The sequence below is a fragment of the Klebsiella sp. CN_Kp104 genome, assembly GCF_040064515.1.
In the GTDB taxonomy this organism is placed as follows: domain Bacteria; phylum Pseudomonadota; class Gammaproteobacteria; order Enterobacterales; family Enterobacteriaceae; genus Klebsiella; species Klebsiella aerogenes.
The window spans coordinates 115,033-230,375 of sequence record NZ_JBEAII010000008.1 but is presented as its reverse complement, the minus strand read 5'-3'; the positions used below and the strand labels follow the sequence as shown (position 1 = coordinate 230,375).

The 115,343-nt window shown below is 56.7% G+C and carries 103 protein-coding genes (1 of these 103 running past the window's edge); 71 read left to right on the top strand and 32 right to left on the bottom strand.

Features of this window, described 5'->3' with window-relative positions; translation table 11 throughout:
- Nucleotides 1-85 precede the first annotated feature (85 nt).
- Nucleotides 86-847 carry a phospholipid-binding lipoprotein MlaA gene (mlaA, locus tag ABLU80_RS12200; protein ID WP_015365533.1) on the top strand — a complete coding sequence of 254 codons (762 nt, stop codon included), beginning with the start codon at nt 86-88 and terminating at the stop codon, nt 845-847.
- A 65-nt stretch (nt 848-912) separates the two neighbouring features.
- Here mlaA and fadL read toward each other — a convergent pair whose 3' ends face one another.
- Nucleotides 913-2,235, bottom strand: a complete 1,323-nt coding sequence (gene fadL, locus ABLU80_RS12195) for a long-chain fatty acid transporter FadL (RefSeq protein WP_020078223.1) — start codon at nt 2,233-2,235, stop codon at nt 913-915.
- 371 nt (nt 2,236-2,606) lie between these two features.
- Between fadL and ABLU80_RS12190 the strand changes: the two genes are divergently transcribed.
- From ABLU80_RS12190 to sixA, 4 genes are all read left to right on the top strand, one after another.
- A complete protein-coding gene (locus ABLU80_RS12190) occupies nt 2,607-2,891 on the top strand; it encodes a YfcZ/YiiS family protein (protein WP_015706185.1) in 285 nt (94 codons plus the stop codon).
- Nucleotides 2,892-3,050: 159 nt separating this feature from the next.
- On the top strand, nt 3,051-4,361 hold the full coding sequence (fadI, locus tag ABLU80_RS12185; protein ID WP_047080729.1) for an acetyl-CoA C-acyltransferase FadI: 1,311 nt from the start codon (nt 3,051-3,053) through the stop codon (nt 4,359-4,361).
- Nucleotides 4,361-6,505, top strand: a complete 2,145-nt coding sequence (gene fadJ, locus ABLU80_RS12180; RefSeq protein WP_230250222.1) for a fatty acid oxidation complex subunit alpha FadJ — start codon at nt 4,361-4,363, stop codon at nt 6,503-6,505. The genes fadI and fadJ overlap by 1 nt, the downstream gene beginning before the upstream one ends.
- Nucleotides 6,506-6,715: 210 nt before the next feature.
- Nucleotides 6,716-7,201, top strand: coding sequence for a phosphohistidine phosphatase SixA (gene sixA, locus ABLU80_RS12175; protein ID WP_015365538.1), 486 nt, complete (start codon nt 6,716-6,718; stop codon nt 7,199-7,201).
- Between the two features lie 25 nt (nt 7,202-7,226).
- Here sixA and smrB read toward each other — a convergent pair whose 3' ends face one another.
- Entirely contained in the window at nt 7,227-7,778 is a 552-nt protein-coding gene (gene smrB, locus ABLU80_RS12170) for an endonuclease SmrB (protein WP_047044994.1), read from the bottom strand.
- Nucleotides 7,779-7,944: 166 nt separating this feature from the next.
- On the opposite strand from smrB, the gene prmB reads away from it, so the two are divergent.
- The 6 genes from prmB to ABLU80_RS12140 are packed head-to-tail and all read left to right on the top strand — an operon-like array spanning nt 7,945 to nt 12,502.
- Complete coding sequence (gene prmB / locus ABLU80_RS12165; RefSeq protein ID WP_032706267.1) at nt 7,945-8,877, top strand: 50S ribosomal protein L3 N(5)-glutamine methyltransferase; 933 nt, start codon at nt 7,945-7,947, stop codon at nt 8,875-8,877.
- A gap of 40 nt (nt 8,878-8,917) precedes the next feature.
- Nucleotides 8,918-10,003 (top strand): chorismate synthase, encoded by a 1,086-nt coding sequence (gene aroC, locus ABLU80_RS12160; RefSeq protein WP_015365541.1) that lies wholly within the window; start codon nt 8,918-8,920, stop codon nt 10,001-10,003.
- Nucleotides 10,004-10,006: 3 nt separating this feature from the next.
- Nucleotides 10,007-10,831 (top strand): penicillin-insensitive murein endopeptidase, encoded by an 825-nt coding sequence (mepA, locus tag ABLU80_RS12155; RefSeq protein WP_015706180.1) that lies wholly within the window; start codon nt 10,007-10,009, stop codon nt 10,829-10,831.
- Nucleotides 10,831-11,640 carry a sulfite exporter TauE/SafE family protein gene (locus tag ABLU80_RS12150; RefSeq protein ID WP_015365543.1) on the top strand — a complete coding sequence of 270 codons (810 nt, stop codon included), beginning with the start codon at nt 10,831-10,833 and terminating at the stop codon, nt 11,638-11,640. The genes mepA and ABLU80_RS12150 overlap by 1 nt, the downstream gene beginning before the upstream one ends.
- Nucleotides 11,640-12,188, top strand: a complete 549-nt coding sequence (locus ABLU80_RS12145) for an elongation factor P hydroxylase (RefSeq protein ID WP_230250221.1) — start codon at nt 11,640-11,642, stop codon at nt 12,186-12,188. The genes ABLU80_RS12150 and ABLU80_RS12145 overlap by 1 nt, the downstream gene beginning before the upstream one ends.
- 32 nt (nt 12,189-12,220) lie before the next feature.
- A complete protein-coding gene (locus ABLU80_RS12140) occupies nt 12,221-12,502 on the top strand; it encodes a YfcL family protein (protein ID WP_015365545.1) in 282 nt (93 codons plus the stop codon).
- Nucleotides 12,503-12,612: 110 nt separating this feature from the next.
- Here ABLU80_RS12140 and mnmC read toward each other — a convergent pair whose 3' ends face one another.
- Nucleotides 12,613-14,601, bottom strand: a complete 1,989-nt coding sequence (gene mnmC / locus ABLU80_RS12135) for a bifunctional tRNA (5-methylaminomethyl-2-thiouridine)(34)-methyltransferase MnmD/FAD-dependent 5-carboxymethylaminomethyl-2-thiouridine(34) oxidoreductase MnmC (RefSeq protein ID WP_230250220.1) — start codon at nt 14,599-14,601, stop codon at nt 12,613-12,615.
- 158 nt (nt 14,602-14,759) lie between these two features.
- On the opposite strand from mnmC, the gene fabB reads away from it, so the two are divergent.
- Both fabB and ABLU80_RS12125 read left to right on the top strand, forming a co-directional pair.
- Entirely contained in the window at nt 14,760-15,980 is a 1,221-nt protein-coding gene (gene fabB / locus ABLU80_RS12130; RefSeq protein ID WP_015365547.1) for a beta-ketoacyl-ACP synthase I, read from the top strand.
- 138 nt (nt 15,981-16,118) lie between these two features.
- Nucleotides 16,119-17,294: an MFS transporter gene (locus ABLU80_RS12125; RefSeq protein ID WP_015365548.1), complete on the top strand. Its 1,176-nt coding sequence runs from the start codon at nt 16,119-16,121 to the stop codon at nt 17,292-17,294.
- 42 nt (nt 17,295-17,336) lie between these two features.
- On the opposite strand, the gene flk is transcribed toward ABLU80_RS12125, so the two are convergent.
- Complete coding sequence (flk, locus tag ABLU80_RS12120; RefSeq protein ID WP_020078229.1) at nt 17,337-18,320, bottom strand: flagella biosynthesis regulator Flk; 984 nt, start codon at nt 18,318-18,320, stop codon at nt 17,337-17,339.
- A 109-nt stretch (nt 18,321-18,429) separates the two neighbouring features.
- Between flk and pdxB the strand changes: the two genes are divergently transcribed.
- From pdxB to ABLU80_RS12070, 10 genes are all read left to right on the top strand, one after another.
- On the top strand, nt 18,430-19,566 hold the full coding sequence (gene pdxB / locus ABLU80_RS12115) for a 4-phosphoerythronate dehydrogenase PdxB (protein ID WP_015706175.1): 1,137 nt from the start codon (nt 18,430-18,432) through the stop codon (nt 19,564-19,566).
- A 62-nt stretch (nt 19,567-19,628) separates the two neighbouring features.
- Nucleotides 19,629-20,642: an aspartate-semialdehyde dehydrogenase gene (locus ABLU80_RS12110; protein WP_015365551.1), complete on the top strand. Its 1,014-nt coding sequence runs from the start codon at nt 19,629-19,631 to the stop codon at nt 20,640-20,642.
- Nucleotides 20,642-21,454, top strand: coding sequence for a tRNA pseudouridine(38-40) synthase TruA (truA, locus tag ABLU80_RS12105; protein ID WP_015365552.1), 813 nt, complete (start codon nt 20,642-20,644; stop codon nt 21,452-21,454). The genes ABLU80_RS12110 and truA overlap by 1 nt, the downstream gene beginning before the upstream one ends.
- 51 nt (nt 21,455-21,505) lie before the next feature.
- Entirely contained in the window at nt 21,506-22,165 is a 660-nt protein-coding gene (locus ABLU80_RS12100) for a DedA family protein (protein ID WP_015365553.1), read from the top strand.
- Between the two features lie 199 nt (nt 22,166-22,364).
- Nucleotides 22,365-23,279 (top strand): acetyl-CoA carboxylase, carboxyltransferase subunit beta, encoded by a 915-nt coding sequence (accD, locus tag ABLU80_RS12095; RefSeq protein WP_015365554.1) that lies wholly within the window; start codon nt 22,365-22,367, stop codon nt 23,277-23,279.
- Between the two features lie 63 nt (nt 23,280-23,342).
- Nucleotides 23,343-24,611, top strand: coding sequence for a bifunctional tetrahydrofolate synthase/dihydrofolate synthase (folC, locus tag ABLU80_RS12090; RefSeq protein ID WP_348850007.1), 1,269 nt, complete (start codon nt 23,343-23,345; stop codon nt 24,609-24,611).
- The gene (gene dedD, locus ABLU80_RS12085; protein WP_015365556.1) at nt 24,601-25,293 is read left to right on the top strand and encodes a cell division protein DedD; all 693 of its coding nucleotides are present in this window, start codon (nt 24,601-24,603) and stop codon (nt 25,291-25,293) included. Before folC ends, dedD begins: the two co-directional genes overlap by 11 nt.
- 218 nt (nt 25,294-25,511) lie before the next feature.
- The gene (cvpA, locus tag ABLU80_RS12080; RefSeq protein ID WP_015706172.1) at nt 25,512-26,000 is read left to right on the top strand and encodes a colicin V production protein; all 489 of its coding nucleotides are present in this window, start codon (nt 25,512-25,514) and stop codon (nt 25,998-26,000) included.
- A gap of 33 nt (nt 26,001-26,033) precedes the next feature.
- Nucleotides 26,034-27,551, top strand: coding sequence for an amidophosphoribosyltransferase (purF, locus tag ABLU80_RS12075; protein WP_015365559.1), 1,518 nt, complete (start codon nt 26,034-26,036; stop codon nt 27,549-27,551).
- A gap of 126 nt (nt 27,552-27,677) precedes the next feature.
- On the top strand, nt 27,678-28,250 hold the full coding sequence (locus tag ABLU80_RS12070; protein ID WP_020078233.1) for a UbiX family flavin prenyltransferase: 573 nt from the start codon (nt 27,678-27,680) through the stop codon (nt 28,248-28,250).
- A gap of 110 nt (nt 28,251-28,360) precedes the next feature.
- On the opposite strand, the gene ABLU80_RS12065 is transcribed toward ABLU80_RS12070, so the two are convergent.
- The gene (locus ABLU80_RS12065) at nt 28,361-28,489 is read right to left on the bottom strand and encodes a hypothetical protein (protein ID WP_161798742.1); all 129 of its coding nucleotides are present in this window, start codon (nt 28,487-28,489) and stop codon (nt 28,361-28,363) included.
- Nucleotides 28,490-28,538: 49 nt separating this feature from the next.
- Between ABLU80_RS12065 and argT the strand changes: the two genes are divergently transcribed.
- From argT to hisP, 5 genes are all read left to right on the top strand, one after another.
- Nucleotides 28,539-29,321: a lysine/arginine/ornithine ABC transporter substrate-binding protein ArgT gene (argT, locus tag ABLU80_RS12060; RefSeq protein WP_348850005.1), complete on the top strand. Its 783-nt coding sequence runs from the start codon at nt 28,539-28,541 to the stop codon at nt 29,319-29,321.
- A gap of 267 nt (nt 29,322-29,588) precedes the next feature.
- Complete coding sequence (gene hisJ, locus ABLU80_RS12055) at nt 29,589-30,371, top strand: histidine ABC transporter substrate-binding protein HisJ (protein WP_015365563.1); 783 nt, start codon at nt 29,589-29,591, stop codon at nt 30,369-30,371.
- Nucleotides 30,372-30,437: 66 nt separating this feature from the next.
- Nucleotides 30,438-31,124 (top strand): histidine ABC transporter permease HisQ, encoded by a 687-nt coding sequence (locus ABLU80_RS12050; protein WP_015365564.1) that lies wholly within the window; start codon nt 30,438-30,440, stop codon nt 31,122-31,124.
- Nucleotides 31,121-31,837 (top strand): ABC transporter permease, encoded by a 717-nt coding sequence (locus ABLU80_RS12045; RefSeq protein WP_015365565.1) that lies wholly within the window; start codon nt 31,121-31,123, stop codon nt 31,835-31,837. Before ABLU80_RS12050 ends, ABLU80_RS12045 begins: the two co-directional genes overlap by 4 nt.
- Nucleotides 31,838-31,844: 7 nt before the next feature.
- Nucleotides 31,845-32,618, top strand: a complete 774-nt coding sequence (hisP, locus tag ABLU80_RS12040) for a histidine ABC transporter ATP-binding protein HisP (protein WP_015365566.1) — start codon at nt 31,845-31,847, stop codon at nt 32,616-32,618.
- Nucleotides 32,619-32,655: 37 nt separating this feature from the next.
- Here the strand turns inward: hisP and ABLU80_RS12035 are convergent, their stop codons facing one another.
- From ABLU80_RS12035 to yfcG, 6 genes are all read right to left on the bottom strand, one after another.
- Nucleotides 32,656-33,153: a GNAT family N-acetyltransferase gene (locus ABLU80_RS12035; RefSeq protein WP_047056548.1), complete on the bottom strand. Its 498-nt coding sequence runs from the start codon at nt 33,151-33,153 to the stop codon at nt 32,656-32,658.
- A gap of 75 nt (nt 33,154-33,228) precedes the next feature.
- Nucleotides 33,229-33,783 carry a hypothetical protein gene (locus ABLU80_RS12030; protein WP_015365568.1) on the bottom strand — a complete coding sequence of 185 codons (555 nt, stop codon included), beginning with the start codon at nt 33,781-33,783 and terminating at the stop codon, nt 33,229-33,231.
- Nucleotides 33,784-33,786: 3 nt separating this feature from the next.
- Nucleotides 33,787-34,041, bottom strand: a complete 255-nt coding sequence (locus ABLU80_RS12025) for a hypothetical protein (protein WP_032706104.1) — start codon at nt 34,039-34,041, stop codon at nt 33,787-33,789.
- Nucleotides 34,042-34,254: 213 nt separating this feature from the next.
- Entirely contained in the window at nt 34,255-35,148 is an 894-nt protein-coding gene (locus ABLU80_RS12020) for a TIGR01777 family oxidoreductase (protein ID WP_059476463.1), read from the bottom strand.
- A 21-nt stretch (nt 35,149-35,169) separates the two neighbouring features.
- Nucleotides 35,170-35,532 (bottom strand): dihydroneopterin triphosphate 2'-epimerase, encoded by a 363-nt coding sequence (folX, locus tag ABLU80_RS12015; protein ID WP_015365570.1) that lies wholly within the window; start codon nt 35,530-35,532, stop codon nt 35,170-35,172.
- 65 nt (nt 35,533-35,597) lie between these two features.
- Nucleotides 35,598-36,227 carry a GSH-dependent disulfide bond oxidoreductase gene (gene yfcG, locus ABLU80_RS12010; protein WP_015365571.1) on the bottom strand — a complete coding sequence of 210 codons (630 nt, stop codon included), beginning with the start codon at nt 36,225-36,227 and terminating at the stop codon, nt 35,598-35,600.
- A 162-nt stretch (nt 36,228-36,389) separates the two neighbouring features.
- Between yfcG and yfcF the strand changes: the two genes are divergently transcribed.
- From yfcF to yfcD, 3 genes are read left to right on the top strand one after another with little or no spacing between them, the layout of a single operon-like run.
- Nucleotides 36,390-37,034 carry a glutathione transferase gene (gene yfcF / locus ABLU80_RS12005; RefSeq protein ID WP_015365572.1) on the top strand — a complete coding sequence of 215 codons (645 nt, stop codon included), beginning with the start codon at nt 36,390-36,392 and terminating at the stop codon, nt 37,032-37,034.
- Between the two features lie 57 nt (nt 37,035-37,091).
- Nucleotides 37,092-37,643: a phosphodiesterase gene (gene yfcE / locus ABLU80_RS12000; protein ID WP_015365573.1), complete on the top strand. Its 552-nt coding sequence runs from the start codon at nt 37,092-37,094 to the stop codon at nt 37,641-37,643.
- Nucleotides 37,644-37,699: 56 nt separating this feature from the next.
- Nucleotides 37,700-38,257, top strand: coding sequence for an NUDIX hydrolase YfcD (yfcD, locus tag ABLU80_RS11995; RefSeq protein WP_015365574.1), 558 nt, complete (start codon nt 37,700-37,702; stop codon nt 38,255-38,257).
- A gap of 67 nt (nt 38,258-38,324) precedes the next feature.
- Here the strand turns inward: yfcD and pta are convergent, their stop codons facing one another.
- Nucleotides 38,325-40,472, bottom strand: a complete 2,148-nt coding sequence (pta, locus tag ABLU80_RS11990) for a phosphate acetyltransferase (protein ID WP_026612251.1) — start codon at nt 40,470-40,472, stop codon at nt 38,325-38,327.
- Nucleotides 40,473-40,591: 119 nt separating this feature from the next.
- Nucleotides 40,592-41,794 (bottom strand): acetate kinase, encoded by a 1,203-nt coding sequence (gene ackA, locus ABLU80_RS11985; protein WP_015365576.1) that lies wholly within the window; start codon nt 41,792-41,794, stop codon nt 40,592-40,594.
- Between the two features lie 338 nt (nt 41,795-42,132).
- Here ackA and yfbV point away from each other — a divergent pair, with 338 nt between their 5' ends.
- From yfbV to ABLU80_RS11965, 4 genes are all read left to right on the top strand, one after another.
- Nucleotides 42,133-42,588 carry a terminus macrodomain insulation protein YfbV gene (gene yfbV, locus ABLU80_RS11980; RefSeq protein WP_045376925.1) on the top strand — a complete coding sequence of 152 codons (456 nt, stop codon included), beginning with the start codon at nt 42,133-42,135 and terminating at the stop codon, nt 42,586-42,588.
- Nucleotides 42,589-42,673: 85 nt separating this feature from the next.
- On the top strand, nt 42,674-43,168 hold the full coding sequence (locus ABLU80_RS11975; protein WP_015365579.1) for a YfbU family protein: 495 nt from the start codon (nt 42,674-42,676) through the stop codon (nt 43,166-43,168).
- 11 nt (nt 43,169-43,179) lie between these two features.
- Nucleotides 43,180-43,839 (top strand): sugar phosphatase, encoded by a 660-nt coding sequence (locus ABLU80_RS11970; protein ID WP_047063996.1) that lies wholly within the window; start codon nt 43,180-43,182, stop codon nt 43,837-43,839.
- 76 nt (nt 43,840-43,915) lie between these two features.
- Nucleotides 43,916-45,748, top strand: a complete 1,833-nt coding sequence (locus ABLU80_RS11965) for an SLC13 family permease (RefSeq protein WP_047063997.1) — start codon at nt 43,916-43,918, stop codon at nt 45,746-45,748.
- Nucleotides 45,749-45,785: 37 nt separating this feature from the next.
- Here ABLU80_RS11965 and yfbR read toward each other — a convergent pair whose 3' ends face one another.
- Together yfbR and alaA are read right to left on the bottom strand one after the other, a co-directional pair.
- Complete coding sequence (yfbR, locus tag ABLU80_RS11960) at nt 45,786-46,385, bottom strand: 5'-deoxynucleotidase (protein WP_015706162.1); 600 nt, start codon at nt 46,383-46,385, stop codon at nt 45,786-45,788.
- Nucleotides 46,386-46,466: 81 nt separating this feature from the next.
- Nucleotides 46,467-47,684, bottom strand: coding sequence for an alanine transaminase AlaA (alaA, locus tag ABLU80_RS11955; RefSeq protein WP_015365583.1), 1,218 nt, complete (start codon nt 47,682-47,684; stop codon nt 46,467-46,469).
- Between the two features lie 883 nt (nt 47,685-48,567).
- Here alaA and ABLU80_RS11950 point away from each other — a divergent pair.
- The 14 genes from ABLU80_RS11950 (at nt 48,568) to nuoN (ending at nt 65,173) form a co-directional block, all read left to right on the top strand.
- Nucleotides 48,568-49,494, top strand: coding sequence for a LysR family transcriptional regulator (locus ABLU80_RS11950; protein ID WP_015365584.1), 927 nt, complete (start codon nt 48,568-48,570; stop codon nt 49,492-49,494).
- 652 nt (nt 49,495-50,146) lie between these two features.
- Nucleotides 50,147-50,593 carry an NADH-quinone oxidoreductase subunit NuoA gene (nuoA, locus tag ABLU80_RS11945; protein ID WP_002913181.1) on the top strand — a complete coding sequence of 149 codons (447 nt, stop codon included), beginning with the start codon at nt 50,147-50,149 and terminating at the stop codon, nt 50,591-50,593.
- A gap of 15 nt (nt 50,594-50,608) precedes the next feature.
- The gene (gene nuoB, locus ABLU80_RS11940; RefSeq protein WP_002913178.1) at nt 50,609-51,283 is read left to right on the top strand and encodes an NADH-quinone oxidoreductase subunit NuoB; all 675 of its coding nucleotides are present in this window, start codon (nt 50,609-50,611) and stop codon (nt 51,281-51,283) included.
- Nucleotides 51,284-51,371: 88 nt separating this feature from the next.
- The gene (gene nuoC / locus ABLU80_RS11935) at nt 51,372-53,180 is read left to right on the top strand and encodes an NADH-quinone oxidoreductase subunit C/D (RefSeq protein WP_015365585.1); all 1,809 of its coding nucleotides are present in this window, start codon (nt 51,372-51,374) and stop codon (nt 53,178-53,180) included.
- A gap of 2 nt (nt 53,181-53,182) precedes the next feature.
- Nucleotides 53,183-53,683, top strand: a complete 501-nt coding sequence (gene nuoE / locus ABLU80_RS11930; protein ID WP_015365586.1) for an NADH-quinone oxidoreductase subunit NuoE — start codon at nt 53,183-53,185, stop codon at nt 53,681-53,683.
- Nucleotides 53,680-55,017 carry an NADH-quinone oxidoreductase subunit NuoF gene (gene nuoF / locus ABLU80_RS11925; RefSeq protein ID WP_015365587.1) on the top strand — a complete coding sequence of 446 codons (1,338 nt, stop codon included), beginning with the start codon at nt 53,680-53,682 and terminating at the stop codon, nt 55,015-55,017. The genes nuoE and nuoF overlap by 4 nt, the downstream gene beginning before the upstream one ends.
- 32 nt (nt 55,018-55,049) lie before the next feature.
- The gene (gene nuoG, locus ABLU80_RS11920; protein WP_015706161.1) at nt 55,050-57,776 is read left to right on the top strand and encodes an NADH-quinone oxidoreductase subunit NuoG; all 2,727 of its coding nucleotides are present in this window, start codon (nt 55,050-55,052) and stop codon (nt 57,774-57,776) included.
- A complete protein-coding gene (nuoH, locus tag ABLU80_RS11915; protein ID WP_015365589.1) occupies nt 57,773-58,750 on the top strand; it encodes an NADH-quinone oxidoreductase subunit NuoH in 978 nt (325 codons plus the stop codon). Before nuoG ends, nuoH begins: the two co-directional genes overlap by 4 nt.
- 14 nt (nt 58,751-58,764) lie before the next feature.
- A complete protein-coding gene (gene nuoI, locus ABLU80_RS11910; RefSeq protein WP_015365590.1) occupies nt 58,765-59,307 on the top strand; it encodes an NADH-quinone oxidoreductase subunit NuoI in 543 nt (180 codons plus the stop codon).
- Nucleotides 59,308-59,318: 11 nt separating this feature from the next.
- Nucleotides 59,319-59,873, top strand: coding sequence for an NADH-quinone oxidoreductase subunit J (nuoJ, locus tag ABLU80_RS11905; protein ID WP_015365591.1), 555 nt, complete (start codon nt 59,319-59,321; stop codon nt 59,871-59,873).
- The gene (nuoK, locus tag ABLU80_RS11900; RefSeq protein ID WP_004865088.1) at nt 59,870-60,172 is read left to right on the top strand and encodes an NADH-quinone oxidoreductase subunit NuoK; all 303 of its coding nucleotides are present in this window, start codon (nt 59,870-59,872) and stop codon (nt 60,170-60,172) included. The genes nuoJ and nuoK overlap by 4 nt, the downstream gene beginning before the upstream one ends.
- Complete coding sequence (gene nuoL, locus ABLU80_RS11895; protein ID WP_015706160.1) at nt 60,169-62,010, top strand: NADH-quinone oxidoreductase subunit L; 1,842 nt, start codon at nt 60,169-60,171, stop codon at nt 62,008-62,010. Before nuoK ends, nuoL begins: the two co-directional genes overlap by 4 nt.
- Before the next feature lie 169 nt (nt 62,011-62,179).
- Nucleotides 62,180-63,709: an NADH-quinone oxidoreductase subunit M gene (gene nuoM / locus ABLU80_RS11890; protein ID WP_348850004.1), complete on the top strand. Its 1,530-nt coding sequence runs from the start codon at nt 62,180-62,182 to the stop codon at nt 63,707-63,709.
- A 6-nt stretch (nt 63,710-63,715) separates the two neighbouring features.
- A complete protein-coding gene (gene nuoN / locus ABLU80_RS11885; RefSeq protein WP_015365594.1) occupies nt 63,716-65,173 on the top strand; it encodes an NADH-quinone oxidoreductase subunit NuoN in 1,458 nt (485 codons plus the stop codon).
- Nucleotides 65,174-65,229: 56 nt separating this feature from the next.
- On the opposite strand, the gene rnz is transcribed toward nuoN, so the two are convergent.
- Nucleotides 65,230-66,150, bottom strand: coding sequence for a ribonuclease Z (rnz, locus tag ABLU80_RS11880; protein ID WP_015365595.1), 921 nt, complete (start codon nt 66,148-66,150; stop codon nt 65,230-65,232).
- A gap of 56 nt (nt 66,151-66,206) precedes the next feature.
- Here rnz and ABLU80_RS11875 point away from each other — a divergent pair, with 56 nt between their 5' ends.
- The 7 genes from ABLU80_RS11875 (at nt 66,207) to menE (ending at nt 73,834) form a co-directional block, all read left to right on the top strand.
- A complete protein-coding gene (locus ABLU80_RS11875) occupies nt 66,207-66,668 on the top strand; it encodes a GNAT family N-acetyltransferase (protein WP_348850003.1) in 462 nt (153 codons plus the stop codon).
- A 173-nt stretch (nt 66,669-66,841) separates the two neighbouring features.
- Complete coding sequence (gene menF / locus ABLU80_RS11870; RefSeq protein WP_275516213.1) at nt 66,842-68,137, top strand: isochorismate synthase MenF; 1,296 nt, start codon at nt 66,842-66,844, stop codon at nt 68,135-68,137.
- A 76-nt stretch (nt 68,138-68,213) separates the two neighbouring features.
- Complete coding sequence (menD, locus tag ABLU80_RS11865; RefSeq protein ID WP_348850002.1) at nt 68,214-69,884, top strand: 2-succinyl-5-enolpyruvyl-6-hydroxy-3-cyclohexene-1-carboxylic-acid synthase; 1,671 nt, start codon at nt 68,214-68,216, stop codon at nt 69,882-69,884.
- Complete coding sequence (menH, locus tag ABLU80_RS11860; protein WP_348850001.1) at nt 69,881-70,639, top strand: 2-succinyl-6-hydroxy-2,4-cyclohexadiene-1-carboxylate synthase; 759 nt, start codon at nt 69,881-69,883, stop codon at nt 70,637-70,639. Before menD ends, menH begins: the two co-directional genes overlap by 4 nt.
- Before the next feature lie 14 nt (nt 70,640-70,653).
- A complete protein-coding gene (gene menB / locus ABLU80_RS11855) occupies nt 70,654-71,511 on the top strand; it encodes a 1,4-dihydroxy-2-naphthoyl-CoA synthase (RefSeq protein ID WP_015365600.1) in 858 nt (285 codons plus the stop codon).
- Complete coding sequence (gene menC / locus ABLU80_RS11850) at nt 71,511-72,476, top strand: o-succinylbenzoate synthase (protein WP_032712085.1); 966 nt, start codon at nt 71,511-71,513, stop codon at nt 72,474-72,476. The genes menB and menC overlap by 1 nt, the downstream gene beginning before the upstream one ends.
- Nucleotides 72,473-73,834, top strand: coding sequence for an o-succinylbenzoate--CoA ligase (gene menE / locus ABLU80_RS11845; RefSeq protein ID WP_348850000.1), 1,362 nt, complete (start codon nt 72,473-72,475; stop codon nt 73,832-73,834). The genes menC and menE overlap by 4 nt, the downstream gene beginning before the upstream one ends.
- Here menE and ABLU80_RS11840 read toward each other — a convergent pair.
- Genes ABLU80_RS11840 through ABLU80_RS11830 form a run of 3 tightly spaced genes read right to left on the bottom strand, consistent with a single transcriptional unit; the run spans nt 73,831 to nt 76,787 of the window.
- Nucleotides 73,831-75,348 carry a tripartite tricarboxylate transporter permease gene (locus ABLU80_RS11840; protein WP_015365603.1) on the bottom strand — a complete coding sequence of 506 codons (1,518 nt, stop codon included), beginning with the start codon at nt 75,346-75,348 and terminating at the stop codon, nt 73,831-73,833. The genes menE and ABLU80_RS11840 overlap by 4 nt on opposite strands.
- Nucleotides 75,349-75,359: 11 nt before the next feature.
- The gene (locus ABLU80_RS11835) at nt 75,360-75,791 is read right to left on the bottom strand and encodes a tripartite tricarboxylate transporter TctB family protein (RefSeq protein ID WP_015365604.1); all 432 of its coding nucleotides are present in this window, start codon (nt 75,789-75,791) and stop codon (nt 75,360-75,362) included.
- Nucleotides 75,792-75,806: 15 nt separating this feature from the next.
- On the bottom strand, nt 75,807-76,787 hold the full coding sequence (locus ABLU80_RS11830) for a tripartite tricarboxylate transporter substrate binding protein (protein WP_015365605.1): 981 nt from the start codon (nt 76,785-76,787) through the stop codon (nt 75,807-75,809).
- Nucleotides 76,788-76,920: 133 nt separating this feature from the next.
- Between ABLU80_RS11830 and tctD the strand changes: the two genes are divergently transcribed.
- Nucleotides 76,921-77,598 (top strand): transcriptional regulator TctD, encoded by a 678-nt coding sequence (gene tctD / locus ABLU80_RS11825; RefSeq protein ID WP_015706151.1) that lies wholly within the window; start codon nt 76,921-76,923, stop codon nt 77,596-77,598.
- Entirely contained in the window at nt 77,585-78,994 is a 1,410-nt protein-coding gene (locus tag ABLU80_RS11820; protein ID WP_348849999.1) for a sensor histidine kinase, read from the top strand. Before tctD ends, ABLU80_RS11820 begins: the two co-directional genes overlap by 14 nt.
- Here the strand turns inward: ABLU80_RS11820 and nudI are convergent.
- Entirely contained in the window at nt 78,991-79,416 is a 426-nt protein-coding gene (gene nudI, locus ABLU80_RS11815; RefSeq protein ID WP_047080718.1) for a nucleoside triphosphatase NudI, read from the bottom strand. The two genes, ABLU80_RS11820 and nudI, sit on opposite strands and share 4 nt — an antisense overlap.
- A gap of 425 nt (nt 79,417-79,841) precedes the next feature.
- Here nudI and ABLU80_RS11810 point away from each other — a divergent pair, with 425 nt between their 5' ends.
- Both ABLU80_RS11810 and ABLU80_RS11805 read left to right on the top strand, forming a co-directional pair.
- Entirely contained in the window at nt 79,842-80,384 is a 543-nt protein-coding gene (locus ABLU80_RS11810) for a YfaZ family outer membrane protein (RefSeq protein WP_015365610.1), read from the top strand.
- 94 nt (nt 80,385-80,478) lie between these two features.
- Nucleotides 80,479-81,678: a nicotinamide mononucleotide deamidase-related protein YfaY gene (locus ABLU80_RS11805; protein ID WP_015365611.1), complete on the top strand. Its 1,200-nt coding sequence runs from the start codon at nt 80,479-80,481 to the stop codon at nt 81,676-81,678.
- A gap of 1 nt (nt 81,679) precedes the next feature.
- On the opposite strand, the gene glpC is transcribed toward ABLU80_RS11805, so the two are convergent.
- The 3 genes from glpC to glpA are packed head-to-tail and all read right to left on the bottom strand — an operon-like array spanning nt 81,680 to nt 85,735.
- A complete protein-coding gene (gene glpC / locus ABLU80_RS11800) occupies nt 81,680-82,867 on the bottom strand; it encodes an anaerobic glycerol-3-phosphate dehydrogenase subunit GlpC (protein WP_047064005.1) in 1,188 nt (395 codons plus the stop codon).
- On the bottom strand, nt 82,864-84,123 hold the full coding sequence (glpB, locus tag ABLU80_RS11795) for a glycerol-3-phosphate dehydrogenase subunit GlpB (protein ID WP_348849998.1): 1,260 nt from the start codon (nt 84,121-84,123) through the stop codon (nt 82,864-82,866). Before glpB ends, glpC begins: the two co-directional genes overlap by 4 nt.
- The gene (glpA, locus tag ABLU80_RS11790) at nt 84,113-85,735 is read right to left on the bottom strand and encodes an anaerobic glycerol-3-phosphate dehydrogenase subunit A (RefSeq protein WP_348849997.1); all 1,623 of its coding nucleotides are present in this window, start codon (nt 85,733-85,735) and stop codon (nt 84,113-84,115) included. The genes glpB and glpA overlap by 11 nt, the downstream gene beginning before the upstream one ends.
- Before the next feature lie 270 nt (nt 85,736-86,005).
- Here glpA and glpT point away from each other — a divergent pair, with 270 nt between their 5' ends.
- Nucleotides 86,006-87,352 (top strand): glycerol-3-phosphate transporter, encoded by a 1,347-nt coding sequence (glpT, locus tag ABLU80_RS11785; protein WP_015365615.1) that lies wholly within the window; start codon nt 86,006-86,008, stop codon nt 87,350-87,352.
- 9 nt (nt 87,353-87,361) lie between these two features.
- Nucleotides 87,362-88,429, top strand: coding sequence for a glycerophosphodiester phosphodiesterase (gene glpQ / locus ABLU80_RS11780; RefSeq protein WP_032715019.1), 1,068 nt, complete (start codon nt 87,362-87,364; stop codon nt 88,427-88,429).
- A 93-nt stretch (nt 88,430-88,522) separates the two neighbouring features.
- On the opposite strand, the gene yfaE is transcribed toward glpQ, so the two are convergent.
- The 4 genes from yfaE to ubiG all read right to left on the bottom strand — a co-directional run bounded on the left by yfaE (nt 88,523) and on the right by ubiG (nt 93,368).
- Nucleotides 88,523-88,777 carry a class I ribonucleotide reductase maintenance protein YfaE gene (gene yfaE, locus ABLU80_RS11775; protein ID WP_015365617.1) on the bottom strand — a complete coding sequence of 85 codons (255 nt, stop codon included), beginning with the start codon at nt 88,775-88,777 and terminating at the stop codon, nt 88,523-88,525.
- The gene (gene nrdB / locus ABLU80_RS11770) at nt 88,777-89,907 is read right to left on the bottom strand and encodes a class Ia ribonucleoside-diphosphate reductase subunit beta (protein ID WP_348849996.1); all 1,131 of its coding nucleotides are present in this window, start codon (nt 89,905-89,907) and stop codon (nt 88,777-88,779) included. The genes yfaE and nrdB overlap by 1 nt, the downstream gene beginning before the upstream one ends.
- Before the next feature lie 100 nt (nt 89,908-90,007).
- Nucleotides 90,008-92,293 carry a class 1a ribonucleoside-diphosphate reductase subunit alpha gene (nrdA, locus tag ABLU80_RS11765; RefSeq protein WP_015365619.1) on the bottom strand — a complete coding sequence of 762 codons (2,286 nt, stop codon included), beginning with the start codon at nt 92,291-92,293 and terminating at the stop codon, nt 90,008-90,010.
- Nucleotides 92,294-92,639: 346 nt separating this feature from the next.
- Nucleotides 92,640-93,368 (bottom strand): bifunctional 2-polyprenyl-6-hydroxyphenol methylase/3-demethylubiquinol 3-O-methyltransferase UbiG, encoded by a 729-nt coding sequence (gene ubiG / locus ABLU80_RS11760; protein WP_047041622.1) that lies wholly within the window; start codon nt 93,366-93,368, stop codon nt 92,640-92,642.
- Between the two features lie 146 nt (nt 93,369-93,514).
- Here ubiG and gyrA point away from each other — a divergent pair, with 146 nt between their 5' ends.
- Both gyrA and rcsC read left to right on the top strand, forming a co-directional pair.
- The gene (gene gyrA, locus ABLU80_RS11755; RefSeq protein ID WP_015706144.1) at nt 93,515-96,148 is read left to right on the top strand and encodes a DNA topoisomerase (ATP-hydrolyzing) subunit A; all 2,634 of its coding nucleotides are present in this window, start codon (nt 93,515-93,517) and stop codon (nt 96,146-96,148) included.
- A 131-nt stretch (nt 96,149-96,279) separates the two neighbouring features.
- Nucleotides 96,280-99,132: a two-component system sensor histidine kinase RcsC gene (gene rcsC, locus ABLU80_RS11750; RefSeq protein ID WP_047054163.1), complete on the top strand. Its 2,853-nt coding sequence runs from the start codon at nt 96,280-96,282 to the stop codon at nt 99,130-99,132.
- A gap of 114 nt (nt 99,133-99,246) precedes the next feature.
- Here rcsC and rcsB read toward each other — a convergent pair whose 3' ends face one another.
- Together rcsB and rcsD are read right to left on the bottom strand one after the other, a co-directional pair.
- A complete protein-coding gene (rcsB, locus tag ABLU80_RS11745; RefSeq protein WP_015365624.1) occupies nt 99,247-99,897 on the bottom strand; it encodes a response regulator transcription factor RcsB in 651 nt (216 codons plus the stop codon).
- Between the two features lie 16 nt (nt 99,898-99,913).
- Entirely contained in the window at nt 99,914-102,574 is a 2,661-nt protein-coding gene (rcsD, locus tag ABLU80_RS11740) for a phosphotransferase RcsD (RefSeq protein ID WP_020078260.1), read from the bottom strand.
- 772 nt (nt 102,575-103,346) lie between these two features.
- Here rcsD and ABLU80_RS11735 point away from each other — a divergent pair.
- The 6 genes from ABLU80_RS11735 to mgtE all read left to right on the top strand — a co-directional run bounded on the left by ABLU80_RS11735 (nt 103,347) and on the right by mgtE (nt 110,745).
- Entirely contained in the window at nt 103,347-104,474 is a 1,128-nt protein-coding gene (locus tag ABLU80_RS11735) for a porin OmpC (protein ID WP_015706141.1), read from the top strand.
- A gap of 103 nt (nt 104,475-104,577) precedes the next feature.
- On the top strand, nt 104,578-105,630 hold the full coding sequence (gene apbE / locus ABLU80_RS11730; RefSeq protein WP_348849995.1) for an FAD:protein FMN transferase ApbE: 1,053 nt from the start codon (nt 104,578-104,580) through the stop codon (nt 105,628-105,630).
- 72 nt (nt 105,631-105,702) lie between these two features.
- Nucleotides 105,703-106,773 (top strand): bifunctional DNA-binding transcriptional regulator/O6-methylguanine-DNA methyltransferase Ada, encoded by a 1,071-nt coding sequence (ada, locus tag ABLU80_RS11725; protein ID WP_348849994.1) that lies wholly within the window; start codon nt 105,703-105,705, stop codon nt 106,771-106,773.
- On the top strand, nt 106,773-107,432 hold the full coding sequence (gene alkB, locus ABLU80_RS11720; RefSeq protein WP_348849993.1) for a DNA oxidative demethylase AlkB: 660 nt from the start codon (nt 106,773-106,775) through the stop codon (nt 107,430-107,432). Before ada ends, alkB begins: the two co-directional genes overlap by 1 nt.
- A gap of 68 nt (nt 107,433-107,500) precedes the next feature.
- Complete coding sequence (locus tag ABLU80_RS11715) at nt 107,501-109,144, top strand: multidrug ABC transporter permease/ATP-binding protein (RefSeq protein WP_042893839.1); 1,644 nt, start codon at nt 107,501-107,503, stop codon at nt 109,142-109,144.
- Nucleotides 109,145-109,308: 164 nt separating this feature from the next.
- Nucleotides 109,309-110,745 carry a magnesium transporter gene (mgtE, locus tag ABLU80_RS11710; protein ID WP_015706137.1) on the top strand — a complete coding sequence of 479 codons (1,437 nt, stop codon included), beginning with the start codon at nt 109,309-109,311 and terminating at the stop codon, nt 110,743-110,745.
- On the opposite strand, the gene ABLU80_RS11705 is transcribed toward mgtE, so the two are convergent.
- Nucleotides 110,708-111,916, bottom strand: coding sequence for a SulP family inorganic anion transporter (locus ABLU80_RS11705; RefSeq protein ID WP_348849992.1), 1,209 nt, complete (start codon nt 111,914-111,916; stop codon nt 110,708-110,710). The two genes, mgtE and ABLU80_RS11705, sit on opposite strands and share 38 nt — an antisense overlap.
- A gap of 278 nt (nt 111,917-112,194) precedes the next feature.
- Between ABLU80_RS11705 and mqo the strand changes: the two genes are divergently transcribed.
- Nucleotides 112,195-113,829, top strand: a complete 1,635-nt coding sequence (gene mqo / locus ABLU80_RS11700) for a malate dehydrogenase (quinone) (protein ID WP_042893836.1) — start codon at nt 112,195-112,197, stop codon at nt 113,827-113,829.
- Between the two features lie 46 nt (nt 113,830-113,875).
- On the opposite strand, the gene eco is transcribed toward mqo, so the two are convergent.
- Entirely contained in the window at nt 113,876-114,367 is a 492-nt protein-coding gene (eco, locus tag ABLU80_RS11695) for a serine protease inhibitor ecotin (protein ID WP_032715000.1), read from the bottom strand.
- Nucleotides 114,368-114,496: 129 nt separating this feature from the next.
- On the bottom strand, nt 114,497-115,343 hold the 3' portion of the coding sequence (locus ABLU80_RS11690; protein WP_015365665.1) for an AI-2E family transporter. 263 nt of this gene lie beyond the right edge of the window; the window shows 847 of its 1,110 coding nt (coding positions 264-1,110); the start codon falls outside the window, past its right edge — the gene reads right to left on this strand; the stop codon is at nt 114,497-114,499.

Here is a 115,343-nt window from a genome sequence, read left to right as displayed (position 1 = left end):
AAAGCAGCTACCCAACGATAAAATGCTAATGGGGGCGCCGTCCCGGATGCCTCCAGCGATAGTCAGAATTAACAGGGAGACACCTATGAATTATCGCCTGTCGGCGCTTGCGCTTGGCGCCACATTGCTGGTGGGATGTGCCAGTTCCAGCACTGACGATCGGCCGCAGGGGCGTTCAGATCCGCTTGAAGGGTTTAACCGTACCATGTTCAACTTCAACTTTAATGTGGTTGATCCTTATGTACTGCGTCCCGTCGCCGTCGCCTGGCGTGATTATGTGCCGCAACCGGCGCGTAATGGTTTAAGCAACTTCACCAGCAACCTTGAAGAGCCGGCGGTAATGGTCAACTCCTTCCTGCAGGGCGATCCCTATAAAGGCATGGTGCATTTCACACGCTTCTTCCTTAACACTATTCTCGGGATGGGTGGCTTAATCGACGTCGCAGGTATGGCGAACCCGCAGCTGCAGCGCGTTGAACCGCATCGCTTTGGTAGCACGCTGGGCCACTACGGCGTGGGCTACGGCCCGTACGTACAGCTGCCGTTCTATGGTAGTTTCACCCTGCGTGATGAGGGCGGCGACATGGCCGATGGCCTGTATCCGGTACTCTCCTGGCTGACCTGGCCGATGTCCATCGGTAAATGGGCGGTCGAAGGGATTGAAACGCGCGCTCAGCTGCTGGATTCCGACGGCCTGCTGCGCCAGTCTTCCGATCCATACATCCTGATGCGTGAAGCCTACTTCCAGCGGCACGACTTTATCGCCAACGGCGGTAAGCTGACGCCGGCCGATAATCCGAACGCGCAGGCGATTCAGGATGAGCTGAAAGATATCGATTCGCAGTAATCCATGCGGGTCAGAAAAGAAAAAGGGTGAACATGATGTTCACCCTTTTTTATACCGTTGGCTTATCAGAAGCGGTAGTTGAAGTTCGCGCCGTACAGCCAGGCGGTACCTTCAGAACGGAAGGTGTAAGGACCTTCTTTAATTTCCACGTGCTGACCGTGCATGTAAGAGACACCAACATCCACTGAAGCATCTTTATTGAACGCGTAGGTGGTACCGGCGCTCAGCCACAGGCGATCCTGATCCGGGATAGAGATGGAGCGGGTGCCAGCCGGAATCGGGCTATCATCGAAGGCGATACCGGTACGGAAGGTCCAGTTATCGTCATAGTAATAGGTGGTACCCAGCGCGATGCGGTAAGCATCTTTAAAGCCTTCATCTTTATAGAACAGCGTCTGGCCATTGCTACCGGTGGCCTTCAGCTCCTGGAACTGGCTCCAACTGGTGTAGGTCAGGCTATAGTGAACTGCCCACTGCGGCGCGACGCGGTTATAACCCGACAGTTCCCACATCTCTGGCAAGTTGAGGGTCAGCGAGCCGTTAGTGGTACGGCCATCGGTACCGGCCGGTAAACCGAAGTTGCCGAGGATCTGGTTATACGCGGACGGCAGATCGCTCTTATAGTTGCCATCAAAGTCGATTTTAACTTCCGAGCGGTAGGTGAAACCATAGCGGTTGTTCTTATCCAGCTCATACAGGATACCGGCGTTCCAGCCGAAACCCCATTCGTTGCCGTTCAAATGCGCAATCTGAGTGTCGGCAGGGATCTGGCTGACCCTGCCCGCCAGCGCTGGCGGCAGTTTACCGGAACCGGCAACGATTTGTCCTAAATCACCTGCGTAGCGTTCGATTTTCGCTTTCGCGTACACCGCGTCAAAACCTAAACCAAAGCTCCAGTTGCTGTTCAGGCGATAGGCGCCGCTTAAATTGAAGTTAACGGTGGTGAGATCGGTTGTGCCGCCCATACTGCCGGCAGCATAGTTATCAGCAAATTCAGTCGCGAGACCGTAGTTAGAGGTGATAGATGCGCCCCAACCAAACTGATCGTTAATTGGCGAAACAAAGTGGAGGTTTGGTACCCATGCCGTTGGGGCAATATTGTCTGCATTCAGACTTTTACCGGTCGGCGAAGTACCAGAAACATTAACGTCCGGGTCGACGAAGACGGCGCCTGCCGACATTGTCGGCCGGTCAAACATCATGATTAACGCGGGGTTACGGCTGGCGTTGCCCGCATCGTCAGCGATTGCCCCTTCACCGGAATAGGCACGACCAAGGCCGGAAGCGGAGAATTCATTTAACTGGAATCCTGCTGACCAGGCTTGGGTTGAAACAAGTGCTACAGCCACTGCAAGGGCAGATTGGGTAAAGCGGGTTTTCTGGCTCATGCCCATAACCTCATTGAGTTATTTTTATTTAAACTATGTTACATGCCGTAACAGAAGCGCGAAGTGTAGGGTCTGCTTTACAACAGAGAAATCAGACCAGTGGCCTGAGTATAGGTCTGACCAGATGAGTTGTTGCAAGTTTGTTTATAAGATTTTTCAAGTGTGATAACAGAAACGCGATCCAGCTGGCAAAATTGCCCTGCTTCGTCATACCCAATTTGGGGCATTTTTGTTTTGGATCATTTTTAAGTGTGATTTCTGTCACTTAAGCGTTTTCCTGCCATTAACAACTGGAGGGGGCACGAGGGCGGGCGTAAAATAGGCGCATTATTTGTCTGGCACCGAAGGTGCATATACAGAGGAAATCTACGATGAGTAAATGTAGCGCTGATGAAACCCCGGTTTGCTGCTGTATGGATGTTGGCACCATTGTGGACAACACCGACTGCACCGCCTCCTACAGCCGTGTGTTTGCAAACCGCGCTGAAGCGGAAGCAACCCTCGCCGCGCTGAGCGAAAAAGCCCGCAATGTGGAATCTGAACCGTGCAAAATTAACTCGACGTTCACCGACGTTGATGGCGGCGTGCAGTTGAATATCGATTTTGTTTTTAGCTGTGAAGCGGAATCGCTGATCTTCCAGCTGGGGTTACGTTAAGCCTCTCTCTTAACGCCTCTTTCTTGAGGCGTTATCTTTTCTATTCAATGTGTTTTGGCTCCCACTTTTTCTCTTCCCCGATTGGCTTAATGTAAAAAATTAGTTAAGACTAGTTATCAGGTCAGACCACTTGGTTTTATCGGTTAACAGGGGAGAGTTATGAGTCAGGCATTACCGCTTATCACCCGTCAGGGCGATCGCATTGCCATTGTCAGCGGTTTACGTACCCCATTTGCCCGTCAGGCGACGGCGTATCACGGCGTTCCGGCCGTAGATCTGGGTAAAATGGTCGTCGGCGAAATGCTGGCGCGCAGTGAAGTTCCCCCGGAAGTGATTGAACAACTGGTCTTCGGCCAGGTTGTACAGATGCCGGAAGCGCCGAATATTGCTCGTGAAATCGTGCTCGGTACCGGCATGAATGTACATACCGACGCCTATAGCGTCAGCCGCGCCTGCGCCACCAGTTTCCAGGCGGTAGCTAATATTGCCGAAAGCCTGATGGCCGGCACGATCCGCGCGGGCATCGCCGGCGGCGCTGATTCCTCCTCCGTTCTCCCCATCGGCGTGAGTAAAAAACTGGCCCGCACCCTGGTGGATGCCAATAAAGCGCGCACCCTTGGCCAACGGCTAAAACTCTTTTCCCGCCTGCGCCTGCGCGATCTTTTACCGGTGCCGCCTGCTGTCGCGGAATACTCAACCGGCCTGCGGATGGGCGACACCGCTGAGCAGATGGCGAAAACCTGGGGCATTAGCCGTGAAGATCAGGACGCGCTGGCGCTGCGTTCACACCAGCTTGCCGCCCGCGCCTGGGAAGAGGGCAAACTGGCCAGTGAAGTGATGACGGCCTATGTACCGCCTTATCGCGAGCCGCTGGAGCAGGACAACAATATTCGTAAAAATTCAACCCTGGCGGATTACCAAAAGTTACGTCCGGCGTTCGATCGTAAACACGGTAGCGTCACGGCGGCAAACAGTACGCCGCTCACCGACGGCGCCGCCGCGGTGATCATGATGACCGAATCCCGGGCCAAAGAGTTGGGGTTAACGCCGCTGGGCTACCTGCGTAGCTATGCTTTCACCGCTATTGATGTCTGGCAGGATATGTTGCTGGGGCCGGCGTGGGCGACGCCGCTGGCGTTGGATAGGGCGGGAATTACCCTTGCAGACCTCACGTTGATTGATATGCATGAAGCTTTCGCCGCGCAGACGCTGGCGAATCTACAATGTTTAGCCAGTAATCGTTTCGCCCGGGAAGTGCTGGGCCGTTCACAGGCAACCGGGGAAGTCGATGCCAGCAAGTTCAACGTGCTGGGCGGCTCTATCGCCTACGGACACCCCTTTGCGGCGACCGGCGCGCGCATGATTACGCAGACATTGCATGAACTCCGGCGCCGCGGCGGCGGATTTGGTCTGGTTACCGCCTGCGCGGCGGGGGGTTTAGGTTCCGCTATGGTTCTGGAGGCCGAATAATGGAAGCTGCAACAGCTTTTACGCTTGAAATTCGCCCGGATAACATCGCCGTTATTACCATCGACGCGCCCGGCGAAAAGATGAATACCCTGAAAGCCGAGTTCGGCGGCGAGGTGCGGGCGATTATCCGCCAGCTCCGCGAAAATAAGGCGCTGCGCGGCGCCGTATTTATCTCCGCTAAACCCGACAACTTTATCGCCGGCGCGGATATCAACATGATTGCTCGTTGTACCAGCGCCGCAGAAGCCGAAGCGCTGGCGCGCCAGGGCCAGCAGATCATGTCCGAGATCCACGCGCTCTCTATCCCGGTGATTGCCGCCATTCACGGCGCCTGCCTTGGCGGCGGCCTGGAGCTGGCGCTGGCCTGTCATGGGCGAGTCTGTAGCGACGATGATAAAACGCGGTTGGGATTGCCGGAAGTGCAACTGGGGTTGCTACCGGGCTCCGGCGGCACTCAACGCCTGCCGCGGCTGATTGGCGTCAGTACGGCGCTTGAAATGATCCTCACCGGTAAACAATTGCGTCCGCGTCAGGCGTTGAAAGCCGGGCTGGTGGACGATGTTGTCCCGCAATCGATATTGCTGCGGACCGCGGTTGAGCTGGCGTTACAGGGGCGGCCGGCGAGCCGAACTGTACCGGTGCGCGAACGGGTACTTGCCGGGCCTCTGGGGCGTCAGCTGCTGTTCCGCATGGTGGCGAAAAAGACCCGGCAAAAAACGCAGGGTAATTACCCGGCGGCAGAACGTATTTTACAGGTGATAGAAAACGGACTGGCGCACGGCTGCAGCAGCGGTTACGCCGAAGAGGCGCGAGCGTTTGGCGAACTGGCGATGACGCCGCAATCGCAAGCGTTACGTTCTATTTTCTTTGCCAGCACCGATCTGAAAAAAGATCGTGGCGCCGAAGCTGACCCCGCTCCGCTGAATAGCATTGCTGTACTCGGCGGCGGCTTAATGGGAGGCGGAATTGCTTACGTCACCGCCTGTAAAGGCGGCCTGCCGGTACGCATAAAAGACATTCAGGCGAAAGGCATCAATCATGCGCTCAAGTACAGTTGGGATCTGCTGGATAAGCAGGTGCGTCGCCGCTATCTGCGCGCCAGTGAACGCGATCGTCAGCTGGCGCTGATTTCCGGCGCTACGGATTATCATGGCTTTGCCCATCGCGATGTGGTCATCGAAGCGGTGTTTGAGGATCTGGCGCTGAAGCAGCGGATGGTTGGCGAGATCGAACACTGTTGCGGGCCGCAGACGATCTTTGCTTCTAATACCTCATCGCTACCGATCGGCGAGATCGCCGCTCAGGCCGCGCGGCCTGAGAAGGTAATTGGTCTGCATTTTTTCAGTCCGGTCGAAAAAATGCCGCTGGTTGAGGTTATCCCGCACGCAACGACCGATGAGCAAACCATCGCCACGGTGGTGAAGCTGGCGAAGCTGCAGGGCAAAACGCCGATCGTGGTCGCGGATCGCGCCGGTTTTTATGTTAACCGTATTCTGGCGCCCTATATCAATGAAGCCATGCGCCTGCTGCTGGAGGGCGAGCCGGTTGAACATATTGATAATGCGTTGGTTAAATTTGGTTTCCCGGTTGGACCTATTCAGTTGCTGGATGAAGTCGGCATTGATACAGGCACTAAGATTATCCCGGTACTGGAGACCGCTTTTGGTGAACGTTTTAGCCCGCCTGCAAACATCATTGACGCGATTTTGAAGGACGATCGCAAAGGCAGAAAAAATAATCGCGGTTTCTATCTTTATGAGACAAAAAGGCGTAAAAGCAAAAAACGGGCTGACCCGGCTATTTACCCATTATTGGCTGTAGCAAGTCCGCAGGCGCGTTTGTCTGCTCAGCAGGTCGCTGAACGCTGCGTGATGATGATGCTCAACGAGGCGGCGCGCTGTTTTGATGAACAGATCGTACGTAGCGCGCGTGATGGCGATATTGGCGCCGTCTTTGGTATAGGTTTTCCGCCGTTTCTCGGCGGCCCGTTCCGCTATATGGATAGCCTCGGCGCGGGTGAAGTCGCCGCAATCTTGCAGCGTCTGGCCGCACAGTACGGCCCTCGTTTTTCTCCGTGCGACACCTTATTGCGCATGGCCGAGCAGGGGGCGACCTTTTGGCCCACTGGTGAACGGACGACCTAAGTTATGGTCAAAAGAAGGTAAATCCAACGTTGGCTGGCGCTGTTGATTGGCGGTTTTGTAAACAAATATTGACTATACTTACGCCATTGAGGTAAAAAACAGCGTTTCATTCGTTGGATGGATCAGGCACAATGCCCGGCCACCGGGTCGCCTGCGTATTGTTTACGCAGAGCGAGTTGCGGTGATTCTGGTTAACAAAAGCGGTGCAATATGCAAGTTTTTATCATGCGTCACGGCGACGCTGCCCTCGATGCAGCCAGTGACTCCGTTCGTCCATTAACCGTTTGCGGTTGTGACGAATCTCGTCAGATGGCAACCTGGCTGAAAGGTCAAAAAGTGGATATTGAGCGGGTGCTTGTCAGCCCTTACCTGCGTGCAGAGCAAACTCTCGACGTAGTAGGGGAGTGCATGAACCTGCCGAAAGATGTCGACGTGATGCCGGAACTCACGCCGTGCGGCGATGTAGGGATGGTTAGCGCTTATCTTCAGGCGCTGGCGAATGAGGGCGTGAAAACGGCGCTGGTCGTTTCACACCTGCCGTTGGTGGGGTACCTCGTCTCAGAGCTGTGCCCGGGGGAAACGCCCCCGATGTTTACTACCTCAGCGATTGCCTGCGTCACCCTCGACGCCGACGGCAAGGGCGAATTCAACTGGCAGATGAGCCCCTGCAATTTGAGAATGGCGAAAGCCATCTAAGGCTTTCCACCCTCGGAGCTTCCGCTTACGGAAGCTCCGGCGGCAACCACTCTTCAACTTCAATCAGTACCAATAGCGCGGCATCGCCGCCGTACTCTTTTGGTGCCTGATGGAACGCCATAATATGCGGATGTTGCGCCAGCCACAGCGGCGTTTGCTGCTTGAGGATGTGTTTGCCGTGTCCGTGCATCACGCAGGCGCAGAAGATATGTTCGCGGCGGCAGGCGGCAATCAGCGCGCCTAATTCTTGTTTTGCCTGCTGTTGGGTTAAACCGTGCAGGTCGAGAAACAGCTCCGGCGAATAGTCACCGCGGCGCAGCTTTTTCAGCTCAAAATGGCTGACATCCGCGCGCACGTACTTCATCGCGCCTTCCGTATTGAGCAACGGCTGAAACTCGTCGGAAAAATAGTGGCTGTTATCCACCTGTTCCTGCAGCAATCGCTTAGGCGGTACCTCGCTGAGCTTCTTGCGCTGCGGGCGGTGTACGATGGTGTCCTGTTTAATTTTCCGGGTGCCGGTCATTAGCTGGCGGAATAGCGCCTGATCCTCCGCGCTTAGCGGCGTTTTCTTTTTCATTGCCCAATCTCACTATTTCTTTTCGTTAGTTTACCCGACTCGCCCGCGCTTCAGGCAAGGAAAACCTATTTTTCCCCACTCCGGCTGCGCAAGAATGCTGATTTATCGCCGCCGTCGTGGCAAACTAGCCGCCGAATTTATAGCAGAGCGTGCCCTGGAGGATTGCGTGGATAAAATTTTTGTTGATGAAGCGGTCAATGAGCTGCAGACCATTCAGGACATGCTGCGTTGGGCGGTAAGCCGTTTTAGCGCCGCCAACATCTGGTACGGTCATGGCACCGATAACCCGTGGGATGAGGCCGTACAGCTGGTATTACCCTCGCTGTACCTGCCGTTAGATATACCGGAAGATATGCGCACCGCGCGCCTGACCTCCAGCGAAAAACATCGTATCGTCGAGCGCGTGATTCGCCGCGTCAACGAACGCATACCCGTCGCTTACCTGACCAACAAAGCATGGTTCTGCGGCCATGAATTCTATGTCGATGAGCGCGTGCTGGTACCGCGCTCGCCGATTGGCGAACTGATCAATAACCAGTTCTCCGGGCTGATAAATCACAAACCGCAGCATATTCTCGATATGTGTACCGGTAGCGCCTGTATTGCCATCGCCTGCGCCTATGCCTTCCCGGAAGCGGAAGTCGACGCTGTCGATATCTCCCCGGACGCGCTGGCCGTTGCCGAACATAACGTTGAAGAACATGGCCTGATTAACCAGGTTACCCCGATCCGCTCCGATCTGTTCCGCGATCTGCCGAAGCTGCAGTACGATCTGATCGTGACCAATCCGCCGTACGTTGATGAAGAAGATATGGCCGATCTGCCCGATGAATATGAGCATGAGCCGGTTCTGGGTCTGGCTTCCGGTAGCGATGGCCTGAAGCTAACGCGCCGCATTCTTGGCTGCGCGCCGGATTACCTCAACGACGACGGTATTCTGATTTGTGAAGTCGGTAACAGCATGGTACATCTGATGGAGCAGTACCCGGACGTGCCGTTCACCTGGCTTGAGTTTGATAACGGCGGTGATGGCGTCTTTATGCTGACTAAACAGCAGCTCATTGACGCTCGTGCGCATTTCGGCATTTATAAAGACTAAAAAAACAACACGCAAACATAACGAAAAGAATGGAGCCGTGATGGCAGGAAATACAATTGGACAACTCTTTCGCGTCACCACCTTCGGCGAATCGCACGGCCTGGCGCTGGGTTGCATCGTCGACGGGGTGCCGCCAGGCATTCCGCTGACCGAAGCTGACCTGCAGCACGATCTGGATCGCCGTCGCCCTGGGACATCGCGTTACACCACCCAGCGCCGCGAACCGGACCAGGTGAAAATCCTTTCCGGCGTCTTCGAAGGCGTGACCACCGGCACCAGTATTGGCCTGTTGATTGAAAACACCGATCAGCGTTCCCAGGACTACGGCGCGATTAAAGATCTGTTCCGCCCGGGTCATGCGGATTACACCTACGAGCAGAAATACGGCCTGCGCGACTATCGCGGCGGCGGCCGTTCGTCTGCGCGTGAAACCGCGATGCGCGTGGCGGCCGGGGCGATTGCCAAAAAATTCCTCGCGGCTAAATTTGGTATTGTGATCCGCGGCTGCCTGACGCAGATGGGCGATATTCCGTTGGCCATCAAAGACTGGGATCAGGTTGAGCAGAACCCATTCTTCTGCCCGGATCCGGATAAAATCGACGCGCTGGATGAACTGATGCGCGGCCTGAAAAAAGAGGGCGACTCTATTGGCGCGAAAGTGACCGTCGTGGCTGACGGCGTTCCTCCGGGCCTCGGCGAGCCGGTGTTCGACCGCCTGGATGCCGATATCGCCCACGCGCTGATGAGCATCAACGCGGTGAAAGGGGTAGAAATCGGTGATGGTTTTGAGGTGGTCAAACTGCGCGGCAGCGAAAACCGCGACGAAATCACCAAAGCCGGCTTCCAGAGTAACCACGCCGGCGGCATTCTTGGTGGTATCAGCAGCGGCCAGCAAATTGTTGCTAACATCGCGCTGAAGCCAACCTCCAGTATTACCGTTCCCGGTCATACGATTAACCGCTTCGGCGAAGAAGTCGAAATGATCACCAAAGGGCGTCACGATCCGTGCGTCGGCATTCGCGCGGTTCCGATCGCCGAGGCCATGCTGGCTATCGTGTTAATGGATCACTTTATGCGTCAACGCGCGCAGAATGGCGACGTGACAACATCAATTCCACGCTGGTAACCGATGAAAAATACCGTTATCGCACTGCTGGCGCTTTTGGCCAGCACCGCCAGCCTGGCGGCGACGCCGTGGCAGAAAATATCCCAGCCGATTAGCGGCAGCGCCCAGTCTATTGGCGCGTTTGCCAATGGCTGCATCGTCGGCGCCCAGCCGCTACCGTTGAACTCCCCTGATTACCAGGTGATGCGTACCGATCAGCGTCGCTACTTCGGCCATCCGGATCTCGTGCAGTTTATTCAGCGGCTGAGTTTGCAGGCGCACAATAAAGGTATGGGGACGGTGCTGATTGGCGATATGGGCATGCCTGCCGGCGGGCGTTTTAATGGCGGCCACGCTAGCCATCAGTCGGGTCTGGATGTTGATATTTTCCTGCAATTGCCGCAGACCCGCTGGACCTCCGCGCAACTGCTGAAACCACAGGCGCTGGATTTAGTCGCCCGTGATGGCAAGCGGGTGGTGCCGTCACTGTGGAGCCCGCAAATCAGCAACCTGATTAAAATGGCGGCGGAAGATAACGATGTAACGCGTATTTTCGTCAACCCGGCTATCAAACAGCAATTGTGCCTCGATGCTGGTAACGATCGCCAATGGCTACGCAAAGTTCGCCCGTGGTTCCAGCATCGCGCCCACATGCACGTGCGCCTGCGCTGCCCGGCGGGCAGCCTTGAGTGCGAAGATCAAGCGCCGCCGCCGGCTGGCGATGGCTGCGGAGCCGAGCTGCAAAGCTGGTTTGAACCGCCTAAACCTGGGTCAACCCCACCTGTGAAGAAGACGCCGCCTCCGCTGCCGCCTTCCTGCCAGGCGCTACTGGATGAGCATCTTCTCTAATGGATAGTTTTGTCGAACTGTTTATGGTGTCGCCAATGGTTTTGGTGGCGCTCTTTTTCGTCGCGATTCTGGCCGGATTTATTGATTCCTTAGCTGGCGGCGGCGGGTTGTTAACCGTCCCGGCGCTGATGGCGGCGGGTATGCCGCCCGCTCAGGCATTGGCGACCAACAAGCTACAGGCCTGCGGCGGTTCCATTTCCGCGACGCTCTACTTTATCCGTCGCAAGGTGGTAAATCTTGCCGATCAGAAACTCAATATTCTGATGACGTTTATCGGCTCGACGGCGGGGGCGCTGCTGGTGCAGCACGTGCAGTCCGATATTTTGAAGCAAATCCTGCCGCTGCTGGTGATCGGCATTGGGCTGTACTTTTTGCTGATGCCTAAGCTTGGCGAATCCGATCGTCAGCGTCGCCTGTATGGTTTGCCGTTCGCGCTGGTCGCTGGCGGCAGCGTGGGTTTCTACGACGGTTTTTTTGGCCCCGGCGCCGGTTCTTTTTATGCGCTGGCCTTTGTGACGCTCGCCGGGTTTAATCTCGCGAAATCCACCGCTCACGCCAAACTGCTAAACGCCACCTCCAATATTGGCGGCCTGCTGCTATTTATCATTGGCGGCAAAGTGATTTGGGCCACCGGTTTTGTGATGATGGCCGGGCAGTTTATCGGCGCTCGCGCCGGTTCGCGGCTGGTGCTGAGTAAAGGGCAGTCGCTGATTCGGCCGATGATCGTCATCGTCTCCGCGGTGATGAGCGCTAAACTTCTTTACGACAGCCACGGGGCTGAGATTTTGCAGTGGTTGGGAATTCACTAATGCAACAGCAACACCATTATCAGCAGTTAGTCGAGATCTTCGACAAGTGCTTCGCCGATGATTTTAATACCCGTCTGATTAAAGGCGACGACGAACCGATCTATCTTCCTGCAAATAGCGAAGTGCCCTATAACCGGATTGTGTTTGCTCACGGCTTTTACGCCAGCGCGCTGCACGAAATTTCCCATTGGTGTATCGCCGGCAAGGCGCGGCGCGAGCAGGTAGATTTTGGTTACTGGTACTGCCCGGACGGCCGCGATGCGATGACGCAAAGCAAGTTCGAAGACGTCGAGGTCAAGCCACAGGCTTTTGACTGGTTGTTCTGCACGGCGGCGGGATTTCCGTTTAACGTCAGCTGTGACAACCTCGAAGGCGACTTTGAGCCTGACCGCATCGCCTTTCAACGGCGCGTACATGCCCAGGTGATGGCCTATCTGGAGCAAGGGATCCCTGAGCGACCGGCACGCTTTATTCGCGCGCTGCAACAGTATTATCAAACGCCGCCGCTGACGGCAGAACAATTTCCGTGGCCGGAAGACCTGCACTAAAGCCACGTTCTACAAATGAAAGAGGAAAGACGATGATCGCGGAGTTTGAATCACGCATTCTGGCGTTAATTGACGATATGGTAGACCACGCCAGTGATGACGAACTGTTTGCTGGCGGTTATCTGCGCGGCCACCTGACGCTGGCGGTGGCTGAGCTGGAAGGGGAAGGGGAACATACGGCGCAGGCGATTAATGATAAAGTCGCCAGCAGCCTGGAAAAGGCCATCAGCGCGGGCGAACTATCGCCGCCGGATCAGATTCTGGTGCAAGGGATGTGGAATAACCTGTACCAGCAGGCGAAAAATCAGGCCTGATAAATGGTGTCATCCGGATGAGGCGTTAGCCCACATCCGGAAACTCTCCCCGGTCGCGCTGCGCCTACCGGGGCGACTAAACCCAGGTCGGGATAAGGCACAAGCCGGCGTTATTTTACCGCTTTTCCCTTCAGCAGTTTTCTTACCCACAGTCGATTCGGATTCAGCGCCGCGAGGGTTTCGCTATCCAGCGGTAGCGGTTCTTCACTCATCTGCGCGGCCAGCAGTTCGGCGCTCAATGGCGCGGTGCACAACCCACGAGATCCCAATGCCGCGAGCATAAACAGATTGTGATAGACCGGCGCGCTGCCGACATTTTCCTGCTGTTGGTGAAGCGTGGCGTACTGCGTCAACGTTTTCTCATAATCCGGAACGTTGCCCACCATCGGCAGGTGATCGCGGGTGGCGCAGCGTACGCCGCAGCGGGCTTCGTTGCCGCTAACATCCACCTCTTTTGCCCATGCCGCCTGCGGGAAACAATCAATCAGGCGCTGGCGATTCTGCCACTGATCTTCGGCGCTGAAATCGGTATCCGTCTTGCCGCGATGATAGCTGGCGCCGATACAGTGTTGCTGATTCTTGGGGTTTTGCGGCGTCAGATAGCCGTCATAGCATAACACCTGGCGCAGGGCGGAAAGCCCCGGCGCGGTGGGGATATGGCTGACCTGGCCGCCGACCGGATAAGCCGGTAACTGCCTGGTCTGGGCAAAATCAGTCAGGCGATGTCCGTTCGCCAGTACTACCGCCTGATGACGATGCTGCTGATTGAGCAACCAGCCGTCGCCATCCGCGCTGAGCGTTTCGACGGGATAACCGTAGTGGCTGCGTAGTCCCTGCGTCGCCGCCAGCGCCAGTAATTCTGCCGTCAACTGCTGCGGGCACAGCCAGCCGCCGGCCGGATAGGTGATACCGCCGCAGCCGGTATCAACGCCGGTCAGTTCAGCAACCTGCTCCGCCGTCACCGCGCAGGCGATCTCCGCCGGTAAATCTGAAGCCAGCATTTGGGCGATTTTCTGCGTGCTTTTTTCATCCCAGGCGAGTTGGGTTACGCCGCACCATTGATGATCAAATTCCACTGGCAGGGCGTCGTAGAGGCGGCGCGCGAAAGTAAACGCCGCCGGGAAAAAGCGCGCCAGCGAAGGGTCGTGCTGGCTTAATAGCGGATACAGCGCGCCCTGACGATTGCCGGATGCGCCGCTGGCGGGCGCATCGTCAGCGCAGTACAACGTCACCTGCCAGCCGCGACGCAGCAGCGCCAGCGAGAGCAGGGCGCTGGCGATACCGCCGCCGATCACCGCCGCTTCGCGCGATTGACTACCGCTGCGGGCAAACCATGGCGTCCGCGCGAATGTCGGAACGTCGGCGGTCAATTCACCGATTAGCATTTCGCGCTTGCGACCAAAGCCTTTGCGTTTTTGCATGCTAAAGCCGGCCTCCTGCAGCCCGCGGCGAACGAAGCCAGCGGAGGTGAAGGTCGCCAGCGTGCCGCCGGGGCGGGCCAGGCGCGCCATGGCGGAAAACAGTCCCGGCGTCCACATATCCGGGTTTTTCGCCGGCGCGAAGCCGTCGAGGAACCAGGCGTCGACCTGGCGGTTGAGTGAATCGTCAAGCTGGTCGGTGAGCGTGTTGATATCGCCAAACCATAAATCCAGCGTGACGCGGCCATCGTCGAGCAGCAGGCGGTGGCAGCCCGCGATTGGCAATGGCCACTGCGCCTGTAGCTGTTCAGCCCATGGCGCCAGTTCCGGCCAGTGCTGGTGCGCCAGGCGCAGGTCATCGGCCTTCAGGGGAAATTTTTCAAAACTGATGAAATGTAATCTTTGCAGCGTAGCCTGCGGATTATCGCGACGAAAAACAGCAAACGCCTGCCACAGCGTCAGGAAATTGAGCCCGGTGCCGAAGCCGCTCTCCGCGACGATAAATAGCGGGCGCGGGTGGGTTGGAAAACGGCTATCAAGCCGGTTGCCGTTGAGAAAAACGTAGCGCGTCTCTTCCAGACCGTTGTCATTAGAAAAATAAACGTCGTCAAAATCTCGGGAAACAGGTGTACCCTCAGCGTTGAATTCCAGGTTGGCGGGTTGTATGGCGTTTTGTTTCACGTAAGTTACTCGAATCACAAGGCGTAGCGCGATCTTAACGATGTGTGCCAGAAGGCGCAAATTTATACACAAAATGGCTGATCGGACTTGTTCGGCGTACAAGTGTACGCTATTGTGCGACTCGAAACTTAAAATAGTGCGACTTACAGAGGTATTGAATGAAACGTGCAGTGATTACTGGCTTGGGCATCGTTTCCAGCATCGGTAATAACCAGCAGGAAGTCCTGGCATCTCTGCGTGAAGGACGTTCAGGGATCACTTTCTCTCAGGAGCTGAAGGATTCAGGAATGCGTAGCCACGTATGGGGCAACGTCAAACTGGATACCACGGGCCTCATTGACCGCAAAGTAGTTCGCTTTATGAGCGATGCATCCATCTATGCTTATCTGTCCATGGAGCAGGCGGTAGCCGACGCAGGTCTGGCGCCGGAAGCATACCAGAACAACCCGCGTGTCGGCCTGATTGCAGGTTCCGGCGGCGGATCCCCGAAATTCCAGGTCTTCGGCGCCGATGCCATGCGTAGCCCGCGTGGTCTGAAAGCCGTGGGCCCATACGTTGTGACTAAAGCGATGGCTTCCGGCGTATCCGCCTGCCTCGCCACGCCGTTTAAAATCCACGGCGTCAACTACTCTATCAGCTCCGCTTGCGCCACTTCCGCACACTGCATCGGTAACGCGGTAGAACAGATTCAGCTGGGCAAACAGGACATCGTCTTTGCCGGCGGCGGCGAAGAGCTGTGCTGGGAAATGGCTTGTGAATTCGACGCCATGGGCGCGCTGTCCACTAAATACAACGATTCTCCGGACAAAGCGTCCCGTACCTATGATGCGAACCGTGACGGTTTCGTTATCGCGGGCGGCGGCGGCATGGTCGTGGTGGAAGAGCTGGAACACGCGCTGGCGCGCGGCGCGCATATTTATGCGGAAATCGTCGGTTACGGTGCGACTTCCGATGGCGCGGACATGGTTGCTCCATCTGGCGAAGGCGCAGTGCGCTGCATGCAGATGGCGATGCACGGCGTTGATACCCCGATCGACTACCTGAACTCCCACGGCACTTCTACTCCGGTAGGCGACGTGAAAGAGCTGGGCGCTATCCGCGAAGTCTTCGGCGACAACAGCCCGGCTATCTCCGCCACCAAAGCGATGACCGGCCACTCTCTGGGCGCCGCAGGCGTACAGGAAGCCATCTACTCTCTGCTGATGCTGGAGCACGGTTTTATCGCGCCAAGCATCAACATCGAAGAGATGGACGAGCAGGCTGCCGGCCTTAACATCGTCACCAAACCGACCGATGCTCAGTTGACCACCGTGATGTCCAACAGCTTCGGCTTCGGCGGCACCAACGCGACCCTGGTTATGCGTAAATACAGCGCCTAATTGGTTAGAGTCAGTACCAGGGGAGCCCGAGGCTCCCCTTTTTTTGACGTCTTGACAGCGCCTGGCGAGAGCAGGCAAATTGCTCGCCATCATTCCCATTCCATCTTCTCGCCTTGCTCTGCAAAACTGGGGTAACGCATGTCCGCAGCGACAAAAACGATAAACAACGCTTCAGAGAATCTCTCGCTATTTCGCATTACCTTTGCGGTTTTTCTGACCTATATGACCGTGGGGTTGCCGCTACCGGTTATCCCGCTATTTGTGCACCACGATCTCGGCTTTGGCAACACACTCGTCGGCGTGGCCGTCGGCATCCAGTTTCTCGCCACGGTATTAACCCGCGGCTATGCCGGGAGACTGGCCGATCAGTACGGCGCGAAACGCTCGGTGCTGCAAGGAATGTTGGCCTGTGCTCTGGCCGGCTGCGCCTGGCTGGCGGCGGCGCTGCTGCCGGTGCCGGTAATGGCCAAATTTGGCCTGCTGGTGCTGGGACGTTTGATTCTCGGCTTTGGTGAAAGCCAACTGCTGACCGGTAACTTAAGCTGGGGATTAGGGCTGGTTGGCCCGCGACGTTCCGGTAAAGTGATGTCGTGGAACGGCATGGCGATGTACGGGGCGCTGGCGGTGGGCGCGCCGCTGGGGCTGCTGATTTACAGCCGCTTCGGCGTGGCGGCGTTGGCCTGCGTCACGATGGCGCTGCCGCTGCTGGCGTGGGCGATTAACGGCACGGTCCGTAAAGTTCCCGCCCACGGCGGCGAGCGTCCTTCGCTATGGAGCGTCATCGGCATGATCTGGCGGCCGGGAATTGGTCTCGGCCTGCAGGGCGTCGGCTTTGCGGTGATCGGCACCTTTGTTTCACTCTATTTCGCCAGCCACGGCTGGGCGATGGCCGGCTTCACGTTGACCGCGTTTGGCGGCGCTTTTGTCCTGATGCGTATTCTGTTCGGCTGGATGCCGGATCGCTTTGGCGGCATTAAGGTGGCGATGGTATCACTGCTGATTGAAGCGATTGGTCTGACGCTGCTATGGCAAGCGCCGGGCGCCTGGGTGGCGCTGGCGGGCGCCGCTTTGACCGGCTGCGGTTGCTCGCTCATCTTCCCGGCGCTGGGTGTTGAGGTAGTCAAACGGGTTCCGGCCCAGGTTCGCGGCACCGCGCTTGGCGGCTATGCCGCGTTTCAGGATATCTCTTACGGCGTCACCGGCCCGCTGGCTGGTCTGCTTGCCACCTCGCTTGGCTATGCTTCCGTGTTCCTTGCCGGGGCGATTTGCGCGGTATTGGGCATTGGTGTCACTTTACTGACGCTGCGTAAGTAATGGCATCATGGCGGCGTTCTGGCCGCCATGATTGTTTTTAGCTTACAGCACCAGCCACAGCAGAATAATCACCACCAGCAGGGCAATCGCCACCGTCCACGCTTTTTTGCTATACACCGCATGGGGGGCGGGCAGCGGCTCGACCGGAGTAATTGCCATTGTCGCCTGGGCGCGGGCCACGCGTAGCGCAAAGACCTTATTTAATAGCGTTAGCACCTGCGGGCTGGTTAAGGTCGTCGTGGGCGTCACCTGCCAGCTGCTTTGCGCGAAATCGGCGATTTTCTGCCACTCCTGCGCTTCCAGCGGTTGCTTGAGCGCTGCCTGCAGCGAATTCATCGTCGGCGCGGTTTGCGCGCTCAGCGTTTGTCGCGCCTGCAGCCAGTACGAGAGCGGGGTGAAGTGGGTGGCGGGGATCAGTTCGCCGGATTTCACGCCGCACAGCTCAAGCATTGATTGCCAGATAAGCTTGCTCGATTCGCCGGTTGCGGCGGCCAGTTTGGTCACTAGCTGATTCAGGGTGTTATGTTCCGCCGGCAGCAAAGGGCGCAGCGTCGGCGTACGCTGCTGCGGCTGCGGGATCGCCAACTGGCCGTTTTGCAGCAGATGCAGCACGTTTTCCAGCTGCGCCTGGGTCAGCGCATGCAGCACGGTTTGACCGTAATTCTGGCGGATATAATCGCTCACCGCCTGACGGTTATTTCCCTGAGTCAGCAGTTCGCTGAGCTGGGCGAGAATTTGCCGATGGTGGTGGTTTTGCTGAGCGATACTTAAGCGCTGATTCAGGTTGCTCTCAGCCGCGCTGAAATGGCTCGCCAGCAGCGGCGTGTCGCCTTTCAGACCCAGATCGTGCTTCACGCAGGCCCACACTTCGGCGTTTTGCTGCGATGTCAGCGTCACCAGACGCGTTATCAGCCGCTCCAGAACGGTGCGTTGCTGCATGGTGAGCGCGTTTGGGCCCACGGCGGATGCGCCGGATGGGCCAGTCCCCGGAGGGCGATCGGACATACCTGAAACGGGTGGTGTCATGATGAATCCTTACCGTAGTGCTGTACTTAAGCCGGGTGATGATGTTCCTGGCGGCCAGATTATGGCACACTTCCCCGGTTTACTCTCGTTCTCAGACAGGTACTGAACCGTGAAAATCCTCGTTGATGAAAATATGCCCTATGCGCGTGAGCTTTTTAGCCGTTTGGGAGACGTGCAGGCCGTTCCCGGTCGTCCCATTCCGCAGGAAGCGTTAACCGACGCCGACGCGCTGATGGTGCGTTCCGTCACTAAGGTGAATGAAGCGCTGCTCTCCGGTAAGGCAATTAAGTTTGTCGGCACCGCCACCGCAGGCACCGATCATGTCGATCAAGCGTGGTTACAGCAGGCGGGGATTGGCTTTTCCGCCGCGCCGGGCTGTAATGCGATCGCGGTGGTGGAGTATGTTTTCTCGGCGCTGCTGATGCTCGCCGAGCGCGACGGATTCGCGCTGGCTGATCGTACCGTCGGTATCGTCGGCGTCGGCAACGTTGGCGGGCGTTTGCAAAAACGTCTGGAAGCGCTGGGAATTAAAACATTACTCTGCGATCCGCCGCGCGCCGATCGTGGCGATGAAGGCGACTTCCGCAGCCTGGACGAGCTGGTGCAGCAGGCGGATGTCCTGACTTTCCACACGCCGTTGTTTAAAGACGGGCCGTATAAAACGCTGCATCTGGCCGATGAAGCGCTGATTAGCCGCCTGCAGCCGGGGGCGATCCTGATTAACGCCTGCCGTGGCCCGGTGGTGGATAACGCGGCGCTGCTCAAGCGCTTGCAGGCCGGGCAGCAGCTGAGCGTGGTGCTTGACGTCTGGGAACCCGAACCGGATCTGAATACCGAGTTGCTGGCGCGTGTCGATATCGGTACCTCGCATATCGCCGGTTATACCCTTGAAGGCAAAGCGCGCGGCACCACCCAGGTTTTTGAAGCCTATAGCGCGTTTATTGGCCATCCGCAGCAGGTGGCGCTGGATACGCTACTGCCGGCGCCGGAATTTGGCCGCATCACTCTGCACGGCCCACTCGATCAGGCGACGCTGAAAAGGCTGGTCCATTTGGTGTATGATGTGCGCCGCGATGATGCGCCGCTGCGTAAAGTGGCAGGCATTGCCGGTGAATTCGACAAGCTGCGCAAAAATTATCAGGAACGCCGCGAATGGTCTTCCCTGTACGTACAGTGCAGCGATGAAAAAGCAGCGACGCTGCTGCGTCAGCTCGGTTTTAATGCCGTACATCATCCTGTTCGTTAATATCTTCTTAATGCCCCTGTCGGATAATCCGGCAGGGTCGCTATTTTCTGGAGTACACCACCATGTCTGAAGGCTGGAATATTGCCGTACTGGGCGCAACCGGCGCCGTAGGCGAAGCCCTGCTTGAAACCCTTGCTGAACGCCAGTTTCCGGTAGGCGAAATTTATGCGTTGGCGCGCAATGAAAGCGCGGGCGAACATCTGCGTTATGGTGGCAAATCGGTCATCGTGCAGGACGCCGCCGACTTTGACTGGACCCAGGCCCAGTTGGCTTTCTTCGCCGCGGGCGTCGAAGCCAGCGCGGCGTATGTCGAAGAAGCCACCAACGCCGGTTGTCTGGTTATCGATCTTAGCGGCCTGTTTGCGCTGGAGCCGGACGTGCCGCTGGTGGTGCCGGACGTCAACCCGTTCGTGCTCGGCGACTACCGCAACCGTAACGTGATCGCGGTGCCAAACAGCCTGACCAGCCAACTGCTGACGGCGCTGAAGCCGCTGATCGATGATGGCGGCCTGTCGCGTATTACCGTTACCAACCTGCTGTCTGCCTCGGCGCAGGGGAAAAAAGCGGTCGATGCGCTGGCGGGGCAGAGCGCGAAACTGCTGAACGGTATTCCGATTGATGAAGACGATTTCTTTGGGCGCCAGCTGGCTTTCAACATGCTGCCGATCCTGCCGGATCGCGAAGGTAGCGTGCGCGAAGAACGACGTATCGTCGATGAAGCGCGCAAAATTCTCCAGGATGACGGCCTGATGATTTCCGCGAGCGTCGTGCAATCGCCGGTCTTCTATGGCCATGCGCAGATGGTGAATTTTGAAGCGTTGCGTCCGCTGGCGGCGGAGGAGGCGCGCGACGCCTTTACCCGTGGCGAGGATATCGAGCTTTCCGAAGAGGGCGAGTTCCCGACGCAGGTCGGCGATGCTTCCGGAAATGCGCGTCTGTCTATCGGTTGCGTGCATAACGATTATGGCATGCCCGAGCAGATTCAGTTCTGGTCGGTGGCCGATAACGTCCGCTTTGGCGGCGCGCTGATGGCGGTGAAAATCGCCGAGAAACTGGTTCAGGAGTATTTGTACTGATGTCTGAACCACAGCAGCAGCCGGTGTATAAAATCGCGTTGGGCATCGAGTACGACGGCAGCAAATACTACGGCTGGCAGCGGCAAAACGAAGTGCGCAGCGTGCAGGAAAAGCTGGAAAAGGCGCTGTCGCAGGTGGCGGCCGAACCAGTACACGTATTCTGCGCCGGGCGTACCGACGCCGGTGTTCACGGTACCGGCCAGGTGGTGCACTTTGAAACCCGCGCTCAGCGTAAAGACGCCGCGTGGACGCTGGGCGTAAATGCGAATTTACCTGGTGACATCGCCGTGCGTTGGGTGAAGCATGTTGCGGACGATTTTCACGCCCGCTTCAGCGCGACGGCCCGTCGTTACCGCTACGTCATCTATAATCATCGCCTGCGCCCGGCGGTGTTAAGTCAGGGGGTGACGCATTATTACCACCCTCTGGATGCCGGGCGGATGCATCGCGCCGCGCAGTGTTTAATTGGCGAGAATGACTTCACCTCGTTTCGCGCGGTGCAATGTCAGTCGCGCACGCCGTGGCGTAACGTGATGCATATCAACGTGACCCGTCACGGAGCTTATGTGGTGGTGGATATCAAAGCGAACGCTTTTGTTCATCATATGGTTAGGAATATCGTCGGCAGCCTGATGGAAGTAGGCGCCGGAAACCAGCCAGAGAGCTGGATTGCAGAACTGCTGGCGGCGAAGGACCGGACTCTGGCTGCCGCGACGGCGAAAGCGGAAGGATTGTATCTGGTGTCGGTGGATTATCCGGCCCATTTCGACCTGCCGGTGATGCCGATGGGCCCGCTGTTTTTGGCGGACTAATATCAGCGCCCCCGTAACAGGGGGCGGTTGTCACTAAAGGCTAAGACAAATATGGACCTGATTCATTTTTTGATTGATTTCATCCTGCATATTGATGTGCACCTTGCGGAGCTGGTCGCACAGTATGGCGTCTGGGTTTACGCCATCCTGTTCTTGATTCTGTTCTGCGAAACCGGCCTGGTGGTGACGCCGTTCCTGCCCGGAGATTCTCTGCTGTTCGTCGCCGGCGCGCTCTCCGCGCTGCCAACTAACGATCTCAACGTACACCTGATGGTCGCGCTGATGGTCATTGCCGCCGTTGTTGGCGATGCCCTGAACTACACCATCGGTAGATTGTTCGGCGAAAAGCTGTTCAGCAATCCGAACTCGAAGATTTTCCGTCGTAGCTATCTCGACAAAACCCATACCTTCTATGAACGCCACGGCGGCAAAACCATCATCCTCGCGCGTTTTGTGCCGATCGTCAGAACCTTTGCGCCGTTTGTGGCGGGAATGGGTCACATGTCCTATCGTCATTTTGCGGCGTACAACGTGGTTGGCGCGCTGCTGTGGGTACTGCTGTTCACCTACGCCGGGTATCTGTTCGGTGATTTACCGATCGTACAGGAAAACCTGAAGCTGCTGATCGTGGCGATTATCGTCCTGTCGGTACTGCCTGGCGTTATCGAAGTGATTCGTCACCGCCGGGCGGCGGCAAAGCAGGCTAAATAAGCGCTTAGCGGCATTCTCGCCGGGCGTTGCTATGACGTCCGGCGCGCAAAGTGTGAGCGGTTCGACCACTTTTTTATCCCATGTTACGGGATGTTATGATTTAATGTGCAACATTCATGGTCTGTGAGGGGCAAAAGTGGCATTATGCGCCCCTTGCGACAAAACTGGCATCGACCAGGTTCAGGTAGAAAGGTTATCAATGAGCTGGATTGAACGAATTAAAAGCAATATAACCCCCACCCGTAAGGCAAGTATTCCTGAAGGTGTATGGACCAAGTGCGACAGCTGCGGTCAGGTACTGTACCGCGCAGAGCTGGAGCGCAACCTGGAGGTTTGCCCTAAGTGCGATCACCACATGCGTATGTCGGCGCGCAACCGCCTGCATAGCCTGCTGGACGAAGGTTCTCTCGTGGAACTGGGTAGCGAGCTCGAGCCAAAGGATGTGCTGAAGTTCCGCGATTCGAAAAAGTATAAAGACCGTCTGGCCTCTGCACAGAAAGAGACCGGCGAGAAAGACGCGCTGGTGGTGATGAAAGGCACCCTGCACGGCATGCCTGTCGTGGCGGCGGCATTTGAATTCGCCTTTATGGGCGGTTCGATGGGTTCCGTTGTTGGCGCGCGTTTCGTCCGTGCGGTTGAGCAGGCGCTGGAAGACAACTGCCCGCTGATCTGCTTCTCCGCCTCCGGCGGCGCCCGTATGCAGGAAGCGCTAATGTCGCTGATGCAGATGGCGAAGACCTCCGCGGCGCTGGCGAAAATGCAGGAGCGCGGTTTACCGTACATCTCCGTGCTGACCGACCCGACTATGGGCGGCGTCTCCGCGAGCTTCGCAATGCTGGGCGATCTGAATATCGCCGAGCCAAAAGCGCTGATCGGCTTCGCCGGTCCTCGCGTTATCGAGCAGACCGTGCGTGAGAAGCTGCCGCCGGGATTCCAGCGCAGTGAGTTCCTGATTGAAAAAGGGGCGATCGACATGATTATCCGTCGTCCTGAAATGCGTCTGAAATTAGCCAGCATTCTGGCGAAACTGATGAACCTTCCTTCGCCGCAGGCCGATGCGCCTCACGAGGGCGAGGTGGTACCACCGGTACCGGATCAGGAACCAGAGGCCTGATAATGCAGAGGGCAGGGCCGACAGGCGCTGCCCTTTTTTTTACCGTTAACTCTCGCGGACATCATGGAAAAAGATCCTATTCCTCAGGCCACGTCGCCCCTGGCTACGTGGCTTTCTTATCTGGAGCATCTGCACAGTAAAGCCATCGATCTGGGACTGGCGCGGGTGAGCGAAGTCGCCGGACGGATGGCGATATTAAAACCGGCGCCGTTTGTCTTTACAGTATCGGGTACCAACGGCAAAGGCACCACCTGCCGAACGCTGGAATCGGTGCTGATGGCGGCGGGCTATAAAGTTGGCGTGTATAGTTCGCCGCATCTGGTGCGCTATACCGAACGCGTGCGTATCCAGGGCGCCGAGCTGCCGGAAGCGGCGCATACCGCCTCATTTGCCGAAATCGAAGCGGCGCGCGGCGATATCTCGCTGAGCTATTTTGAATTTGGCACGCTGTCCGCGCTATGGCTGTTTAAGCAGGCACAGCTGGATGTGGTTATCCTGGAGGTGGGTCTGGGTGGACGCCTGGACGCCACGAATATCGTCGATGCTGACGTCGCGGTGGTCACCAGCATCGCGCTGGATCATACCGACTGGCTGGGGCCGGATCGTGAAAGCATTGGCCGTGAAAAAGCGGGTATCTTCCGCGCTGGTAAACCGGCGGTGGTGGGCGAGCCCGATATGCCGCAGACGATTGCCGACGTGGCGAATGAAAAGGGCGCGACGCTGCTGCGCCGCGACCATGACTGGCGTTATAGCATGACAGACCAGTCATGGAACTTTACCGATCGTCAGGGCGAGTTGGCAGGGCTGCCGCTGCCGCAGGTTCCATTGCCCAATGCCGCGACGGCGTTGGCGGCGCTGCGCGCCAGCGGGCTTAACGTCGCTGAACAGGCGCTGCGCGACGGCATTCATCACGCCATGCTCCCGGGGCGCTTTCAGATTATCAGCGACGCGCCGCGGGTGATCCTCGATGTCGCGCATAACCCGCACGCGGCGGCTTATCTCGCCGGGCGTCTCAAAAGCTTAGCGAAAACGGGGCGCGTACTGGCGGTTATTGGTATGCTGCATGATAAAGATATCGCCGGAACCCTGGCGAATCTGGCGCCTGAAGTAGACGCGTGGTACTGCGCGCCGCTGGAAGGGCCGCGCGGCGCCACGGCGGACCAGCTGATTGCGCATCTGCGCGCGGGCCAACGTTATGACAGCGTAGCGCAGGCGTGGCATGCCGCTATGGCGGATGCCAAAGCCGAAGATATGGTGCTGGTGTGTGGTTCCTTCCACACGGTGGCGCATGTAATGGAAGAGATAGACGCGGGGAGAATCGGTGGCGAGTAAGTTTCAGAACCGTTTAGTCGGGACGATTGTACTGGTAGCGCTGGGGGTAATTATTCTCCCGGGTCTGCTCGACGGCCAGAAAAAACATTATCAGGATGAGTTTGCGGCGATCCCGTTGGTGCCGAAGCCGGGCGATCGCGATGAGCCGGATATGCTGCCGGCGGCTACTCAGGCGCTGCCTTCGCAGCCGCCGGAAGGTGCCGCGGAAGAGGTGAGAGCGGGAGACGCCGCGGCGCCATCGCTGGATCCTTCGCGCGTCCCGGTAAACAACAATAGCTTCGATGAAGTCCAGGAGCCGGTGGTGGCCGCCAAGCCGCAGCCGAAACCACAGCCGAAGCCGGTTGAGAAACCGCAGCCTCAGCAGGTTGCGCAGACGCCGCCTCCGGCTAAAACGCAACCGCAGCCGCAACAGCAGCAGGCCGCGATTCCGGCGCCGACCGGGAAAGCCTATGTAGTGCAGTTGGGGGCGTTGAAGAATGCCGATAAGGTTAACGAAATCGTCGGTAAGCTGCGTTCCTCGGGCTTTAAAGCCTGGACATCGCCATCCACGCCGGTTCAGGGTAAAATTACCCGTATTCTGGTGGGGCCGGATGCGTCGAAAGACAAGCTGAAGGGGCAACTCGGCGAGCTGCAGCAGATTTCTGGTCTGAGCGGCGTGGTTATGGGATATAGCCCGAATTAAAATCCCACCCGCTCTGATTGGGCGAGCTGGCAGGCGGGTTAACCTGCTGAAACCCTTGCCGGATACGCCCTGAAGAGGCGTCAGGCAGTATGGCGTTGAATGTTTTTTCAGCGCCATTTTTATTTCTGTAGGGCACGGAAATCCCTACGCAAACGTTTTCTTTTTCTGTTAGAATGCGCCCCGAACCGGACGACAGGGCGTAAAATCGTGGGATGTATATGGTCTGGATTGATTACGCCATTATTGCGGTAATTGGTTTTTCCTGTTTGGTTAGCCTTATCCGCGGCTTTGTTCGTGAAGCGTTATCGCTGGTGACATGGGGATGTGCCTTCTTTGTCGCCAGTCATTACTACACTTACCTGGCTGTCTGGTTCACGGGCTTTGAAGACGAACTGGTCCGAAATGGGATTGCTATCGCGATATTGTTTATCGCAACGCTTATCGTCGGCGCTATCGTTAACTATGTGATAGGCGCTCTGGTAGAGAAAACCGGTCTGTCAGGAACAGACAGGGTGTTGGGGATCTGTTTTGGCGCCCTGCGCGGCGTGCTGATCGTCTCCGCTATTCTGTTCTTTCTCGATAGCTTCACCGGTATGGCAAAAAGTGAAGACTGGCAAAAGTCTGAGCTTATCCCGCAGTTCAGTTTCGTTATCAGATGGTTCTTTGACTATCTGCAGAGCTCGTCAAGTTTCTTGCCCAAAGCATAAGCGTTGGGATGTAGCTTAACGAGGAAAAGACGTATGTGCGGTATTGTCGGTATCGCCGGTGTTATGCCGGTAAACCAGTCGATTTATGACGCGTTAACGGTGCTTCAGCATCGTGGGCAGGATGCCGCGGGCATCATCACCATTGATGCAAATAACTGCTTCCGTTTGCGTAAAGCTAACGGGCTGGTGAGCGATGTGTTCGAAGCGCGCCACATGCAGCGTATGCAGGGAAATATGGGGATTGGCCACGTCCGTTACCCAACGGCAGGCAGTTCCAGCGCTTCTGAAGCGCAGCCTTTTTACGTTAACTCGCCCTACGGCATTACGTTGGCCCATAATGGCAACCTGACCAATGCCCACGAGCTGCGTCAAAAGCTGTTTGAAGAAAAACGCCGCCACATCAACACCACCTCCGATTCCGAAATTCTGCTCAATATCTTTGCCAGTGAGCTGGATAATTTCCGTCATTACCCGCTGGAAGCCGATAACATTTTCGCCGCGATTGCCGCGACGAACCGCCAGATCCGCGGCGCATACGCCTGCGTGGCGATGATTATCGGACACGGCATGGTCGCCTTCCGCGACCCGAACGGTATTCGTCCGCTGGTGCTCGGCAAGCGCGATATCGGCGATGGCCGCACCGAGTATATGGTCGCCTCCGAAAGCGTGGCGCTGGATACATTGGGCTTTGAGTTTCTGCGCGACGTCGCGCCGGGCGAAGCGGTCTACATCACCGAGAAAGGCCAGCTGTTTACCCGTCAATGTGCGGAAAACCCGGTCAGCAACCCGTGCCTGTTCGAATACGTCTATTTCGCGCGTCCGGACTCCTTTATCGACAAGATTTCCGTCTATAGCGCCCGTGTGAACATGGGCACGAAGCTTGGCGAGAAAATTGCCCGCGAGTGGGAAGATCTGGATATCGATGTCGTTATTCCGATCCCGGAAACCTCCTGCGATATCGCCCTGGAGATTGCCCGTATCCTCGATAAACCCTATCGTCAGGGTTTCGTCAAAAACCGCTATGTTGGCCGTACCTTTATCATGCCGGGCCAGCAGCTGCGCCGTAAGTCCGTGCGCCGTAAGCTGAACGCCAACCGCGCCGAATTCCGTGATAAGAACGTGCTGCTGGTGGACGACTCTATCGTTCGCGGCACCACCTCTGAACAGATTATCGAAATGGCGCGCGAAGCCGGTGCGAAGAAAGTGTATCTGGCCTCCGCGGCGCCGGAAATTCGCTTCCCTAACGTTTACGGTATCGATATGCCGACCGCCAACGAGCTTATCGCCCACGGTCGCGAAGTTGACGAGATCCGTCAGATCATCGGCGCTGACGGCCTGATTTTCCAGGATCTGAACGATCTGATCGAAGCGGTGCGCGCAGAAAACCCGGACATTCAGCAGTTCGAGTGTTCGGTCTTTAACGGCGTGTACGTCACCAAAGACGTAGACCAACAGTATCTCGATTATCTTGATTCCCTGCGCAACGACGATGCGAAAGCGGTCCAACTGCAAACCGAAGTTGAAAACTTAGAGATGCATAACGAAGGCTAATTCGTCACTTGTCGCTGGCCCGCCGTCTTTCGAGGACCGCGGGCCTTTTTATTTTTACCCGCCAGGTTGCGTCGGAGACTATAATCCGGCAAAGTCTGCGGCACTATGCGCAAGGGGTATAACATCGTGAAACGACTCATTATCGGCATTTCCGGCGCCAGCGGCGCGATTTACGGCGTACGCCTGCTACAAGTATTGCGTGACGTCGCGGAGGTCGAGACCCATCTGATAATGAGCCAGGCGGCGCGTCAGACGCTGTCGCTGGAAACCGACTACTCGCTGCGGGAAGTGCAGGCGCTGGCCGATGTGGTACATGACGCGCGCGATATCGCCGCCAGCATCTCCTCCGGTTCGTTTAAAACCAGCGGGATGGTTATTCTACCGTGCTCGATGAAAACGCTCTCTGGCATCGTCAATAGCTATACCGATGGTCTACTGACCCGCGCGGCGGACGTGGTGTTAAAAGAGCGCCGCCCGCTGGTGCTTTGCGTACGCGAGACGCCGTTCCATCTGGGGCACCTGCGTTTAATGGTGCAGGCGGCGGAAATGGGCGCGGTGATCATGCCGCCGGTGCCGGCATTCTATCATCGTCCCCAGTCGCTGGATGATGTGATTAATCAGACGGTTAACCGGGTGATCGATCAGTTTGATATTGACCTGCCGCAGGACCTGTTTACCCGCTGGCAAGGCGGAGTATGATGCACCTGTTTGGTGCATTTTATTTACCTTTGCCTTCCGCTGGTGCATTTTTGTTGTCCTGATCAAATCCTCGACATTTAATTTGTTTTTTTGCGTTTTGCCGCTGCGGTTTATCCGCCAATGCTGGTATCTTCCCTCTTAAGACAATCTTGCAACTTTATATTAACAAATTTAACGCTGTTACCGGCACGCACCGGGAAAATGGCATAAAACCTGCAAGAACCGTCAGCAACATACATAACCAGACAGCGCACAACATAACAACATCACGACACTTAAGGGCTTTCTATGAAGAAGACGATCCTGGCTCTCTCGTTAATCACGGGAATCAGCAGCGCCGCCAGCGTATCTGCGGCGCTGCCGCAAAGTATCCGCATCGGCACCGATACCACCTATGCGCCTTTCTCGTCGAAGGATTCGAAGGGCAACTTTATTGGCTTTGACATCGATCTGGGCAATGAACTGTGCTCGCGTATCAAGGTGAAGTGCACCTGGGTGGGCAGCGATTTTGACGCGCTGATCCCCTCGCTGAAAGCGAAGAAAATCGACGCAATTATCTCGTCGCTATCGATTACCGAAAAACGACAGCAGGAGATTGCGTTCTCTGACAAGCTGTATGCGGCAGACTCTCGACTGATTGCCGCAAAAGGCTCGCCGATTCAGCCGACGCTGGAGTCGCTGAAAGGCAAGCATGTTGGCGTACTGCAGGGCTCTACTCAGGAGGCCTATGCCAACGAACGCTGGCGCAGCCAGGGCGTGGATGTTGTCGCCTATGCTAACCAGGATCTCATCTATTCCGACCTCGCCGCAGGGCGCCTTGATGCGGCGCTGCAGGATGAAGTCGCGGCCAGTGAAGGTTTCCTCAAACAACCTGCCGGTAAAGACTACGCGTTTGCCGGTCCTTCCGTTAAAGACAAAAAATACTTCGGCGATGGTACCGGCATCGGCCTGCGCAAAGAAGATGGCGAGCTGAAAGCCGCTTTCGACAAAGCGCTGGGTGAAATGCGTAAAGACGGCACCTACGACAAAATGGCGAAGAAATACTTCAACTTTAACGTCTACGGCGATTAAGACTGTAGCGGTCTGGTTATGCCAGGCCGCTCCATTGCGACGCGGTTATTGTTGCCCTTGATAGGTGCAAGCGGTTGATAGCTTGCACCAGAATGGGGCGGCAGCAGTTTTTCTTTGTTCATAAAATGCATAGTTAAGCGTTTCTGATGCAAAAAAATCTGCTTTCATGCGCATTTTGCTTTGCCTTGGCAGGGCGAATAATGGCACGATAACTGGCGTAAGTGCTTCTAATAAACCCGTTAGAATGACAGTCTGTTGAGGATAATTATGAAAAAACTGGCGTTGTCTCTTTCTTTGGCGCTGGCCCTTTCCAGCGTTTCCACGGTATTCGCAGCTATTCCACAGAAAATCCGTATCGGTACCGATCCTACTTATGCGCCGTTCGAATCGAAGAATGCGCAGGGGCAATTGATCGGTTTTGACATCGATCTGGCGAAAGAGCTGTGTAAGCGTATTAATACCCAATGTACCTTCGTTGAAAACCCGCTGGATGCGCTGATCCCCTCGTTAAAAGCGAAGAAAATCGATGCGATTATGTCCTCGCTGTCGATTACCGAAAAGCGCCAGCAGGAAATTGCCTTCACCGACAAACTTTATGCCGCTGACTCCCGTCTGGTGGTGAAAAAGGGCAGCGATATTACGCCAGACCTGAGCAAGCTGAAAGGCAAGCGCATTGGCGTTCTGCAGGGCACCACTCAGGAAACCTACGGCAACGAGCACTGGGCGCCGAAAGGCATTGAAATTGTCTCCTATCAGGGCCAGGACAATATCTATTCCGACCTGACCGCGGGCCGTATTGACGCCGCGTTCCAGGATGAGGTCGCCGCCAGCGAAGGTTTCCTCAAACAGCCGATTGGCAAAGATTATCAGTTTGGTGGCCCGTCCATTAAGGATGAGAAGTTGTTTGGCGTCGGTACCGGCATGGGCCTGCGTAAAGACGACACCGAGCTGCGTGAAGCGCTAAATAAAGCTTTCGCCGAGATGCGTAAAGACGGCACTTACGACAAGCTGGCGAAGAAATATTTCGACTTTAACGTGTACGGCGACTAATCATCGTTAGTACCTCGCCGCACGCGTTTTCACGTGCGGCGATCGATGACAGACAGGGCAGACAGCATGCTGTACGGGTTCTCACAGGTTATTTTTCAGGGCGCGCTGGTCACCCTTGAGCTGGCGCTTAGCTCGGTAGTGCTCGCGGTCCTTATTGGGCTGGTGGGCGCGGGGGCGAAATTATCCGCTAACCGGCCTATGGCGCTGGTGTTTGAAGGCTATACCACGCTGATCCGCGGGGTGCCGGATCTGGTGCTGATGCTGCTGATTTTCTATGGGCTACAGATCGCCCTTAACAGCATCACCGATGCATTAGGCATGGCGCAATTTGATATTGATCCGATGATCGCCGGTATTATCACCCTCGGCTTTATCTATGGCGCGTACTTCACTGAAACCTTCCGCGGCGCGTTTCTGGCGGTGCCGAAAGGCCATATTGAAGCGGCGACGGCATTTGGCTTCAGCGGCTGGCAGACGTTCCGCCGTATCCTGTTTCCGGCGATGATGCGCTATGCGCTGCCCGGTATCGGCAACAACTGGCAGGTGATTCTCAAAGCCACCGCGCTGGTGTCACTGCTCGGTCTGGAAGACGTGGTGAAGGCAACGCAGCTGGCGGGCAAAAGCACCTGGCAGCCGTTCTATTTCGCTATCGTCTGCGGGGCGATCTATCTGGTGTTTACCACGATTTCCAATGGTGTGCTGCTGCTGCTTGAACGCCGCTACTCCGTGGGTGTGAAGAGGGCTGACCTGTGATTGAAATTATTCAGGAGTACTGGAAATCCCTGCTGTGGACCGACGGTTACCGTTTTACCGGCGTGGCGATCACCCTGTGGCTGTTGATTGCTTCAGTGGTGATGGGCGGTATCCTCGCGGTGTTTCTCGCCATCGGGCGGGTATCGAGCAATAAATATATTCAGTTTCCGATCTGGCTGTTTACCTATATTTTCCGCGGCACGCCGCTGTACGTGCAGCTGCTGGTGTTTTACTCCGGGATGTATACGCTGGAAATCGTCAAAGGCAGCGATCTGTTGAATGCGTTTTTCCGCAGCGGCCTGAACTGTACGGTGTTGGCATTGACCTTAAATACCTGCGCCTACACCACCGAGATTTTTGCGGGGGCGATTCGTTCGGTGGCGCCGGGCGAGATTGAGGCTGCGCGGGCTTACGGCTTTTCGTCAGTTAAGCTATACCGCTGCATTATTTTGCCGTCGGCACTGCGTATTGCGCTACCGGCGTACAGCAACGAAGTCATTCTGATGCTGCACTCGACGGCGCTGGCGTTTACCGCCACGGTGCCGGATTTGCTGAAAATTGCGCGTGATATTAACTCAGCGACCTATCAGCCGTTTACCGCTTTCGGCATCGCCGCGGTACTGTACTTAATTATTTCGTATGTGCTGATTAGCTTGTTCCGCAAGGCGGAAAAGCGCTGGTTGCAGCATATCAAACCCTCTTCGACGCACTGAGAAAGCCATGACCGACAATAAATTAAGCGTTATCGATCTGCATAAACGTTACGGCGAGCACGAGGTGCTGAAAGGCGTCTCGCTGAAAGCGAAGGCCGGAGACGTGATTAGTATTATCGGCTCATCGGGTTCCGGTAAAAGTACCTTTCTGCGCTGCATCAACTTTCTGGAGAAGCCAAGCGAAGGAACGATTATCGTCAACGGGCAGAATATTGGCCTGGTGCGCGATAAAGACGGCCAGTTGAAGGTAGCGGATAAAAACCAGCTGCGTCTGCTGCGCACGCGCCTGACGATGGTGTTCCAGCACTTCAACCTGTGGAGCCACATGACGGTACTGGAAAACGTTATGGAGGCGCCGATTCAGGTGCTCGGCCTCAACAAACAGGAAGCGCGCGAGCGGGCGGTGAAGTATCTGGCGAAAGTCGGTATCGATGAACGCCAGCAGATCAAATATCCGGTACATCTTTCCGGCGGTCAGCAGCAGCGCGTGTCCATCGCTCGGGCGCTGGCGATGGAGCCGGACGTACTGTTGTTTGATGAGCCGACATCGGCACTGGATCCGGAGCTGGTGGGCGAAGTGTTGCGTATTATGCAAAAACTGGCGGAAGAGGGGAAAACCATGGTGGTCGTCACCCACGAAATGGGTTTTGCCCGCCACGTCTCTTCACACGTGATTTTCCTCCATCAGGGAAGAATCGAAGAAGAGGGACATCCCGACGAGCTGTTCGGCAACCCGAAAAGCCAGCGCCTGCAGCAGTTCCTTAAAGGTTCACTGAAGTAATCGCCTCTTCCCGGCGGGTTTGCTCGCCGGGAATGACTTAACGCTCCAGCCGGTAGATCCAATCATCGTAATCCACGCCGTTGAGGTGGTAAGCATTTTCCAGCACCTGAATGCGTACAAAACCGTGCTTTTCCAGCAGCCGGGACGATCCCAAATTATTGCCAAGCACCCAGGCATTAATGGCGTGGATGCCAAGGGTGGTAAAGCCGTAATCACAAATCGCGCGCAGCGCTTCGCTGGCGTAGCCCTGACCCTGCGCTTGCGGCAGTAGCGCGTAGCCGACGTCGGCCTCGTGCGGGTTTTTCGCGCTGATGCGCAGACCAATATCCCCCAGCGGCGTGCCGGCAGAATCGCGCAATACAAAGACGCCGGCATCTTCGCAGCGGCATTCAAACACGCTGTGTAGCGCCGTTTCGCTTAACACCTCACCCATGTAACGCATGACGTCAGGGTCCTGACGCAGACGCAGAAAAAAGGGCCAATCGGCCGGAGTGAAGCGGGAAAGCAACAGGCGGGGCGTTGTTATCGTAGTCATAAAGCAATTAATCAGCTAAAACGAAAGCCTACTTTACCACCATGCTGTGCCGGGTAACATGCTCGCCCTCGCGAATCAGCCCGTGGGTGAAGTGGCGCTCAGACTTTGCAGGTAGCGCTGCACGCGGTGATTTTCCGGTGAACGGCGAAGCTGTAGCGCCAGGTTGAGGCTATCCAGCAGTAGAGCGTTAGCCACCATCGGCGAATCGGCGGCGATGCGCTTTTCCGCGACTAACCATTCAACGACGGATTTCCAGCGCCAGAGAGGGGAATTGCCCTTCACGCGCTGTACGGGGCCGGGAAACCGCCCGCTGCCGCGAGCGCCCTCTTTTAATAGCGCGATCGCCTGGCGGGAGACGCCGATAAGTTCGGCGATATCGCTCAGCCCGACTAGTGTCGAATCGATGGACTCCACGCGGATATCTGGCAGGGCGGCGGTTTCTACATCGCGGATGGCGGACAGAGCCGCCTGCTCCAGCGATTGGCCCTCGCGATCGAACTCGAGGTAGACCGCAGTACCGTAAAAGCAGACCAGCGCGTCGCTACAGCCTGCGGCAAAGAGCGCATCTTCCAGTCCTGGCGTTTGACTGGTGACGCCGGACAGCGTCAGCGTAAAATTAAATATCGGCATCGTTTAGCGTTCCTTATGCATGGTGCGCGCGGTAGCCGGGATGGGACACCGTTCGACCATTCTGATTATTTGCCGGGCGTGGTTTTCAGGGACGGCGGGCGTCGACCAAATGCTCATCATATGTTCACGGTGTTCAGCCACGCCGCAGACGAGTCGGCCAAAGCAATGAGCGCTTTTACCTGCAGGCAGCAATATCCACCCCCGCGCCAGCGCCGTAGCAATCGCCTTCCTGATATGTTTGTCCGGATGTTCCTTCATCGTCAAATCCTGCTCAGAATAAAAAGAGTGTTGACGGTTGTCAACGATTTTTGAGGGTATATTCCTCGTCAGGACGTTATGGCAGGAGAATAATTTTGCGGTTGGAATGCGCTTCACAAGAAGCGTAGCAAGGAGAGCGAGGAATTAACGATTTGCGAGGCGGCTTCCGCCCAAGGGAAGAGAACGGGGAGCCGTTGCTCCCCGTTTATCGACTTAGCTCAACACATCCTTCAGAGCCTCTTCCAGATCGTACCAGCGAAAGCTAAAGCCGGCGGCTTCCAGGCGTTTAGGCAGCGCGCGCTGGCCGCCGAGCACCAGTACTGAAGATTCTCCCATCAGCAGGCGAATGGCGGCGGCGGGAACGCGGAAAATCGCCGGGCGATTGAGCGCGTGGCCGAGCGCGTGGGCAAACTGTTCGTTACGTACGGGATAGGGTGAGACCATATTGAACGGGCCGCGCAGATCGTTATCCAGCAGCCACAAGATCCCGTTCACCATATCATCGATATGGATCCACGCCAGATACTGACGACCGTCGCCGATAGGGCCGCCCAGGCCGAGCTTAAACGCTGGCGTCATTTTGGCCAGGATCCCGCCGCGCGGCGCTAATACGACGCCGGTGCGCAACAGGCACACGCGCGTGCGATCGCTTTGCGCCTCACAGGCGATTTGCTCCCAGCGGGCGCAAAGTTTATGGGTAAATTCGTTGTGCGGCGGCTCTTCCTCGGTCACCACGACTTCACCGAGATCGCCGTAATAGCCGGTAGCGGAACCGCTAATCAGCACGGAGGGTGGTGTTTCGCTGGCTTTAAATAACGCGACCAGTTGCCGGGTGATGTCCCAGCGGCTGCGGCACAGGCGCTCTTTTTGCTCTGCCGTCCAGCGCTTATCGGCGATCGGTTCGCCGGCAAGGTTAATGACGGCGTCAAAGCCATCGAGGTTGTTTTGCCCCTCGAAACCGCGCCACAGCGTGACGCGGGGATCGAGACGGGCTTTCGCGTGTTCAGGGTTGCGGGTGGAAACCGTGAGCTGGTGCCCAAGTTCCAGCAGCCTGGTAATAAGATGCCGACCAATGAGCCCGGTACCGCCAGTGAGCAGGATTTTCATACCGCCTCCCTTACAAACGTTTTAGCGCCGCCAGCTCATGGTCATTGATACTGAGTCGGCATAGCGCAGCGCGTGAAGTTTATCGATCTCTACTTCAGCATAAGTGACCCAGTGATGTTCGCATGCGATATTGAGCACATCCTGGGTTAATTTTTCCAGCAGCGAGAAGCGGTTATTCTCGATATGGCTGATGATGCGCTTAGTAATGGTGCGATAGTTCAGGGCATCATTGATGTCTTCGCTGTCGCGAGCCTTATCGGCCGGATAGTGAATCACCACATTAACCAATACGTCCTGACGGTTGGCGATCTCTTCCTCTTTGATTCCAATAAAAGTACGCAGGCGCAGGTTCTTAATACGAATAATGGCGTCTGGCTGAGACATTGCAGGCTTCCTCCGTGTAGTAATTTCCGCAATCATACATGAAAGCACGCCCTGCGAGCAGGGGATTAATACTGTTGCGTTTTGAGTAGCGCTTGTTGCGTTGCCGGGCGCTGGCGGATGCGTTCAAACCAGTTATGCACCGCCGGGAACTGGCTAAGATCGATGCGTTGGCGCGAGTGGGCATTAATCCATGGCCAGCAGGCGATATCGGCGATACTGTAGTGCTCGCCGCCCAGCCATGGACTCGCTTCAAGACGTCGGTTCATTACGCCATAGAGGCGCTGACTTTCGACCTGATAGCGTTCAATGGCGTAAGGGACAGCCTGAGGCGCGTGATGGTTAAAGTGGTGGTTTTGCCCAAGCATTGGCCCCAGACCGCCGACCTGCCAGAATAGCCATTGCAGGGTAGTATGCCGCTCGCGCAGCTCGCCGCTTAGTAATTTTCCCGATTTCTCCGCCAGATAGAGCAGGATCTCTCCTGACTCAAACAGGCTTAACGGCGCACCGCCGTCGACCGGAACGTGGTCAACGATCGCCGGGATCTTATTATTTGGCGAGATAGCCAGAAACTGCGGGCGAAACTGTTCACCTTTGCCGATATCGACGCGTATCAGGCGATAGGCCAGCTGCGCCTCTTCGAGAAAAAGAGTGATTTTGTGGCCGTTGGGGGTAGGTGCGTAGTAAAGATCGATCATGAGGTCTCCCGCCATCGAAGGTCGCAAACGTTTCGAGTATAGGCGACCTGCGCCATCGCGGGGCAAAGATTAAAATTGCGAAATCCTCATGTGGCTGCCAGTGACATCTTATAGCAGACCAGCTATGTTGATTTATCACCCCCTGGCTTCATTGAGGATGTCATGAATCAGCCTGTTATTACTCTGTGGTCCGATGCCGATTTTTTCTCCCCCTATGTGATGTCCGTGTACGTGGCGCTGCAGGAAAAAAGCCTGCCGTTCACCCTTAAAACCGTCAATCTCGACAGCGGCGAGCATCTGCAGCCGGGCTGGAAGGGCTACTCCGCGACACGGCGTGTGCCGCTGCTGGAAGTGGATAATTTTTCGCTGAGCGAATCCTCGGCCATCACCGAATACCTTGACGAGCGCTTTGCGCCGCCGGAATGGGAGCGCTTGTATCCGCACGACCTGCAAAAACGCGCGCGGGCGCGGCAGGTGCAGGCCTGGCTGCGAAGCGATCTGATGCCCATCCGCGAAGAACGTTCTACCGACGTGGTGTTTGGCGGCGCGAAGAAGCCTGCGCTTAGCGCTGCGGGGCAAACCAGCGCGGCTAAACTCTTCGCTACCGCCGGCGCGCTTTTGGCGCATGGCGGACAGAATCTGTTTGGCGAATGGTGTATCGCCGATGCCGATCTTGCGCTGATGCTAAACCGTCTGGTGCTGAACGGCGATGAGGTGCCGGAAGCGCTGGCGGACTATGCGACCTTCCAGTGGCAACGGGCATCTGTTCAGCGTTATGCCGCACTGTCAGCTAAACGTAGCGGCTGATAAGCGCAGGCAGTTCCGTTATCATAGACAGACCGTATTGTCTGGTAAGGGGTTGATATGAAACTGATGTTCGCATCCGATATTCACGGCTCGCTGCCTGCGACCGAACGCGTTCTGGAACGCTTCGCGCAGAGCGGGGCGCAGTGGCTGGTTATCCTCGGCGATGTGCTCAATCACGGGCCGCGCAACGCGCTGCCGGAAGGGTATGCGCCGGCGCAGGTCGCCGAGCGGCTGAACAGCGTCGCGCAGCGGATTATCGCCGTCCGCGGTAACTGTGATAGCGAAGTCGATCAAATGCTGCTGCATTTCCCCATTACTGCCCCCTGGCAGCAGGTGCTTAGCGAACGCTACCGCCTGTTTTTGACCCACGGTCATCTCTATAGTCCGGATAATTTGCCGCCGCTCGCTGCTGGCGATGTACTGGCTTATGGTCATACTCATATTCCGGTTGCCGAGAAACGCGGCGATGTATTCCTCTTCAATCCTGGCTCTGTGAGCATCCCGAAAGGCGGCTTTGCCGCCAGCTACGGCATGCTGGAAGATGATCGGCTGCAGGTTTTCGCACTCAATGATAATCAGGTTATTGCAGAGGCCGCGATTTACCCGTAATTTACCCCTCAATCGTAAAGACGCGCCGCGAGAGCGCTTAAAAGTAAGGTTTCCTGATGGCGGAACAGAAGCATTTGGCAAGCACAGAATGGGTCGATATTGTTAATGAAAACAATGAAGTGATAGCACAGTCCAGCCGCGAGCAAATGCGCGCGCAGTGTCTGCGCCACCGCGCGACCTATATTGTGGTTCATGATGGGATGGGCAAGATTCTGGTACAGCGCCGTACCGAGAGCAAAGATTTCATGCCGGGCATGCTGGATGCGACCGCAGGCGGCGTGGTGCAGGCGGATGAACAGCTGCTGGACTCCGCGCGCCGCGAAGCGGAAGAAGAGCTGGGGATTGCGGGCGTGCCTTTTGCCGATCACGGCCAATTCTACTACGAAGATAAACACTGCCGCGTCTGGGGAAGCCTGTTTAGCTGTGTTTCTCATGGCCCGTTCGCCCTGCAGGAAGAAGAGGTCAGCGAGGTATGCTGGCTGACGCCGGAAGAGATCACCGCGCGCTGCGATGAGTTCACCGCCGATTCACTGAAAGCGCTGGCGCTGTGGATGACCCGTAACGCGGGCAATACCGGCCACGATCGCGACGAGCCGGAAGAAGACGAAGCGTAATTTCCTTTACGCGTTAGCGTCAAAAAAAAGGCAGCCATTTGGCTGCCTTTTTTGTCTCAGCGGGAGATTATTTCTGCTGCTGAGAAGACTGAATCGCCGTCAGTGCGATGGTGTAGACGATATCGTCTACCAGCGCGCCGCGGGACAGGTCGTTTACCGGCTTACGCATACCCTGCAGCATCGGCCCGATGGAGATCAGGTCAGCGGAACGCTGTACGGCTTTGTAAGTGGTGTTACCGGTGTTCAGATCCGGGAAGATGAACACGGTCGCGCGGCCAGCTACCGGAGAGTTTGGCGCTTTGGACTTCGCAACATCGGCCATTACCGCGGCATCATACTGCAGCGGACCGTCGATCATCAGGTCAGGACGTTTTTCCTGCGCCAGACGAGTTGCTTCGCGTACTTTTTCTACATCGCTACCTGCGCCGGAGGTGCCGGTGGAGTAGGAGAGCATCGCCACGCGCGGTTCGATACCGAAGGCAATCGCGGAATCAGCGGACTGAATCGCGATTTCCGCCAGCTGTTCAGCAGTCGGATCCGGGTTGATCGCGCAGTCGCCGTAAACGTAAACCTGTTCCGGCAGCAGCATGAAGAATACGGAAGAGACCAGCGAGCTGCCCGGCGCCGTTTTGATAAGCTGCAGCGGCGGACGGATGGTATTGGCGGTGGTGTGAACCGCGCCGGATACCAGGCCGTCGACTTCGTCTTGTTCCAGCATCAGGGTGCCGAGAACCACGTTATCTTCCAGCTGTTCGCGCGCAACCGCTTCGGTCATGCCTTTGTTCTTACGCAGTTCGACCAGACGCGCCACGTAGCTTTCGCGAACCACTTCCGGATCGACGATTTCAATACCAGCGCCCAGCTCTACGCCCTGAGAGGCCGCAACGCGGTTGATCTCATCCGGGTTGCCCAGCAGCACGCAGGTTGCAATACCGCGCTCGGCACAGATGGCCGCCGCTTTAACAGTACGCGGTTCGTCGCCTTCCGGCAGAACGACGCGTTTGCCCGCTTTACGCGCCAGCTCGGTCAGCTGGTAGCGGAAGGCTGGCGGAGACAGACGACGGCTGCGCTCGGATGTCGCGGTCAGCGATTCGATCCAGTCGGCGTTGATATAGTTGGCAACGTATTCCTGTACTTTCTCGATGCGCTCGTGATCGTCAACCGGTACTTCCAGGTTGAAGCTCTGCAGGCTCAGAGAGGTCTGCCAGGTGTTGGTGTTAACCATGAATACCGGCAGGCCGGTGGCGAAAGCACGTTCGCACAGCTTGCTGATGCGCGCGTCCATTTCATAGCCGCCGGTCAGCAGGATAGCGCCGATTTCTACGCCGTTCATCGCCGCCAGGCAGGCAGCGACCAGTACGTCAGGACGGTCTGCGGAAGTCACCAGCAGAGAACCCGGACGGAAGTGTTCCAGCATGTGCGGAATGCTGCGCGCGCAGAAGGTTACAGACTTCACGCGGCGAGTATTGATGTCGCCTTCGTTGATCACGGTCGCATTCAGGTGATGCGCCATGTCGATAGCGCGCGTGGCGATCAGATCGAAGCTCCATGGCACCGCGCCCAGTACCGGCAGCGGGCTGCCATTCTGCAGTTGGGCCGGATCGATCTTCACGACTTTCGCTTTAGACGAGTCGTCAAAGATTTCGGACAGGTCAGGGCGTGTACGGCCTTGTTCATCAACCGGAGCATTCAGTTTGTTAACGATAACGCCAGTGATGCTGGTGTTTTTCGCGCCGCCGAAGCTGTTGCGAGTCAGTTCGATACGCTCGTTCAGCTGTTCCGGGGTATCGGTGCCCTGAGACATCACGAAGACGATTTCCGCGTTAAGCGTTTTTGCGATTTCGTAGTTCAGAGACTGAGCGAACTGGTGTTTACGAGTCGGGACCAGGCCTTCAACCAGAACCACTTCAGCATCCTGAGTGTTGGCATGGTAGTTGGCGATGATCTCTTCCATCAGCACGTCTTTCTGGTTGCTGGACAGCAGCGACTCAACGTGGCTCATGTTCATCGGTTCAGCGGCAGTCGTCGTTGAAGAGCTGGCGCGAACGATGGTGGTAGTCTGGTCTGGAGTATCGCCACCGGAACGCGGCTGGGCGATAGGTTTAAAGACGCTCAGGCGAACGCCTTTGCGTTCCATAGCGCGGATAACACCGAGGCTGACGCTGGTCAGGCCTACGCTGGTTCCGGTAGGGATCAGCATGATAGTACGGGACACGATATATCCTCTTTCGTTACCGCCAGTTTTAGGCGGGATACAAAACAGCACCGCCAGCTTACCGTTCATACTTCAAGTGGCAACTCGAAGCAGTCAGGATTATCGCTGGCGGTGTGGAATTAAGCGGTCAGACGGTGTGCGTCTTGAGCGATCACCAGCTCTTCGTTGGTCGGGATAACCACGGCAGGGCGGGTGCCTTCTTTGTTGATGAAGCCAGACTTGCCGAAACGGGCAGCCAGGTTACGCTCGTGATCAACTTCGAAGCCCAGAACGCCCAGTTTACCCAGGGACAGTTCACGAACCATCGCGGCGTTTTCACCGATACCACCGGTGAAGACAACGGCGTCCAGACGGCCGTCCATCAGCGCGGTGTAAGAACCGATGTATTTCGCCAGACGGTGGCAGTAAACGTCCATTGCGCGTTTAGCGTCAGCTTTATCCGCGTAGTTGTCTTCAACGTAGCGGCAGTCGCTGGTGACTTCGGTCAGACCCAGCAGGCCGGACTCTTTGGTCAGCATTTTGTTGATAGCATCTACGCTCATACCCAGGGCGTCGTGCAGGTGGAAAATGATTGCCGGGTCGATATCGCCAGAGCGAGTACCCATCACCAGACCTTCCAGCGGGGTCAGACCCATGGAGGTATCAACGCATTTACCGTTACGGATAGCGGAAACGGAACCGCCGTTGCCGAGGTGGCAGGTGATGATGTTCAGTTCTTCAACCGGCTTGTTCAGAACCTTAGCGGCTTCCTGAGTCACATAGTAGTGGCTGGTGCCGTGCGCGCCGTAACGACGTACGCCGTGCTCTTTGTACAGGCTGTACGGCAGGGCATACAGGTAGGACTCTTCCGGCATGGTCTGATGGAACGCGGTGTCGAACACGGCAACGTTCTTGTCTTTCAGGTGCGGGAAGGATTTCAGCGCTTCAGCGATACCGATCAGGTGCGCCGGGTTGTGCAGCGGTGCGAAGGAAGCGGAGTCTTTGATGCCCTGAATAACGGAATCGTCGATGACAACGGAACTGGTGTATTTTTCACCGCCGTGAACGATACGATGGCCAATTGCGGTCAGCTGTGCTGACAGTTCTGGTTTTTGTGCCAGAATAGTGTTAACGATAAAGTTCAGCGCTTCACTGTGAGCGGCGCCTGCGCCTAACTCAGCTTCGTGTTTGCCGCCGTCCATTTTCCATTTGATACGGGCTTCAGGAAGATGGAAACATTCGGCTAAACCGGAGAGATATTCGTCACCGTTAACGGCATCCAGGATAGCAAATTTCAGGGAAGAGCTACCGCAGTTCAGAACCAGTACTAACTTACTCGACATGGAAGTACCTTTTATGATACGTGGCTAAAAAAACATCAGTGTGTCACAAAGCGTAGCGCAGGATGACATCGACATTTATGATTAACATCATGCCTTGTTCTGTTTTCTGGCACGATGAGGGAAGTACATATGATTTTATGTCATTTTGCATAATTTTCCGCCAGCAGCAGAATATGCGATAATTTGACTAACCTGGTAAAAGGGTCTAACCGCCCTCTCAGGTGGGCACAGGATACCTGATTGCCGCACCCATTGCCAAAATCTTTTGAACGTTGTCATGCACAGTTGGTGTTTTGCACGAAAATTTTAAGTTTTATATGTAAAGTTGAGGTATAGCCATGTCGACCCCTGAGAATCGCCCCGTTAGCTTTTTTAGCTTGTTTCGTCGCGGGCAGCACTATGCGAAGACCTGGCCCCTCGATAAGCGGCTGGCGCCGGTGTTTATCGAAAACCGCATTATTCGCGCCACCCGCTACGCGATTCGCATCATGCCGCCGGTTGCGGTCTTCACCCTGTGCTGGCAGATAGCGCTCGGCGGCCAGCTCGGCCCGGCCGTCGCCACCGCGCTATTTGCCTTAAGCCTGCCGATGCAGGGGCTGTGGTGGTTGGGCAAGCGTTCCGTCACGCCATTACCGCCATCAATATTGAGCTGGTTTTATGAAGTGCGCGGCAAATTACAAGAGGCCGGGCAGGCGTTAGCGCCGGTTGACGGCAAGCCGGATTACCAGGCGCTGGCTGACACGCTTAAGCGCGCCTTCAAACAACTGGATAAAACTTTCCTTGATGATTTGTAATTCCATACGGAAAACGCATATAAAAGAAGGCGCATGATTTATGCGCCTTCTTTATTTCACGCCGTAAGTGCTACAGGAGTCAAAAATGGAAATGACCAATGCGCAGCGTCTGATTTTGTCCAATCAGTACAAGATGATGACTATGCTCGACCCGGACAACGCTGAACGTTACCGCCGTCTACAGACCATCATCGAGCGTGGATATGGGCTGCAAATGCGCGAGCTGGACCGCGAATTTGGCCAACTGACGGAAGAAACCTGCCGGACGATTATCGATATCATGGAGATGTACCACGCGCTGCACGTCTCCTGGACCAACCTCAAAGATGCGTCCGGTATTGATGAACGCCGGGTCACCTTCCTTGGCTTTGATGTCGCCACCGAGGCCCGTTATCTCGGCTATGTGCGCTTTATGGTCAATGTAGAAGGGCGCTATAGCCACTTCGACGCAGGAACTCACGGCTTTAACTCGCAGACGCCGATGTGGGAAAAATACCAGCGTATGCTGGCCGCCTGGCACTCCTGTCCGCGCCAGTATCATTTGAGTAGTAACGAAATTAACCAAATTATTAATGCCTGATGGAGGTGCCCGTGCAGTGTAAAGGTTTCCTGTTCGATCTCGACGGGACGCTGGTGGATTCTTTACCGGTTGTCGAGCGTTCATGGTGTAAATGGGGCGATCGTTTCGGCATTCCGCATGATGAAATTCTCGGTTTCATTCACGGTAAACAGGCCATCACTTCGATTCGCCATTTTATGCCGGGGCGCAGCGAAGAGGATATTCAGGCCGAGTTCCGCTTCCTTGAGCAGATTGAAGCCACCGATATCGACGGCATTGTCGCACTGCCGGGCGCGTTAAACTTGCTGAATACGCTCAATGAAGCCGGTATCCCCTGGGCTATTGTGACCTCGGGGTCGATTCCGGTCGCTCACGCCCGCCATCGCGCGGCAGGTCTGCCGATGCCGAAAGTGTTTGTCACCGCCGAACAGGTGAAGAAGGGGAAACCGGCGCCGGATGCTTATCTGCTCGGCGCTGAACTGCTGGGGATACCGGCGCAACAGTGCGCGGTGGTTGAAGATGCGCCGGCGGGGCTGCTTTCCGGGCTGGCTGCCGGATGCCACACCATCGCCGTCAACGTTCCGGCGGATGCGCCGCGTCTTGATGAAGCCGATCTGGTGCTGACGACTCTCGAAAGTTTGCGCATTGAACGGCAGGCGGACGGCAATGTTCAGGTGAATCTTAAAGCATAATCTCATGACTTAGCCCCGCGTCGCCGGGGCTTTTTTGTGCCACAATTTCGGCTCCCTCTTCAGACAAGGATAAGTTGTGAACGGTGAATTGTTTTGGGTGTTATCGCTACTGGCCATCGCGGTTGTCTTGTTTGCAACCGGCAAGGTGCGCATGGATGCCATCGCGCTGATGATCATTGTGGCGTTTGTGCTTAGCGGTACGTTAACCCTCAGCGAAGCCTTCTCCGGCTTTAGCGATCCGAACGTCATTCTCATTGCTGCGTTATTTATCATTGGCGATGGCCTGGTGCGCACCGGCGTGGCGACTAAAATGGGCTCCTGGTTGGTCAAGGTTGCCGGTAATAGCGAAACCAAAATGCTGGTCTACCTGATGCTCACCGTTGCCGGGCTGGGCGCGTTTATGAGCTCAACCGGCGTCGTGGCGATATTTATTCCGGTGGTGCTCAGCGTTTCGCTGCGTATGAATACCTCGCCATCGCGGCTGATGATGCCGCTGAGCTTCGCCGGGCTGATTAGCGGCATGATGACCCTGGTGGCGACGCCGCCGAACCTGGTGGTCAACAGTGAACTGCTGCGCGAAGGGTTGCATGGATTCAGCTTCTTCAGCGTGACCCCGATTGGCCTGGTGGTGCTGGTGTTGGGTATCGTCTATATGCTGGTGATGCGCTTTATGCTGAAGAGCGAAGATGACAGCGCCGCTCGCGATGTGCGCAAGAAAAGCACCTTTCGTGATTTAATCAAAGAGTACCGCCTTACCGGCAGGGCGCGCCGGCTGGCGATTCGTCCGGGCTCGCCGATGATCGGCCAGCGGCTTGATGATTTAAAGCTGCGTGAACGCTACTGCGCCAACGTTATCGGCGTCGAACGCTGGCGGCGTTTTCGCCGGGTGATTGTCAACGTTAACGGGGTATCGGAGTTTCGCGCCCGTGACGTGTTGCTGATCGATATGTCAGCCTCCGACGTCGATTTGCGACAGTTCTGTGGCGAGCAGATGCTCGAACCGATGGTGCTGCGCGGCGAATACTTTGCCGATCAGGCGCTGGACGTCGGCATGGCTGAAGTCTCGTTAATCCCTGATTCAGAGCTTATCGGTAAAACAGTGCGCGAGATGGCCTTTCGTACCCGTTTTGGTCTGAATATCGTTGGCCTGAAGCGCGATGGTAAAGCGCTCGACGGGGCGGTAGTCGATGAACCTCTCCAGTTAGGCGATATTATGCTGGTGGTCGGCAACTGGCGGCAGATAGCCATGCTGGCGAAACGTGGCCGCGATTTTGTGGTGCTGAATATGCCGGTAGAGGTCAACGATGCTTCGCCAGCGCACAGTCAGGCGCCGCACGCCATATTCTGCCTGGTGTTGATGGTAGCGCTGATGCTTACCGATGAAATCCCTAACCCTATCGCTGCCATCATCGCCTGCCTGTTGATGGGCAAGTTTCGCTGCATCAATGCGGAGAGCGCCTACAAGGCTATTCACTGGCCGAGCATCATTTTGATTGTGGGGATGATGCCGTTTGCCCTGGCATTGCAGAAAACCGGCGGCGTGGATTTGGTGGTGCAGGGGTTAATGGACGTCGCCGGGAGCAAAGGCCCCTACTTGATGCTGGGTTGTCTGTTTGTGATGTGCGCGGCGATTGGTTTGTTTATCTCTAACACCGCGACGGCGGTGCTGATGGCGCCGATTGCTCTGGCGGCGGCGAAATCGATGGGAGTCTCGCCATATCCTTTTGCCATGGTGGTGGCGATGGCGGCTTCGGCGGCTTTCATGACCCCGGTCTCTTCACCGGTTAACACGCTGGTGCTCGGACCCGGTAAATATTCGTTTAGTGATTTTGTCAAAATCGGTGTGCCCTTCACCGTACTGGTGATGGTGGTCTGCGTGCTGCTTATCCCGGTACTCTTTCCGTTTTAATTCATTCAGGCCGGGCAGGGGATGCCCGGCCTGAAAATTAAAGCGGTGAATCCTGGCTGATTTCATCGAGCGACAAGTGGAAGCTCGGGACAAACACCTGCATAAAGTAATCCATCTCCGGGCTACGGCGAGACTCCAGCGTTTTTTCCAGTCGACCTTTGGCTAACAGGAATTCATTATTGCCGGCAGAAAGCTCTTCAAGACATTTCAGATAGGCGCACAGGGCGTCGGCCTGCTTCACAATCGACTGCTCTTCTTCACTGTAATGGTGCTCATCAATCAGGGGCTCAAAGATATCGCGCAGCTCATCGGGAACCATATCGACCAGTTTTTGCTGAGCGATTTTCTCAATCGCCTTATATTCCTGGGCAATCTGCGAATTGAAGTATTTCACCGGCGTGGGCAGATCGCCGGTGAGTACCTCAGAGGCATCGTGATACATCGCCAGCAGGGCAATACGTTCGGCGTTGACCTGGCCGCCAAACTTGCGGTTCTTAATTGCCGCCAGCGCATGGGCGACCATCGCCACCTGCAAACTGTGCTCGGAGACGTTTTCGGTACGCACGTTGCGCATCAAAGGCCAGCGGTTAATTAGTTTCAGGCGGGAGAGGTGGGCAAAGAAATGACTCTGACTCATAGGAACCCTTAAGCGGTGACAACATCAGGTTCCATTGTGCGCAGGGATCGCCGCCGGATGCAAATACCGGCGGCGGCGCGATTAAAGCTGATGATAGCCGGAGAGGAAACGGCCAAAGCGAGAAATCGCCATTTCCAGGTCATCTTCACGCGGCAGGGTGACGATACGCACGTGATCCGGCCACGGCCAGTTAAAGGCGGTGCCCTGAACCAGCAGCACTTTCTCCTGTAGAAGGAAATCGAGCACCATTTTCTGGTCATCGTGGATATTAAAGCGTTTGGCGTCGATTTTCGGGAACATATACAGCGCGCCTTTCGGCTTGACGCAGGAGACGCCTGGGATCTCGTTGATTAACTCCCAGGCGCGGTTGCGTTGCTCATACAAACGCCCGCCCGGAATGATAAATTCGCTAATGCTCTGATAGCCGCCCAGCGCGGTCTGGATAGCGTGTTGCGCCGGGACGTTGGCGCACAGGCGCATCGAGGCCAGCATTTCCAGCCCTTCGATATAGCCTTTGGCGTGCTTTTTCGGCCCGTTAAGCACCATCCAGCCCTGGCGGAAACCGGCGACACGATAGGTCTTCGACAGTCCGTTAAAGGTGACGGTCAGCATATCCGGCGCCAGCGCGGCGATCGAATGGTGTTCGGCATCGTCGTACAGGATCTTGTCGTAGATTTCGTCGGCGAAAATAATCAGGTTGTGCTGACGGGCGATCTCGACGATCTCCTGCAACAGTTCTTTGGAATAAACGGCGCCCGTTGGGTTATTCGGGTTAATGATGACGATCCCACGGGTGCGTGGCGTAATTTTGGCGCGGATATCGTCGAGGTCCGGGAACCAGTCTGAAGATTCGTCGCACAGATAGTGCACCGCTTTGCCGCTGGAAAGGGAGACCGCAGCGGTCCACAGCGGGTAGTCCGGAGCCGGAACCAGCATTTCGTCGCCGCTGTTGAGCAGCGCCTGCATAGCCTGGACGATCAGCTCGGACACGCCGTTACCGATATAGATATCTTCCACGGTAACATCGCGCATCCCGCGCGCCTGGTAGTGCTGCATAATCGCTTTACGGGCGGAATAGAGACCTTTTGAGTCGCTGTAGCCCTGGGCGGTCGGCAGATTGCGGATAACGTCGACGAGGATTTCGTCAGGCGCATCGAAGCCGAACGGCGCCGGGTTGCCGATATTCAGCTTGAGTACTTTGTTGCCTTCTTCTTCAAGGCGTTTTGCTTCTTTAAGAACCGGACCGCGGATGTCGTAACAGACATTCTCTAACTTGCTGGATTTTTCGATAGGGGACATGAACCTTTGACCTTTTAGCTGTTATCGCCACTCCCTGCCGTGGAAGTCAGCACGGAACAATGTACTCCGCATCCCCGCTGTTTTGAAGGGTTAACAGGAGAAGATTTTGCTAATAGTATTTTTTTAGAGTAATGAATTTATCTGTGTAATGGCGTTATTCTTTATATAATGTGCCTGGTATGGGTTTTTGAATGGTTTTATGTTGCGCGTATTAGGTGATTACATGGATGTTTATCCGGTTTGTTGCTGAAGGAAAAAGCGGTTTGCCGGAATTTTAACCGCTAAAAGACACTATGCTAATAAAAAGAGGGCGATGGCGACTGTAGCAACTATGTTAATTTTTTTTAATAAAACATGCCAATGAATGAATCAGGTATATTTGATTGCATGGATTATTTCGGCTTTTGTTAATTTAATTATAGTGCTGCAAAAAAGTTTAAAATTACCTTAGATAATACTGATTAGCGCTTATAAATATTGTGGTTTTCGGTTAGGATAAGACGGTTAATATCGACGTGTAAACCTCTGTTTAACGGCGTGATTTTATTAATATATTGTTATTGCAGGCTTTTTTGTTTGTGTTCAGCAGGCGTTGTTATGCGTGTCGGGCTTCCTGGCGTAACGACATCTGTTATTGCAGACTTTGTTTGAGATTCATCACATAACCGAAGTCTCAGTAATTAAAAATGCGTAGAGCTACGAACAAAATATTACTCAAATTTTTCGCACATTTGTCGCGAACGAGTGCTTTCACATGCAATGACGTTCTTCCAGTTGTCCTCCGCGGAATTTGTCCGCTCGGCACGAGGCTCATGGAATAGCCGGAAACCTGGATACAGCATCAACAAGGCAGGCCAGCATTAGCGCCTGTAAGTGAAGAAATATGATAAATGCAAATCGTCCGATACTGAATCTCGATCTCGATCTGCTGCGGACCTTCGTCGCCGTCGCCGATCTGAGCACCTTCGCGGCGGCCGCTGCCGCGGTATGTCGTACCCAGTCCGCCGTCAGTCAGCAGATGCAGCGCCTGGAGCAACTGGTAGGCAAAGAGCTTTTCGCCCGTCATGGGCGCAATAAATTACTGACCGAGCAGGGGATCCAACTGCTCAGCTACGCGCGCAAAATACTGCGCTTTAATGATGAGGCCTGCATGTCGCTGATGTTTGGCAGCCTGCAGGGGACGCTAACTATCGGCGCTTCCGATGAAACGGCGGATACCATCCTGCCTTACCTGCTCAACCGAATCGGCAGCTTCTATCCCAAACTGACGCTGGAAATAAAGGTCCTGAATTACGCCGATATCGTCGCGAAGTTGGGCAGCGGCGAGATCGACCTGGCATTAACGACGCATCAAACCGGCGAATTTGACGTCCTGACGCTGCGTACCTCGCCGACGCTGTGGTACTGCGCCGCGGATTACGTACTGGCGCAGGGTGAATCCGTTCCGCTGGTGCTGCTCGAAGAGTCCGGGCCGTTTCGCGAAGATATCATCTCCGCGCTGAACGCTGCGCAGGTTCCCTGGCATTTGGCGCATGCCGCCAGTTCTTTAGCCGGGGTGAAGGCGGCGGTGAAAGCGGGCCTTGGCGTCACCGCGCGTCCGGTAGAAATGATGAGTCCGGAGCTACGCGTTCCGGGTAAAAGCGATGGCCTACCGGGCTTGCCTGATACCCACTATGTGCTGAGCTGCAATCCGCAGCGGGAAAACGAACTGGCGCAGGCGATTTTTCAGTCGCTGAGCCAGGACCATAATCCGTGGAACACGGAAACCCTATATACCCCGGAAGGGGGAGACAGTTCTCTGGTTTCATAAAGCCGAATTATCATATATCGATCACAATAATCCGGTAACAAAATGTAAGTGTAAAAAAGAGCCACCGATCGACAAAATGGGGTCAGTGGCTCTTTTTTTTTATATTTTACAAGGATTTTAAGCAGTTTAATAATTTATTGATAAATGAATCAATGAGTTGGGTTGAAAGCGACCATTGTTTCTCTGTTTTTAGCTGCAGTTTCAATACTTCCTGCTAATGTTAAAAAACCGGACGGATTGTTGCCGTTTTCCAGATGTAATTAACAAAAGCGTGTCACAGATCAAGAAAATACCCCTACTTGGGGGGAGGAATCGCGGACAAATCCTGTCAAAATAGATTGGCGAAATTGATTTACGTCTAAAACGGACACGATTCAACAACACTAAATCCGAATGATATGCAAGGTTATTACGCAACAAAGGGCATTTAATGTTAATGAAAATATTCCAATGTAAATTAATGTAGTTAAAACTTTTGTTAAAGTTGACAAAAGGTTAAAGAAAGGGGTAAAAAGCCACGGCATTTGGGCTTCCTCATCAACCAGGGACGCTTTTTTGCAAGGTCATTTTTTTATTCCTCCCGTGAAACGCTGTGGCGTTCATCTGCCATCAAGAGCAGAGGGTTTTGGCGCTACACTTTTTTGGTTAAGCAATGCGTATGTCAACATCCACTGAAGTCATCGCTCATCATTGGGCATTCGCTATATTTCTCATCATCGCTATCGGTCTGTGCTGCCTGATGCTCGTCGGCGGCTGGTACCTCGGCGGTCGCGCGCGCGCGCGTAGCAAAAACACGCCGTTTGAATCGGGGATCGACTCCGTTGGTTCGGCCCGCTTACGTCTTTCTGCGAAGTTTTATCTGGTCGCCATGTTCTTCGTTATCTTCGACGTGGAAGCCCTGTATCTCTACGCATGGTCAACATCCATTCGCGAAAGCGGCTGGGTTGGCTTTGTGGAAGCCGCAATTTTCATTTTAGTGCTACTGGCTGGTCTGGTTTACCTCGTTCGCATCGGCGCACTGGACTGGACGCCTGCGCGTTCCCGTCGCACGCTGGTTAACCCGGAAACAGACAGTCCCACTAACCGTCATATGCAGTAAAAGCGAGGCAATAAGATGGATTATACGCTCACCCGCATAGATCCTAACGGTGAGAACGACCGTTACCCCCTGCAAAAACAGGAGATCGTAACTGACCCCCTGGAGCAAGAAGTCAATAAAAGCGTGTATATGGGGAAACTCGAACACGCGCTGCATGACATGGTGAACTGGGGCCGTAAGAACTCGATTTGGCCGTACAACTTCGGCCTGTCTTGCTGCTATGTAGAAATGGTGACGTCATTCACTGCGGTGCATGACGTTGCGCGTTTTGGCGCGGAAGTACTGCGTGCCTCTCCGCGTCAGGCCGACCTGATGGTGGTCGCCGGTACCTGCTTCACCAAAATGGCCCCGGTTATTCAGCGCCTGTACGATCAGATGCTGGAGCCGAAGTGGGTTATCTCTATGGGCGCATGCGCTAACTCCGGCGGGATGTACGATATCTACTCCGTCGTTCAGGGCGTGGACAAGTTTATTCCGGTGGATGTTTACATCCCGGGCTGTCCGCCGCGTCCGGAAGCTTATATGCAGGCGCTGATGCTGCTGCAGGAATCCATTGGTAAAGAGCGCCGTCCTCTCTCATGGGTGGTTGGCGATCAGGGCGTCTATCGCGCCAACATGCAATCCGAGCGCGAGCGTAAACGCGGCGAACGAATTGCGGTGACCAATCTGCGGACTCCGGACGAGATTTAACTTGCGCCTGCGGGCGGGAACCAGACTTCGCAAATCAATCTACAAAAGCAGCGAAGCCTCGCCCGGCAGTCACCACGGACCTTTTGCAATGGTGAACAATATGACTGATTTAACCGCGCATGACGCCGCACCAGCCTGGCAAACCCGCGATCACCTTGATGACCCGGTGATCGGCGAACTGCGCAACCGTTTTGGGCCGGATGCCTTTACCGTTCAGCCTACCCGTACCGGCGTTCCGGTGGTGTGGGTGAAGCGCGAACAGCTGCTTGAGGTGGGTGATTTCCTGAAGAGATTGCCGAAACCTTACGTGATGCTGTTTGACCTGCACGGCATGGACGAACGTTTACGTACGCACCGCGATGGCTTGCCAGCCGCGGATTTTTCCGTTTTCTACCACCTGATCTCAGTAGACCGCAACCGCGATATCATGCTCAAGGTGGCGTTGTCTGAAAACGATCTGCATCTGCCGACCTTCACCAAACTGTTCCCTAACGCCAACTGGTATGAGCGTGAAACCTGGGAAATGTTTGGCGTGACCTTCGACGGTCACCCGAATCTGCGCCGCATCATGATGCCGCCGACCTGGGAAGGCCACCCGCTGCGTAAAGACTATCCGGCGCGCGCCACCGAATTCGATCCGTTTGAGCTGACCAAAGCCAAGCAGGATCTGGAAATGGAAGCGTTAACCTTCAAGCCGGAAGAGTGGGGTATGAAGCGCGGCACCGAAAACGAGGACTTTATGTTCCTCAACCTCGGCCCGAACCACCCGTCCGCTCACGGCGCATTCCGTATTATTCTGCAGTTGGATGGCGAAGAGATCGTCGACTGCGTGCCGGACATCGGCTACCACCACCGCGGCGCGGAGAAGATGGGCGAACGCCAGTCCTGGCACAGCTACATCCCGTACACCGACCGTATCGAATACCTCGGCGGCTGCGTCAATGAGATGCCGTACGTGCTGGCGGTGGAAAAACTGGCCGGGATCACCGTGCCGGATCGCGTGAACGTGATCCGCGTGATGCTGTCCGAACTGTTCCGCATCAACAGCCACCTGCTGTATATCTCGACCTTTATTCAGGACGTCGGCGCGATGACCCCGGTCTTCTTCGCCTTTACCGACCGTCAGAAAATCTACGATCTGGTCGAAGCGATCACCGGTTTCCGTATGCACCCGGCGTGGTTCCGCATCGGCGGCGTCGCCCACGACCTGCCGCGCGGCTGGGATCGCCTGCTGCGTGAATTCCTTGAGTGGATGCCGAAGCGCCTGGATTCCTATGAGAAAGCCGCGCTGCGCAACACCATTCTGATTGGCCGTTCCAAAGGCGTTGCCGCCTACACCGCGAAAGAAGCGCTGGAGTGGGGCACCACCGGCGCAGGCCTGCGCGCGACCGGTATCGGCTTCGACGTGCGTAAATGGCGTCCTTATTCTGGCTACGAAAACTTCGACTTTGAAATCCCGACCGGCGGCGGCGTTTCCGACTGCTACACCCGCGTGATGCTGAAAGTGGAAGAGCTGCGCCAGAGCCTGCGCATTCTCCAGCAGTGCCTCGATAATATGCCGGAAGGCCCGTTCAAAGCGGATCACCCGCTGACTACGCCGCCGCCGAAAGAGCGCACGCTGCAGCACATTGAGACCCTGATTACGCACTTCCTGCAGGTTTCCTGGGGCCCGGTGATGCCGGCCAACGAATCCTTCCAGATGGTTGAAGCGACGAAGGGGATTAACAGTTACTACCTGACCAGCGACGGCAGCACCATGAGCTACCGTACCCGTATTCGTACCCCGAGCTATGCGCACCTGCAGCAGATCCCGGCGGCGATCCGCGGCAGCCTGGTATCCGACCTTATCGTCTATCTGGGTAGTATCGATTTTGTTATGTCAGACGTGGACCGCTAATTATGCACGAGAATCAACAACCACAAACCGAGGCTTTTGAGCTGAGTGCGGCAGAGCGTGAGGCTATTGAGCACGAAAAGCACCACTACGAAGACCCGCGTGCGGCGTCCATCGAAGCGCTGAAAATTGTTCAAAAACAGCGCGGCTGGGTGCCGGATGGCGCGATCTACGCGATCGCCGATGTGCTGGGGATCCCGGCAAGCGACGTCGAAGGCGTGGCGACATTCTACAGCCAGATCTTCCGCCAGCCGGTTGGCCGTCACGTGATCCGCTACTGCGACAGCGTGGTGTGCCATATCACCGGTTTCCAGGGGATCCAGTCGGCTATCGAGAAAAAGCTGGACATCAAACCGGGTCAAACCACCTTTGATGGCCGCTTCACGCTGCTGCCGACCTGTTGCCTTGGCAACTGCGACAAGGGGCCGACCATGATGATTGATGACGACACGCACAGTTATCTGACGCCGGAAGCGATTCCTGACCTCCTGGAGCGGTATAAATGAAAACCATTATTCGTACTGCCGAAACGCATCCATTAACCTGGCGTCTGCGCGATGACAAGCAGCCGGTGTGGCTGGACGAGTATCGCAGCAAAAACGGTTATGAAGGGGCGCGCAAGGCCTTAAGCGGCATGGCGCCGGATGAAATCGTCAATGCGGTAAAAGACGCCGGCCTGAAAGGGCGCGGCGGCGCGGGCTTTTCCACCGGTCTGAAGTGGAGCCTGATGCCGAAAGACGAGTCCATGAACATCCGTTACCTGCTGTGTAATGCCGATGAAATGGAACCGGGTACCTATAAAGACCGTCTGCTGATGGAACAGCTGCCGCACCTGCTGGTGGAAGGCATGCTGATCTCCGCTTTTGCGCTGAAGGCCTACCGTGGTTACATCTTCCTGCGCGGCGAATATATCGAAGCGGCGCAGCATCTGCGTCGTGCGATTGCCGAAGCTACCGAAGCGGGCCTGTTGGGGAAAAATATCCTCGGCACCGGTTTTGACTTCGAGCTGTTCGTGCACACCGGGGCAGGGCGCTATATCTGCGGTGAAGAGACGGCGCTTATCAACTCGCTGGAAGGCCGTCGCGCTAACCCGCGCTCCAAGCCGCCGTTCCCGGCGAGCTCCGGCGTATGGGGTAAACCGACCTGCGTCAACAACGTTGAAACCCTGTGCAACGTCCCTGCCATCCTCGCCAACGGCGTGGAGTGGTACCAGAATATTTCAACCAGCAAAGATGCCGGCACTAAGCTGATGGGCTTCTCCGGGCGCGTGAAGAATCCGGGCGTATGGGAGCTGCCGTTCGGCACTACCGCGCGCGAGATCCTCGAAGATTACGCCGGCGGCATGCGCGATGGCCTGAAGTTTAAAGCCTGGCAGCCGGGCGGCGCCGGTACCGACTTCCTGACCGAAGCGCACCTCGATTTGCCGATGGAGTTTGAAAGCATTGGTAAAGCAGGTAGCCGTCTGGGCACCGCGCTGGCGATGGCCGTCGACCACGAGATCGGCATGGTTCCGCTGGTGCGCAACCTCGAAGAATTTTTTGCCCGCGAATCCTGCGGCTGGTGTACGCCTTGCCGCGACGGCCTACCGTGGAGCGTGAAGATCCTGCGCGCCCTGGAGCGCGGCGAAGGCCAGCCTGGCGATATCGAAACTCTTGAGCAACTGTGTCGATTCCTCGGGCCGGGTAAAACCTTCTGCGCGCACGCGCCGGGCGCGGTTGAACCGCTGCAGAGCGCTATCAAATATTTCCGCGAAGAATTCGAGGCTGGCATTAAGCAGCAGTTCAGCAATACCCATGCAATTAACGGTATTCAGCCGAACCTGCTTAAGACGCGCTGGTAATCTAAAGGTTTTTTATTTTTGGAAGCACGCAAATGGCTACGATTCATGTAGACGGCAAAGAATACGAGGTCAACGGAGCGGACAACCTGCTAGAGGCTTGTCTCTCTCTTGGTCTTGATATTCCATACTTTTGCTGGCACCCGGCGCTAGGGAGCGTCGGTGCTTGCCGCCAGTGTGCGGTGAAGCAATATCAGAACGCGGAAGACACGCGTGGTCGCCTGGTGATGTCCTGTATGACTCCGGCATCTGACGGCACCTTTATTTCTATTGACGACGGCGAAGCGAAGCAGTTCCGCGAAAGCGTGGTGGAGTGGCTGATGACCAACCACCCGCACGACTGCCCGGTCTGCGAAGAGGGGGGCAACTGCCACCTGCAGGATATGACGGTCATGACCGGCCATAGCTTCCGCCGCTATCGTTTCACCAAGCGTACCCACCGCAACCAGGATTTGGGGCCATTTATTTCTCACGAAATGAACCGCTGCATCGCCTGCTACCGCTGCGTTCGCTACTATAAAGATTATGCCGACGGCACCGATCTGGGCGTTTATGGCGCTCATGACAACGTCTACTTCGGCCGCCCGGAAGATGGCACGCTGGAAAGCGAATTCTCCGGTAACCTGGTTGAAGTCTGCCCGACCGGCGTCTTCACCGATAAAACGCACTCCGAGCGTTACAACCGTAAGTGGGACATGCAGTTTGCGCCGAGCATCTGCCAGCAGTGTTCCATTGGCTGTAACATCAGCCCTGGCGAACGCTATGGCGAGCTGCGTCGTATCGAAAACCGTTATAACGGCACCGTGAACCGCTACTTCCTCTGCGACCGCGGTCGTTTCGGCTATGGCTACGTAAACCTCAAAGATCGTCCGCGTCAGCCGGTTCAGCGCCGCGGCGACGATCTGATCGCGCTCAACGCCGAACAGGCGATGCAGGGGGCGGCGGATATCCTGCGCCAGTCGAAGAAAGTCATTGGTATCGGTTCTCCGCGCGCCAGCATTGAAAGTAACTTCGCGCTGCGTGAGCTGGTCGGTAGCGAAAACTTCTATACCGGCATCGCTAAAGGCGAACAAGCGCGCCTGCAGATGATGCTCAAAGTACTGCGCGAAGGTGGGATCCATACCCCGACGCTGCGCGATATCGAATCCTACGATGCGGTACTGGTGCTGGGCGAAGATATTACCCAGACCGGCGCGCGCGTTGCCCTGGCGGTACGCCAGGCGGTGAAAGGGAAAGCACGCGAAATGGCGGCGGCGCAGAAAGTGGCCGACTGGCAGATTGCGGCGATTCTCAACATCGGACAGCGCGCCAAGCATCCGTTATTCGTCACTAATATCGACGACACGCGCCTCGATGACATCGCGGCGTGGACCTATCGCGCGCCGGTGGAAGATCAGGCGCGTCTGGGCTTTGCTATCGCCCATGCGCTGGACAACAGCGCGCCGGCGGTTGATGGCCTGAGCCATGACCTGCAGGGTAAAGTTGATGTGATCGTTCAGGCGCTGGCCGGGGCGAAAAAACCGCTGATTATCTCCGGCACTAACGCCGGCAGCATGGAAATCATTCAGGCTGCCGCCAACGTGGCGAAAGCGTTGAAAGGCCGCGGCGCCGATGTTGGCGTGACTATGGTCGCCCGTGCGGTGAACAGCGTTGGCCTGGGCATGATCGGCGGCGGCTCGCTTGAAGAGGCGCTGGACGAACTGGAAAGCGGCGCCGCAGATGCGGTTATCGTGCTGGAAAACGACCTGCACCGTCATGCTTCCGCCGCGCGCGTCGACGCTGCGCTGGCGAAAGCGCCGCTGGTGATGGTGGTTGATCATCAGCGCACCGCGATTATGGACAAAGCGCACCTGGTGCTCTCCGCGGCAAGCTTTGCGGAAAGCGACGGTACCGTGGTGAACAACGAAGGCCGCGCCCAGCGTTTCTTCCAGGTTTACGATCCGGCTTACTACGACGCGAAAACCGTGATGCTGGAAAGCTGGCGCTGGCTGCATTCGCTGCACAGCACCGTCAACAACCGTCAGGTTGACTGGACGCAGCTGGACCACGTCATCGATGCGGCGATTGCGGCGCTGCCGCAGCTGGCGGGCATTAAAGATGCCGCGCCGGATGCGACCTTCCGCATTCGCGGTCAGAAGCTGGCGCGTGAACCGCACCGCTACAGCGGCCGCACGGCGATGCGCGCCAACATCAGCGTGCACGAACCGCGCCAACCGCAGGATAAAGACACCATGTTCGCCTTCTCGATGGAAGGGAACAACCAGCCGTCCGCGCCGCGTTCGCAAATTCCGTTTGCGTGGGCGCCGGGCTGGAACTCCCCACAGGCATGGAACAAATTCCAGGATGAAGTGGGCGGTAAACTGCGCCACGGCGATCCGGGCGTGCGTCTGATTGAAGCTTCCGCCAGCGGGCTGGAGTACTTCACGGCGGTTCCGGCCAGCTTCCACGCGGAAGAGGGCAAATGGCGTATCGCGCCTTACTACCACCTGTTTGGCAGCGATGAGCTGTCGCAGCGTTCTCCGGTGTTCCAGAGCCGGATGCCTGAGCCGTACATCAAGCTGAACCCGGCGGATGCCGCAAAGCTTGGCGTCAATGCCGGGGCGATGGTTTCCTTCAGCGTTGAAGGCCAGACGCTGAGTTTGCCGCTGGTTATTTCTGAAGGGCTGGCCGCGGGACAGGTTGGCTTACCGATGGGCATGCCGGGCATCGCGCCGGTACTGGCCGGGGCGCGTATTGATTCACTGCAGGAGGCGCAAGCATGAGTTGGTTAACGCCGGATCTTATCGACATTTTGTTAAGCATCCTGAAGGCCGTGGTCATTCTGCTGGTGGTCGTCACCTGCGGCGCGTTCATGAGCTTCGGCGAGCGTCGTCTGCTCGGCCTGTTCCAGAACCGCTACGGACCTAACCGCGTGGGCTGGGGCGGTTCGCTGCAGCTGGTCGCCGACATGATCAAGATGTTCTTCAAAGAGGACTGGATCCCGCGCTTCTCCGATCGCGTGATCTTTACTCTGGCGCCGGTTATCGCCTTTACTTCGCTGCTGCTGGCTTTTGCTATCGTGCCGGTTAGCCCGTCGTGGGTGGTCGCCGACCTGAACATCGGTATTCTGTTCTTCCTGATGATGGCAGGCCTGGCGGTTTACGCGGTCCTGTTCGCCGGTTGGTCGAGCAACAACAAATACTCGCTGCTGGGGGCGATGCGTGCTTCCGCGCAAACGCTGAGCTACGAAGTGTTCCTCGGTCTCTCCCTGATGGGCGTGGTGGCGCAGGCGGGGTCATTCAACATGACCGATATCGTCAACAACCAGGCGCATCTGTGGAACGTCATCCCGCAGTTCTTTGGCTTCGTCACTTTCGCCATCGCCGGCGTGGCGGTGTGTCACCGTCACCCGTTCGACCAGCCGGAAGCGGAGCAGGAACTGGCCGATGGTTACCACATTGAATATTCCGGTATGAAATTCGGTCTGTTCTTCGTCGGTGAATACATCGGGATTGTCACCGTTTCAGCACTGATCGTTACGCTGTTCTTCGGCGGCTGGAATGGCCCGTGGTTACCGCCTTTCATCTGGTTCGCGCTGAAAACCGCGTTCTTCATGATGATGTTCATTTTGATCCGCGCATCATTACCGCGTCCGCGTTATGACCAGGTAATGTCCTTTGGCTGGAAGGTATGCCTGCCGTTAACGCTGGTCAACTTGTTGGTAACGGCGGCTGTCATTCTCTGGCAGGCGCAATAAGGGGTGAATTGAACATGACCTTAAAAGAATTATTGGTAGGGTTCGGCACCCAGGTCCGCAGTATTTGCATGATCGGGATGCACGCCTTCGCCAAACGTGAAACTCAGATGTACCCGGAAGAGCCGGTATATCTGCCGCCGCGCTATCGTGGCCGTATCGTGCTGACGCGCGATCCGGACGGTGAAGAGCGCTGCGTTGCCTGTAACCTGTGCGCGGTAGCCTGCCCGGTTGGCTGTATCTCTCTGCAGAAAGCAGAGACCAAAGACGGCCGCTGGTACCCGGAGTTCTTCCGCATCAACTTCTCACGCTGCATTTTCTGCGGCCTGTGCGAAGAAGCATGCCCGACCACGGCGATTCAGTTGACCCCGGACTTCGAACTGGGCGAATACAAACGTCAGGATCTGGTGTACGAAAAAGAGGATCTGCTGATTTCCGGTCCGGGCAAATACCCGGAATATAACTTCTACCGGATGGCGGGTATGGCAATCGACGGCAAAGATAAGGGCGAAGCGGAAAACGAAGCTAAGCCAATCGACGTCAAGAGCCTGTTACCGTAAGGAGAGGGGCAATGGAATTCGCTTTTTATATCTGTGGCCTGATAGCCATCCTCGCAACCTTGCGGGTCGTCACCCACACCAATCCGGTGCACGCGTTGTTGTACCTGATCATTTCGCTGTTAGCGATTGCCGGGGTGTTTTTCTCGCTGGGCGCTTACTTCGCCGGTGCGCTGGAAATCATCGTTTACGCCGGGGCCATTATGGTGCTGTTCGTGTTCGTGGTGATGATGCTCAACCTGGGCGGCACCGAGATCGAACAGGAACGCAAATGGCTGCAGCCGGGGATCTGGATTGGCCCGGCCATCCTTTCCGCGGTGCTGCTGGTGGTTATCGTTTACGCCATCCTGGGCATCAATGACCAGGGTATCGACGGTGCGGCGATCAACGCCAAAGAAGTGGGTATTGCGCTGTTTGGGCCGTACGTCCTGGCGGTGGAGCTGGCCTCCATGCTGCTGCTGGCGGGCCTGGTTGTCGCCTTCCACATCGGCCGCGAAGAGCGCGCCGGTGAGGTGCTGAGCAACCGCGTGAATGACAGCGACAAAAGAAAAACGGAGGAACACGCATGATCCCCTTAACACATGGACTGATCCTCGCCGCCATCCTGTTTGTGCTCGGCCTGACTGGTCTTGTGATCCGCCGCAATCTGCTATTTATGCTGATTAGCCTGGAAATCATGATTAACGCCGCCGCGCTGGCATTCGTGGTCGCGGGAAGCTACTGGGGCCAGACTGATGGTCAGATTATGTATATCCTCGCCATCAGCCTCGCGGCTGCGGAAGCGAGTATCGGTCTGGCGCTGCTGCTGCAGCTCCATCGTCGCCGCCAGAACCTGAACATCGATTCAGTAAGTGAGTTGCGTGGATGAACATGCTTGCCTTAACCATTCTTCTGCCATTGATTGGCTTTGTGCTGCTGGCCTTCTCCCGCGGACGCTGGTCGGAAAATCTTTCCGCCACCGTTGGGATGGGCTCGGTAGGCCTGGCGGCGCTGGTGACGGCGTACGTCGGCGTCGACTTTTTCGCTAACGGCAAACAGGCGGTCAGCGTACCGCTGTGGAACTGGATGTCGGTCGGTGATTTCAATATCGGCTTCAACCTGGTGCTGGATGGCCTGTCTCTGACCATGCTCTCCGTGGTTACCGGCGTCGGCTTCCTGATCCACATGTTCGCCTCCTGGTACATGCGCGGCGAAGAGGGCTACTCTCGCTTCTTCGCTTACACCAACCTGTTTATCGCCAGCATGGTCGTTCTGGTGCTGGCCGATAACCTGCTGTTGATGTACCTGGGTTGGGAAGGCGTGGGTCTCTGTTCTTACCTGCTGATCGGCTTCTACTACACCGATCCGAAGAACAACGCCGCGGCGATGAAAGCGTTCGTGGTCACCCGCGTCGGCGACGTGTTCCTCGCCTTCGCGCTGTTCATTCTTTATAACGAACTGGGCACCCTGAACTTCCGCGAAATGGTTGAGCTGGCGCCGCAGCACTTCGCTAACGGCAGCACCACGCTGCAGTGGGCGACGCTGATGCTGCTCGGCGGCGCGGTCGGTAAATCCGCTCAGCTGCCGCTGCAAACGTGGCTTGCCGATGCGATGGCGGGCCCGACGCCGGTCTCTGCGCTGATCCACGCGGCTACCATGGTGACCGCGGGCGTGTACCTGATTGCCCGTACCCACGGCCTGTTCCTGATGACGCCGGAAGTGCTGCATCTGGTCGGTATCGTTGGCGCAATCACGCTGGTGCTGGCGGGCTTCGCCGCGCTGGTGCAGACCGACATCAAACGTGTGCTGGCTTACTCGACCATGAGCCAGATTGGCTACATGTTCCTCGCGCTGGGCGTGCAGGCATGGGACGCGGCGATCTTCCACCTGATGACGCACGCGTTCTTTAAAGCGCTGCTGTTCCTGTCGTCCGGTTCGGTGATCCTCGCCTGCCATCATGAACAGAACATCTTCAAGATGGGCGGCCTGCGCAAATCCATTCCGCTGGTTTATGTCTGCTTCCTGGTGGGGGGCGCGGCGCTGTCCGCTCTGCCGCTTATCACCGCAGGCTTCTTCAGTAAGGATGAGATTCTGGCTGGCGCGATGGCCAACGGTCATATCAATCTGATGGTAGCGGGCCTGGTCGGCGCCTTTATGACCTCGCTGTATACCTTCCGTATGATTTTCATCGTGTTCCACGGTAAAGAGCAAATTCACGCGCATGCAGGGAAGGGGATTACCCATCATCTGCCGCTGATTGTGCTGCTGATTCTGTCCACCTTCGTTGGCGCGCTGATTGTGCCGCCGCTGGAAGGCGTACTGCCGCAGACCACCGAGCTCGCCCACGGTAGCGTGATGACGCTGGAAATGACCTCCGGGATTATCGCTATCGCCGGCATCCTGATCGCCGCATGGCTGTGGCTGGGCAAACGTACGCTGGTGACTTCCATCGCCAACAGCGCCCCTGGCCGCTTCTTCGGCACCTGGTGGTTCCATGCCTGGGGCTTCGACTGGTTATACGACAAAGTGTTCGTCAAACCATTCCTCGGCATTGCCTGGCTGCTGAAGAGCGATCCGCTGAACTCGTTGATGAATATCCCGGCGATTCTGTCCCGCTTCGCAGGCAAAGGTCTGCTGGTGAGCGAGAACGGCTATCTGCGCTGGTATGTGGCTTCAATGAGCATTGGCGCGGTGGTGGTGCTGGCTCTGCTGATGGTACTGCGTTGATTTGAGTGCGCGGTTTTGCCCGGTGGCGCTTTGCTTACCGGGCCTACGAAACCGTAGGTCGGGTAAGCAAAGCGCCACCCGACACAACAAACCGCCCTCAAACGTGAATGTAGTCGAATTCGTTGAAAATCGGTCCTGAACGGGACTTTAACAAGGAATAAAAATCGCCATGTTATTACCCTGGCTAATATTAATCCCCTTTATTGGCGGCTTCCTGTGCTGGCAGACTGAACGCTTTGGCGTGAAACTGCCGCGCTGGATCGCGCTGATTACCATGGGACTGACGCTGGTGCTTGGCCTGCAGCTGTGGATGCAGGGCGGCTATTCTCTGACGCAATCCGCGGGGATTCCGCAGTGGCAGTCGGAATTCGTGCTGCCGTGGATCCCACGTTTCGGCATTAGCATCCATCTGGCGATTGACGGTCTGTCGCTGCTGATGGTGGTGCTGACCGGCCTGCTCGGCGTGTTGGCGGTGCTCTGTTCCTGGCGCGAAATCGAAAAGTACCAGGGCTTCTTCCACCTCAACCTGATGTGGATCCTGGGCGGCGTCATCGGGGTATTCCTCGCCATCGACATGTTCCTGTTCTTCTTCTTCTGGGAAATGATGTTGGTGCCGATGTACTTCCTGATCGCGCTGTGGGGGCACAAAGCCTCTGACGGTAAAACGCGTATCACGGCGGCCACCAAGTTCTTCATCTATACCCAGGCGAGCGGTCTGGTGATGCTGATCGCCATTCTGGCGCTGGCATTCGTCCACTTCAACGCCACCGGCGTGTGGACCTTCAACTATGAAGAGCTGCTGAAAACTCCGATGTCTCACGGCGTGGAATACATGCTGATGCTCGGTTTCTTCATCGCCTTCGCGGTGAAAATGCCGGTGGTACCGCTGCACGGCTGGCTACCGGACGCCCACTCTCAGGCGCCGACTGCCGGTTCCGTCGACCTCGCGGGCATCTTGCTGAAAACCGCGGCCTACGGTCTGCTGCGCTTTGTGCTGCCGCTGTTCCCGAACGCCTCCGCCGAGTTTGCGCCAATCGCCATGTGGCTGGGCGTGATCGGTATCTTCTACGGCGCGTGGATGGCCTTCGCCCAGACCGATATCAAACGTTTGATTGCTTACACCTCCGTTTCCCATATGGGCTTCGTGCTGATTGCTATCTACACCGGTAGCCAGCTGGCTTATCAAGGGGCGGTGATTCAGATGATTGCCCACGGTCTGTCCGCGGCGGGTCTGTTCATTCTGTGCGGCCAGCTGTACGAACGTCTGCACACCCGCGATATGCGCCAGATGGGCGGCTTGTGGAGCAAAATTAAATGGCTGCCGGCGATGTCGATGTTCTTCGCTGTCGCCACCCTGGGGATGCCGGGCACCGGTAACTTTGTCGGCGAATTTATGATTCTGTTCGGCAGCTATAAGGTGGTGCCGGTGATTACCGTTATCTCGACCTTTGGTCTGGTATTCGCTTCCGTTTACTCGCTGTCGATGCTGCATCGCGCCTACTTCGGTAAGGCGAAAAGCGAAATCGCGACGAAAGAGCTGCCGGGGATGTCCCTGCGTGAACTGTCTATCATCCTGCTGCTGGTGGTGCTGCTGGTGCTGTTGGGCTTCTTCCCGCAGCCGATTCTCGACACCTCGCATGCTGCGATGAGCAACATTCAGCAGTGGTTTGTTAATTCTGTTTCTACTACAAGGCCGTAATTCGCCATGACAATAACTCCACAACAACTGATCGCACTGCTACCGCTGCTGATCGTCGGCTTGACGGTGGTGGTTGTGATGCTCTCCATTGCGTGGCGACGCAATCATTTTCTCAATGCCACGTTGTCGGTTCTCGGACTAAACGCCGCGCTGGTCTCGCTCTGGTTTGTTGGTCAGAACGGGGCGATGGACGTCACCCCGCTGATCCGCGTTGACGGTTACTCGATGCTCTATACCGGGCTGGTGCTGTTGGCGAGCCTCGCGACCTGTACTTTCGCCTACCCATGGCTTGAGGGTTACAAGGACAATAAAGAAGAGTTCTACCTGCTGGTGCTGATCGCCGCGCTGGGTGGCATTCTGCTGGCCGGCGCCAATCACCTGGCCTCGCTGTTCCTCGGTATCGAATTGATTTCGCTGCCGTTGTTCGGCCTGGTCGGTTACGCCTTCCGCCAGAAACGTTCGCTGGAAGCGAGCATCAAATACACCATCCTCTCCGCGGCAGCCTCGTCTTTCCTGCTGTTCGGTATGGCGCTGGTGTATGCGAATTCCGGTAACCTGTCCTTCCTCGCGCTGGGCAAGAGCCTGGCTGACAACGCGCTGCACGAGCCGCTTCTGCTGGCGGGCCTCGGTCTGATGATCGTCGGTCTTGGCTTTAAATTGTCGCTGGTGCCGTTCCACCTGTGGACGCCGGATGTATACCAGGGCGCGCCTGCGCCGGTATCCACCTTCCTGGCGACCGCCAGCAAGATTGCCATCTTCGGCGTGGTGATGCGTCTGTTCCTGTACATGCCGGTGGGCGACAGCGAAGCGGTACGTGTGGTGCTGGGCCTGATCGCCTTCGCCTCTATCATCTTCGGTAACCTGATGGCGCTGAGCCAGACCAACATTAAGCGTCTGCTCGGTTACTCTTCCATCTCACACCTCGGCTATCTGCTGGTGGCGTTAATCGCCCTGCAGAGCGGCGAAATGTCGATGGAAGCCGTTGGCGTCTATCTGGCCGGTTATCTGTTCAGCAGCCTCGGCGCGTTCGGCGTGGTCAGCCTGATGTCCAGCCCGTACCGCGGTCCGGATGCTGACTCGCTGTTCTCCTACCGCGGTCTGTTCTGGCACCGTCCGATCCTGTCGGCGGTAATGACGGTGATGATGCTGTCGCTGGCCGGTATCCCGATGACCCTCGGCTTTATCGGTAAGTTCTACGTGCTGGCCGTCGGTGTGCATGCGCACCTGTGGTGGCTGGTTGCCGCGGTAGTGATCGGCTCGGCGATTGGTCTCTACTACTATCTGCGCGTTGCCGTCAGCCTGTACCTCAGCGCCCCGGAGCAGTTGAACCGCGATGCGCCGTCAAACTGGCAGTACAGCGCCGGCGGTATCGTAGTGCTGATCTCCGCGCTGCTGGTGCTGGTGCTCGGCGTGTGGCCGCAGCCGCTGATTAGCATCGTGCAGCTGGCGACGCCGCTGATGTAATCTGCGCTATAAATAAAAAACCGCCGACTTGTCGGCGGTTTTTTTATGCCTGCGGTTTACGCCAGCCGATAGACCATAAAATCCTCCGCCAGTAGCGTATTGGCGAAAATCTCCCGGCATTCCGCCAGCATACGCAGGCAGCCTTCTGCATCGTAGCGCGAGCTAAAGTGGGTGGCGATTAGCGTGCCGACTCCCGCTTCTTTGGCAAGCGCCGCGGTTTGCTGACTGGAAGAGTGGCCACGGCTATTGGCTTTCTCCGCCATCGCCTGCTCAAGCGTGGTTTCGTGGACTATCACATCCGCGCCGCGCGCCATCTCCAGCGCCTGCGGGCAGGGGGCGGTATCGCCAAAAATGGCCAGCGTTTTACCCGGCGTCGATGGTCCCAGATAGCGGCTACCGTCGATGACCCGGCCATCTTCCAGTTCAACACGCTGGCCGAGCTTGAGCTGATGGAACAGCGGCCCCGGACGCACGCCATCGGCAATCAGTTGGGCGGCATCGAGCGTTCCGGGCTTGTCATGCTGTTCGATGCGGTAGCCGTAGCACTCCACCGGATGACTGAGCGGGTACGCGCTGACCCGATAGCCATCTTCGTCGAAGACCAGGCCGGGGCCGACTTCGATGATAGTGAGCGGATAATCGGTCCACGAGCCGCTCAGGCGCAGCGCGGTTTCGATAAATTCTTTAATCCCTTTTGGCCCGTAAACCGTCAGCGGCAGCGAATTTCCCTGCATCGAGCGGCTGCACAACAGGCCGGGCAGGCCGAACAGATGATCGCCGTGCAGGTGAGTGATGAAAATTTTATTCAGTTTGCCTGGGTGGTAAGGGGTATGGAGAAACTGATGCTGGGTGCCTTCGCCGCAGTCAAACAACCACATTTCAGCGCTGGTGGGTTGTTGCAAATTCAGTATTATCGACGTCATATTACGCGTACGGGTCGGCACGCCGGCGGATGTCCCCAAAAATGTTAATTCCATCGTCCAGTGTCCTCAGGCGAGTGGTAAAGCATCAGTATATCAATAAGGAGTCACAAATGATGACCTGGCAGGATTTACATCACAGCGAGCTCACCGTTGCTCAACTGTACGCCTTGCTGAAGCTGCGCAGCGCGGTGTTTGTCGTCGAACAACGCTGCGTCTATCAGGATATCGACGGCGATGATTTAGTCGGTGAGAACCGTCATCTGCTCGGCTGGCGCGACGGAGAGCTGGTGGCCTATGCGCGGATCCTCAAAAGCGAAGAGGAGTTCGAACCGGTGGTGATTGGCCGGGTTATCGTTAGCCCGTCCGTGCGCGGCGAGAAGCTGGGCTACCAGCTGATGGAGCAGGGGCTGGCCAGCTGCCGGCAGAACTGGCCGCAGAAGGCGATTTATCTGGGGGCGCAGGCGCATCTGCAGAAATTTTATGCCAGCTTTGGTTTTGTGCCGGTGACGGAGGTATACGATGAGGACGGTATTGCCCATATCGGTATGGCGCGCGACATCACAACTCATTAAGAAGCTAAATAGTAATAGCGTATCGCTATCAATTATCTATACTTTTCCTCCTGTAGCGAATCCAGTGGCTGGCGTTCGCCGGGCCTGTTAAGGTTCGCTCCCTCATGATGGGTACTGCTATTTATCGCAGCTACCCTTTATAATGTGGGGTTTTTAATTTCGTGGAGGTTCGCGTGCTGTCTGTTTCCACCGCGCTGGAAAGCCTGCTGGGCTGCCTGGCTGAAGATTTCCCTCCGTCACCCGGCACGCGAATTTTTGATATCCCATTCCCGTTAAACGACGCCTTCGACCCGTTACTGTGGTGCGCGCATCAGCCGTGCTGGCCGCAATTCTACTGGCAGCAGCGTAACGGTGATGAAGAGCTGGCGGCGCTGGGGGCGGTAACCACCTTTGCCTCTTTGTCCGCGGCGCATGATTTTTTATGCGCGCAGGGGCGGGAAGATCTGCGCATCAGCGGGCTGAATGCGTTCGATCCGCAGCAGGGTCATCTGTTTCTGCCGCGACTGGAGTGGCGCCGCCTGGGCGGCAAAGCGACTTTACGGCTGGTGGTACACAGTGTGACCTCGCTGCAAGACGACGCGGCCGCCGCGAGGGCGTTTCTTCAATCATTAAATAGCGAGCAGGCGACGGCGGCATTGATGCCGCCGCTGCAAAGCGAGCAGCATGCGCCGGAATACCCGCAGTGGCGCGAGCTGATTACGCAGGCGACGCAGGCAATCGGCGCCGGCGAAATGGATAAGGTTGTGCTGGCACGGGTCACGGATTTACGCTTTAGCGCGCCGCTGCAGGCGTTTGCCATTATGGCGGCCAGTCGACGCAGCAATCTTAACTGTTTTCACTTCCTGATGGCCTTTAGCCCACAGCAGGCGTTTCTCGGCTCCACGCCGGAACGGCTGTGGCGGCGACGCGGCGCGCTGCTGCGCACCGAAGCGCTGGCGGGCACCGTCGCAAATCATCACGATGACGCCCGGGCGCAGCAGTTGGCCGATTGGCTAATGAAAGACGATAAAAACCAGCGGGAAAATATGCTGGTGGTGGAGGATATCTGCCAGCGTTTGCAGGGCGAGTCGCCGACGCTTGACGTTCTGCCGCCGCAGGTCGTACGCCTGCGTAAGGTGCAGCATCTCCGGCGCTGTATCTGGTGCGAACTGGCTGAGCCCGACGACAGCCGCTGTCTGCTGCAGCTGCAGCCTACCGCGGCGGTGGCGGGGCTGCCGCGCCAGGCGGCGCTGGCGTTCATCCGCCGCCATGAGCCTTTCACCCGCGAATGGTATGCCGGCTCCGCAGGTTATCTTTCACTGGCGCAAAGCGAGTTTTGCGTGGCGCTGCGTTCGGCAAAAGTCGAAAACGACACCCTGAGGCTGTATGCCGGGGCCGGTATCGTCAGCGGATCTGACCCGCAGCAGGAGTGGCAAGAAATAGAAAATAAAGCGGCGGGATTACGAACGTTATTACTTTCAGAAACGTAGAGAGACGACGTATATCAAAACGGCGCAACTCTGCCTTATCTATACTTAGCATCAATATTTGATACCGGACAATTTCATGTCAGTAAGCGCATTTAACCGACGCTGGGCGGCGGTGATCCTTGAAGCTTTAACCCGCCACGGCGTGCAGCACATTTGCATTGCCCCAGGCTCGCGCTCGACGCCCTTAACCCTGGCGGCGGCGGAAAACCGCGCTTTTATTCATCATACTCATTTTGACGAACGTGGTCTTGGCCACCTGGCGCTGGGACTGGCGAAGGCCAGCCGCCAGCCGGTGGCGGTGATTGTCACCTCCGGAACAGCGACCGCGAATCTCTATCCGGCGCTGATTGAAGCGGGCCTGACGGGTGAAAAGCTGATCCTGCTGACCGCCGACCGCCCGCCGGAGCTTATCGACTGCGGCGCCAATCAGGCCATCCGCCAACCGGGAATGTTTGCTTCTCATCCTGCGCAGACCGTTTCTTTACCGCGTCCTTCGCAGGATATTTCCGCGCGCTGGTTGGTCTCGACCATCGATCAGGCGCTGGGCGAGCTGCATGCCGGCGGGGTGCATATCAACTGCCCGTTCGCTGAGCCGCTATATGGCGATATGGACGATAGCGGGCTGGAGTGGCAACAGCAGCTCGGCAACTGGTGGCAGAGCGATAAGCCCTGGCTGCGTCAGGCGCTGCAGATGGAGAGTGAGAAACAGCGCGACTGGTTCTTCTGGCGGCAAAAACGCGGCGTAGTGGTCGCGGGCAGGATGAGCGCCGCTGAAGGTAAAAAAGTGGCTGAATGGGCGCAGACCCTCGGCTGGCCGCTGATTGGCGATGTCCTGTCGCAGACCGGGCAGCCGTTGCCATGCGCCGACCTGTGGCTGGGCAACGGTAAAGCGGTCAGCGAACTGGCGCAGGCGCAAATCGTCGTGCAACTCGGTAGCAGTCTGACCGGCAAACGCGTGCTCCAGTGGCAGGCGACCTGCGAGCCGGATGAATACTGGCTGGTGGATAATCTGCGCGGTCGCCTCGATCCGGCGCAGCACCGCGGTCGCCGTCTGCTCTCAAGCGTTGAGCGCTGGCTCGAATTGCATCCGGCGGAGAAACGCCAGCCGTGGGCGACGGTGATCCCGCAGCTTGCCGGGCAGGCGTGGCAGGCCGCCGTCGCCAGCAACGAGCCTTTTGGCGAAGCGCAGCTGGCGCAGCGCATTCGGCGCTATTTGCCGGATCAGGGACAGCTGTTTGTTGGCAACAGTTTAGTGGTACGCCTGATAGACGCGCTGGGGCAACTGCCGGCGGGTTATCCGGTCTATAGTAATCGCGGCGCCAGCGGCATTGATGGCCTGTTGGCGACCGCCGCCGGCGTGCAGCGGGCGAGCGCCCGGCCTACGCTTGCGATCGTCGGCGATCTTTCGGCGTTATACGATCTCAACTCGCTGGCCCTGCTGCGCCAGGCGTCGGCGCCGCTGGTGCTGATTGTGGTCAATAATAACGGCGGGCAGATTTTCTCTATGCTGCCGACGCCGCAGGACGAGCGCCGTCAATTCTATTTAATGCCGCAGGACGTGGATTTCAGCCACGCGGCGGCGATGTTTGGTCTGACTTATCACCGCCCTGATGACTGGCAGTCGCTGGATGAGGCGCTGGCAGGCGCGTGGCGCCGCTCCGGGGCGACGGTAATTGAGCTGGCGGTTAACGAGACCGACGGTACGCAGACTCTCCAGCAACTGCTGGCGCAGGTAAGTCGCCTGTGACGCTCAACGCGGCGGTTGAAAGCGGCCAGCCGGGTTATCCCTGGCTGGTATTCCTGCACGGCTTTTCCGGAGACCGCGACGAGTGGCGTACGGTTGGCGAATCGTTTCCGGCCTGGCCGCGGCTGTATCTCGATCTGCCGGGGCACGGTGGCTCGGCGGATATCGCGGTCGATGGCTTTACCGGGGTTAGCGAATTACTGCAGGCTACGCTAAATAGTTACAACATCCTGGATTACTGGCTGATTGGCTACTCCCTGGGCGGCCGGGTGGCGATGAACTTCGCCTGCCAGCCGCGCGCGGGCCTGCGCGGCCTGATCGTTGAGGGCGGACATCCGGGCCTGGAGGACGAAGCGTCGCGGCAGGCGCGGCTCATCAACGATAGCGCCTGGGCGGAACGTTTTCGCCGCGAGCCGTTAGCGCAGGTCTTCGCCGACTGGTATCAGCAGCCGGTCTTCGCTTCGCTGGATGCGGCGCAGCGCGCGTCATTGGTCGCCCTACGTCGCCGCAATAACGGCGCTACGCTGGCGGCGATGCTGGAGGCTACCTCCCTTGCCCGGCAGGGCGATTTGCGCCCGTCTCTGCAGGCTCGCGATTTTCCTTTTCACTACCTGTGCGGCGAACGCGACGCGAAGTTTCGCGCCATCGCGCAAGCGCTCGCCGCCGATACCCATATCATTCACCATGCCGGACACAACGCGCACCGGGACAACCCCGCGGCGGTGATTGCCTGTCTGGCGCAGATTCTGGCAAGTTAACTGAAGGACATTCTATGATCTCTCTTGATGAAGCAATGCTCTACGCCCCCGTTGAATGGCACGATTGCTCAGAAGGCTATACCGATATTCGTTATCAAAAATCGACTGACGGGATTGCTAAAATCACTATCAATCGTCCGCAGGTGCGCAACGCCTTTCGTCCGCTGACCGTCAAAGAGATGATTCAGGCGCTGGCGGATGCCCGCTATGACGACAATATCGGCGTCATCGTGCTGACCGGTGAAGGCGATAAAGCTTTCTGCGCCGGCGGCGACCAGAAAGTCCGCGGCGACTACGGCGGCTATCAGGACGACTCTGGCGTTCACCATCTCAACGTGCTCGACTTCCAGCGCCAGATCCGCACCTGCCCGAAACCGGTAGTGGCGATGGTCGCCGGTTACTCTATCGGCGGCGGCCACGTACTGCACATGATGTGCGATCTGACCATCGCGGCGGACAATGCCATCTTCGGCCAGACCGGGCCTAAAGTCGGCTCCTTTGATGGCGGCTGGGGCGCTTCCTATATGGCGCGTATCGTCGGGCAGAAAAAAGCGCGCGAAATCTGGTTCCTGTGCCGTCAGTATGACGCCCAGCAGGCGCTGGATATGGGGCTGGTGAATACCGTGGTCCCGTTGGCGGATCTGGAAAAAGAGACCGTGCGCTGGTGTCGTGAAATGCTGCAAAACAGCCCGATGGCGCTGCGCTGCCTGAAAGCGGCGTTGAACGCCGACTGCGATGGCCAGGCCGGGCTGCAGGAGCTGGCGGGTAACGCCACCATGCTGTTCTACATGACGGAAGAAGGGCAGGAAGGACGTAACGCTTTTAACCAGAAACGTCAGCCGGACTTCAGCAAATTTAAACGGAATCCATAATGCGCGTTTCGCAGGTTTACCGCTGGCAGATACCGATGGACGCGGGCGTGGTTCTGCGCGAACGGCGGTTAAAAACCCGCGACGGGCTGTTCATCCGTCTGCAGGAGGGTGAACGCGAAGGTTGGGGGGAAATTTCTCCCCTGCCGGGATTCAGTGACGAAACGCTGGAAGAGGCGCAAATGGCGCTGCTGGCGTGGGCGCGGGCCTGGCGCGACGGCGCCGAGCCGCCGCTTCCTATGCAGCCCTCCGTCGCTTTTGGTATTAGCTGCGCGCAGGCGGAGCTTGGCGGCGAGCTACCACAGGCGGCGGATTATCGCGCGGCGCCGCTCTGTTCCGGCGACCCGGATGAACTGTTCGCCAAACTGGCGGCGATGCCCGGCGAGAAAGTCGCTAAGGTGAAAGTAGGGCTGTGGGAGGCGGTACGCGACGGCATGGTGGTGAATCTGCTGCTGGAAGCGATCCCCGACCTGCAGCTGCGGCTGGATGCCAACCGGGCGTGGACGCCGATCAAAGCGCAGCAGTTCGCCAAATATGTTAATCCGGCCTATCGCCAACGCATTGCCTTTCTCGAAGAACCGTGCAAAAGCCGCGACGATTCGCGTGAATTCAGCCAGCAGACCGGTATTGCTATCGCCTGGGATGAAAGCCTGCGCGAGGCGGATTTCCGTTTTGTCGCCGAGCCCGGCGTGCGCGCGGTGGTGATCAAACCGACGCTGACCGGCAGCTTACAAAAGGTTCAGCAACAGGTCGCCGCGGCGCATGCGCTGGGGCTGAGCGCGGTGATTAGCTCGTCGGTCGAGTCCAGCCTGGGGTTAACGCAGCTGGCGAGGATCGCCGCCTGGCTGACTCCGCAGACTATCCCCGGACTCGACACGCTGGCGCTGATGGGCGCGCAACTGGTGCGGGCGTGGCCGGAGAGTACGCTGCCAATTTTCAATGCTGATGAGCTGGAGCAACTGCTGTGATGTTTTCCGATTGGCCGTGGCGTCACTGGCGTCAGTTACGCGGCGAGTCGCAGGCGCTACGCCTGAATGACCAGGCGTTGACCTGGCGTGAGCTATGCGCGCGGATTGACGCGCTGGCATCTGGTTTTGCCGCGCAGGGCGTATTGGAAGGTCAGGGCGTGGCGCTTAGGGCCTACAACCAGCCGGAGACGCTACTCGCCTGGCTGGCGCTGCTGCAGTGCGGGGCACGGGTGCTGCCGCTTAATCCGCAGTTGCCTACGGCATTGCTGCAGGAACTGTTGCCTGCGTTAACCGTACAGCATCAACTGGTGCTTAACGGTGATACGCTGCCGGGGAATTTACCGGCGTTAACTCTGCAGGCGGCAGAAGGCGCCTGTGCCGTTTGCTGGTATGGCGAACGGCTGGTGTCGATGACGTTAACCTCCGGCTCAACCGGCCTGCCGAAGGCGGCGGTACATAGCGCCAGCGCCCATCTGGCCAGTGCCGCGGGTGTGCTGGCGCTGATGCCGTTTGCCGCGGAAGACGACTGGCTGCTGTCGCTGCCGTTGTTCCATGTCTCCGGGCAGGGGATCATCTGGCGCTGGCTGCTGGCTGGCGCGCGGCTGACGGTGCGCGATAGACAACCACTGGAGCAGGCGCTGCTGGGCTGTACCCATGCTTCACTGGTACCGACTCAGCTATGGCGCCTGCTAAATGGCGATGCCGATGTTTCACTCAAGGCGGTGCTGCTTGGCGGCGCGGCGATCCCCGTCGAGCTGACCGAAAGGGCGCGAGCGCAGGGGATACGCAGCTTCTGCGGCTACGGCCTCACCGAATTCGCCTCCACGGTTTGCGCCAAAGAGGCCGACGGAGCGGCGGATGTGGGCGAAGCGCTGCCGGGACGGGAGGTAAAAATTGTCGCCGGCGAGATCTGGCTGCGGGCGGCGAGCATGGCCGCGGGCTACTGGCGGGATGGTCAACTGTTGTCATTAACCAATGATGAAGGCTGGTTTGCGACGCGCGATCGCGGGGAGTTACGTGCCGGTCGGCTGTCGGTTGTTGGGCGACTGGATAATCTCTTTTTTAGCGGCGGCGAAGGCATTCAGCCGGAGGAGGTTGAGCGCGTGATACTCGCCCATCCGCAGGTTCAGCAGGTGTTTATTGTGCCGCAGGATGATATCGAATACGGCCAACGCCCGGTGGCGGTGGTTGAATGCGAGGATGGCTGCGAAATGGCCACGTTGGCGGCATGGAGCGCTGAACGGTTAGCCCGTTTCCAGCAGCCGGTACAGTGGCTACGGCTGCCGGAAACGTTAAAGAACGGCGGGATTAAGATTTCGCGCCGGGCGCTGCGCGAATGGGTCAATTTGCCGGTTTAGCCGATATTAGCCTCGGCGCGGCGCTGGCGCTGTTTACGTCTCAGACGCAGCAGCGGCGGTACCACCAGCACGGCGACAGCCAGCATCAGCAATGTTTTGGTTACGCCGCTTTCCCAGAGGATAGCCAGATTACCGTTGCTGATCGACAGCGCGCGGCGCAGGTTCTGCTCCAGCATCTCGCCCAATACAAAACCGAGGATCAGCGGCGACATCGGAAAGTGCATTTTACGCATGATGTAGCCGAGCACGCCGAGGCCAACCATCAGCAACAGGTCAAAGGTGGTGCTGTGCACCGCATAGACGCCGACGGCGGAAACGGCGGCGATGGCCGGTACCAGGAACCATAGCGGGATCGTCAGCATGCGGGTGAACAGGCCAATCAGCGGAATGTTCATAATAAGCAGCATCACGTTGGCGATAAGCAGCGCGGCGATGAGCCCCCAGACGATATCCGGCTGTTCGGTGAACATCGCCGGGCCGGGCGTAATGTTATATAGCGTCAGCGCGCCCATCATGACCGCGGTGGTGCCGGAACCAGGCACGCCGAGCGTCAGCATTGGAATAAACGAACCGCAGGCGGAGGCGTTATTCGCGGCTTCCGGCGCCGCTACGCCGCGAATATCCCCCTTGCCGAAGTTATCGCTATTACCACTGATTTTTTTCTCCGTCATATAGGTGATGGCGCTGGCGATGGTCGCCCCGGCGCCGGGCAGAATACCGACGAAGAAACCCACCACGGAAGAACGCAGGGTCGCGCCGACGCACTGCGCGGCCTCTTTGGTGTTAAATAGCATGCGCCCGGTTTTACGCACCAGTGTTTGCCCGCCGCTGGTGCTCTCCAGCATCAACAGGATCTCCGAAACGGAGAACAGCCCGATAACCACCACTATAAACTGAACGCCATCGGAGAGATGGACGCTGTCGAAGGTAAAGCGGTAAACCCCGGTGTTGGCATCCACGCCCACCGTCGCCAGGCCCAAACCGATTAACGCCGCGAGGAACGACTTCAGCGGGTTTTGCGCCATCATGCTGCCGAGGCAGGCGATGGCAAACACCATCAGCGCGAAATATTCCGCCGGGCCGAACGCCAGCGACCACTGGGCGAGAAGCGGCGCGAACAAAATAATGCCGCCGATCGCGATAAGCGAACCGAAGAAAGAGCTGACGGCGGAAATCGACAGCGCGACGCCGCCGCGCCCTTGCTGCGCCATGGGATAGCCATCAAGCGCCGTCATGATGGCGGCGGCATCGCCGGGTACGTTCAGCAGGATAGATGAAATACGCCCGCCATATTCGCAACCGATATAAACCGTCGCCAACAGGATCAGCGCCGATTCCGCGGGCAGGTGCAGGGCAAAGGCCAGCGGCAGCAGAATGGCGACGCCGTTAATCGGCCCGAGGCCGGGCAGCAGCCCGACGATGGTTCCGACAAAGCAGCCGATGAGGGCGATAAGCAGATTTTCCGGCGTCATGGCGACGGCGAAACCCTGCGACAGATAGATCCAGGTATCCATAAGCTTCTCCGTTAATTTAACCAGACGCCAAGCGGCAGAGTCACATCAAGTAAGGTATCGAAGGCGTACCATAACGAGACGCCCATCACCACGCCGGCAATGCCTGCCGCCGGTAGCGTGGCGCCGAATAGCAGGCCGATCACCGCCGTCAGCAGCGCGGTCGCCAGCGGAAAGCCCAGCCATTCAAATCCCCAGGCATAGACCACCAGCACCACGACCATGGTTAACAGTCGTTGCAGGACATGTCGTCCCGGCCACTCGATGGCGTCCGGGCGACGCAGCAGCATCAGCGCTGAACACAGCAGCATCAGGCCGATAATGCCCAACGGGAAAGGGCGCGGGCCGACGGGTTCATACGAGTATTCGCTGTGGATCTGCCAGGCGATAAACAGGCCGCCAATGCATAACAACAGCCAGACTCCGGCAAAGATACGATCGCTCATTAGCGCCTCCGCGGATTATTTAGCCAGGCCAAAGGCTTTCGCCTGTTCGCGATAATCGCTGACCTGCTGTTTTACATAGGTATCGAGTTCCTTGCCGTTCATGTTGAATTCAAACAGGCCGCGCAGTTCACGTTGCTTTTTGAACTCATCGGTTTGCTGCAGTTTAGTGAATTCATCAACCCACCACTGGTAGTCGGCATCGCTTACTTTCGGGCCCATAAAGAAGCCGCGAATAATCGGCCAGACCAGGTCATAGCCCTGCTCTTTAGCGGTAGGGACATCAGCCAGCGCGCCCGGCAGACGTTCGTTGGAGAAGACCGCCAGGACGCGGATCTTATTTCCCTGCAGGTACGGCACCATTTCACTCAGATCGCCGGAGACCGCCTGCACATGGTTGCCGAGCAGGGCGGTTACCGGCTCGCCGCCGCCCTCAAAGGCGACGTAGCGCATCTTGTGCGGGTCAACGTTGGCTTTTTGCGCCAGCAGCGCCGCTTTCATCCAGTCCTGGCTGCCGATGGAGGCCCCGGCGCCAATGACGATAGTGGCGGGATTTTTCTCCATTGCGCTCATGAATGACTTCAGGTCTTTCCATGGCGAATCGGCGCGCACGGCAATCATGCCGTAGTCGGTACCGACGCTGGCCAGCCAGCGCACGTCATCAACGCCGTAGCGGCCGAATTTCCCCTGCGACAAATTCAGCAGCGAGCCGCCGGAAAAGGCGACCACGGTTCCGGCTTCCGCCGGGCGCTGGGCGACGATGGCGTTATAGGCCACCGCGCCGACGCCGCCGGGCATATAGGTAACGCGCATCGGTTTTTCGATCGCGCCGGTTTCCATCAGGCTCACCTGAATTAGCTTACAGGTAAGGTCGAAGCCGCCGCCGGGTTTGGCGGGGGCGATACATTCGGTGCGGGACGGGGCTTGCGCCGCGAAAGCGGTGGTTGTACAGAGGCACAGCGCGATGGCGCTAAGATGGCGGAAAAATGGCGTTTTCATAGGCTTCCTCAGTAGGTACAGGGAATGTTTTTCTGATTATGTGAACCGACATGTGGCGATTCGGTTGCGTGATTGTTAAAACAGTTACCTTTCATTTCCCTTTCAATGCGGCAGCAACTTTACAGGATGTGATATGCGTCTCTTATTAGCCGAGGATAACCGTGAGCTGGCTCACTGGCTGGAAAAAGCGCTGGTGCAGGGCGGTTTTGCCGTGGATTGCGTTTTTGATGGCCGGGCGGCGGATCACCTGCTGCAAAGCGAAAAATATGCGCTGGCGGTGCTGGATATCGGTATGCCGGGCTTAGATGGTCTCGAGGTGGTACAGCGGTTGCGTAAGCGTGGACAAACGCTGCCGGTGCTGCTGTTGACCGCGCGTAGCGCGGTAGCGGATCGGGTGAAAGGGCTGAACGTCGGCGCCGACGATTACCTACCCAAACCTTTTGAGCTGGAGGAGCTCGACGCCCGGCTGCGGGCGCTGCTGCGACGCAGCGAAGGGCAGGTGCATGAGGTACAGCAGCTTGGCGAGCTGGAATATCGCGATGAAGGCTATTTTCTGCTGCGTGGTGAGATGTTGTCCCTGACGCCGCGCGAGCTGGCGCTGTTGAAAGTGCTGATGTTTCGCCGTACCCGTCCGGTTTCCCGCCAGCAGCTATTTGAACAGGTGTTTAGCCTCAGCGACGACGTCAGTCCGGAAAGCATCGAACTTTATATTCACCGCCTGCGCAAGAAACTCCAGCAGAGTAACGTGCGTATCACTACGCTACGCGGGCTGGGTTATCTGCTGGAGTGTGAGCCGCATGAAATGGGGTAAACCGCAGTCGCTGTATGCCCAACTGCTGCTGTTTCTCGGCCTGCCGCTGGCGCTGTTGTGGGGGCTATCGGCATTCAATAGCTACGTGAGCGCGCTGCAGGCGGCGACGCAGGCCTACGATCGTACGCTGCTCTCCTCGGCGCGCACCGTAGCGGAGCGGCTGGTGGTGCGTGGCGGCCATCTGGAGGTCAATGTGCCCTGGGTGGTGCTGGACAGCTTTGAACTCAACATGAACGACCGGCTGTATTACAAGGTGGTCGACCCGCAGGGGAAAGTGATCTCCGGTTTTGACGATCTGCCGGCGATGCCGCCGGCCACTTCACGAACCCAGCTCTACCCGGCGCTGGCATGGTTTTATCATACCGAATACCGCGGCCAGGCCATCCGCGTGGCGCGCCTGCTGCAGCCGGTCAACGAAGGCGGCATCGTTGGTATGGCGGAGATTTATATTGCCGAAACGCTGCAGTCGCGGCGCTGGCTGGCCGGACAACTGCTGTTCTCATCCTGGGTGTCACAGGGCTTATTAGTGCTATTGACGTTGGTACTGGCGGGGTGGCTACTGCGCCGCGTTCTGCGTCCAATGCGTCAGCTCTCGGCGCTGATGGTGCGCCGCGAACCCGGCCTGCTGAAGCCGCTACCGGAATTGCTGCCGTGGTCGGAAACGCGGCTGCTGATCGTGGCTTTTAACCGCTATATTGACCGCCTGCGGGTGATGATCTCCCGGCAAGAGCGCTTTAGTGCCGATGCCTCCCATCAGTTAAAAACGCCGCTGGCGGTTCTGAAAACCCAGGCCTCGGTGGCGCTGGCCAGCGAGGATCCGCAGCTGTGGCGCGAGAGTTTGCAGGCCATGCGCGCGACGCTGGATGATACGATTTTACTCACCGAACGTTTGTTACAACTGGCGACGGTGAAACGCCGGGAGCAGGGCGAGCAGGCGTTTGTCGCGGTCGATCTGCAGGAGGTCGTGCACCATAGCTGTTTTTCGCGTATTGCCCAGGCGCGCAGTAAAAACATCGATCTGGGTTATGAGGGCGAACAGTCGCCGGTGAACGTTTTGGGGGATGGCGTTTTGTTGGGGGAACTGTGCGCCAACCTGCTCGACAATGCGATTCGCTACACTCCGGCACGCGGGACGGTGACGCTGAGCCTGCATCGCGATGGCGAAGCCGTCACGCTGAGCGTGGAGGATAGCGGACCGGGCATTGATGAAAACCTGATTAACCAGGCGCTGACGCCGTTTCGCCGGCTCGATAACGTCGGCGGCATACCCGGCGCCGGGCTGGGCCTGGCGCTGGTAAACGATATCGCGCGTCTACATCGTAGCCGCCCGCAGCTGTCGCGCAGCGAAAGCCTGGGGGGATTGAAGGTGACGCTGCGTCTGTTGACCGTGGTTTAAAGCAGCCCTTTCTGGCTTAGGGTGAGGCGGGTGGCGGCATTAAGATCGTAATGTTGCAGGTCTTCGCCCTTCACCCAGGCGTAATCGTCGAATTCCTCGTTGATTGTGACCTCGCGGTTGGCGCTTATGCAATCGAAAATCAAATAGATCATGTAGATCTCTTCCTGGCGACCATCGGCATAGGTTTTCACGCGGGTATCATCGCGGAAGCTCCATGGTGTGATACGGGTCAACTGCAGTTTTTCGCCAAGCTCCTCGCGGACTTCACGTCGCAGCGCCTCTTCAATACTTTCCCCCGGCTCCACGCCGCCGCCGGACAGTGCCCACTGTCCAGGAAAAACCCCGCGGTCGGCAGCCATCTTGCACAACAGGTAATGGCCCTCATTTTGGATTAGCGGGCAAACAATCGTCCTTTGACGCATGATTTTTCTCCTTCACAGTGAGTGGGCCAGGTATCGAGGAAACAGTTTGCGAGGCGCCTCGGCAAACCGCAAGGGAAATACGGCGCTGGTGGCGAAGCTGACGGGGCTTGCGCCGGAGCGCCTGGCCCTGCTCGCCCATTAATTTTTCTGCATCCTTCAAACGGCCTGCGCGACGCCGTTTGCGCAGGTTAATATAGATTTATTTAATCAATGCAACTTAATTAAATATAATTCCGCTGAATTTGAATTCGGTGGAATTTACTTTCTTTCGCAAATGCGCGGCGGTATTGCTGCAAAAAGACGCAACTGGTTACACTCTTGTGAAAAATCATTTCGCCAGGTCATTGATTCCTGACGGGTGCGCAGTAGAATTTTCTGGTTTTTTCGGGACTTCTTTGATTCTTCTTTTCTGGATAGAGTAAATAATGAAAAAGAGCATTTTTATGGCCCTGGCCGGGGTAATGATGGTTTCCTCGGCGGCCCATGCTATTAGCGTTACCGGCGAAGCCGGCGAGCACTATACCAACCTCGGCGTTGGCTTCGGAACCGAATCCACCGGCCTGGCTATTTCCGGCAACTGGTTGCATAGCGATAACGACGGCGACGCCGCGGGCTTAGGTCTGGGTCTGAATATTCCGCTGGGACCATTCCTGGCAACCGTGGGCGGCAAAGGCATTTACACTAATCCGAAGCAGGGCGATGAAGGTTACGCGGCAGCGGTCGGCGGCGGCCTGCAGTGGAAAATCGGCGATAGCTTCCGTCTGTACGGCGACTATTACTACTCGCCTGATTCACTCTCCAGCGGCATCGATAGCTATGAAGAAGCGAACGTCGGCGCCAGCTGGACCATCATGCGTCCGCTTAGCATCCAGGCAGGTTATCGCTACCTGAACCTGGCGGGCAAAGACGGCAACCGTGATAACACCATCGCCGACGGTCCGTACATCGGCGCCAGCGCCAGCTTCTAATCCTCCGGCGCGGCCTTCCGCCGCGCCAAATTTCTTCGTCGCCAGCCCGCCCCTTTGCGCTATAGTAATTCGACTTATCAGGCTGGAGTTCATAATGCTACAAGTGGAAATGCTGTCCACCGGCGATGAAGTGCTGCATGGGCAGATTGTCGATACCAATGCCGCCTGGCTGGCGGATTACTTTTTTAATCAGGGTTTACCGTTAACGCGCCGCAATACCGTCGGCGATGACCTCGACGCGCTGGTGGCTATTTTGCGCGAACGCAGCGAACAGGCGGATGTGCTGATCGTGAATGGCGGCCTGGGGCCGACCAGCGACGATCTTAGCGCGCTGGCGGCGGCGACGGCGAAAGGCGAAGGGTTGGTCCTCAACGCTGAATGGCTGGAGACGATGACGCGATTCTTTGCCGAGCGCGGTCGGCCGATGGCGGAAAGCAATCGCAAGCAGGCGGAAATCCCGGCCAGCGCCGAAATGATCAATAACCCGGTAGGCACTGCCTGCGGGTTCGCCGTACAGCTCAACCGCTGCCTGATGTTTTTCACTCCCGGCGTGCCGTCTGAATTTAAAGTTATGGTCGAGCAGGAGATCGTACCGCGTTTACGTGCGCGCTTCACGCTTCCGTCGCCGCCTGTCTGTCTGCGTTTAACCACCTTCGGACGTTCAGAAAGCGAGCTGGCGCAGAGCCTTAATCACCTGCAGCTCCCCCCTGGTGTGGTGATGGGCTATCGCTCGTCAATGCCGATTATCGAGCTAAAACTAACCGGTCCTGCCGAGCAGCGCGATGCGATGCTGGCGCTGTGGCCAGAAGTGCGTAAGGTAGCCGGAGAGAGCCTTATCTTTGAGGGCACGGAAGGGTTACCGGCGCAGATCGCGCGTTGCCTGCAGGAGCGTCAGCTTAGCCTGACCTTGAGCGAACAGTTTACCAGTGGCCTGCTGGCGCTGCAGCTGAGGCGGGCGAACGCGCCGCTTCTCGCCAGCGAAGTGGTGCCGGCGCAGGAGGAGACCTTAGCGCAATCGGCGCGCTGGGCCGCCGAGCGGCGCGTTAACCATTTTGCCGGGCTGGCGTTGTCGGTCAGCGGTCAGGAGGCCGATTACCTGAACTTTGTGCTGGCGACGCCGGAAGGTACGCACGCGCTGAGGGTCAAGTTCAGCGTGAATCGCCACGGGCTGTCGGTGCGGCAAGAAGTCTGCGCCATGATGGCGCTGAATATGCTGCGCCGCTGGCTCGACGGTAAGCCGGTCAGCGGCGAGCATGGTTGGATCAACGTCGTCGAGACGCTGTTTATCGACTGATTCAGGCAGGCGCGCCCAGCGCCTGCGCCAGCAGAGTAATGGGATGTTCGCAGCGCTTGCTGGTGGACATCTCAATCTGCCATTTGCAGGTTTCGCAATCGGTAATCACTACGTCCGCGCCGCTCTCCTCAATCTGGCGAAATAATGGCGCGCCAATCGCCTGCGCCGACGAATAGTTTTCCGACTTAAAGCCGAAGGTGCCGGCGATACCGCAGCACTGCGAATCCAGCACTTCCAGTTGTAGGCCCGGGATTTGGCGCAGAAGCTCAAGGGTGTATAGCGACCAGCCCATTTTTTCCATATGACATGGGGTGTGATAGACCACCTTCAGCGGCAGCGGGCGCAATGGAAGGGTTTTGCCGGCATCGAGCTGTTTCCAAATCCAGCGGGTCGCTAACTCCACCCGATCCCGCAGATCGCTGTTATCGATATCCAGGATATGGGGATATTCATCGCGCAGGGTAAAAGTACAGGTTGAAGAGGTGGCGATGATCGGCAAGCTGTTTTCGCGCATGGCGGCGACGTTGCTGTGCGCTTGCTTGCGCGCTTTGTCAAAAAAGCCGTTGGCGATAAGCGGGACGCCGCAGCATTTTTCTTTTGATAAGAGCTGCACGCCGGTACCCAGCGCGTTGACGACGCGAATCAGATCCTTACCCAATTGCGGGTGGTTATAGTTGACGTAGCAGCCATGGAAGAAAGCCACCTGCTCGCTGTACTGCGCCTGTCCGGCGGCGAGCTGGCGGTAAGCGCGGCGAAAGGTGCCGAAGCCATATTTCGGCAGCGTGCGGCGATGGTCGATTTTCAGCGCCGCGTCGAGCAGGCGGCGCACCGGTTTTAACCCCGTTGTGGCGTTGACCAGCGGCGCAAAAGGCGTGGAAAGGGTGCCCATCAGATCGGTATGGCTGAGGATGGCATCGCGCAGGGTTGGTGTTTGCTGGCTGTACTGCGCACGCGCGCGTTGAATGATATCGCCGATTTTCACATCAGATGGACAGGCCACCTCGCAGCGTTTGCAATTAATACAATATTTCAGCGCGTCGTCGTACAGCGCGCCATCTTTCAGACGCAGTCGTTCGCCGTCCGGCCCCGCCTGTTTCGGGCCGGGATAGCGCGGATTCACCCGGCTCACCGGGCAGGCGGTGGTACAGACCGTGCATTTTATGCAGCTTTCAAAGCGGGTATCGTTCATGGCCGGCCTCCTGCAAGGGCGTGGATCTGTCTGGCGGCATGCAGCGCGGTGACGGCGCAAACGCCGCCGCCGCAGCCGAGTTGAATGGCATCGAAACCGCCGAGCAGCGAGCCGATAGCGAAAAGATTCGTTAGCGGCTGGCCGAGCAGTTGTGGGCGCAGCATAGGGTCGGTCTTCAAACCAAAGCGCTGCCACGGTTGTGATGCGAAGAAATCACGCTGATACCAGCTATCGCGCGCCAGCGTTTGCTGCAGATCGAGGCCGAGAATCGGTTCGCGCACGCTATCACGGGTGGCGACGAGACCGTTACTGAAAAAGCTACCGCTCGCCAACACGGTAAAGCGCGGGCGCAGTGCGATATCGCCGTGATTTCGCGTCCAGACGGCCTCGACGGCGCCCTGCTGATGGCTGATTTTCACCACCTCGTCACCGGCAAGCCAGGTACCGCCGGTGCGGATGAACTGGCGCTGAAGCTGGCTATGCAAGCGCATCCCCGGTACCGAAGGCGGCAGCGTCGGCAGCAGGCGCAGCGGGCAGGGCAGATGTTCTTGTAGCCAATGCCAGAGGCGATTATCCGCGAGCCCAAAACAGGCGGGCATCATCAGCAGCTGGTACTCTTGCGCCAGCGGCAGCAGCGCGGACTGTAGGGCAGGCCACAGGTTTTCATCATCAAGCACGCGGGCGATGTTAGCGGCACGGAACTCCGTAGGATTATCGCGCAGCACATCAAGCAGCGGTAAATCAATCTCCGCCGCGGCGGCGTCCACTCCGCTCTGTCCGAGGGCGGCGGCGGCCAGATGCGGCTGAAAATCGGCAAAACCGCTAATCCCCACCATGCATACGCGTTGCTGCGCGATGGGCGCCAGCGGAACCTCTTCCGGCGACAGCCACGCCGGGCGCAACGTCCCCAGCGGCGTTACCCGCAGGTGCGGTCGGCGCGCTTCGCCTTGCATATTCGCGCCGCAGTCGGCCAGCAGCGCTTCGGTCTGCCTGGCGTATTCGAGCACCGCCTCGGCGCCGACGCGGGAGTAGGGGTGTTCAGGAAGCTGAACGGCCAGTTGCTGAAGACCTTGTGCGACATCAGTGACGGTATCGCCGTTCGGCAGCGCTGAGAGCAGGTCTAATGAAGCAGAGGAAAAGTGCAGCGCGCTTTGCCCACGGCTGATTATCACGCAGCGTAGGCCGTGTTGATTCAGCGCCAGCCCGCACAACAGCCCGGCCAGTCCGCCGCCGACGATGGCGCAATCAAATTTCATCCTGATGCTCCTTTTGCAGTCCGCATAAGCCGAGGTAGACCCAGCGGGTAAATTCACTTTCGCGCAGCGCGTCGCCCCAGGCGATGGGCTGAACGCCCTTCCAGCGCTCATTGAGAAATTCCGACAGCTGAGTTAACGACTGGGCCGGGGTGGCGACGTTAAAGCGCTGGAGCAGTCCGGCGGCGCGGCAGGCGCACAGTTCACCCTGGCAGGTGCCCATACCGACTCGGGTACGGCGGCGCAGGTCGAGCAAATTCTTCACCGCCAGATTCTCTACCGCGTACTGCACTTCCCCGGCGGTGACCGCTTCACATTCGCAGACCAGGCTACGGTGCTGGCGGCTGTCGCCTAGCCATGCTGGGGTGCGGTCGCCGTGGCGATAGACCGCCGACCCGCGCAGCGGCGTCGGTAGCGAGATAATCTTTTTCAGCGTGGTTTCTGTGGCTTCCTGCGAACCCGGTAGCGGGCGCTCCGCGGTGCGGCACGGCTCAGCATTGCCGAGTTTGCGGCAGACGGCGTCGCTGGCCCATTCCGCCATCAAACGGTAGGTCATCAACTTACCGCCGGTGATGGTGATAAAGCCTTCCATACCGTCGCGCGGGGCGTGGTCGAGCAGCACAATACCGCGGCTGACGCTGCGCCCGCTGGGATCGTCATCGCTGGCGACCAGCGGACGGACGCCGGAGTAGGCGCGTAGCACCCGGGTACGCCCCATGATCGGCGCCAGTTTTTCACCTTCGCGCAGCAGCGTATCGACCTCTTCCGTCGTCACCCGGTTATCGTCAATTTCGTCATAAGGAATATGCGTCGAGGTGGTGCCAATCAACGAAATGGTATCGCCGGGCACCAGAATATCGGCATCCGCCGGCTTGCGGCAGCGGTTAATCACCTGGTTATTAATGCGGTGATCGAGGATCAGCAGCGAGCCTTTTGCCGGGAACATGGAGATGCGCAGATCGGCGTACTCCGCGATGCGTTGGCCCCAGATCCCGGCGGCGTTGACGACGACCTGTGCGCGAATGCTACGCGCTTCGCGGTGTTGATGATCGTAGATCTGTACTCCGTACACGCGATCGCCCTGGCGCAGCAGGCCGGTGACCTCGCAGCCGGTAAGGATCTGCGCACCGTGTTCGCGGGCGTCGAGCATATTGGCTGCCGTCAGGCGGAACGGATCGACGGTGCCGTCCGGTACTTGTACGGCGCCAAGCAGCGTAGGGTTGACCGCGGGTTCCAGACGCAATGCTTCAGCGGGGGTAAGCGGTTTAGCATCGATACCGGCCTGCTGACAGGCGTGGATAAAGGTTTGCTGCCAGGCCATGTCATCTTCAGGCAGGGTGATAAACAGCCCGTTGGTGGGTTCAATGCAGTGGCGGGCGATGCGACGTAAAATGCGATTCTCGCTGATACATTCGCGCGCGGATTCGCTATCGGTGACGGCATAGCGCGCGCCGCTGTGCAACAGACCATGGTTGCGGCCGGTGGCGCCGGTGGCGATATCGTGCCGCTCAATCAACGCCACACGTAACCCGCGCAGGGCGCAGTCGCGGGCGATTCCCGCGCCGGTGGCGCCGCCGCCAATAATCAGCGCATCAAATTCTTGCGTCTCGGCCATCTTCCGGTCCTCTACTTTCGTTTTACACCATTTAGCCATATCAATAGTGTGGAATGTTTGATTTCGAGCATATTTGCGCGCAATTCGAGCGTTTGCTGTGATTTTGTGCTCACATTGGAAAATTTTGTCATATATCTGTAACAAAATGTGCGATATTTCACAGTATTAGTTCTACGCTTTGCCTACCATCGCGACCTAATTAGAAGTACGTGAATAAATTAGATTTTTTGCGTCGATGTCAGTGAAACAGCAATGGCCACGGAGGCTGATATGTTAAGTATTTTTAAACCCGCAGCGCATAAAGCGCGTTTGCCGGCGGCGGAAATCGACCCGTTGTATCGTCGATTACGTTGGCAGATCTTTATTGGCATCTTCTTCGGTTATGCCGCTTACTATCTGGTTCGTAAGAACTTTGCGCTGGCGATGCCTTATCTGATTGAGCAGGGCTTCTCTCGTGGCGACCTCGGTTTCGCGCTTTCCGGTATCTCTATCGCCTACGGATTTTCGAAATTTATCATGGGCTCGGTCTCCGACCGCTCGAATCCGCGCATTTTTCTGCCGGCAGGGTTAATTCTGGCGGCGCTGGTGATGCTGGTGATGGGCTTCGTGCCGTGGGCGACTTCCAGCATCATGATCATGTTCGTATTACTGTTCCTGTGCGGATGGTTCCAGGGGATGGGCTGGCCGCCGTGTGGTCGTACCATGGTGCACTGGTGGTCGCAGAAAGAGCGCGGCGGGATTGTCTCAGTGTGGAACTGCGCGCATAACGTCGGCGGCGGTATTCCGCCGCTGCTGTTCCTGTTAGGGATGGCGTGGTTTAACGACTGGCACGCGGCGCTGTATATGCCGGCCTTCGGCGCGATCCTGCTGGCGATTTTTGCCTTCGCGATGATGCGCGATACCCCGCAGTCCTGCGGTCTGCCGCCGATCGAAGAGTATAAAAACGACTATCCGGATGACTATAGCGAAAAGCACGAAGAAGAGCTGACGGCGAAGCAGATCTTTATGCAGTACATTCTGCCGAACAAGCTGCTGTGGTACATCGCGATCGCTAACGTCTTCGTTTATCTGCTGCGCTACGGCATTCTGGACTGGTCGCCGACCTACCTGAAAGAGGTCAAACACTTCGCGCTGGATAAATCTTCCTGGGCCTACTTCCTGTATGAGTACGCGGGGATCCCCGGTACTTTGCTGTGTGGCTGGATGTCGGACAAAGTGTTTAAAGGCAACCGCGGCGCGACCGGCGTGTTCTTTATGACCCTGGTGACGATTGCCACTATCGTTTACTGGCTGAACCCGCCGGGTAATCCGGGGGTCGATATGGCCTGTATGATCGTCATTGGCTTCCTGATTTATGGCCCGGTGATGCTGATCGGTCTGCATGCGCTGGAACTGGCGCCGAAAAAAGCCGCCGGCACCGCCGCGGGCTTCACCGGTCTGTTCGGTTATCTCGGCGGTTCCGTCGCCGCGAGCGCCATTGTTGGCTATACCGTCGATTTCTTCGGCTGGGACGGCGGCTTCATGGTGATGATTGGCGGTAGCGTACTGGCGGTTCTGCTGCTGATTATCGTCATGCTTGGCGAGCGTCGTCATCATCAACAACTGAAACAAGCCTAAGGAGCGGCGATGAAAATGAAACTTACCGCGCTAATGAGCGGAATGATTTTGGCCAGTTCTGCGCTGTGCTTCAGCGCGGCAGCGGCTGATAAAATTGTCATTGCCCACCGCGGCGCCAGCGGGTATCTGCCGGAACATACCCTGCCGGCGAAAGCGATGGCTTACGCTCAGGGGGCGGATTACCTTGAGCAAGATCTGGTCATGACTAAAGACGACCGGCTGGTGGTGTTGCATGACCACTATCTCGATCGGGTGACTGACGTTGCGCAGCGTTTCCCGCAGCGGGCGCGTAAAGACGGCCGTTTTTACGCCATCGACTTTACCCTGGCCGAGATTAAGTCGCTGAAGTTCACCGAAGGTTTTGAGCCGAAAGATGGCAAAAACGTGCAAACCTATCCTGGGCGTTTCCCGATGGGCAAATCCGATTTCCGCATTCATACCTTTGAAGAAGAGATTGAGTTTGTACAGGGGCTGAACCATTCGACGGGTAAAAATATCGGTATCTACCCGGAAATCAAAGCGCCGTGGTTCCACCATCAGGAAGGCAAAGATATTGCCGCCAGCACGCTGAAAGTGCTGAAGGAATATGGCTACACCAGCAAGCAGGATAAGGTTTATCTGCAATGTTTTGACGCCAACGAGCTCAAACGCATTAAGAATGAGCTGGAGCCGAAGATGGGGATGGATCTCAATCTGGTGCAGCTCATCGCCTATACCGACTGGAATGAAACGCAGCAGAAACAGGCCGATGGTAAATGGGTGAACTACAGCTATGACTGGATGTTCAAGCCGGGGGCGATGGCGCAGATTGCGCAGTACGCTGACGGTATCGGCCCGGATTACCATATGCTGGTAGCGGAAGGCTCGAAGCCGGGCGCGGTGAAGCTGACGGCGATGGTAAAAGAGGCGCACGCCAGCCATCTACAGGTGCATCCGTACACCGTGCGCGCGGATCAGTTGCCGGAGTACGCCACTAACGTTAATCAGCTCTATGACGTGCTGTATAACCAGGCGGGCGTCGACGGCTTGTTTACCGATTTCCCGGATAAAGCGGTGCAGTTCCTGGACACGAAATAAAACAAAAGGGCCGTAAGGCCCTTTTATGTTTTCCCCCTCTCCCTGTGGGAGAGGGCCGGGGTGAGGGCATCAGGCCGCACACATCGACAACACTTACATCTCGATCTCAATATCGCCTTTCGCCCGGCAGCAGCAGGGCAAAATCTCTCCCGGCTGGATAAACGCCAGCGGTTCGGTCAGCCAGTCAACCTGGCCTGACACCAGACGCGTGCGGCAGGAACCGCAATAGCCTTCGCGGCACTGATACTCCACGTCGATGTTATGCGATTCAAGCGCGGCCAACAGGGAAGGATGTTCATCCTGACACTCAAGGCGAGTGTCAGAAATCCTCAAGAAAATCCGCTTCATTACAGCTGGAAGTTGCTCAGATCGTCGGCATCGACTTCAGAATCGATCTGGCCGACGAGGTAAGAGCTGACCTCCACTTCCTGCGGCGCGACCTGAACGTTGTCGGAAACCAGCCAGGTATTGATCCATGGGATCGGGTTGGAGCGGGTCTGGAACGATAGATCGAGGCCCACCGCCTGCATGCGAATATTGGTGATGTACTCGACGTACTGGCAGAGAATATCTTTGTTCAGGCCGATCATCGAGCCGTCGCGGAACAGATAGTCCGCCCACTCTTTTTCCTGCTGCGCCGCCAGCACGAACAGGTCATAGCACTCTTGTTTGCACTCTTCGGCGATTTCCGCCATTTCCGGATCGTCGCTGCCGGAGCGCAGCAGGTTCAGCATATGCTGAGTGCCGGTCAGGTGCAGCGCTTCATCGCGGGCGATCAGGCGAATAATTTTGGCGTTGCCTTCCATCAGCTTGCGTTCGGCAAAGGCGAAAGAGCAGGCGAAGCTAACGTAGAAGCGGATTGCTTCCAGCGCGTTGACGCTCATCAGGCACAGATACAGTTTCTTTTTCAGCTCGCGCAGATTCACGGTCACGGTTTTGCCGTTGACGGTGTGGGTGCCTTCGCCCAGCAGATGCCAGTAGCTGGTCATTTCAATCAAAGAATCGTAATAGTGAGAGATGCCTTCCGCGCGTTTCTGGATCTGCTCATTGGTCACGATATCGTCGAACACCGTCGCCGGATCGTTGACGATGTTGCGGATAATATGGGTGTAGGAGCGCGAGTGGATCGTCTCGGAAAAAGCCCAGGTTTCTACCCAGGTTTCCAGTTCCGGGATGGAAATCAGCGGCAGCAGCGCGACGTTCGGGCTACGGCCCTGAATGGAATCGAGCAGCGTCTGATATTTCAGATTGCTGATGAATATATGCTTTTCATGTTCGGGCAGCGCCTGATAGTCGATGCGATCGCGCGAAACGTCGACTTCTTCCGGGCGCCAGAAGAAGGAGAGCTGCTTTTCAATCAGCTTTTCAAAGATGTCATATTTTTGCTGATCGTAGCGGGCCACGTTAACCGGCTGGCCAAAAAACATCGGCTCAAGCAGTTGATTGTTTTTCGTCTGTGAAAAAGTGGTGTATGCCATGAGTGGGTCCTGTTGAGATTGTATCGCCCGGCGACACTGCGTTTGCCGGGCCTACAAAACCGTAGGCCGGGTAGGCATCGCGCCACCCGGCAAAAATACTTTAGATCTTACATGCGCCGCTTTCGCAGCCGTCGTCCTGAATTGACGGGGCCAGGTCATCCTGGGCGTCTTCCGCGCCATCACGGGTGTTGTGATAGTACAGCGTTTTCACGCCGAATTTATAGGCGTTGAGCAGATCTTTCAGCAACTGCTGCATCGGCACTTTTCCGGACGGGAAACGCGTCGGGTCATAGTTGGTGTTGGCGGAAATCGACTGATCGATAAACTTCTGCATGATGCCGACCAGCTGCAGATAGCCGTCGTTATTCGGCATTTCCCACAGCAGTTCGTAGGCGTTCTGCAGATTTTCGTAATCCGGAACGACCTGGCGCAAAATCCCATCTTTCGACGCTTTGATGCTCACGTGGCCGCGCGGCGGTTCGATGCCGTTGGTGGCGTTGGAGATCTGCGAAGAGGTCTCAGATGGCATCAGCGCGGAGAGCGTAGAGTTACGCAGGCCGTGGGTTTTAATGGATTCGCGCAGCTGCTCCCAGTCGAAATGCAGAGATTCGCTCACGATAGCATCCAGGTCTTTCTTGTAAGTATCGATCGGCAGAATACCCTGCGCGTAGGTGGTTTCGTTGAACCACGGGCAGGCGCCTTGTTCGATAGCCAGTTCGTTGGAGGCCTTCAGCAGATAATACTGAATAGCTTCGAACGTTTTGTGCGTCAAATTGTTGGCGCTGCCGTCGGAGTAGCGCTTGCCATGTTTCGCCAGATAGTAAGCGAAGTTGATAACGCCGATGCCCAGCGTACGACGACCCATCGCGCCGCGTTTGGCCGCCGGAATTGGGTAGTCCTGATAATCCAGCAGGGCATCCAGCGCGCGCACCGCCAGTACCGCCAGATCTTCCAGCTCATCAAGGCTATCGATGGCGCCAAGGTTGAATGCCGACAGCGTACACAGCGCGATTTCGCCGTTTTCGTCGTTCACATCGTCCAGCGGTTTGGTCGGCAGGGCGATTTCCAGGCACAGGTTAGACTGGCGCACCGGCGCGACAACCGGGTCGAACGGGCTGTGGGTGTTGCAGTGGTCAACGTTCTGGATATAGATACGGCCGGTAGAGGCGCGTTCCTGCATCATCAGCGAGAACAGCTCAACGGCTTTAATACGCTGTTTGCGGATACTGTCGTCTTTTTCGTATTTAGTGTACAGACGTTCGAACTCGTCCTGATCGGCGAAGAACGCATCGTACAGGCCAGGAACGTCGGACGGGCTGAACAGGGTGATGTCCTCGCCTTTCAGCAGGCGGGTGTACATCAGCTTGTTGATCTGCACGCCGTAGTCCATGTGGCGAACGCGGTTGGCGTCGGTGCCGCGGTTGTTTTTCAACACCAGCAGGCTTTCGACTTCCAGATGCCACATCGGATAGAAGAGGGTGGCCGCGCCGCCGCGAACGCCGCCCTGCGAACAGGATTTCACCGCGGTCTGGAAGTGCTTATAGAACGGGATGCAGCCGGTGTGGAAGGCTTCGCCGCCGCGGATCGGGCTACCCAGCGCACGAATGCGGCCGGCGTTGATACCGATACCGGCGCGCTGGGAAACATATTTCACAATCGCGCTGGAGGTGGCGTTGATCGAATCCAGGCTATCGCCGCACTCGATCAGCACGCAGGAGCTGAACTGACGGGTTGGGGTACGCACGCCGGACATGATCGGCGTCGGCAGCGAGATTTTAAAGGTGGACACCGCGTCATAGAAACGCTTGATATAGTCCAGACGGGTCTCACGCGGATAGTTAGAGAACAGGCAAGCCGCAACCAGAATATAGAGGAACTGGGCGCTTTCATAGATTTCGCCGCTGACGCGGTTCTGCACCAGGTATTTACCTTCCAGCTGCTTAACGGCCGCGTAGGAGAAGTTCATATCGCGCCAGTGGTCGATAAAACCGTCCATCTGCTGGAACTCTTCTTCCGTGTAGTCTTCCAGCAGATGATGATCGTATTTACCTTTTTCGACCATGTTCACCACATGGGTGTACAGCGCCGGCGGTTCAAACTGGCCAAACGCTTTCTTACGCAGGTGGAAAATCGCCAGTCGCGCGGCCAGGTACTGGTAGTCCGGCGCATCGCGGGAGATCAGGTCCGCTGCGGCCTTAATAATGGTCTCGTGGATGTCGGCGGTTTTAATGCCGTCATAGAACTGAATATGCGAACGCAGCTCTACCTGGGAAATCGAAACGTTATTCAGTCCTTCTGCCGCCCAATCTAGTACGCGATGGATTTTGTCGAGATTGATACGCTCGGTGCTACCGTCGCGCTTTGTCACCAGCAGACTCTGATTCATGTGGTTTTTACCTGTCCGTGAGAAAAAATATCCCCCCATTTATCCACAGCCAGTCGTTGTGACTAACTCTGTGGATAAATACTATATGTAGGGGGTTGTCGATAAAAAGAACGCTATATGGTGAGTTATTTTAGTAAGGATTCTTTTGAGTACAAGGGTTGATTTTGACGTTAATTTGAGGTTGCGCAGGCGTAATAATCGCTAAGTCCACGCCGTATAAGGCCTGGAGAAGAAGTCAATAAAACAGAAAAAAAAATCAAAATTTGATCGAGTGCTGATTTCTTCGTCGGAAGGGAAAATTGCGCAGCTTGATGCCGCGCAATCATCATCATAAAAACGTATGACGTTATGCTTTTTTCGCCGTTGTATGCAACATATAGTTAACATCAACGCCCGGCGCCAGCTTGAAGGTATTGGTGAGCGGATTGTAATGCAGGCCGGTAATGTGCTGCTCTTTCAGAGGAGTCTGATCGATCCAGCCGATGAGCTCCGCCGGCTTGATAAATTTCTTAACGTCATGCGTACCTTTTGGCACCATTTTCATCACGTATTCCGCGCCGACCACGGCCATCAGCCACGCTTTGCCGTTGCGGTTAATGGTCGAGAAGAAGACCTGGCCGCCGGGCTTCACTAGCCGCGCGCAGGCGTGCACTACCGACTGTGGGTCAGGGACGTGCTCGAGCATCTCCATACAGGTGACGACGTCGTACTGCTGGGCGTGCTTCGCCGCATGCTCTTCGACGGTCTCTTGTACGTACTCTACCTGAATGCCGCTCTCCAGCGCGTGCAGTTTTGCGACCTGCAGCGGCTCGAAGCCCATATCCAGACCAGTGACCGTCGCACCTTCGCGCGCCATGCTTTCGGCGAGGATGCCGCCGCCGCAGCCGACATCGAGCACTTTTTTGCCGAACAGGCCGCCGGAGCGTTCGGCAATATAGCCAAGGCGCAACGGGTTGATGCGATGCAGCGGTTTGAACTCACCTTCTAGATCCCACCAGCGCGAAGCGACGGCTTCAAATTTGGCGATTTCATTGTGATCAACGTTGGGGGCCACCGACGGTTTTTCGGCATTCATGGGCGCTTTTACTCCTTTTCTGTTCTGACCTGCGAGTATATCAGCAGACTGCCACGAATAAACCGTATTGCTTTACCTCTATTACGACGGCTGTGTTATAATTTGCGACCTTTGAATCCGGGACACAGTAGAGGGATAGCGGTTAGATGAGCGACCTTGCGAGAGAAATTACACCGGTCAACATTGAGGAAGAGCTGAAAAGCTCGTATCTGGATTATGCGATGTCGGTCATTGTTGGCCGTGCGCTGCCGGATGTCCGAGATGGCCTGAAGCCGGTACACCGTCGCGTACTATACGCCATGAACGTATTGGGCAATGACTGGAACAAAGCCTATAAAAAATCAGCCCGTGTCGTTGGCGACGTAATCGGTAAATACCACCCGCATGGTGATACCGCCGTTTATGACACCATCGTACGTATGGCGCAGCCGTTCTCCTTGCGTTATATGCTGGTCGATGGCCAGGGTAACTTTGGTTCTGTCGATGGCGACTCCGCCGCAGCGATGCGTTATACGGAAATCCGTATGTCGAAGATCGCTCATGAGCTGATGGCCGATCTCGAAAAAGAGACGGTTGATTTCGTCGACAACTATGACGGCACGGAGAAAATCCCTGACGTCATGCCGACAAAAATCCCTAACCTGCTGGTGAACGGTTCTTCCGGTATCGCCGTAGGTATGGCGACCAACATTCCGCCGCATAACCTGACGGAAGTCATCAACGGCTGCCTGGCATACGTTGACAACGAAGACATCAGCATTGAAGGGCTGATGGAACACATTCCGGGTCCGGACTTCCCGACCGCCGCTATCATTAACGGCCGTCGCGGTATTGAAGAGGCCTATCGTACCGGTCGCGGTAAAGTTTACATTCGCGCGCGCGCGGAAGTCGAAGCTGACGCGAAAACCGGCCGTGAAACCATCATCGTGCACGAAATTCCGTATCAGGTGAACAAAGCGCGCCTGATTGAGAAAATCGCCGAGCTGGTGAAAGAAAAACGCGTTGAAGGCATCAGCGCGCTGCGCGACGAGTCTGACAAAGACGGTATGCGTATCGTTATCGAAGTGAAACGCGACGCGGTGGGTGAAGTGGTTCTTAACAACCTCTACTCCCAGACCCAACTGCAGGTTTCCTTCGGTATCAACATGGTTGCGCTGCACCACGGTCAGCCGAAGATCATGAACCTGAAGGACATCATTGCGGCGTTTGTTCGTCACCGCCGCGAAGTTGTCACTCGTCGTACTATTTTCGAACTGCGCAAGGCGCGCGACCGTGCGCATATCCTTGAAGCGCTGGCGATTGCGCTGGCTAACATCGATCCGATCATTGAACTGATTCGCCGCGCGCCGACGCCGGCGGAAGCAAAAGCGGGTTTAATCGCGCGTTCATGGGATCTGGGCAATGTCTCCGCGATGCTGGAGCGCGCCGGCGATAACGCCGCACGTCCGGAATGGCTGGAGCCAGAGTTTGGCGTGCGTGATGGCCAGTACTATCTGACCGAACAGCAGGCTCAGGCGATTCTGGATCTGCGTCTGCAGAAACTGACCGGTCTGGAGCACGAAAAACTGCTCGACGAGTACAAAGAGCTGCTGGATCAGATCGCCGAGCTGCTGCACATCCTGGGCAGCGCCGATCGTCTGATGGAAGTTATTCGCGAAGAGCTGGAGCTGGTTAAAGAACAGTTTGGCGATGCGCGTCGTACCGAAATTACCGCCAACAGCGCTGATATCAATATCGAAGACCTGATTAACCAGGAAGATGTTGTCGTGACCCTGTCGCACCAGGGCTATGTGAAATATCAACCGTTAACCGACTACGAAGCGCAGCGTCGTGGCGGTAAAGGTAAATCGGCAGCGCGTATTAAAGAAGAAGACTTTATCGACCGTCTGCTGGTGGCCAACACCCATGACACGATCCTCTGCTTCTCCAGCCGTGGTCGTCTGTACTGGATGAAAGTGTATCAGTTGCCGGAAGCCAGCCGCGGCGCGCGTGGTCGACCAATCGTCAACCTGCTGCCGCTGGAAGCTGACGAGCGTATCACTGCTATCCTGCCGGTTCGCGAGTACGAAGAGGGCGTTAACGTCTTTATGGCGACCGCCAGCGGTACCGTGAAGAAAACGGCATTGACCGAGTTCAGCCGCCCGCGTTCTGCCGGTATCATTGCCGTCAATCTGAACGAAGGCGACGAACTGATCGGCGTCGATCTGACTTCTGGCCAGGACGAAGTGATGCTGTTCTCCGCCGCTGGTAAAGTGGTGCGCTTTAAAGAAGACGCCGTTCGCGCGATGGGCCGTACCGCAACCGGCGTACGCGGTATCAAGCTGGCGGGCGAAGATAGCGTCGTGTCGCTGATTATTCCTCGTGGCGAAGGCGCTATCCTGACCGTGACGCAAAACGGTTACGGCAAGCGTACCGCGGCCGAAGAGTATCCGACCAAGTCGCGTGCGACGCAGGGCGTTATCTCTATTAAGGTCACCGAACGTAACGGTTCCGTGGTCGGCGCCGTGCAGGTCGATGATTGCGACCAGATCATGATGATTACCGATGCGGGCACCCTGGTGCGTACTCGCGTTTCTGAAGTGAGCATCGTGGGTCGTAATACTCAGGGCGTGATTCTGATCCGTACCGCGGAAGATGAAAACGTTGTCGGCCTGCAGCGCGTGGCTGAACCGGTTGACGACGAAGAACTGGATGCCATCGATGGCAGCGTAGCGGAAGGCGATGATGATATTGCGCCGGAAAACGATGCTGACGACGACATCGCCGAAGACGAAGAGTAATCGTCGCAGGTAAATGTTCTGAAAGGGCCGGGTATTATCCCGGCCCTTTTTGCATTAACATTGCGGCAGAGCCCATTTACCGCTACTTTAACCCCATTCTGTTGAGCCCCTGACGACCGAGCATTGCCCCATTGAAATATCTTGCCTCGTTTCATACGACCTTAAAGGTTTCTCGTTATCTGTTCAGAGCGCTGGCGGTTCTGCTATGGATGCTGATTGCTTTTGTCTCCGTGTTTTATATCGTTAATGCGCTGCATGAACGGGAATCGGAAATTCGTCAGGAACTGAATCTTAACGCCGACCAGGCCCAGCGCTACATCCAGCGTACCGCGGATGTCATCAAAGAGCTGAAGTACGTCGCAGGCAACCGCGCGGCGACCGGGAGCGAGGGTAGCGCGCTACTTGCCAATAGTGGCAATATCACAATCCCTAATTTTGAACCGCTGTATCCGGATTCCGACTGCGGCGCAATGAGCGGCGCCTGGCGCAACTCACTGCAATCGCTGGCGTGGTTCATGCGCTACTGGCGGGATAATTTCTCTGCCGCCTACGACCTGAACCGTATTTTTTTAATTGGCAGCGACAACCTCTGCATGGCTAACTTCGGCCTGCGCGATATGCCGCTGGAGCGCGATCAGGCGCTGAAGGTGCTGCATCAGCGTATCGAACAATATCGCGATGCGCCGCAAAACGAGCGCGGCAATAACCTGTTCTGGATTAGCCAGGGCGTGCGTCCGGGCGTTGGTTATTTCTATGCCCTGACGCCTATTTATATGGCTAACCGCCTGCAGGCGATGCTTGGCGTTGAGCAGACTATTCGCATGGAGAGCTTCTTTACGCCAGGTAGCCTGCCGATGAGCGTGACGATCCTCGACGATAACGGTCAGCAGCTCATTTCCCTTGCCGGGCCGGATAACAGCATTAAACCGGAAACCCGCTGGATGCAGGAGCGGATGTGGTTTGGCTACAGCTCTGGTTTCCGCGAGCTGGTGCTGAAAAAGAGCCTGCTGCCATCATCGCTGAGCATTGTCTATTCGGTTTCCGTCGATCAGGTGCTGGAGCGTATCAGGATGCTGATCCTCAACGCTATCGTACTGAATATCCTGACCGGCGCGATCCTGTTCGCGCTGGCGCGTATGTATGAACGGCGGATCTTTATACCGGCGGAAAACGACGCTCAAAGGCTGGAGGAACATGAGCAGTTCAACCGTAAGATCGTCGCCTCCGCGCCGGTCGGGATCTGCATTCTACGCACGCAGGACGGCACCAATATACTGAGTAACGAACTGGCGCATAACTATCTGAATATGCTGACGCACGAAGACCGCCAGCGGCTCACGCAGATTATTTGCGGCCAGCAGGTCAACTTCGTCGACGTGTTAACCAGCAACAACACCAACCTGCAGATTAGTTTTGTACACTCGCGATATCGTAATGAAAACGTCGCGATTTGCGTGCTGGTTGACGTTTCCGCCCGTGTGAAAATGGAAGAGTCGCTGCAGGAGATGGCCCAGGCGGCAGAGCAGGCCAGCCAGTCGAAATCGATGTTCCTCGCCACCGTCAGCCACGAGCTGCGTACGCCGCTGTACGGCATTATTGGCAACCTCGACCTGCTGCAGACCAAAGCGTTGCCGAAGGGAGTCGATCGGCTGGTGACGGCGATGAATAACTCCTCCAGCCTGCTTTTGAAGATTATCAGCGATATTCTCGACTTCTCGAAAATTGAGTCTGAGCAGCTCAAAATCGAGCCACGAGAGTTTTCGCCGCGCGAGGTCATGAATCATATTTCGGCGAACTATCTACCGCTGGTGGTGCGCAAGCAGCTTGGGCTGTACTGCTTCATTGAGCCGGATGTCCCGCAGACGATGATTGGCGACCCGATGCGGCTGCAGCAGGTCATCTCCAACCTGCTGAGTAACGCCATTAAATTTACCGATACCGGCTGTATCGTGCTGCATGTACGGCGCGCCGGCGACTATCTGCAAATTAGCGTACGTGATACCGGCGAAGGGATCCCGGCGAAAGAGGTTGTGCGCCTGTTCGACCCGTTCTTCCAGGTTGGTACCGGGGTGCAGCGTAATTTCCAGGGAACCGGCCTGGGACTGGCTATCTGTGAAAAACTCATCAGCATGATGGATGGCGACATTGACGTGGAAACTGAACCCGGCATGGGGAGCCGTTTCACCATTCGCATTCCGTTATACGGCATGCAGCAGATGCCGCCGCTGTTGGCCGAACAGCACAGCAACAGCACCTGTTGGCTGGCGATTCATAATACGTCACTGGCGCTGTTTATCGAATCGTTGCTGCAATATCATGGCCTGACGGTACGGCAATTTGCTGGCCAGACGCCAGCCGCTGACGATATTTTATTAACCGATGATGAACTCAGCGGGCGTTGGCCGGGAAGCGCTGCGGTGATCTTCTGCCGTCGGCATATCGGTATCCCCGTTGAGCGCGCGCCGGGAGAGTGGTTGCATAGCGTCACCACGCCGCATGAACTTCTGCCGTTGCTGGGACGCCTGCTGCATCTGGCGCTGGCGGTAGAAGAGAATGGTCCGGCGCTGTCGGCCCACGACACGCCAACGGTCAGCAATGACGACATGATGATTCTGGTGGTCGACGATCACCCGATTAACCGCCGCCTGTTGGCCGATCAGCTTGGCTCACTGGGTTATCAATGCGTGACGGCCAATGATGGCGTCGATGCGCTTAACGTCCTGAGTAAACAACATATTGATATTGTTCTCAGCGACGTGAACATGCCAAACATGGATGGTTACCGTCTGACGCAGCGGATCCGTCAACTGGAGATGACGCTACCGGTTATTGGCGTGACGGCTAACGCGCTGGCGGAAGAAAAACAACGCTGTCTGGAGTCGGGAATGGATAGCTGTCTGTCAAAACCAGTAACGCTGGATATCCTCAAGCACACGCTGGCTACCTATGCCGCGCAGGTGCGTAAAGCCAGAAAAACAAGCTGAAGTCGCACTTCATCGTGTTGAGATCGCCCCGGAGCGCGATGCTTTCCGGGGTGGGGGAATAAGGCTTCAGAATGGCCCGGAAACGGCGGCTTGCCGCCATCCGGGAAATGTGAATTACTCTTTATCCGTTGAGGTGAGAGAAACGGAAGAGAGGTAGTTCAGCAGCGCGATATCATTTTCAACGCCCAGCTTCATCATGGCCGATTTCTTCTGGCTACTGATGGTCTTGATGCTGCGGTTCAGCTTTTTGGCGATTTCGGTGACCAGGAAGCCTTCAGCGAACAAACGCAGAACTTCACTCTCTTTCGGCGACAGGCGTTTATCGCCATAGCCGCCGGCGCTGATTTTCTCCAGCAGGCGGGAGACGCTTTCCGGGGTAAACTTTTTGCCTTTCTGCAGCGCGGCCAGCGCTTTCGGCAGATCGGTAGGCGCGCCCTGTTTCAGCACGATCCCTTCAATGTCGAGATCCAGTACTGCGCTCAGGATCGCCGGATTGTTGTTCATCGTCAGGACAATGATCGACAGCTCCGGGAAATGGCGTTTGATGTATTTGATCAGGGTGATCCCATCGCCATATTTGTCGCCAGGCATCGACAAGTCGGTAATCAGAACGTGCGCGTCAAGCTTAGGAAGGTTGTTAATCAGGGCTGTGGAATCTTCAAATTCGCCAACAACATTCACCCACTCGATCTGCTCAAGTGATTTGCGAATGCCGAACAGTACGATCGGATGGTCATCGGCAATAATTACGTTCATATTGTTCATGTATTAGGCTACCTTGCTACAGCAAGCTCTTGACGTAACCGTCAATGTCGCTGATGTATTTTTCTATACCTTGAGTATCTCGTTCATGAATCAGATGCTCAAGCGCTTCACATAACTGCTTGCCGGGTATCAAATTAAGCATAGCAAACGCGCCTTTAAGGCGGTGAGCGGTCTGCGCCAGCGCAGCGAAATCGCTGGTGGTGAATTCAGTATACAATCTCTGAACATCATCCGGTACCGTGTCGGCAAACAGCGCGTAATAGCCGCTGGCATGGAGTTCCGCATTCCCCTCGTTTCCTGTTGAGGAGGGCTGAACCTCTTCTTGCGCCAGCTGCTGCTCAATCAGCTGCAGGATAGCTTCCTGCATGGCAGTGCTGATATTAAAATTGACGCTCAACTGGCCTGGGCCAATTTTGCGTATCCCAACCTCATCATCGCTTAAAAGCAAGCCTGAAGCAGTAAGATTAGACGGATTATCCGTTAAAAAGAGATCATACTCTTGACTTGTGAGCCTTTCGTCCGGGGTGATACAGCTTGCGCCCCAGCTCTCTAACTGACGCGTCACGATGCGGCGCACTTCATTGGCGGTGATGTCAATCATCACGACCACATCGTCCAGCAGATGTTCGCCGGAGTCGCTCTCTTCCTCACTTGCCGCCATTTTAAGGTGTAGCGAGTAGCGGGTGCCGAGCGATTCCCGCGCCTTAATATTAAGCTGTCCGCCAAGCTTGCGAGTTAACCGGTCGCACAGCCAGAAGGTGAGGGCGTTGGCTTTGCCGTACTGGTCGGCTTGCGTCTCATTAAGGAACGGGAAGTGCATATTATCGATTTCATTGCCGCTCACGCCATTGCCGGTATCGAGGATACGGAAGGTCAGACGATCGTCGGCAGATTCATCTTTGCTCACCTCAAGCGTAATTTTACCGATGGGGGTGGTGGTGATCGCGTATTGAATCAGAAGTAATAGCGTGCGGCGCAGCGCGTCGCGGTCGCCGTAGCGCTGCTCATTGGCCGGCAGCGCATTATTGATTAACAGCTGAAGTCCTTTGCGTTTCACCATCGGCAGGACTTCAGGAACCACTTCATCTATTAAGCCCTGAATGGAGAACAAACCGGGGGTGGTTTTCCAGGTATCGCTTTCCAGTAAGTTCGCCAACTGAATCTCATCGACAAGATGAACCAGTTCATCAGCGTGCTGCGCCAGTTTGCGGCTTTCATGAATCCCGACGGCCGCCGCCTCCTGCGCCAGAGCCTGCGCCGGGTCTTTCAGCGCGGCGCCAATATTCTGCATAAAGGCGATGCGCCCCTGCTGATTTTTCTCATACAGACGCTGGGCCTGTTTGAGTTTTTTGTTCACCATCACTTCTCTATCCTGGTCGCGAATAATCAGGATCTGCGTGCGAGGAGCCACCTGGCTGCGGTACTGGCGGATTTCATAAAGTTCATTATTGATCGTCGCCTGAATCACCCCTTGATGCTGATCGGCCATATTGGTGATGTTCTGCAGGTTGAGGTGCGGCAGCAGATGATCGGCAATCGGGTTACTAATAATGGTGCGATTGGCTTCCTGATCGTGCACCAACAGGCCCAACGGTAGCAAAGAGACGATCTCTTCATTAATTGCGCGCTGAGCGCGCAGCTCGCTGTTGGCCGCGGCGGGGGCCGTGCTTACGCTGCCGGGGGTACGGCGGCCGCTATAGTTGCGGAAAGTGGTAAAGCCAAACAGAGTTAACGCCAGCAGGCCAATGGTGAGCAGCAGCGGCAGTAAAATATTCTGTAAGGATTCCATTAGCAAAGTGCTGAACGGCACGACCCACACCAGCCGCATGCCGGTGGTATTGATGGCGGTGGTTATCTCAATACGCAGGCCATTAAAGCTGACGCTAACGTTATCAACGGCTTCTTTGTCTGCGCTGCTAGCGCCATTTTGCGCCGGATCTGGCTCGAGACGGAAGCTGTCCAGCGACATGCTCGGGGGGATGAGGTCGTTAATCGGTAAATCGAAGGCGACAACCGTTGCCAGGTGACCCGGCTGGTTAAAGGTGGTGCGTAGTGTGAAGTAGTGGCCATTTTGCCACGTCAGGTGACGCAGTGAAGAAAAGGTTTCCCGTTCGTCCAGCGTGTTTGCCTGCAGGAGCATTTCGGCGCGGCGGGATTCCACCACGCTGCTAATCGTCGATTCTTTAAAACTCGAAGACAGATCTTTCAGCGGCAGGGTGGAGACCAGAATCAGGCTGTTATCCAACCCATTCAGGTAATACATCGACCAGGGAATGGTTTCCGCGCCCCATAAAATATCGAGGTAGTTGGAAATTTTCTGCGTCATCTCAAGCGTCGAGCTGTCATGAGAGCCGAAGATCAGCGCTTCGGTCTTACGTCGCGGCTTTTCCAGATAGTAGACATCCTGCTTCAGGCGCGTCTCCTGCAGACCATCGCTTGAGGTACTTGAGCTGGTGGCGGCAATGTTGTCGTAAATCTGCCAGGTGGCATAACGCCAGGTATCGATGCGTTTGTGTAAAGCGTGGCTGATATCAACCACCTGGTAACTCCGGTCTTTTAGCCACGTATTAACCGAACTTTGGATCATCACGCCCATCGTCGCGAGCAAGACGATAACCATCAAGATGAAGAACCGGGTGATGCTACCGGGGATCAGGGAGAATTTTTTTTGGGTCATCGCGTGGCAGAGCTGCTCAGTAGTGTTTGTAAACAGGATGTTGCGCCATAGTGACGGGCAGCACAACGAATACTGGCAGGAAGTATAAAGGCTAACGCGGGAAATCCATACAACAGATTGACGCTGAGGGATCTTTTAATGCTGAGATTTCTCTCAAAACCATAGATGCGACAAATATGTACAGTTGAATTGATCTTGTACAATTAACCGACATTTCTTGCAGATAAATAGCACTAAAAAACAAGAAATTGGCCAAATAGGCTGACTTTTATTCGGAATTGATTGATTAATAGTCGTTATTTTTTTGCTGCGTTAGCACAGCATAATTCAAGATACGTAAAGAAGGGTAAAAAAAACCGGATGCGAGGCATCCGGTTGAAATAGGGGTAAACAGACATTCAGAACTGAATGACGGTAATAAATAAAGTTAATGATGATAGCGGGGATTATTTTAGTCTTCGGGGAGGATTTTGTTTTACCATTCAGTGCTATACATTTGAATGCTTATAATGCAATGATTTTTAATGAAAATATTATTTTTTTGATTTTTGGTGCTTATTTTTGCGACCTTTATTGCGCCTAAAAAGTTCCTTGGCATTTACAAATTGAAACATCTTGTGCGCATTTTGAAACACCTTAGAAGTTTTCGTATCATATTCTTGTTGGATTATTCTGCATTTTGCAGCACAATGAATACAGCCGACTGATTAGAAGGGTAATCAGTAAGCAGTGGCAATAATAAAAGGCATATAACAAACAGAGGGTTAATAACATGAAAGTTAAAGTACTGTCCCTCCTGGTACCAGCACTGCTGGTAGCGGGCGCAGCAAATGCGGCTGAAATTTATAACAAAGACGGCAACAAATTAGACCTGTACGGTAAAATCGACGGTTTGCACTACTTCTCTTCCGACGACAGCGTCGACGGCGACCAGACCTACATGCGTATCGGCGTGAAAGGCGAAACCCAGATCAACGACCAGCTGACCGGTTACGGCCAGTGGGAATACAACGTTCAGGCGAACAACACTGAAAGCTCCAGCGACCAGGCATGGACTCGTCTGGCCTTCGCGGGTCTGAAATTCGGCGACGCGGGTTCTTTCGACTACGGTCGTAACTACGGCGTTGTTTACGACGTAACTTCCTGGACCGACGTTCTGCCGGAATTCGGCGGCGACACCTACGGTTCCGACAACTTCCTGCAGTCCCGTGCTAACGGTGTTGCCACCTACCGTAACTCTGACTTCTTCGGTCTGGTTGACGGCCTGAACTTTGCTCTGCAGTACCAGGGTAAAAACGGCAGCGTGAGCGGCGAAGATCAGACCAACAACGGTCGTGACTTCCAGAAACAGAACGGCGAAGGCTTCGGCACCTCCGTAACTTATGATATCTGGGACGGCATCAGCGCTGGTTTCGCGTACTCCAGCTCTAAACGTACCGACGAGCAGAACAACTCTACCTTCGTGTCTAAGACCGATGGTGGTCGTTACGGTGTTCTGGGTGAAGGCGATCACGCTGAAACCTACACCGGTGGTCTGAAATACGACGCCAACAACATCTACCTGGCGACTCAGTACACCCAGACTTACAACGCAACCCGCACCGGTAACATCGGTTTTGCTAACAAAGCGCAGAACTTCGAAGTAGTTGCTCAGTACCAGTTCGACTTCGGTCTGCGTCCGTCCGTGGCTTACCTGCAGTCTAAAGGTAAAGACATGGGCCGTTACGGCGACCAGGACATCCTGAAATATGTTGACCTGGGTGCGACCTACTACTTCAACAAAAACATGTCCACCTACGTTGATTACAAAATCAACCTGCTGGACGACAACAAGTTCACTAAAGATGCAAGCATCTCTACTGACAACGTTGTGGCTCTGGGCCTGGTTTACCAGTTCTAAGCAAGCTGAAGTGTTGAAAAAGGCGCCTGCGGGCGCCTTTTTTTATGCCCGGTTTAACCTCGCTGGTATACTCTGGCTGCCTTTGTAACAGGAGCCCGTTTTCATGGATACCACCTTTTTCCGCGCCGCCTTTTTCGGCCTCTGCGTTCTGCTTACCGGCTGTGATTCCGCGACATCACCGGCCACGCCAAAATCCGCCGCCACCGTGCTCGATGGCAAAACGATGGGGACCTACTGGCGCGTTAGCGTTGTTGGGTTGGATCCGGCGAAAGCCGAAGATTTACGCCATAAAGTTCAGGCGCAGCTCGACGGCGATGATTGGCTGCTTTCGACCTGGAAAAACGACTCCGCGCTGATGCGCTTCAATCATGCCGCCACCACCGAACCGTGGCCGGTGAACGAGGCGATGGCGGATATCGTCACTCTGTCGCTGCGTATTGGCGCCAAAACCGCCGGAGCGATGGACATTACCGTCGGGCCGCTGGTCAATTTATGGGGTTTTGGCCCGGATAAGCAGCCGGTAAAAACGCCGACGGAGCAGCAAATCGCGGCGGCAAAAGCGCGTACCGGGCTGCAGCATCTGACGGTGATTAACCGCGCCGATAAACAATATCTACAAAAAGATATTGCGGATTTATTTGTCGATCTTTCCACCGTCGGCGAGGGCTATGCCGCCGATCATCTGGCGCGCCTGATGGAGCAGGAAGGGATCGCCCGCTATCTGGTGTCGGTTGGCGGCGCGCTGGTCAGCCGCGGCATGAACGGCGACGATAAACCGTGGCGGGTGGCGATTCAAAAACCGACCGACCGTGAAAACGCTGTGCAGGCGATAGTCGATATCAACGGCCACGGCATCAGTACCTCCGGCAGCTATCGCAACTACTACGAGCTGGACGGCAAACGTATTTCTCACGTTATCGATCCGCAAACCGGCCACCCCATCAACCATAAGCTGGTATCGGTGACGGTGATTGCGCCGACGGCGCTGGAAGCCGACGGCTGGGATACCGGACTGATGGTATTAGGGCCGGAAAAAGCGCAACAGGTGGCACACGAGCAGGGGCTGGCGGTCTATATGATCGTCAAAGAGGGAGATGGCTTTAAGATCTGGATGTCGCCGCAGTTCCGCACCTTCTTGGTCGGCGAGCAGAATTAAAAAGCAAGAAGCGCAGTTTTTTAGATCGGAGCAAGGCGCAAAGTAAGGATACACTTACAGCAGGAGCCCGCTATGAAACCGATGATTGCCGATATGACTAACGATGACCGCTGCTGGCAGGCGGTCTGCGAACGCGACGCCAGCGCCGACGGGCAGTTTGTTTTCGCCGTGTTGACCACCGGCGTCTGCTGCCGTCCCTCGTGCCGTTCACGGCGTGCGCTTCGGGAGAATGTCCGCTTTTATGCTGATGTCGAAGCCGCAAAGGCCGCCGGATATCGCCCCTGTAAACGGTGTCGGCCGGATAATCTCGACCCGGACCAACAGCGGGTCGAGAAGGTGGCCGCCGCCTGTCGTCTGCTGGAGCAAGAGGCGCCAATCACCCTTGAGGCGCTGGCGCAGCAGCTGGCGGTCAGCCCGTTTCATTTCCATCGCATTTTTAAATCCGTCACCGGGCTTACGCCCAAGGCCTGGCAGCAAGCGTGGCGCGCGCGGCGCCTACGCGAAGCATTAAGCCATGGCCAGAACGTCACCAGCGCGGCATTAGCCGCCGGCTTCCCTGATTCCGCCAGCTATTATCGCCAGGCAAACGAGACGCTGGGCATGACCGCCCGCCAGTTTAAACGCGGCGGCGAAGATATATTGATTAGCTGGGTTTGCTGCAATAGCGCCTCAGGACGGTGCCTGGTGGCGTTCAGCGAACGTGGCGTATGCGCCGTATTATTGGGCGATGACGATAAGGCGTTATCTGCGGAGCTGGCGAGCTTGTTTCCCGGCGCCCAATTACAGCCGGGTGATGATACGTTTACCGAACGCGTGGCGCAGGTGGTTGCCCATCTGGATAATCCGCAGCAGGCGGTGAATTTGCCGCTGGATATTCGCGGTACCGCTTTCCAGCAACGGGTCTGGCAAGCCTTGCGCCAGATCCCGGCAGGCGAAACCCGCAGCTACCGCGAGGTAGCGCACAGCATAGGTCAACCGCGCGCGGTCAGAGCGGTAGCCGGGGCCTGCGCTGCCAATAAACTGGCGATAGTCATTCCATGTCATCGGGTGGTGCGTGAGGGCGGGGCGCTTTCCGGTTACCGTTGGGGAAGCGAACGCAAAGCGCTGTTGCTGGCGCGCGAAGCAAAAATGCGGGAGAAATAATGCTCGATCTGTTTGCCGATACGCCGCCCTGGCAGGAGCCGCTGGCCCCCGGGGCGATGATATTACGCCGCTTCGCCGTGCAGCGCGCGCCGGCGCTGCTGCAGGCCATCGCCGCGGTGGCCAGCTCTTCTCCGTTCCGCCAGATGGTGACCCCTGGCGGTTATACCATGTCGGTGGCCATGACCAACTGTGGCCAACTCGGCTGGACAACCGATACGCACGGCTATCTCTATGCGCCTGGCGATCCGTTGACCGGCGAACATTGGCCGCCGATGCCATTGATTTTTCAGCAACTGGCGGCGGAGGCGGCGCAGGAGGCGGGCTATACGCATTTCTCCCCGGACGCCTGTTTGATTAACCGCTACCAGCCGGGCGCGAAGCTGTCGCTGCATCAGGATAAAGACGAGCGGGATTTGCGCGCGCCTATCGTTTCGGTGTCGCTGGGACTGCCGGCAGTGTTTCAGTTTGGCGGGCTGAAACGTAACGATCCGCTACGTCGGCTGCTGCTGGAACATGGCGATGTGGTGGTGTGGGGCGGCGAATCACGGCTCTTCTATCACGGCATTCAGCCGCTTAAACCGGGGGAGCATCCGCTGACCGGCGCCTGTCGCTACAACCTCACTTTTCGCCTCGCGGGTCACCGGCAAAAACAAAAATAAGAATTATTCTTGCTGTCGTCGGCAAGCCGTTTAAACTGCTGGCTGTTTGCTTGTCCGGATCGTAGCTTATGGAATTACTTGTTCTTGTTTGGCGCCAGTACCGCTGGCCGTTCATTGCCGTCATGGCGCTCAGTTTGCTCAGCGCGGCGCTGGGTATCGGGCTTATCGCCTTTATTAACCTGCGCCTGATTTCCCTTGTGGATACCTCGCTCACCGTGCTGCCGGAGTTTCTCGGCCTGCTGCTGCTGTTGATGGCGGTCACGCTCGGCTCGCAGCTGGCGTTGACCACCCTTGGTCACCACTTTGTCTATCGCCTGCGCGGCGAATTTATTAAACGCATTCTCGACACCCAAATCGAAAAGATCGAAAAAATCGGCAGCGCTTCGCTGCTGGCGGGCTTAACCAGCGACGTGCGTAACATTACCATCGCCTTTGTGCGCCTGCCGGAGCTGGTGCAGGGCATTATTCTGACCTTCGGGTCCGCCGCCTACCTGGCGTTTCTGTCCGGAAAAATGATGCTGGTGACCGCGGTCTGGATGGCGGTCACCATCTGGGGCGGCTTTGTGCTGGTGGCGCGCGTCTATAAGCATATGGCGACGCTGCGCGAGACCGAAGATAAGCTGTATCATGATTATCAGACGGTGCTGGAAGGGCGCAAAGAGCTGACGCTTAACCGTGAACGCGCCGAATATGTTTTTAATCAGCTGTATCTGCCGGATGCCCGCGACTATCGCCACCACATCATCCGCGCCGATACCTTCCACCTGAGCGCGGTGAATTGGTCGAATATCATGATGCTTGGCGCCATCGGTCTGGTGTTCTGGATGGCTAATGGCCTCGGATGGGCCAATACCGCGGTGGCGGCGACCTATTCTCTGACGCTGTTATTCCTGCGCACACCGCTGCTGTCAGCGGTGGGGGCGCTGCCGACCTTGCTCAGCGCCCAGGTGGCATTCAATAAACTGCATCAGTTCGCGCTGGCGCCTTATCGCGCCGGTTTCCCCGAGCCGCAGGCGCATCCGCACTGGCAGACCCTGGAGCTGCGCGACGTGTCGTTCCACTATCCGGATAACAGTTTTGCCGTCGGGCCGATTAATTTAACTCTCAAACGCGGCGAACTGGTGTTTCTGATTGGCGGCAATGGCAGCGGCAAGTCGACGCTGGCGATGCTACTGACCGGTCTGTATCAACCACTCTCCGGGCAGATCCTACTTGATGGTCAGCCGCTGGCGGCGGAAAAACCAGAAGATTACCGCAAACTGTTCTCGGCGGTGTTTACCGATGTCTGGCTATTCGACCGTCTGTTAGGGCCAAAAGGCGAACGCGCCGATCCGGCGTTGGTCGCGAAGTGGCTGGCGTATCTGAAGATGGACCACAAGCTGCAGCTGGAAGAGGGGAAAATCCTCGATCTGAAGCTGTCTAAAGGGCAGAAAAAACGCGTGGCGCTGCTGCTGGCGCTGGCCGAAGAGCGCGATATCATTTTGCTCGATGAGTGGGCTGCGGATCAGGATCCGCATTTCCGCCGCGAGTTTTATCAGGTGCTATTGCCGTTGATGCAGCAAATGGGGAAAACCGTGTTTGCCATCAGCCACGATGATCACTATTTCCAGCATGCCGATCGCCTGCTGGAGATGCGCAGTGGCAAGCTTAGCGAGCTCACCGGCGTTGAGCGCGAACTGGCGACCCGCGACGCGGTCGCGCGTACCGCCTGACGGTTTTGCTGATTACCCGATCGGGCGTGCTCGCCCGTTCGGGACATATTGCTGGTTTTTGCGGCAGATAAATTGCTGGCGGTTATTATTTCTCCCTCCTCGCGCTATGCTTATGGCTGCGGCCATGCAGGTCGACTTCTATTCTCACAAGGATTGCCTGAGCGATGTCCGTTTTGCATAAAAAAAGCGCCCGATTACGCGATGAAGAACGCGCCCGCCTGATTTGGCTATTGAGCACTGATAAAGCCGTCACCTCCGCGCTGCTGGGGAAACTCACCCTCGCGGAGCGCTATGATGAAGGGACGCTGGCCGATGACCTGGCGGAAGTGGAAGTGCTGGTGTCGCATCTGCCGCCGCCGGACCTCGCCGATGCCCTGGAAGCGCTGCCCTATGACGCGCGTACCGCGCTGTGGGGGCTGGTTGCCGATGACAAGCGCGGCGAGGTGCTGCTGGAGGCGTCAGAGAGCGTATGGGGCGATCTCATCGACAAGATGAGCGATCACGACCTGATATTTGCCCTGCAATCGCTGGATATTGATGAACAGGTTTACCTGTTGCAGCACCTGCCGCGCGACTTAACCGGCCGCCTGCTGGCGACGCTGCCGCCGGATAAACGTGCGCGCATTCGTCAGATGATGCGCTACGCCGATAACACCGTTGGCGCGATCATGGAATTTGAAGTGATTACCGTACGCCCGGAAGCCACTCTGGCGGCGGTACAGCGCTATCTGCGCCGTCTGGGCAAAATGCCGGAAAACACCGACAAACTGTTCGTCACCACCCGTAATAAACTGCTGCTTGGCGAGCTGGAGCTGCAGACTATTCTGCTCAATGATGCGCAAAAGCGCGTTGGCGAAGTGATGGAAGGCGATCCGGTGACTTTCCAGCCGCAGGAAGAGGCGGAAAAAGTGGCGCGTACCTTCGAGCGTGATGACTTACTGAGTGCTGCGGTGATTGATGCCGACGGCAAGCTGATGGGGCGTTTGACCATCGATGAGATCGTCGATGTGGTGTACGAAGAGACCGATAACGACCTGCGCCGGATGGGCGGTCTGAGCGAAGATGATGATGTTTTTGCGCCGGTGAGCAAAGCGGTGAAAACCCGCTGGGCGTGGCTGGCGGTGAACCTCTGTACGGCGTTTATCGCTTCACGGGTGATCGACGGCTTTGAACATACGATTTCGCAGCTGGTGGCCCTGGCCTCGCTGATGCCCATCGTCGCCGGGATTGGTGGGAATACCGGCAATCAGACGATCACCATGATCGTCCGCGCGATGGCGCTGCAGCAGATCCAGCCGGGAAGTTTTACCTTTTTGATCCTGCGCGAGATGGGCGTCGCGCTGATTAATGGCCTGGTATGGGGCGGGATAATGGGCGCTATCACCTGGTGGCTGTACGATGACCCGCAGCTTGGCGGGGTGATGACGTTGGCGATGATGCTCAACCTGCTGATGGCGGCGATGATGGGGGTTATCATCCCGATGGTGATGGTCAAGCTGGGGCGCGATCCGGCGGTTGGCTCCAGCGTGATGATCACCGCGATTACCGATACCGGCGGCTTCTTTATTTTCCTTGGTCTGGCGACGCTGTTTCTGATGTAAGCTGCGCTTTTACGCGCAGGCGGCGAGGGATGAGCGCCATCGCGATAAGCCCCGCCAGTACGCCGATCGCCAGATTACTGGTAGTGACCGTCACGACGACGGTCGCTGCCATGACCACCGTTTCCGGCCACGGATTGCGCGCCAGCGCGGTTGGGCGAATACTCTGCCAGCTGAAGGTTTTCACCGCCACGATCACCATGACCCCGGCCAGCACCGCCATTGGAATTTTGGCCATCACCTGGCTTAGCACCGTCACCAGAAGCAGCAGTACCATACCGGCCACTATCGTCGACAGGCGGCTACGCGCCTTGCCCATTTCTACGTTAACGATAGTCTGGCCGATCATCGCGCATCCGGCGATGCCGCCATAGCAGCCCGCGAGGATATTGGCGATCCCCAGTCCTGCGCTCTCACGCGACTTATTTGACGGCGTATGGGTGAGATCGTCCACCAGCTTTGCCGTCAGCAGCGATTCCATCAGGCCGACAAAGGCGATACTCAGGGCGCAGGGCCAGATAATTTTTAAGGTGCTTAAATCCAGCGGCACCGCCAGCGCGTTGAAGCCCGGCAGACCGCCGCCCATAGCGCCTTCATCACCCACGGTCGGCAGGAGCTGCCCGCTGGTGACGGTATAAGCAGTAAGGAGGACGATAGCAATAAGCGGCGCCGGCACGGCTTTGATAAAACGCGGCGCCCACAGCACGATGAGCAGCGTCAGAACGAACAGGCCGACGATGAGCGGCTGCCTGCTCCAGAAATGGGGAACCTGGGCGAAAAAAATAAGAATGCCTAGCGCATTAACAAACCCGGTCATCACCGGTGGCGGGATAAAGCGCATTAACCGCGCCATACCGCATACCCCAAACAAAATTTGAATTATACCAGCCAGAATGACAGCAGGCAGAATATACCCTACGCCATGCTGATGTACCATCGGGCCGATCACCAGGGCGACAGAACCTGCCGCCGCCGTCACCATCGCCGGGCGCCCGCCAAGAACCGCCATCGCCAGACAGAGCACTACCGAAGCAATCAGGCTGACCTGTGGGTCAACGCCGGCAATGACCGAAAATGAAATGACTTCAGGAATTAACGCCAGGGCAGTCAGCACGCCAGCAAGGGTCTCGCGTGTTATCAACGCCGGAGAGAGAGAGCGGAAAGTTGAGGGCATAAAAGTTCGCGGATGATAAAAAATTTGAATTGAGACAAGCCGCTGTTGGCGTGCGCTCCATCACAGAACGGGAGATGATAGCGCGGAAATGACCATCATACCAGTACAAAAAGTGATTTTGTGTACACATTTATTAAACATTTTTATAACAGATCTCAAAACTCAACTTAAAATTTAAACAATATTTAAATTTTTGAGTACAGGTGGTACCTTTGATCCCGAGAATCGTTTCACCTGCGCTAAATAAAAAAAGCGAGTAAAAGTAAGGCTCAAATCCGATGAAGAAAAAGATGGCCGTACCCAGCTCACAGGCGGTTGGTTCCAATACAAATCGGACCAACACCCGCCATGAGCAAGAGACGGATGTATTGTTGATTGGCGGCGGTATCATGAGCGCCACGTTGGGAACCTGGCTGCAGGAACTGGAGCCGGATTGGTCTATTACCATGGTCGAGCAGATGACCAGCGTTGCCGAGGAGAGCTCGAACGGCTGGAACAATGCGGGTACCGGCCATGCGGCGCTGATGGAGCTTAACTACACGCCGCAAACCGCCAATGGAATCAATATCGACAAAGCGGTCGATATCAATGAGTCCTTCCATATTTCTCGTCAGTTTTGGGCCCACCAGGTGACCCGCGGCATCCTGACTAAGCCGAAATCTTTTATTAATAGCGTGCCGCACATGAGCTTTGTGTGGGGTGAAGACAACGTTAACTTCCTGCGCGCGCGCTACGCGGCGCTGCAGCAGAGCGAGCTGTTCCGCGGTATTCGCTATTCTGAAGATCATCAGCAGATCAAGGAGTGGGCGCCGCTGGTGATGGAAGGTCGCGATCCGCAGCAAAAAGTGGCGGCGACGCGTACCGAAATGGGCACCGACGTTAACTACGGCGAGATCACTCGCCAGCTGATCGCCGGGCTACAGACGCATGATAACTTCTCTCTCCAGTTGGGTACCGTCGTTCGCCGCTTTAAGCGCAATGCGGACAACAGCTGGACGGTGACGCTGGCGGATGCCAACAATCGTCACCAGAAGCGAACGATCAAAACCAAATTCATCTTTATTGGCGCGGGTGGCGCTGCTCTGACGCTGCTGCAGGAAACCGGCATTCCGCAGGCGAAAGAGTACGCGGGCTTCCCGGTTGGCGGACAGTTCCTGGTGTGTGAGAACCCGGAAGTGGTTAATCATCACCTGGCGAAAGTCTACGGCCAGGCGGAAGTTGGCGCGCCGCCAATGTCGGTGCCGCATATCGATACCCGTATTATCGACGGCAAACGCGTGGTGCTGTTCGGGCCATTCGCGACCTTCTCGACCCGTTTCCTGAAAAACGGATCGCTTTGGGATCTGCTGGCCTCGACGAATACCTCGAATATTCTGCCGATGCTTAACGTCGGGATGGATAACTTCGACCTGGTGAAATATCTGATTAGCCAGGTATTGCAGAAAGATAAAGATCGTCATGCCGCGCTGTGCGAGTACTACCCGGAAGCGCGCAAAGAAGACTGGCGCCTGTGGCAGGCCGGTCAGCGTGTACAGATTATCAAGCGTGATAAGAAGATGGGCGGCGTGTTGCGCCTTGGCACCGAAGTGGTGTGCGATGATGAAGGCACCGTAGCCGCGCTGCTGGGCGCTTCTCCTGGCGCGTCGACGGCGGCGCCGATCATGGTGCAGCTGTTGGAGAAAGTCTTCAAAGACAAAGTACAGACGCCGGCCTGGCAGGCGAAGATGAAAGAGATCGTGCCGAGCTACGGTATGCGTCTGGATGGTAACCCAGCCGCTATTGAGCAGGCGCTGGCGTGGACCAGTGAAGTGCTGGGGCTACACTACGAGCCGACGACCGCGGCGGACGAGGTGCCGCAGGCCGAACTCAAACCGTTGACCGGCGGCAAACCGATGGCGGATATCGCGCTATAACAAAAACGGCAGCCTTCGGGCTGCCGTTTTGTATTACCGCAGGCGATTAACGCTCAACGGCATTACCGATAGTTTCTTCAGCTTTCCAGATGCGGTATTTCACTTCGACGTTGGCCGGAGTATAAACCACGATCGGCAGCTTGCTGTTGTAACGCAGCAGGCCTGTATCGCCGAGACCAGCGGTAATAAATTTCTTCTCTTTCTTACCGTCCGGGCAGGCCATCATGGTGGAAACCGGGGACGTCAGTTTATCAAAGACATAGTAGTCATAGCCCCAGCCTTCCAGGGTTTTGCTTTCCAGTTGACCGCCCAGGCGGTGATGGTTGCAGTCGACTTCCAGCGTCTGGCCAATCATCAGTTCAACTTTTAACGCGGATTCATCCTGCTGCTGCGGCAGCTGAATCACCTGACGCTTCATCCCTTTTTCCGCTTTCGGATAGGGGGCGACTTTCTCCAGCGGCTGTTCAGCGGCTAAGGCGCTGGTGGAAACACAGGCAACGGCCAGCAGAGAAACAGCGAGCGTAGCGATTTTTTTCACGGTTGATCATCCTTTATTATCGTTACTAACCAATACAGACTAACATCATTGTCGTGAATGGTAAGAGTTATTTACCATTATTTTCAATATGAATAGTGAAATGCACTAGCAAGCTGAGGCTTGCGTTAGCTATTCATCGCGGCTGTTTTTGGCTTCTTCAATAAACTCTTCGTCCAGTAAGTCGGCGTTCCCGGCGTGTTCACGGCCCGATAACAGGTTCCAGCAGGCAATAAACAAGGCGGCAATCAGCGGGCCGATGACAAAGCCGTTGATGCCATAGATTTCCATGCCGCCAAGGGTGGCAATCAGGATCAGATAATCCGGCATTTTGGTATCTTTCCCCACCAGTAGCGGACGCAGAATGTTATCCACCAGGCCGATGACAATCACGAAGAAACCGACAATAAACGCCCCTTGCCACAATTGCCCGGTGGCAAACAGGTAAATCGCCGCCGGCACCCAGATGATGGCGGAACCTACCGCCGGGATGAGCGACAGAAAGGCCATTAAAGCGCCCCACAGAATGCTGCCATCAAGACCGACAATCCAGAATGCAAAGCCGCCGAGAGCCCCCTGCGCCAGCGCGACGGCAACGGTGCCTTTAACCGTCGCCCGCGCGACGGCGGCGAATTTGGCAAACAGATGTTGTTTTACGTAATTGGATAGCGGCAAGGATTCAAGGATCAGAAGTACCAGATAGGGGCCATCCTTCAGCAAGAAGAACAGCAGGTATAACATAATGCCGAAGCTGACGGTAAAGCCAAAGGTCCCTTTACCAATCAGGAAGGCGCTACCGGCCAGATACTGCCCGCCTTTCAGGGCGGCATCGGACAGCTGCTGCTGAATCTGTTCCGCGCTATCGAGATTGTGCTCGGAGAGGAAACTTCTGGCCCAGCTCGGGAGATGGGCAAACAGGTTGGCGACCACCGTCGGAAACTGGGTGTCGTTGTGCTGTAACTTGGTGTAGACCACGTTG

Excerpts from the sequence above, each read along its gene's own strand:
- mlaA (WP_015365533.1), top strand. The coding sequence starts at position 86 with ATGAATTATCGCCTGTCGGCGCTTGCGCTTGGCGCCACATTGCTGGTG.
- fadL (WP_020078223.1), bottom strand. The coding sequence starts at position 2,235 with ATGAGCCAGAAAACCCGCTTTACCCAATCTGCCCTTGCAGTGGCTGTA.
- ABLU80_RS12190 (WP_015706185.1), top strand. The coding sequence starts at position 2,607 with ATGAGTAAATGTAGCGCTGATGAAACCCCGGTTTGCTGCTGTATGGAT.
- fadI (WP_047080729.1), top strand. The coding sequence starts at position 3,051 with ATGAGTCAGGCATTACCGCTTATCACCCGTCAGGGCGATCGCATTGCC.
- fadJ (WP_230250222.1), top strand. The coding sequence starts at position 4,361 with ATGGAAGCTGCAACAGCTTTTACGCTTGAAATTCGCCCGGATAACATC.
- sixA (WP_015365538.1), top strand. The coding sequence starts at position 6,716 with ATGCAAGTTTTTATCATGCGTCACGGCGACGCTGCCCTCGATGCAGCC.
- smrB (WP_047044994.1), bottom strand. The coding sequence starts at position 7,778 with ATGAAAAAGAAAACGCCGCTAAGCGCGGAGGATCAGGCGCTATTCCGC.
- aroC (WP_015365541.1), top strand. The coding sequence starts at position 8,918 with ATGGCAGGAAATACAATTGGACAACTCTTTCGCGTCACCACCTTCGGC.
- mepA (WP_015706180.1), top strand. The coding sequence starts at position 10,007 with ATGAAAAATACCGTTATCGCACTGCTGGCGCTTTTGGCCAGCACCGCC.
- ABLU80_RS12150 (WP_015365543.1), top strand. The coding sequence starts at position 10,831 with ATGGATAGTTTTGTCGAACTGTTTATGGTGTCGCCAATGGTTTTGGTG.
- ABLU80_RS12145 (WP_230250221.1), top strand. The coding sequence starts at position 11,640 with ATGCAACAGCAACACCATTATCAGCAGTTAGTCGAGATCTTCGACAAG.
- ABLU80_RS12140 (WP_015365545.1), top strand. The coding sequence starts at position 12,221 with ATGATCGCGGAGTTTGAATCACGCATTCTGGCGTTAATTGACGATATG.
- fabB (WP_015365547.1), top strand. The coding sequence starts at position 14,760 with ATGAAACGTGCAGTGATTACTGGCTTGGGCATCGTTTCCAGCATCGGT.
- ABLU80_RS12125 (WP_015365548.1), top strand. The coding sequence starts at position 16,119 with ATGTCCGCAGCGACAAAAACGATAAACAACGCTTCAGAGAATCTCTCG.
- flk (WP_020078229.1), bottom strand. The coding sequence starts at position 18,320 with ATGACACCACCCGTTTCAGGTATGTCCGATCGCCCTCCGGGGACTGGC.
- ABLU80_RS12110 (WP_015365551.1), top strand. The coding sequence starts at position 19,629 with ATGTCTGAAGGCTGGAATATTGCCGTACTGGGCGCAACCGGCGCCGTA.
- truA (WP_015365552.1), top strand. The coding sequence starts at position 20,642 with ATGTCTGAACCACAGCAGCAGCCGGTGTATAAAATCGCGTTGGGCATC.
- ABLU80_RS12100 (WP_015365553.1), top strand. The coding sequence starts at position 21,506 with ATGGACCTGATTCATTTTTTGATTGATTTCATCCTGCATATTGATGTG.
- accD (WP_015365554.1), top strand. The coding sequence starts at position 22,365 with ATGAGCTGGATTGAACGAATTAAAAGCAATATAACCCCCACCCGTAAG.
- folC (WP_348850007.1), top strand. The coding sequence starts at position 23,343 with ATGGAAAAAGATCCTATTCCTCAGGCCACGTCGCCCCTGGCTACGTGG.
- cvpA (WP_015706172.1), top strand. The coding sequence starts at position 25,512 with ATGGTCTGGATTGATTACGCCATTATTGCGGTAATTGGTTTTTCCTGT.
- purF (WP_015365559.1), top strand. The coding sequence starts at position 26,034 with ATGTGCGGTATTGTCGGTATCGCCGGTGTTATGCCGGTAAACCAGTCG.
- ABLU80_RS12065 (WP_161798742.1), bottom strand. The coding sequence starts at position 28,489 with ATGTATGTTGCTGACGGTTCTTGCAGGTTTTATGCCATTTTCCCGGTG.
- argT (WP_348850005.1), top strand. The coding sequence starts at position 28,539 with ATGAAGAAGACGATCCTGGCTCTCTCGTTAATCACGGGAATCAGCAGC.
- hisJ (WP_015365563.1), top strand. The coding sequence starts at position 29,589 with ATGAAAAAACTGGCGTTGTCTCTTTCTTTGGCGCTGGCCCTTTCCAGC.
- ABLU80_RS12050 (WP_015365564.1), top strand. The coding sequence starts at position 30,438 with ATGCTGTACGGGTTCTCACAGGTTATTTTTCAGGGCGCGCTGGTCACC.
- hisP (WP_015365566.1), top strand. The coding sequence starts at position 31,845 with ATGACCGACAATAAATTAAGCGTTATCGATCTGCATAAACGTTACGGC.
- ABLU80_RS12035 (WP_047056548.1), bottom strand. The coding sequence starts at position 33,153 with ATGACTACGATAACAACGCCCCGCCTGTTGCTTTCCCGCTTCACTCCG.
- ABLU80_RS12030 (WP_015365568.1), bottom strand. The coding sequence starts at position 33,783 with ATGCCGATATTTAATTTTACGCTGACGCTGTCCGGCGTCACCAGTCAA.
- ABLU80_RS12025 (WP_032706104.1), bottom strand. The coding sequence starts at position 34,041 with ATGAAGGAACATCCGGACAAACATATCAGGAAGGCGATTGCTACGGCG.
- ABLU80_RS12020 (WP_059476463.1), bottom strand. The coding sequence starts at position 35,148 with ATGAAAATCCTGCTCACTGGCGGTACCGGGCTCATTGGTCGGCATCTT.
- folX (WP_015365570.1), bottom strand. The coding sequence starts at position 35,532 with ATGTCTCAGCCAGACGCCATTATTCGTATTAAGAACCTGCGCCTGCGT.
- yfcG (WP_015365571.1), bottom strand. The coding sequence starts at position 36,227 with ATGATCGATCTTTACTACGCACCTACCCCCAACGGCCACAAAATCACT.
- yfcF (WP_015365572.1), top strand. The coding sequence starts at position 36,390 with ATGAATCAGCCTGTTATTACTCTGTGGTCCGATGCCGATTTTTTCTCC.
- yfcE (WP_015365573.1), top strand. The coding sequence starts at position 37,092 with ATGAAACTGATGTTCGCATCCGATATTCACGGCTCGCTGCCTGCGACC.
- yfcD (WP_015365574.1), top strand. The coding sequence starts at position 37,700 with ATGGCGGAACAGAAGCATTTGGCAAGCACAGAATGGGTCGATATTGTT.
- ackA (WP_015365576.1), bottom strand. The coding sequence starts at position 41,794 with ATGTCGAGTAAGTTAGTACTGGTTCTGAACTGCGGTAGCTCTTCCCTG.
- yfbV (WP_045376925.1), top strand. The coding sequence starts at position 42,133 with ATGTCGACCCCTGAGAATCGCCCCGTTAGCTTTTTTAGCTTGTTTCGT.
- ABLU80_RS11975 (WP_015365579.1), top strand. The coding sequence starts at position 42,674 with ATGGAAATGACCAATGCGCAGCGTCTGATTTTGTCCAATCAGTACAAG.
- yfbR (WP_015706162.1), bottom strand. The coding sequence starts at position 46,385 with ATGAGTCAGAGTCATTTCTTTGCCCACCTCTCCCGCCTGAAACTAATT.
- alaA (WP_015365583.1), bottom strand. The coding sequence starts at position 47,684 with ATGTCCCCTATCGAAAAATCCAGCAAGTTAGAGAATGTCTGTTACGAC.
- ABLU80_RS11950 (WP_015365584.1), top strand. The coding sequence starts at position 48,568 with ATGATAAATGCAAATCGTCCGATACTGAATCTCGATCTCGATCTGCTG.
- nuoA (WP_002913181.1), top strand. The coding sequence starts at position 50,147 with ATGCGTATGTCAACATCCACTGAAGTCATCGCTCATCATTGGGCATTC.
- nuoB (WP_002913178.1), top strand. The coding sequence starts at position 50,609 with ATGGATTATACGCTCACCCGCATAGATCCTAACGGTGAGAACGACCGT.
- nuoC (WP_015365585.1), top strand. The coding sequence starts at position 51,372 with ATGGTGAACAATATGACTGATTTAACCGCGCATGACGCCGCACCAGCC.
- nuoE (WP_015365586.1), top strand. The coding sequence starts at position 53,183 with ATGCACGAGAATCAACAACCACAAACCGAGGCTTTTGAGCTGAGTGCG.
- nuoF (WP_015365587.1), top strand. The coding sequence starts at position 53,680 with ATGAAAACCATTATTCGTACTGCCGAAACGCATCCATTAACCTGGCGT.
- nuoG (WP_015706161.1), top strand. The coding sequence starts at position 55,050 with ATGGCTACGATTCATGTAGACGGCAAAGAATACGAGGTCAACGGAGCG.
- nuoH (WP_015365589.1), top strand. The coding sequence starts at position 57,773 with ATGAGTTGGTTAACGCCGGATCTTATCGACATTTTGTTAAGCATCCTG.
- nuoI (WP_015365590.1), top strand. The coding sequence starts at position 58,765 with ATGACCTTAAAAGAATTATTGGTAGGGTTCGGCACCCAGGTCCGCAGT.
- nuoJ (WP_015365591.1), top strand. The coding sequence starts at position 59,319 with ATGGAATTCGCTTTTTATATCTGTGGCCTGATAGCCATCCTCGCAACC.
- nuoK (WP_004865088.1), top strand. The coding sequence starts at position 59,870 with ATGATCCCCTTAACACATGGACTGATCCTCGCCGCCATCCTGTTTGTG.
- nuoL (WP_015706160.1), top strand. The coding sequence starts at position 60,169 with ATGAACATGCTTGCCTTAACCATTCTTCTGCCATTGATTGGCTTTGTG.
- nuoM (WP_348850004.1), top strand. The coding sequence starts at position 62,180 with ATGTTATTACCCTGGCTAATATTAATCCCCTTTATTGGCGGCTTCCTG.
- nuoN (WP_015365594.1), top strand. The coding sequence starts at position 63,716 with ATGACAATAACTCCACAACAACTGATCGCACTGCTACCGCTGCTGATC.
- rnz (WP_015365595.1), bottom strand. The coding sequence starts at position 66,150 with ATGGAATTAACATTTTTGGGGACATCCGCCGGCGTGCCGACCCGTACG.
- ABLU80_RS11875 (WP_348850003.1), top strand. The coding sequence starts at position 66,207 with ATGATGACCTGGCAGGATTTACATCACAGCGAGCTCACCGTTGCTCAA.
- menD (WP_348850002.1), top strand. The coding sequence starts at position 68,214 with ATGTCAGTAAGCGCATTTAACCGACGCTGGGCGGCGGTGATCCTTGAA.
- menB (WP_015365600.1), top strand. The coding sequence starts at position 70,654 with ATGATCTCTCTTGATGAAGCAATGCTCTACGCCCCCGTTGAATGGCAC.
- menC (WP_032712085.1), top strand. The coding sequence starts at position 71,511 with ATGCGCGTTTCGCAGGTTTACCGCTGGCAGATACCGATGGACGCGGGC.
- ABLU80_RS11840 (WP_015365603.1), bottom strand. The coding sequence starts at position 75,348 with ATGGATACCTGGATCTATCTGTCGCAGGGTTTCGCCGTCGCCATGACG.
- ABLU80_RS11835 (WP_015365604.1), bottom strand. The coding sequence starts at position 75,791 with ATGAGCGATCGTATCTTTGCCGGAGTCTGGCTGTTGTTATGCATTGGC.
- ABLU80_RS11830 (WP_015365605.1), bottom strand. The coding sequence starts at position 76,787 with ATGAAAACGCCATTTTTCCGCCATCTTAGCGCCATCGCGCTGTGCCTC.
- tctD (WP_015706151.1), top strand. The coding sequence starts at position 76,921 with ATGCGTCTCTTATTAGCCGAGGATAACCGTGAGCTGGCTCACTGGCTG.
- ABLU80_RS11820 (WP_348849999.1), top strand. The coding sequence starts at position 77,585 with ATGAAATGGGGTAAACCGCAGTCGCTGTATGCCCAACTGCTGCTGTTT.
- nudI (WP_047080718.1), bottom strand. The coding sequence starts at position 79,416 with ATGCGTCAAAGGACGATTGTTTGCCCGCTAATCCAAAATGAGGGCCAT.
- ABLU80_RS11810 (WP_015365610.1), top strand. The coding sequence starts at position 79,842 with ATGAAAAAGAGCATTTTTATGGCCCTGGCCGGGGTAATGATGGTTTCC.
- ABLU80_RS11805 (WP_015365611.1), top strand. The coding sequence starts at position 80,479 with ATGCTACAAGTGGAAATGCTGTCCACCGGCGATGAAGTGCTGCATGGG.
- glpC (WP_047064005.1), bottom strand. The coding sequence starts at position 82,867 with ATGAACGATACCCGCTTTGAAAGCTGCATAAAATGCACGGTCTGTACC.
- glpB (WP_348849998.1), bottom strand. The coding sequence starts at position 84,123 with ATGAAATTTGATTGCGCCATCGTCGGCGGCGGACTGGCCGGGCTGTTG.
- glpA (WP_348849997.1), bottom strand. The coding sequence starts at position 85,735 with ATGGCCGAGACGCAAGAATTTGATGCGCTGATTATTGGCGGCGGCGCC.
- glpT (WP_015365615.1), top strand. The coding sequence starts at position 86,006 with ATGTTAAGTATTTTTAAACCCGCAGCGCATAAAGCGCGTTTGCCGGCG.
- glpQ (WP_032715019.1), top strand. The coding sequence starts at position 87,362 with ATGAAAATGAAACTTACCGCGCTAATGAGCGGAATGATTTTGGCCAGT.
- yfaE (WP_015365617.1), bottom strand. The coding sequence starts at position 88,777 with ATGAAGCGGATTTTCTTGAGGATTTCTGACACTCGCCTTGAGTGTCAG.
- nrdB (WP_348849996.1), bottom strand. The coding sequence starts at position 89,907 with ATGGCATACACCACTTTTTCACAGACGAAAAACAATCAACTGCTTGAG.
- nrdA (WP_015365619.1), bottom strand. The coding sequence starts at position 92,293 with ATGAATCAGAGTCTGCTGGTGACAAAGCGCGACGGTAGCACCGAGCGT.
- ubiG (WP_047041622.1), bottom strand. The coding sequence starts at position 93,368 with ATGAATGCCGAAAAACCGTCGGTGGCCCCCAACGTTGATCACAATGAA.
- gyrA (WP_015706144.1), top strand. The coding sequence starts at position 93,515 with ATGAGCGACCTTGCGAGAGAAATTACACCGGTCAACATTGAGGAAGAG.
- rcsB (WP_015365624.1), bottom strand. The coding sequence starts at position 99,897 with ATGAACAATATGAACGTAATTATTGCCGATGACCATCCGATCGTACTG.
- rcsD (WP_020078260.1), bottom strand. The coding sequence starts at position 102,574 with ATGACCCAAAAAAAATTCTCCCTGATCCCCGGTAGCATCACCCGGTTC.
- ABLU80_RS11735 (WP_015706141.1), top strand. The coding sequence starts at position 103,347 with ATGAAAGTTAAAGTACTGTCCCTCCTGGTACCAGCACTGCTGGTAGCG.
- apbE (WP_348849995.1), top strand. The coding sequence starts at position 104,578 with ATGGATACCACCTTTTTCCGCGCCGCCTTTTTCGGCCTCTGCGTTCTG.
- ada (WP_348849994.1), top strand. The coding sequence starts at position 105,703 with ATGAAACCGATGATTGCCGATATGACTAACGATGACCGCTGCTGGCAG.
- alkB (WP_348849993.1), top strand. The coding sequence starts at position 106,773 with ATGCTCGATCTGTTTGCCGATACGCCGCCCTGGCAGGAGCCGCTGGCC.
- ABLU80_RS11715 (WP_042893839.1), top strand. The coding sequence starts at position 107,501 with ATGGAATTACTTGTTCTTGTTTGGCGCCAGTACCGCTGGCCGTTCATT.
- mgtE (WP_015706137.1), top strand. The coding sequence starts at position 109,309 with ATGTCCGTTTTGCATAAAAAAAGCGCCCGATTACGCGATGAAGAACGC.
- ABLU80_RS11705 (WP_348849992.1), bottom strand. The coding sequence starts at position 111,916 with ATGCCCTCAACTTTCCGCTCTCTCTCTCCGGCGTTGATAACACGCGAG.
- mqo (WP_042893836.1), top strand. The coding sequence starts at position 112,195 with ATGAAGAAAAAGATGGCCGTACCCAGCTCACAGGCGGTTGGTTCCAAT.